Source organism: Algoriphagus sp. 10J20-15, assembly GCF_055809615.1.
In genome coordinates this window covers 173,015-288,357 of record NZ_JBVVUG010000004.1, presented here as the reverse complement: position 1 = coordinate 288,357, position 115,343 = coordinate 173,015, and the positions used below count along the sequence as shown (strand labels likewise).

Annotated in this window: 111 protein-coding genes and 2 pseudogenes (2 of these 113 running past the window's edge); 59 read left to right on the top strand and 54 right to left on the bottom strand. The window is 40.3% G+C overall.

Annotation, left to right across the window (positions count from 1 at the left end):
• The 3 genes in view from AC0L6R_RS03055 to AC0L6R_RS03045 are tightly spaced (at most 20 nt apart) and all read right to left on the bottom strand, a layout consistent with a single transcriptional unit that may run on beyond the window.
• On the bottom strand, nt 1–1,450 hold the 5' portion of the coding sequence (locus tag AC0L6R_RS03055) for a collagen-binding domain-containing protein (RefSeq protein ID WP_473269872.1). Its footprint begins 1,148 nt before the window's first position; the window shows 1,450 of its 2,598 coding nt (coding positions 1–1,450); its start codon is at nt 1,448–1,450; the stop codon falls past the left edge of the window.
• Entirely contained in the window at nt 1,440–3,275 is a 1,836-nt protein-coding gene (locus AC0L6R_RS03050) for a hypothetical protein (RefSeq protein WP_473269871.1), read from the bottom strand. The genes AC0L6R_RS03055 and AC0L6R_RS03050 overlap by 11 nt, the downstream gene beginning before the upstream one ends.
• Before the next feature lie 20 nt (nt 3,276–3,295).
• On the bottom strand, nt 3,296–3,799 hold the full coding sequence (locus AC0L6R_RS03045; RefSeq protein WP_473269870.1) for a hypothetical protein: 504 nt from the start codon (nt 3,797–3,799) through the stop codon (nt 3,296–3,298).
• A gap of 338 nt (nt 3,800–4,137) precedes the next feature.
• Here AC0L6R_RS03045 and AC0L6R_RS03040 point away from each other — a divergent pair, with 338 nt between their 5' ends.
• Both AC0L6R_RS03040 and AC0L6R_RS03035 read left to right on the top strand, forming a co-directional pair.
• Nucleotides 4,138–5,574, top strand: coding sequence for an aldehyde dehydrogenase family protein (locus AC0L6R_RS03040; protein ID WP_473269869.1), 1,437 nt, complete (start codon nt 4,138–4,140; stop codon nt 5,572–5,574).
• A 2-nt stretch (nt 5,575–5,576) separates the two neighbouring features.
• Nucleotides 5,577–6,449: a prolyl oligopeptidase family serine peptidase gene (locus AC0L6R_RS03035; RefSeq protein ID WP_473269868.1), complete on the top strand. Its 873-nt coding sequence runs from the start codon at nt 5,577–5,579 to the stop codon at nt 6,447–6,449.
• A gap of 35 nt (nt 6,450–6,484) precedes the next feature.
• Here the strand turns inward: AC0L6R_RS03035 and AC0L6R_RS03030 are convergent, their stop codons facing one another.
• Together AC0L6R_RS03030 and AC0L6R_RS03025 are read right to left on the bottom strand one after the other, a co-directional pair.
• The gene (locus AC0L6R_RS03030) at nt 6,485–6,718 is read right to left on the bottom strand and encodes a hypothetical protein (RefSeq protein ID WP_473269867.1); all 234 of its coding nucleotides are present in this window, start codon (nt 6,716–6,718) and stop codon (nt 6,485–6,487) included.
• The gene (locus AC0L6R_RS03025; RefSeq protein WP_283413606.1) at nt 6,693–7,295 is read right to left on the bottom strand and encodes an RNA polymerase sigma factor; all 603 of its coding nucleotides are present in this window, start codon (nt 7,293–7,295) and stop codon (nt 6,693–6,695) included. Before AC0L6R_RS03025 ends, AC0L6R_RS03030 begins: the two co-directional genes overlap by 26 nt.
• A 348-nt stretch (nt 7,296–7,643) precedes the next feature.
• Here AC0L6R_RS03025 and AC0L6R_RS03020 point away from each other — a divergent pair, with 348 nt between their 5' ends.
• Both AC0L6R_RS03020 and AC0L6R_RS03015 read left to right on the top strand, forming a co-directional pair.
• The gene (locus AC0L6R_RS03020) at nt 7,644–7,988 is read left to right on the top strand and encodes a DUF3127 domain-containing protein (protein WP_283413605.1); all 345 of its coding nucleotides are present in this window, start codon (nt 7,644–7,646) and stop codon (nt 7,986–7,988) included.
• 14 nt (nt 7,989–8,002) lie between these two features.
• Complete coding sequence (locus AC0L6R_RS03015; RefSeq protein ID WP_473269866.1) at nt 8,003–8,464, top strand: hypothetical protein; 462 nt, start codon at nt 8,003–8,005, stop codon at nt 8,462–8,464.
• On the opposite strand, the gene AC0L6R_RS03010 is transcribed toward AC0L6R_RS03015, so the two are convergent.
• The 4 genes from AC0L6R_RS03010 to AC0L6R_RS02995 are packed head-to-tail and all read right to left on the bottom strand — an operon-like array spanning nt 8,461 to nt 12,032.
• Nucleotides 8,461–8,604, bottom strand: a complete 144-nt coding sequence (locus tag AC0L6R_RS03010; protein WP_339869788.1) for a hypothetical protein — start codon at nt 8,602–8,604, stop codon at nt 8,461–8,463. The two genes, AC0L6R_RS03015 and AC0L6R_RS03010, sit on opposite strands and share 4 nt — an antisense overlap.
• Nucleotides 8,605–8,641: 37 nt before the next feature.
• Nucleotides 8,642–9,157, bottom strand: a complete 516-nt coding sequence (gene purE / locus AC0L6R_RS03005; protein WP_473269865.1) for a 5-(carboxyamino)imidazole ribonucleotide mutase — start codon at nt 9,155–9,157, stop codon at nt 8,642–8,644.
• Nucleotides 9,154–10,299 (bottom strand): 5-(carboxyamino)imidazole ribonucleotide synthase, encoded by a 1,146-nt coding sequence (locus AC0L6R_RS03000; RefSeq protein ID WP_473269864.1) that lies wholly within the window; start codon nt 10,297–10,299, stop codon nt 9,154–9,156. The genes purE and AC0L6R_RS03000 overlap by 4 nt, the downstream gene beginning before the upstream one ends.
• 44 nt (nt 10,300–10,343) lie before the next feature.
• The gene (locus AC0L6R_RS02995; RefSeq protein ID WP_473269863.1) at nt 10,344–12,032 is read right to left on the bottom strand and encodes a MutS-related protein; all 1,689 of its coding nucleotides are present in this window, start codon (nt 12,030–12,032) and stop codon (nt 10,344–10,346) included.
• 191 nt (nt 12,033–12,223) lie between these two features.
• Between AC0L6R_RS02995 and AC0L6R_RS02990 the strand changes: the two genes are divergently transcribed.
• The 3 genes from AC0L6R_RS02990 to AC0L6R_RS02980 are packed head-to-tail and all read left to right on the top strand — an operon-like array spanning nt 12,224 to nt 13,986.
• On the top strand, nt 12,224–12,397 hold the full coding sequence (locus tag AC0L6R_RS02990; protein ID WP_473269862.1) for a hypothetical protein: 174 nt from the start codon (nt 12,224–12,226) through the stop codon (nt 12,395–12,397).
• A gap of 25 nt (nt 12,398–12,422) precedes the next feature.
• A complete protein-coding gene (locus AC0L6R_RS02985; RefSeq protein WP_473269861.1) occupies nt 12,423–13,253 on the top strand; it encodes a hypothetical protein in 831 nt (276 codons plus the stop codon).
• Between the two features lie 55 nt (nt 13,254–13,308).
• Nucleotides 13,309–13,986, top strand: a complete 678-nt coding sequence (locus tag AC0L6R_RS02980; protein WP_473269860.1) for a nitroreductase family protein — start codon at nt 13,309–13,311, stop codon at nt 13,984–13,986.
• A gap of 52 nt (nt 13,987–14,038) precedes the next feature.
• Here AC0L6R_RS02980 and AC0L6R_RS02975 read toward each other — a convergent pair whose 3' ends face one another.
• Genes AC0L6R_RS02975 through AC0L6R_RS02965 form a run of 3 tightly spaced genes read right to left on the bottom strand, consistent with a single transcriptional unit; the run spans nt 14,039 to nt 16,711 of the window.
• Entirely contained in the window at nt 14,039–14,899 is an 861-nt protein-coding gene (locus AC0L6R_RS02975) for a mechanosensitive ion channel family protein (RefSeq protein ID WP_473269859.1), read from the bottom strand.
• A gap of 31 nt (nt 14,900–14,930) precedes the next feature.
• Nucleotides 14,931–15,638 (bottom strand): methyltransferase domain-containing protein, encoded by a 708-nt coding sequence (locus AC0L6R_RS02970; RefSeq protein ID WP_473269858.1) that lies wholly within the window; start codon nt 15,636–15,638, stop codon nt 14,931–14,933.
• On the bottom strand, nt 15,635–16,711 hold the full coding sequence (locus AC0L6R_RS02965; RefSeq protein ID WP_473269857.1) for a type III polyketide synthase: 1,077 nt from the start codon (nt 16,709–16,711) through the stop codon (nt 15,635–15,637). The genes AC0L6R_RS02970 and AC0L6R_RS02965 overlap by 4 nt, the downstream gene beginning before the upstream one ends.
• Before the next feature lie 203 nt (nt 16,712–16,914).
• Between AC0L6R_RS02965 and AC0L6R_RS02960 the strand changes: the two genes are divergently transcribed.
• Nucleotides 16,915–17,811 (top strand): UbiA family prenyltransferase, encoded by an 897-nt coding sequence (locus tag AC0L6R_RS02960; RefSeq protein WP_473269856.1) that lies wholly within the window; start codon nt 16,915–16,917, stop codon nt 17,809–17,811.
• Here AC0L6R_RS02960 and AC0L6R_RS02955 read toward each other — a convergent pair.
• Nucleotides 17,808–18,923 (bottom strand): NAD(P)/FAD-dependent oxidoreductase, encoded by a 1,116-nt coding sequence (locus AC0L6R_RS02955; protein WP_473269855.1) that lies wholly within the window; start codon nt 18,921–18,923, stop codon nt 17,808–17,810. The two genes, AC0L6R_RS02960 and AC0L6R_RS02955, sit on opposite strands and share 4 nt — an antisense overlap.
• 107 nt (nt 18,924–19,030) lie before the next feature.
• Between AC0L6R_RS02955 and AC0L6R_RS02950 the strand changes: the two genes are divergently transcribed.
• Both AC0L6R_RS02950 and AC0L6R_RS02945 read left to right on the top strand, forming a co-directional pair.
• The gene (locus AC0L6R_RS02950; protein ID WP_473269854.1) at nt 19,031–21,556 is read left to right on the top strand and encodes a zinc-dependent metalloprotease; all 2,526 of its coding nucleotides are present in this window, start codon (nt 19,031–19,033) and stop codon (nt 21,554–21,556) included.
• A 246-nt stretch (nt 21,557–21,802) separates the two neighbouring features.
• Entirely contained in the window at nt 21,803–22,210 is a 408-nt protein-coding gene (locus tag AC0L6R_RS02945) for a Fur family transcriptional regulator (RefSeq protein ID WP_473269853.1), read from the top strand.
• Here the strand turns inward: AC0L6R_RS02945 and AC0L6R_RS02940 are convergent.
• Nucleotides 22,207–22,434, bottom strand: coding sequence for a hypothetical protein (locus tag AC0L6R_RS02940; protein WP_283413589.1), 228 nt, complete (start codon nt 22,432–22,434; stop codon nt 22,207–22,209). The genes AC0L6R_RS02945 and AC0L6R_RS02940 overlap by 4 nt on opposite strands.
• A 150-nt stretch (nt 22,435–22,584) precedes the next feature.
• Here AC0L6R_RS02940 and AC0L6R_RS02935 point away from each other — a divergent pair, with 150 nt between their 5' ends.
• Entirely contained in the window at nt 22,585–23,058 is a 474-nt protein-coding gene (locus AC0L6R_RS02935; RefSeq protein ID WP_111613160.1) for a YcxB family protein, read from the top strand.
• A gap of 197 nt (nt 23,059–23,255) precedes the next feature.
• Here the strand turns inward: AC0L6R_RS02935 and AC0L6R_RS02930 are convergent, their stop codons facing one another.
• On the bottom strand, nt 23,256–23,762 hold the full coding sequence (locus AC0L6R_RS02930; protein ID WP_473269852.1) for a fasciclin domain-containing protein: 507 nt from the start codon (nt 23,760–23,762) through the stop codon (nt 23,256–23,258).
• 187 nt (nt 23,763–23,949) lie between these two features.
• Here AC0L6R_RS02930 and rlmH point away from each other — a divergent pair, with 187 nt between their 5' ends.
• Nucleotides 23,950–24,423 carry a 23S rRNA (pseudouridine(1915)-N(3))-methyltransferase RlmH gene (rlmH, locus tag AC0L6R_RS02925; protein ID WP_473269851.1) on the top strand — a complete coding sequence of 158 codons (474 nt, stop codon included), beginning with the start codon at nt 23,950–23,952 and terminating at the stop codon, nt 24,421–24,423.
• A gap of 252 nt (nt 24,424–24,675) precedes the next feature.
• Complete coding sequence (locus tag AC0L6R_RS02920; protein WP_283413586.1) at nt 24,676–25,494, top strand: hypothetical protein; 819 nt, start codon at nt 24,676–24,678, stop codon at nt 25,492–25,494.
• Between the two features lie 275 nt (nt 25,495–25,769).
• Here the strand turns inward: AC0L6R_RS02920 and AC0L6R_RS02915 are convergent, their stop codons facing one another.
• The 5 genes from AC0L6R_RS02915 to AC0L6R_RS02895 all read right to left on the bottom strand — a co-directional run bounded on the left by AC0L6R_RS02915 (nt 25,770) and on the right by AC0L6R_RS02895 (nt 28,766).
• Nucleotides 25,770–26,060: a peptidylprolyl isomerase gene (locus AC0L6R_RS02915; protein WP_473269850.1), complete on the bottom strand. Its 291-nt coding sequence runs from the start codon at nt 26,058–26,060 to the stop codon at nt 25,770–25,772.
• A gap of 31 nt (nt 26,061–26,091) precedes the next feature.
• On the bottom strand, nt 26,092–26,286 hold the full coding sequence (locus AC0L6R_RS02910; protein ID WP_473269849.1) for a peptidylprolyl isomerase: 195 nt from the start codon (nt 26,284–26,286) through the stop codon (nt 26,092–26,094).
• Nucleotides 26,287–26,394: 108 nt separating this feature from the next.
• A complete protein-coding gene (locus tag AC0L6R_RS02905) occupies nt 26,395–27,294 on the bottom strand; it encodes a hypothetical protein (protein WP_473269848.1) in 900 nt (299 codons plus the stop codon).
• Nucleotides 27,295–27,357: 63 nt separating this feature from the next.
• Nucleotides 27,358–28,098, bottom strand: coding sequence for a capsule assembly Wzi family protein (locus tag AC0L6R_RS02900; RefSeq protein WP_473269847.1), 741 nt, complete (start codon nt 28,096–28,098; stop codon nt 27,358–27,360).
• A gap of 2 nt (nt 28,099–28,100) precedes the next feature.
• Nucleotides 28,101–28,766, bottom strand: coding sequence for a hypothetical protein (locus AC0L6R_RS02895; RefSeq protein ID WP_283413583.1), 666 nt, complete (start codon nt 28,764–28,766; stop codon nt 28,101–28,103).
• A 137-nt stretch (nt 28,767–28,903) separates the two neighbouring features.
• Here AC0L6R_RS02895 and wecB point away from each other — a divergent pair, with 137 nt between their 5' ends.
• Entirely contained in the window at nt 28,904–30,004 is a 1,101-nt protein-coding gene (wecB, locus tag AC0L6R_RS02890; RefSeq protein WP_473269846.1) for a non-hydrolyzing UDP-N-acetylglucosamine 2-epimerase, read from the top strand.
• 7 nt (nt 30,005–30,011) lie between these two features.
• A complete protein-coding gene (locus AC0L6R_RS02885; protein WP_473269845.1) occupies nt 30,012–30,494 on the top strand; it encodes a cupin domain-containing protein in 483 nt (160 codons plus the stop codon).
• Nucleotides 30,495–30,542: 48 nt separating this feature from the next.
• On the opposite strand, the gene AC0L6R_RS02880 is transcribed toward AC0L6R_RS02885, so the two are convergent.
• From AC0L6R_RS02880 to AC0L6R_RS02855, 6 genes are all read right to left on the bottom strand, one after another.
• A complete protein-coding gene (locus tag AC0L6R_RS02880; protein ID WP_473269844.1) occupies nt 30,543–33,446 on the bottom strand; it encodes a TonB-dependent receptor in 2,904 nt (967 codons plus the stop codon).
• Between the two features lie 81 nt (nt 33,447–33,527).
• Nucleotides 33,528–34,055 carry a hypothetical protein gene (locus tag AC0L6R_RS02875; RefSeq protein ID WP_473269843.1) on the bottom strand — a complete coding sequence of 176 codons (528 nt, stop codon included), beginning with the start codon at nt 34,053–34,055 and terminating at the stop codon, nt 33,528–33,530.
• Nucleotides 34,056–34,086: 31 nt separating this feature from the next.
• Complete coding sequence (locus AC0L6R_RS02870; protein ID WP_473269842.1) at nt 34,087–34,767, bottom strand: hypothetical protein; 681 nt, start codon at nt 34,765–34,767, stop codon at nt 34,087–34,089.
• Nucleotides 34,768–34,954: 187 nt separating this feature from the next.
• The gene (locus tag AC0L6R_RS02865) at nt 34,955–35,926 is read right to left on the bottom strand and encodes an AAA family ATPase (protein ID WP_283413578.1); all 972 of its coding nucleotides are present in this window, start codon (nt 35,924–35,926) and stop codon (nt 34,955–34,957) included.
• Between the two features lie 212 nt (nt 35,927–36,138).
• Complete coding sequence (locus AC0L6R_RS02860) at nt 36,139–36,756, bottom strand: pseudouridine synthase (protein WP_473269841.1); 618 nt, start codon at nt 36,754–36,756, stop codon at nt 36,139–36,141.
• A gap of 10 nt (nt 36,757–36,766) precedes the next feature.
• Entirely contained in the window at nt 36,767–36,943 is a 177-nt protein-coding gene (locus AC0L6R_RS02855) for a hypothetical protein (RefSeq protein ID WP_170124589.1), read from the bottom strand.
• A gap of 140 nt (nt 36,944–37,083) precedes the next feature.
• Here AC0L6R_RS02855 and AC0L6R_RS02850 point away from each other — a divergent pair, with 140 nt between their 5' ends.
• The gene (locus tag AC0L6R_RS02850) at nt 37,084–38,208 is read left to right on the top strand and encodes an amidohydrolase (RefSeq protein WP_473269840.1); all 1,125 of its coding nucleotides are present in this window, start codon (nt 37,084–37,086) and stop codon (nt 38,206–38,208) included.
• A gap of 118 nt (nt 38,209–38,326) precedes the next feature.
• On the opposite strand, the gene AC0L6R_RS02845 is transcribed toward AC0L6R_RS02850, so the two are convergent.
• The 3 genes from AC0L6R_RS02845 to AC0L6R_RS02835 form a co-directional block, all read right to left on the bottom strand.
• On the bottom strand, nt 38,327–39,040 hold the full coding sequence (locus AC0L6R_RS02845; RefSeq protein ID WP_473269839.1) for an NIPSNAP family protein: 714 nt from the start codon (nt 39,038–39,040) through the stop codon (nt 38,327–38,329).
• A 217-nt stretch (nt 39,041–39,257) separates the two neighbouring features.
• Nucleotides 39,258–41,588: a M1 family metallopeptidase gene (locus AC0L6R_RS02840; RefSeq protein ID WP_473269838.1), complete on the bottom strand. Its 2,331-nt coding sequence runs from the start codon at nt 41,586–41,588 to the stop codon at nt 39,258–39,260.
• A 73-nt stretch (nt 41,589–41,661) separates the two neighbouring features.
• A complete protein-coding gene (locus AC0L6R_RS02835; protein ID WP_473269837.1) occupies nt 41,662–42,237 on the bottom strand; it encodes a HupE/UreJ family protein in 576 nt (191 codons plus the stop codon).
• An 83-nt stretch (nt 42,238–42,320) separates the two neighbouring features.
• Here AC0L6R_RS02835 and AC0L6R_RS02830 point away from each other — a divergent pair, with 83 nt between their 5' ends.
• Nucleotides 42,321–42,812, top strand: a complete 492-nt coding sequence (locus AC0L6R_RS02830; protein WP_283413573.1) for a DUF6702 family protein — start codon at nt 42,321–42,323, stop codon at nt 42,810–42,812.
• Here the strand turns inward: AC0L6R_RS02830 and AC0L6R_RS02825 are convergent.
• From AC0L6R_RS02825 to AC0L6R_RS02805, 5 genes and pseudogenes are all read right to left on the bottom strand, one after another.
• A complete protein-coding gene (locus AC0L6R_RS02825; protein ID WP_473269836.1) occupies nt 42,809–43,087 on the bottom strand; it encodes a hypothetical protein in 279 nt (92 codons plus the stop codon). The genes AC0L6R_RS02830 and AC0L6R_RS02825 overlap by 4 nt on opposite strands.
• Entirely contained in the window at nt 43,077–43,583 is a 507-nt protein-coding gene (locus AC0L6R_RS02820) for a hypothetical protein (RefSeq protein ID WP_473269835.1), read from the bottom strand. The genes AC0L6R_RS02825 and AC0L6R_RS02820 overlap by 11 nt, the downstream gene beginning before the upstream one ends.
• Nucleotides 43,564–44,214: an FG-GAP repeat domain-containing protein gene (locus AC0L6R_RS02815; RefSeq protein ID WP_473269834.1), complete on the bottom strand. Its 651-nt coding sequence runs from the start codon at nt 44,212–44,214 to the stop codon at nt 43,564–43,566. Before AC0L6R_RS02815 ends, AC0L6R_RS02820 begins: the two co-directional genes overlap by 20 nt.
• A 6-nt stretch (nt 44,215–44,220) precedes the next feature.
• A pseudogene (locus AC0L6R_RS02810) lies at nt 44,221–44,328 on the bottom strand (hypothetical protein); the annotation flags it as partial.
• A gap of 4 nt (nt 44,329–44,332) precedes the next feature.
• Entirely contained in the window at nt 44,333–46,336 is a 2,004-nt protein-coding gene (locus AC0L6R_RS02805) for a CRTAC1 family protein (RefSeq protein WP_473269833.1), read from the bottom strand.
• A gap of 409 nt (nt 46,337–46,745) precedes the next feature.
• Here AC0L6R_RS02805 and AC0L6R_RS02800 point away from each other — a divergent pair, with 409 nt between their 5' ends.
• Together AC0L6R_RS02800 and AC0L6R_RS02795 are read left to right on the top strand one after the other, a co-directional pair.
• The gene (locus tag AC0L6R_RS02800; protein WP_473269832.1) at nt 46,746–49,631 is read left to right on the top strand and encodes a SusC/RagA family TonB-linked outer membrane protein; all 2,886 of its coding nucleotides are present in this window, start codon (nt 46,746–46,748) and stop codon (nt 49,629–49,631) included.
• 130 nt (nt 49,632–49,761) lie between these two features.
• Nucleotides 49,762–51,282 (top strand): RagB/SusD family nutrient uptake outer membrane protein, encoded by a 1,521-nt coding sequence (locus AC0L6R_RS02795; RefSeq protein WP_283413570.1) that lies wholly within the window; start codon nt 49,762–49,764, stop codon nt 51,280–51,282.
• 636 nt (nt 51,283–51,918) lie between these two features.
• Here the strand turns inward: AC0L6R_RS02795 and AC0L6R_RS02790 are convergent.
• From AC0L6R_RS02790 to AC0L6R_RS02775, 4 genes are all read right to left on the bottom strand, one after another.
• A complete protein-coding gene (locus AC0L6R_RS02790) occupies nt 51,919–53,430 on the bottom strand; it encodes a RagB/SusD family nutrient uptake outer membrane protein (RefSeq protein ID WP_473269831.1) in 1,512 nt (503 codons plus the stop codon).
• A gap of 22 nt (nt 53,431–53,452) precedes the next feature.
• The gene (locus AC0L6R_RS02785) at nt 53,453–55,192 is read right to left on the bottom strand and encodes a SusC/RagA family TonB-linked outer membrane protein (protein WP_473269830.1); all 1,740 of its coding nucleotides are present in this window, start codon (nt 55,190–55,192) and stop codon (nt 53,453–53,455) included.
• The gene (locus AC0L6R_RS02780; RefSeq protein WP_473269829.1) at nt 55,170–56,531 is read right to left on the bottom strand and encodes a SusC/RagA family TonB-linked outer membrane protein; all 1,362 of its coding nucleotides are present in this window, start codon (nt 56,529–56,531) and stop codon (nt 55,170–55,172) included. Before AC0L6R_RS02780 ends, AC0L6R_RS02785 begins: the two co-directional genes overlap by 23 nt.
• Nucleotides 56,532–57,044: 513 nt before the next feature.
• A complete protein-coding gene (locus AC0L6R_RS02775) occupies nt 57,045–57,572 on the bottom strand; it encodes a 2'-5' RNA ligase family protein (protein ID WP_473269828.1) in 528 nt (175 codons plus the stop codon).
• 113 nt (nt 57,573–57,685) lie between these two features.
• On the opposite strand from AC0L6R_RS02775, the gene AC0L6R_RS02770 reads away from it, so the two are divergent.
• Entirely contained in the window at nt 57,686–58,600 is a 915-nt protein-coding gene (locus AC0L6R_RS02770; RefSeq protein ID WP_283413566.1) for a universal stress protein, read from the top strand.
• On the opposite strand, the gene AC0L6R_RS02765 is transcribed toward AC0L6R_RS02770, so the two are convergent.
• Nucleotides 58,597–59,286: a class I SAM-dependent methyltransferase gene (locus tag AC0L6R_RS02765; protein WP_283413565.1), complete on the bottom strand. Its 690-nt coding sequence runs from the start codon at nt 59,284–59,286 to the stop codon at nt 58,597–58,599. The two genes, AC0L6R_RS02770 and AC0L6R_RS02765, sit on opposite strands and share 4 nt — an antisense overlap.
• Before the next feature lie 567 nt (nt 59,287–59,853).
• On the opposite strand from AC0L6R_RS02765, the gene AC0L6R_RS02760 reads away from it, so the two are divergent.
• Nucleotides 59,854–60,441 carry a class I SAM-dependent methyltransferase gene (locus AC0L6R_RS02760; RefSeq protein WP_473269827.1) on the top strand — a complete coding sequence of 196 codons (588 nt, stop codon included), beginning with the start codon at nt 59,854–59,856 and terminating at the stop codon, nt 60,439–60,441.
• Here the strand turns inward: AC0L6R_RS02760 and AC0L6R_RS02755 are convergent.
• The 4 genes from AC0L6R_RS02755 to rbfA form a co-directional block, all read right to left on the bottom strand.
• A complete protein-coding gene (locus AC0L6R_RS02755) occupies nt 60,438–62,225 on the bottom strand; it encodes an ABC transporter ATP-binding protein (protein ID WP_473269826.1) in 1,788 nt (595 codons plus the stop codon). The two genes, AC0L6R_RS02760 and AC0L6R_RS02755, sit on opposite strands and share 4 nt — an antisense overlap.
• 228 nt (nt 62,226–62,453) lie before the next feature.
• On the bottom strand, nt 62,454–63,053 hold the full coding sequence (locus AC0L6R_RS02750) for a hypothetical protein (RefSeq protein ID WP_473269825.1): 600 nt from the start codon (nt 63,051–63,053) through the stop codon (nt 62,454–62,456).
• Nucleotides 63,054–63,464: 411 nt separating this feature from the next.
• Complete coding sequence (locus tag AC0L6R_RS02745) at nt 63,465–64,691, bottom strand: FtsX-like permease family protein (RefSeq protein ID WP_473269824.1); 1,227 nt, start codon at nt 64,689–64,691, stop codon at nt 63,465–63,467.
• A gap of 11 nt (nt 64,692–64,702) precedes the next feature.
• Nucleotides 64,703–65,089, bottom strand: a complete 387-nt coding sequence (gene rbfA, locus AC0L6R_RS02740; protein ID WP_283413560.1) for a 30S ribosome-binding factor RbfA — start codon at nt 65,087–65,089, stop codon at nt 64,703–64,705.
• A gap of 173 nt (nt 65,090–65,262) precedes the next feature.
• On the opposite strand from rbfA, the gene AC0L6R_RS02735 reads away from it, so the two are divergent.
• From AC0L6R_RS02735 to AC0L6R_RS02560, 36 genes are all read left to right on the top strand, one after another.
• Entirely contained in the window at nt 65,263–66,561 is a 1,299-nt protein-coding gene (locus tag AC0L6R_RS02735; protein ID WP_473269823.1) for a hypothetical protein, read from the top strand.
• A 122-nt stretch (nt 66,562–66,683) separates the two neighbouring features.
• On the top strand, nt 66,684–68,063 hold the full coding sequence (locus AC0L6R_RS02730; protein WP_473269822.1) for a tetratricopeptide repeat protein: 1,380 nt from the start codon (nt 66,684–66,686) through the stop codon (nt 68,061–68,063).
• Between the two features lie 243 nt (nt 68,064–68,306).
• Nucleotides 68,307–68,915, top strand: a complete 609-nt coding sequence (locus tag AC0L6R_RS02725) for a Pvc16 family protein (protein ID WP_473269821.1) — start codon at nt 68,307–68,309, stop codon at nt 68,913–68,915.
• Nucleotides 68,912–70,039: a hypothetical protein gene (locus AC0L6R_RS02720; RefSeq protein WP_473269820.1), complete on the top strand. Its 1,128-nt coding sequence runs from the start codon at nt 68,912–68,914 to the stop codon at nt 70,037–70,039. Before AC0L6R_RS02725 ends, AC0L6R_RS02720 begins: the two co-directional genes overlap by 4 nt.
• A gap of 14 nt (nt 70,040–70,053) precedes the next feature.
• Nucleotides 70,054–71,793, top strand: coding sequence for a phage tail sheath family protein (locus tag AC0L6R_RS02715; protein WP_473269819.1), 1,740 nt, complete (start codon nt 70,054–70,056; stop codon nt 71,791–71,793).
• A gap of 26 nt (nt 71,794–71,819) precedes the next feature.
• On the top strand, nt 71,820–73,277 hold the full coding sequence (locus AC0L6R_RS02710) for a phage tail sheath family protein (protein WP_473269818.1): 1,458 nt from the start codon (nt 71,820–71,822) through the stop codon (nt 73,275–73,277).
• 40 nt (nt 73,278–73,317) lie between these two features.
• Nucleotides 73,318–73,752: a phage tail protein gene (locus AC0L6R_RS02705; protein ID WP_111320708.1), complete on the top strand. Its 435-nt coding sequence runs from the start codon at nt 73,318–73,320 to the stop codon at nt 73,750–73,752.
• A gap of 3 nt (nt 73,753–73,755) precedes the next feature.
• Entirely contained in the window at nt 73,756–74,226 is a 471-nt protein-coding gene (locus AC0L6R_RS02700; RefSeq protein WP_283413554.1) for a phage tail protein, read from the top strand.
• A gap of 4 nt (nt 74,227–74,230) precedes the next feature.
• On the top strand, nt 74,231–74,302 hold the full coding sequence (locus tag AC0L6R_RS02695) for a DUF5908 family protein (protein WP_473269877.1): 72 nt from the start codon (nt 74,231–74,233) through the stop codon (nt 74,300–74,302).
• A gap of 96 nt (nt 74,303–74,398) precedes the next feature.
• Nucleotides 74,399–75,190 carry a CIS tube protein gene (locus AC0L6R_RS02690; RefSeq protein ID WP_473269817.1) on the top strand — a complete coding sequence of 264 codons (792 nt, stop codon included), beginning with the start codon at nt 74,399–74,401 and terminating at the stop codon, nt 75,188–75,190.
• Between the two features lies 1 nt (nt 75,191).
• Nucleotides 75,192–76,946 (top strand): type VI secretion system tip protein VgrG, encoded by a 1,755-nt coding sequence (gene vgrG / locus AC0L6R_RS02685; RefSeq protein WP_473269816.1) that lies wholly within the window; start codon nt 75,192–75,194, stop codon nt 76,944–76,946.
• 40 nt (nt 76,947–76,986) lie between these two features.
• On the top strand, nt 76,987–77,229 hold the full coding sequence (locus tag AC0L6R_RS02680; RefSeq protein WP_473269815.1) for a PAAR domain-containing protein: 243 nt from the start codon (nt 76,987–76,989) through the stop codon (nt 77,227–77,229).
• 1 nt (nt 77,230) lies between these two features.
• Nucleotides 77,231–77,638, top strand: coding sequence for a GPW/gp25 family protein (locus AC0L6R_RS02675; RefSeq protein WP_473269814.1), 408 nt, complete (start codon nt 77,231–77,233; stop codon nt 77,636–77,638).
• 3 nt (nt 77,639–77,641) lie between these two features.
• Nucleotides 77,642–78,430 (top strand): hypothetical protein, encoded by a 789-nt coding sequence (locus AC0L6R_RS02670; RefSeq protein ID WP_473269813.1) that lies wholly within the window; start codon nt 77,642–77,644, stop codon nt 78,428–78,430.
• 108 nt (nt 78,431–78,538) lie between these two features.
• Entirely contained in the window at nt 78,539–79,156 is a 618-nt protein-coding gene (locus AC0L6R_RS02665; protein WP_473269812.1) for a hypothetical protein, read from the top strand.
• A 34-nt stretch (nt 79,157–79,190) separates the two neighbouring features.
• Nucleotides 79,191–80,783 carry a hypothetical protein gene (locus AC0L6R_RS02660; protein WP_473269811.1) on the top strand — a complete coding sequence of 531 codons (1,593 nt, stop codon included), beginning with the start codon at nt 79,191–79,193 and terminating at the stop codon, nt 80,781–80,783.
• Nucleotides 80,771–81,031, top strand: coding sequence for a hypothetical protein (locus AC0L6R_RS02655; protein ID WP_473269810.1), 261 nt, complete (start codon nt 80,771–80,773; stop codon nt 81,029–81,031). Before AC0L6R_RS02660 ends, AC0L6R_RS02655 begins: the two co-directional genes overlap by 13 nt.
• Nucleotides 81,032–81,042: 11 nt before the next feature.
• Entirely contained in the window at nt 81,043–83,616 is a 2,574-nt protein-coding gene (locus AC0L6R_RS02650; protein WP_473269809.1) for a hypothetical protein, read from the top strand.
• Nucleotides 83,576–85,279 carry a hypothetical protein gene (locus tag AC0L6R_RS02645; protein WP_473269808.1) on the top strand — a complete coding sequence of 568 codons (1,704 nt, stop codon included), beginning with the start codon at nt 83,576–83,578 and terminating at the stop codon, nt 85,277–85,279. Before AC0L6R_RS02650 ends, AC0L6R_RS02645 begins: the two co-directional genes overlap by 41 nt.
• A gap of 11 nt (nt 85,280–85,290) precedes the next feature.
• Nucleotides 85,291–88,935 carry an Ig-like domain-containing protein gene (locus AC0L6R_RS02640; RefSeq protein ID WP_473269807.1) on the top strand — a complete coding sequence of 1,215 codons (3,645 nt, stop codon included), beginning with the start codon at nt 85,291–85,293 and terminating at the stop codon, nt 88,933–88,935.
• Nucleotides 88,935–90,512 carry a contractile injection system tape measure protein gene (locus AC0L6R_RS02635; RefSeq protein ID WP_473269806.1) on the top strand — a complete coding sequence of 526 codons (1,578 nt, stop codon included), beginning with the start codon at nt 88,935–88,937 and terminating at the stop codon, nt 90,510–90,512. The genes AC0L6R_RS02640 and AC0L6R_RS02635 overlap by 1 nt, the downstream gene beginning before the upstream one ends.
• The gene (locus tag AC0L6R_RS02630; protein WP_473269805.1) at nt 90,506–91,855 is read left to right on the top strand and encodes an ATP-binding protein; all 1,350 of its coding nucleotides are present in this window, start codon (nt 90,506–90,508) and stop codon (nt 91,853–91,855) included. Before AC0L6R_RS02635 ends, AC0L6R_RS02630 begins: the two co-directional genes overlap by 7 nt.
• The gene (locus tag AC0L6R_RS02625) at nt 91,852–92,040 is read left to right on the top strand and encodes a hypothetical protein (protein ID WP_339869891.1); all 189 of its coding nucleotides are present in this window, start codon (nt 91,852–91,854) and stop codon (nt 92,038–92,040) included. The genes AC0L6R_RS02630 and AC0L6R_RS02625 overlap by 4 nt, the downstream gene beginning before the upstream one ends.
• A 1-nt stretch (nt 92,041) precedes the next feature.
• The gene (locus tag AC0L6R_RS02620; protein ID WP_473269804.1) at nt 92,042–93,607 is read left to right on the top strand and encodes an eCIS core domain-containing protein; all 1,566 of its coding nucleotides are present in this window, start codon (nt 92,042–92,044) and stop codon (nt 93,605–93,607) included.
• A 19-nt stretch (nt 93,608–93,626) separates the two neighbouring features.
• Nucleotides 93,627–93,815: a hypothetical protein gene (locus AC0L6R_RS02615; protein ID WP_473269803.1), complete on the top strand. Its 189-nt coding sequence runs from the start codon at nt 93,627–93,629 to the stop codon at nt 93,813–93,815.
• Entirely contained in the window at nt 93,793–95,811 is a 2,019-nt protein-coding gene (locus AC0L6R_RS02610) for a phage tail protein (RefSeq protein ID WP_473269802.1), read from the top strand. The genes AC0L6R_RS02615 and AC0L6R_RS02610 overlap by 23 nt, the downstream gene beginning before the upstream one ends.
• Nucleotides 95,795–95,980, top strand: coding sequence for a ComEA family DNA-binding protein (locus tag AC0L6R_RS02605; RefSeq protein ID WP_473269801.1), 186 nt, complete (start codon nt 95,795–95,797; stop codon nt 95,978–95,980). Before AC0L6R_RS02610 ends, AC0L6R_RS02605 begins: the two co-directional genes overlap by 17 nt.
• A gap of 241 nt (nt 95,981–96,221) precedes the next feature.
• Nucleotides 96,222–96,704 (top strand): winged helix-turn-helix domain-containing protein, encoded by a 483-nt coding sequence (locus AC0L6R_RS02600; RefSeq protein WP_473269800.1) that lies wholly within the window; start codon nt 96,222–96,224, stop codon nt 96,702–96,704.
• 28 nt (nt 96,705–96,732) lie between these two features.
• Nucleotides 96,733–97,104: a restriction endonuclease gene (locus AC0L6R_RS02595; RefSeq protein WP_473269799.1), complete on the top strand. Its 372-nt coding sequence runs from the start codon at nt 96,733–96,735 to the stop codon at nt 97,102–97,104.
• A 411-nt stretch (nt 97,105–97,515) separates the two neighbouring features.
• Entirely contained in the window at nt 97,516–98,100 is a 585-nt protein-coding gene (locus AC0L6R_RS02590) for a hypothetical protein (RefSeq protein WP_473269798.1), read from the top strand.
• 525 nt (nt 98,101–98,625) lie between these two features.
• A complete protein-coding gene (locus AC0L6R_RS02585) occupies nt 98,626–99,003 on the top strand; it encodes a hypothetical protein (protein WP_473269797.1) in 378 nt (125 codons plus the stop codon).
• Between the two features lie 246 nt (nt 99,004–99,249).
• Entirely contained in the window at nt 99,250–100,035 is a 786-nt protein-coding gene (locus AC0L6R_RS02580) for a DUF1206 domain-containing protein (protein WP_283413540.1), read from the top strand.
• A gap of 321 nt (nt 100,036–100,356) precedes the next feature.
• A complete protein-coding gene (locus AC0L6R_RS02575; RefSeq protein ID WP_473269796.1) occupies nt 100,357–101,517 on the top strand; it encodes an alpha/beta hydrolase-fold protein in 1,161 nt (386 codons plus the stop codon).
• 151 nt (nt 101,518–101,668) lie between these two features.
• On the top strand, nt 101,669–102,508 hold the full coding sequence (locus AC0L6R_RS02570) for a hypothetical protein (RefSeq protein WP_473269795.1): 840 nt from the start codon (nt 101,669–101,671) through the stop codon (nt 102,506–102,508).
• A complete protein-coding gene (locus AC0L6R_RS02565) occupies nt 102,477–103,280 on the top strand; it encodes a S8 family serine peptidase (protein WP_473269794.1) in 804 nt (267 codons plus the stop codon). Before AC0L6R_RS02570 ends, AC0L6R_RS02565 begins: the two co-directional genes overlap by 32 nt.
• Nucleotides 103,281–103,526: 246 nt before the next feature.
• Complete coding sequence (locus AC0L6R_RS02560; RefSeq protein ID WP_473269793.1) at nt 103,527–104,348, top strand: hypothetical protein; 822 nt, start codon at nt 103,527–103,529, stop codon at nt 104,346–104,348.
• Nucleotides 104,349–104,445: 97 nt separating this feature from the next.
• On the opposite strand, the gene rpiB is transcribed toward AC0L6R_RS02560, so the two are convergent.
• The 3 genes from rpiB to AC0L6R_RS02545 form a co-directional block, all read right to left on the bottom strand.
• The gene (rpiB, locus tag AC0L6R_RS02555) at nt 104,446–104,883 is read right to left on the bottom strand and encodes a ribose 5-phosphate isomerase B (protein WP_283413537.1); all 438 of its coding nucleotides are present in this window, start codon (nt 104,881–104,883) and stop codon (nt 104,446–104,448) included.
• A 191-nt stretch (nt 104,884–105,074) separates the two neighbouring features.
• Complete coding sequence (gene tatC, locus AC0L6R_RS02550) at nt 105,075–105,929, bottom strand: twin-arginine translocase subunit TatC (protein ID WP_283413536.1); 855 nt, start codon at nt 105,927–105,929, stop codon at nt 105,075–105,077.
• Between the two features lie 16 nt (nt 105,930–105,945).
• Nucleotides 105,946–107,214 (bottom strand): serine hydroxymethyltransferase, encoded by a 1,269-nt coding sequence (locus tag AC0L6R_RS02545; RefSeq protein WP_283413535.1) that lies wholly within the window; start codon nt 107,212–107,214, stop codon nt 105,946–105,948.
• Nucleotides 107,215–107,362: 148 nt separating this feature from the next.
• Between AC0L6R_RS02545 and AC0L6R_RS02540 the strand changes: the two genes are divergently transcribed.
• Nucleotides 107,363–107,737 carry a UDP-glucuronosyltransferase gene (locus AC0L6R_RS02540; protein WP_473269792.1) on the top strand — a complete coding sequence of 125 codons (375 nt, stop codon included), beginning with the start codon at nt 107,363–107,365 and terminating at the stop codon, nt 107,735–107,737.
• Here the strand turns inward: AC0L6R_RS02540 and AC0L6R_RS02535 are convergent.
• The gene (locus tag AC0L6R_RS02535) at nt 107,734–107,961 is read right to left on the bottom strand and encodes a hypothetical protein (protein ID WP_283413533.1); all 228 of its coding nucleotides are present in this window, start codon (nt 107,959–107,961) and stop codon (nt 107,734–107,736) included. The genes AC0L6R_RS02540 and AC0L6R_RS02535 overlap by 4 nt on opposite strands.
• A 104-nt stretch (nt 107,962–108,065) precedes the next feature.
• On the opposite strand from AC0L6R_RS02535, the gene AC0L6R_RS02530 reads away from it, so the two are divergent.
• Complete coding sequence (locus AC0L6R_RS02530) at nt 108,066–108,974, top strand: AEC family transporter (protein WP_473269791.1); 909 nt, start codon at nt 108,066–108,068, stop codon at nt 108,972–108,974.
• Here AC0L6R_RS02530 and AC0L6R_RS02525 read toward each other — a convergent pair whose 3' ends face one another.
• The 7 genes and pseudogenes from AC0L6R_RS02525 to lptC form a co-directional block, all read right to left on the bottom strand.
• On the bottom strand, nt 108,975–109,778 hold the full coding sequence (locus AC0L6R_RS02525; RefSeq protein WP_473269790.1) for an inositol monophosphatase family protein: 804 nt from the start codon (nt 109,776–109,778) through the stop codon (nt 108,975–108,977). It lies immediately after the preceding gene.
• An 18-nt stretch (nt 109,779–109,796) separates the two neighbouring features.
• Nucleotides 109,797–110,489, bottom strand: coding sequence for a 16S rRNA (cytidine(1402)-2'-O)-methyltransferase (gene rsmI / locus AC0L6R_RS02520; protein ID WP_283413530.1), 693 nt, complete (start codon nt 110,487–110,489; stop codon nt 109,797–109,799).
• Nucleotides 110,486–110,719 (bottom strand): 4a-hydroxytetrahydrobiopterin dehydratase, encoded by a 234-nt coding sequence (locus AC0L6R_RS02515; RefSeq protein WP_473269789.1) that lies wholly within the window; start codon nt 110,717–110,719, stop codon nt 110,486–110,488. Before AC0L6R_RS02515 ends, rsmI begins: the two co-directional genes overlap by 4 nt.
• 12 nt (nt 110,720–110,731) lie before the next feature.
• Nucleotides 110,732–111,001, bottom strand: a complete 270-nt coding sequence (locus tag AC0L6R_RS02510) for a DUF493 family protein (protein WP_283413528.1) — start codon at nt 110,999–111,001, stop codon at nt 110,732–110,734.
• A gap of 89 nt (nt 111,002–111,090) precedes the next feature.
• Nucleotides 111,091–113,203 (bottom strand): annotated as a pseudogene (locus tag AC0L6R_RS02505) (SurA N-terminal domain-containing protein).
• Nucleotides 113,204–113,287: 84 nt separating this feature from the next.
• The gene (locus tag AC0L6R_RS02500; protein ID WP_283413526.1) at nt 113,288–114,568 is read right to left on the bottom strand and encodes a hemolysin family protein; all 1,281 of its coding nucleotides are present in this window, start codon (nt 114,566–114,568) and stop codon (nt 113,288–113,290) included.
• A gap of 290 nt (nt 114,569–114,858) precedes the next feature.
• Nucleotides 114,859–115,343, bottom strand: the 3' portion of a protein-coding gene (lptC, locus tag AC0L6R_RS02495; RefSeq protein ID WP_283413524.1) for an LPS export ABC transporter periplasmic protein LptC. The gene runs 58 nt beyond the window's last position; 485 of the gene's 543 nt are visible here — the last part of the coding sequence; the start codon falls outside the window, past its right edge; it ends in the stop codon at nt 114,859–114,861.

The window sequence follows — 115,343 nt, the reverse complement described above, 5'->3', positions numbered from 1 at the left end:
TCAAGTCTGCATTTGGAGCGAGAACCATCCCACGAAAATTTGTATTAATTGATAGAGATGTTGAATTAGGGAAATTCCAAATTATTTTTCCAGAACTAGTATTGAAATCCCCATTAAAGTTTACACTATTATAAGTATTTGGAGTTGCAGCAGTAACATTGATTATAACTAAGTCTGCTGTACCAATTGCTAAGGATAGGTTTGTATTAGGTAAATTAGCCATAGAATAAACTGAAACCTTAGTTCCTTCTATTTCTAATGGATTTGGAGATGTCATGTTTCCATTGACGATTGTACCCGTGGTTGGTAGCCCTGCCAAATAGTTCTGCGCAGAGGTTGCATTACCAAAAAGGTCTGATATCAAAACATCTATTCCAGAAACAGACTGGAAACTTCCGCCATTATAGTTTACACTACCAGAAGCGTGACTTCCTTGTAATAAGAAATTACCACTACTATTAATTTGGAAGGTCCCATTCACGTTACCTCCTACCATAAGACCAGCCTGATTCGAAGGGTTAATACCATTCTCTGAAAAATTAGCAGAATTTGTAATTGTAGCATTACCTCCAACTAAAGTCGCATAACTAACAGCCAAAGAAGAACTATTTAAAGTTTGTTTTACTACAAGATTCCACTCTGTAAAATCCTCCAAAGAAGCCAGCCCATTTAGCATATATGGAAGAGAGCTTTCATTAACTGGCTTACCTCCTGGAGAAGTTGCTGAAACTGTCGCTTGATTGACAACCTCGCCTGCAGTAAGATTTGTTGCAGTTACAGCATACTCAGCAGTATAAACCCAAATTTCTCCTATATCCAATTTCGAATTGAAATTTATATCACCTGATTCAAAATCAATAGAAACAGGAACATTCGGAGCCATAAAAAGTGGATCAGAAATCGTAACATTTGACAAAGCAACATTCCCCTGATTTACAACAGTAAATGTATACTTGATTATATCGCCTAATTCAGGACAACCGTCCTCATCCAGCAGCTCTCCAGCTTTGGAAATTGCTATTGCTGGCTCTTCACAGTCTTTAACCGTCACAGTTATCTTGACGCGAGTTCCTATACATTGTGGTGATGGTCCTTCAGCAACCCAGTAATCAAATGTATTGACTGCTGAAGTATTAGGAATTAGGGTCGTAGTTGCTGTTCCACCAATCTCCTGAGTATAGAAAAACACATCATATTCATCAACATCGCCAAAATTGCTTGGCTTGACGATCGTATTAAGATCTACAGCAGTTTCACCAACGCAGAATGTAAGATTATCAACATCTGGCTGTCCTGGATTTGTCGTTACTATACTTGCAACGATTTTAAAAGGGAAAGTACAGCTAGAGGAATTAAGAGGAATACCGTAAAAGTCTCCCCCCTCTTTGGGAAATGGATTATTATCATTGTACTCTGTTGCAGTTTGTGGATCTTCTCCATCATAAAACAAAGTTGCCCGTTGGAAATGAGCCCCTAATCCAATCTACAGGTATTCCTGCATCTGGCACATTACAAAATTCAAAGTCTAGAAATATATCTTCACCCTGACAGTTTGCTTGTACCCATTCAGCTGCTCCAGTAATAGGAATAACTAATGGATCTCTTATTGGGTCTCCTTCGCAGGTATCATCCTCTGAATAACCCTGTATAAAACTAACACCTTGAAAATCCCTAAGTGAGGTAACCCCTTTTCCACTTATAGCTCCATTTACTGAAATATAAGCTTCACAATTTGCTTGAGCCAATACAAAACAATCTTCTGTGGCTTTAATGGTATAAGTAAGCGTAGCCAAAATATCTTCCGGGTCACTAGGAAGTGGAATATTTCCGATTTTCCAAACGATAGAACCTGTCGATCCTCGAGTCGGATCAAAAACTGGAGCAATTGAATTTGAACCACTATAATTAATTTGAACCGAACTTGAAACATAAGAGGCAGTATACGGCATAGGAATCACTATTTCCCCATTTGTAACTGCTTCTGTCCCTTTATTTCTAATATCTAATGTGTATACTAATTGCTGACCAGGTTCCACTGTTGGACTAATTCCAGGAGAAACACCATCAATTGTTTGAACTTGATTGAGCCCCTCAATATCTGGCACATAGGCATCTACCGCAAATGCAAAAAAGTATAATGCATAAATATCCAGTGAAGTGCCATATTTGAACCTTGTGGAAGTTTGATTATTTCCAATAATAGCGTTATTACTATTATTAATCTCCCACATAGCAATATCGATCCCGGTATTATTAATCAAATTTGGACTTCTAGGATTGGGTACAAGTTGATTTGACGAATTAAGAACAGGAGTATATATTGAAGAATTTAAAAAGTTTCCTGTGGTTGTCTCCGGATGGGCCAATCTTTGCCAATTATTAGTATTTACACCCCTTTCGATCTCAAGAAAATCATTGTAAGCGATATCACCTTCAGCGGCCATTATGCCAAGCTTAACATTTACATTTCCTGTTTGTACGGCCTGAAAACCAGAAATAGGTATAATACCTGACTGAGGAGTCCCGTTATTATTTGGAGTCCTAATATGGGAATATCCATCGAACAAAGTAATATCTCTCCATGGCATGTTAGAATTCCCATACACAACAACGATCGCCCACTGTCCAAACAGACCAGATGTTGCATCTGTTCCTTCACGTAAGGCCAAATCGGCAACCGTATAGGCCCCAGCTCCTCTACTTTTTACAAATTGAGTAACATCCATATAACCCACATAAATGTCATCATATTGATTTTGTGGATATAGAATATTAGAATTTGATGCATTTAAAGTAGTATATCCAGAATCCCCTGGACCTTTAATCTTAACACGTCTTTTATCAAATGTTTTTTGGCCAACTGAGAAAGTTACAGGATCATTGATTCTGGATTTCCCAGTCCAATACAATCCGGCATAAACAACTTCAGAACAAGCAGGATCTACACCAGGCTGAGATGAAAATACTAAAGTAGATGAAGATGAGTTAGAGGTAGAAGGATCACCGTCTACATCTACATACTTCATTGCATTATTTGTATTAGCCCTGGTGTTGTTATAACTCACCAAAGTCATACTAGTATTCCCAATGATAGTGAAGTCACCTTTAAGATTAAACACTCCATTCGGAGGAGCTGGAGTTCCAACCCGCTTGTTGAATGTCTTTACATTTGAATTTTGAGCTACCGCAAAAGGTGAGTTACTCAGAAACACAAAGACCAATATTGCTAGAAAAGCAATATTGGAAAAACGAAAAATTTTATATAGGTTTTCCATAGTTATCTGGAGTTTTGCTTTCATCCTGGACGGGAAATTTGATAAAGAATAAGAACTTTTGAATTGACCTGGAGCTCAGTTACCATTGTTTCAAGTCTTGAGGGATCAAAGGAATCAGGGATTACAAAAAGTATAAACTTTAATGCTTCAGCCTGCAAAAGGTTTGCACTCACTTTTGCCACACTTGAATCCTCCACATTAAGTCGTATAAATTCTATGCTTGGGAATTTTTGAAGAGCTGCCTGAAGTTGACCCTGCTCTGAAACATAGAGTGAAAGAGTTTGTGGATTAGTATTGTTAGGCTCTGAAATTTGCCCATCAATAATCTCCACAATTCCATTACCGCCATAAAGCAGATCACTGAAATAATCGGAAGAGCTAAAATTATTTGCTCTCATATAGACATCAAGTTCTTGTATTTCTTGAGCCTCCACTTCCCCAGCAGCCATAGCAAATGCAGAAAAAAATAAGAGCAAAAGGAACTGAAAACGAGCAGATCGAAACTTATAGTCCAGCTTTCTCATAGTTTATAAAATTTTATTGTCTTTGTAATTAATGATTGAAAATTCATTTCCTTGTGCGGAAAACTCATTCCCAGACATCATTATGTCGTAAAAATACACTTTTATGTTTTTCATATGCAAACTTTGTATGATAAATATTTATTTATAATACGTTTTTTTTTATGTGAAAATATTTTTTAAGGTGTTGAAAAGAGAGGTTAACTCGGTTTAACCCGTATTATCATCGAAAAATTGAAAGAATAAACCTTACTAATAAAGTATGTTTGATTACCCTCTTCCCGGAAAAATATTTGTACATTAAATTCATAGATAGCCCAGAACCATCAAGAATTGTCAAAATGCTAAAACACAAAAGCAAAGACCCCTCAACCATAAACCTTGACATTCTTTTGCAGAGCCAGAAACTGACTTCCTTAGCTTGGAGGACTTCAACAGCAATGGAGAGAATAGCTCACTTAAAAAAAATAGGATCTTGGATAAAAGATAATCAACAAGCAATTCGTGAAGCGCTAAAGAACGATTTTGGTAAGCCTGAAGCTGAAACAGACCTCAGTGAAATATTCCCCGTCACTGCAGAAATCAACCATAGCATCAAAAATCTTAAGAAATGGATGAAGCCAAATTCGGTTCCAACTCCTCTTCCCATGCTTGGGACATCCAGCAAAATTTACTTGGAACCGAAAGGTACTTCGCTGATAATTTCCCCATGGAACTACCCATTTAATCTGACGATAGGCCCTCTAATTTCTGCTTTATCCGCAGGTTGCACGGCTATTATCAAACCATCAGAGATGACTCCTCATACTTCTGATCTGGTCTCTTCAATGATTTCAGAACTCTTTTACCCAAGTGAAGTGGCTGTAGTTTTAGGAGAGGTGGAGATTTCTACTGAATTACTAAAACTTCCTTTTGATCACATATTCTTCACAGGAAGTCCTTCAGTAGGAAAAATTGTAATGAAGGCCGCAGCTGCGAATTTGACTTCAGTTACTTTAGAATTAGGAGGAAAATCACCTGTCATCCTGAATGAGGATGCGGATTTAACAGATGCAGCTGAAAAGATTATTTGGGGAAAATACGTCAATTGTGGACAAACTTGCATAGCACCAGACTATATTCTGGTGCATGAATCTCAGCAGGAGAAACTTATCATGGAAATGAAAGTGGCACTACAAAAGATGTATGACCCGGATTTTAAAGGGATAGAAAAGTCACCTGATATGGCTAGGATTATTAATGACAAGCATTTTAAAAGGCTTACACAAACTATTGAAGATGCTTTATCGGAAGGCGCAGCGTTAGCTTTCGGAGGAAAGTATAACCCCCTTACTCGCTATATTGATCCTACTATTCTGACAAATGTCAATAATGATATGCAGGTAATGCAAGAGGAGATCTTCGGACCTATTTTACCTATCCTGAGCTATAGTTCTTTAGAAAACGCAATAGCATACGTCAATTCCAAACCTAAACCATTAGCCCTTTATTATTTTGGCAAAAACTCAGAACATACCTCAAAGGTCCTAAGGGAAACAAGCTCCGGAAATACCGTAATCAATGACTGCGTTTTACATTTCCTTCATTTGGAGTTACCATTTGGAGGAGTAAATAATAGTGGTATCGGAAAAGCGCATGGTTACCATGGGTTTCTGGCATTTAGCAATGAAAAGGGTGTACTCAAGCAGCGAGTCGGGATTAATAATGTGACACTGCTAAGGCCACCCTACGGAATCAAAGCGAAACAAATTATTGCTTCACTTATTAAATGGTTCTAAAAATGACACCTAGGATTTTTAGACTTTTTGAACAATTAACTTTAGGGGTTTTCCTGATTTTAGCCCTAGGCAGCTGTTCCTCGGAGCGGGATGAAAATCCAACTGAAGAACTTGCAGCACTGGATTTGTCCGACCAATCCTACGGACCTAACTCAATCCAGCTTTTGGATGTTTATCTACCAGCAGGCCGTTCTATTGAAAAGACCCCACTGCTTATTTATATCCATGGAGGCGCATGGATCGAAGGGAGTAAAGACGAGTTCAAGCAATTTAAAAATTCCCTTTCCTCCGCCTTTCCCGAATACGCTTTCGTTTCTATCAATTATAGCCTTTATAATCTTGCTAACGGAACAAATAAATTTCCCACCCAAGAAAATGACGTAATAGAAGCTATCAGTTATGTAGTAAGCAAAACAGATGAATGGAATATATCTGACACGATTATATTGGCTGGAGCAAGTGCAGGAGGACATTTGGCATTACTGCACGCCTATAAGCATAAGCCATTTGGAAACATAAAAGCTGTGGTAGCGTTTTTTCCTCCCACCGATCTAGCTGAGCTTTATGACTTCAGCTTTCTTACGGTAACTGGTCTAGAAGGATTATTAGGAGGAAATCCCGGGGAAAGACCCGAAGCTTATACAGCTTCCAGTCCGATTACATTTGTTGACAGCCAATCTGTCCCCACCATATTCTTTCATGGCACTGATGATACAGTAGTGCCTATTTCGCAAAGCTTCCTTTTAGAAAAAGCCCTAACTGAGGCTGATGTAGCACATAATTTCATTATAGTGCCCAATCAAGGTCATGGCTTTGCACTCCAAACTTACCCTTCCTTATTTCAGCAGGCTGCTATCTTTATCAACGAACTATAACAAAAAATCCCGCCAGAAGCGGGATTACCATATTGTCAGACTCGCTCGAGTCCCGTAGATTGAGCTCTCGACTTGATCGCCTGTACTACTTTTTCCGAAGGTTGTAGCTGGATTTGATCCATCTGCTCTATTGTGCTCAGCATTTCTACATATTCTTGCATCAGTGAATCATCACTATGCAAGGCTTGCACTAAGAGTTCTTGCTCTACCTCAGACATTTCCTGATAAATATATCTTATCAGATCATTTGGGGTAAATGGTTTTATCATATGCAAAATTTAGTTGTTTCATCTTCTTCCGCAGATGGATCAGCGCGTATCGCATTCTTCCAAGAGCAGTATTAATACTTACACCTGTCTGATCCGCTATTTCCTGGAAACTCATATCCAGATAATGGCGCATAATCAGAACCTGCTTTTGAGTTTCGGGTAGCTCTTCTATCAGACGCTTCACGAGCTCAATATTTTCATCCCTTACCTGTCGGTCTTCTACATTCTCTTCTGCAAATCTCAGCGAATTGAATATATTAGAACCATCCTCCATCAATATGGTTGGATATCTTTTGGCCTTTCTGAAATAATCAATGGCCAGATTGTGAGCTATCCGCATCACCCAAGGCTGAAACTTCCCTTCTTCGTTGTATTTATCTGAATTAAGTGTTTTGACCACTTTGACAAACACATCTTGAAGCAAATCTTCAGCTACCTTTTGATCCTTAACGATCAAAAATATTGTGGTGTACATTTTACCTTTATATCGATCTACTAAGAGATCAAAGGCAGCATCACTACCATTTCGATACTGTGCAATCAATTCACTGTCCTTAGGACCAATTCGCTTACTCATTTTAAGTTGGTTTATTATAAACGTAAAGGTCTAGGCCATAGTATCCAGTAAGGGTGAAAGAAAAAGAAAGGTCTTTAAAAGTAGGATTTCGAAAACAACTCTGCAAAAAAAATTCAAGGATTTTATTTCACAAAGCTCATGAAGAACATAATCCAAATTTTATTTTTCAAATAGTATCAAAGCCAATACATTATTTGAAACATACAAAATCCAGAGTACACATTAACCAATGTTTATGCCAAAAAATGTTAAAATCCACATTTAGATAGAAGTAAATTGAACCTATACGAACAGGACATTTCAAGTGCTTTGTGTAACTTCGCGGAGATAGAAATTTAAAAAAATACAATGGAATTGAGCGGAAAAATTATCCAAAAACTACCCGAAGTAGGTGGAACATCAAAAAGTGGAAACTCTTGGAAAAAGCAAGAATATATACTAGAAACCCCAGGGCAATACGCCAAAAAGGTTTGCGTGTCAGTTTGGGGAGATAAAATCGATCAGTTCGCTATTTCAGAAGGCGATAATGTTACCATGAGTATAGATGTAGAAAGCAGAGAATACAATGGTCGATGGTACACTGAAGTGAAGGCTTTCAAAGTAGATAGAAATGGCGGTGGATCAGCCCCTTCACATATGCCGGAAATGGATACTTTCCATTCGGAGGGAGAAGAAGATAAATTACCTTTCTAAAAAACACTTGTCCTATGTGGGATGATGACGATGATGATGAGTCAGGATGGGACGAAGACGATGAATTCGACGCACGCAAGGAACACGAAAACATCTATAAGCACCCATTAATGAAAAAGGCAAAGGACATCTTTGCCTTAACTCGCGCTTTGGTAGGAAGTCTGGATGAGGCTCGAAGGGAACTTTACGGCAATATCATGATGGAGGATGCGATGGTCTTGAGTGCCAAATTCGCTGCGGCAGAAGCTATCCCTGACTATGTACTAAAAATGGAAAAGGCTATGATCATGAAAGTGCATGCTAAAAACCTGAATACCATGACTTATCAATTAGGAATGGAAGAAACCCACGCTGAGGAGCATCTTGATTTACTTCGAGAGGCTATTGAGGAATACCGCATACTTTTCATAGACTGGAAAAATGGCTTTGACTCAAATGAAAAAAATAATGATGGCTGGGGAATCTTTACGGATTAACTACTTCCAAATTGGAAGCCGAAATAAGCGCCTACACCCATCAAAATCAAAGTTATCACTCCCATCAGGACTAAAACATCCAATGGTACTTCCCAAGGTACATCTCCGATTTTAAATCGAATTATCTTTTTCCAATTCATAGCAACAAGCAAAAATGCGGCTCTTCAGCCGCATTTTTTATTTCTTTAAAATCTCCTTCCAGCCCTTCGCTTCTAGCTGAGCGGCAGATTCCTCTACTTTTTCCTTCAATGATTTTTTATAAGAATCCAAACTTTCTCCAACCTTAGAATCGAATGACCCTACAATAGAAGCCGCAAGAATTCCAGCATTTTTCCCACCATTTAAGGCAACCGTCGCTACCGGAATGCCGCCTGGCATTTGCAAAATCGACAAAATGCTATCCCAGCCGTCGATGGAATTGGAGCTTTTGATGGGAACGCCAATTACAGGAAGACTGGTCATCGAAGCTACCATTCCAGGCAAATGAGCCGCTCCACCAGCACCTGCAACGATCACTTTGATACCGCGCTCACGGGCCGATTGTGCATAATCAATCATCCGCTGCGGTGTACGATGTGCAGACACAACTGTCAACTCATAGTTTACTCCCAATTCCTCTAGCATTTGTGCAGCTTCTGCCATAATCGGGAGATCGGATTGGCTGCCCATGATAATTCCTACCTGTGGATTCATGATATAGATTTGATTTTAATTAACTCTTTTATTCGCTGCGCTTTTTCTTTTAAGTCTGCAACGGTATCTGATACAATGGTCACATGCCCCATTTTTCTAAAAGGCTTTGTGATTTTCTTGCCATACAGATGAATGTATACTCCCTGCTCTGCAAGTGCTTCCTCCTGCCCTTCTACCAAAACTGGCCCTGTAAATCCATCTTCTCCGAGCAAATTAATCATGGCAGCCGGACATCTCAAGTCAGGATTTCCTAGCGGCCAATTCATCACGGAGCGCAAATGCTGCTCAAATTGCGAGGTGTAATTGGCCTCTATGGTATGGTGACCACTGTTATGAGGTCGAGGCGCAACTTCATTAACCAGTACTTCACCTTCTTTGGTCACAAACATTTCCACAGCCAAAATCCCTACCATTCCCAATTTCAGAATTACATCTTTGGCGATCTGTTCAGCCTTTTCTGCTACTTCTTTGCTGATCTCAGCTGGAGCAAAAAGAAACTCAACCAAATTGGCAGTTGGGTGAAACGCACATTCTACTGCAGGATAAGCGATTAAATCACCAGCTTCATTTCTTGCCACAGTCACTGCAATCTCCTTATCGAAATCAATTAGTTTTTCTAATAAACCCGGAGCATCAAATGCTTTATCCAAATCGGCTTCAGATCTCAAGACCTGAACACCACGTCCATCATAGCCCTCTTTACCCAATTTATTTACAGCGGGAAGAAAATCTGCATTGTGGATAACTTCAGCTTTGTCCGCCGTCAGGATAAAATCCGCTGTTGGAATTCCGTTTAGTTGATAAAACTGCTTTTGCTTTCGCTTATCTTTTATCAAGCTCAGTATATCAGGCTGTGGATAAACCTTTTTCCCTTCACGCTGCAATTTCTCAAGTGCCTCTGTATTAACACTTTCAATCTCAACCGTAATAACATCACAGCCGTGACCAAATGCATAAACAGTATCAAAATCCTTTAAAGAACCCACTGTAAATCGTTGTGAAAGATCCTTGCATGGCGCATTTGGATCTGGATCCAAAATGTGGATATCCTGATTATAGTTGATTGCCGACTGTATAAGCATTCGGCCCAATTGACCTCCTCCGAGGACTCCCAAAATGGGTGATTGCGATGGTATTGCCATAATTTATTTGTAATCAAAAATAATATAATCTCAAGAAACAGAACTCACTTTTCCTGCTGAAAGCGAATTCCCATTAACTCCATGAGTTTATGTGCATTGAAACTCGGGCATGCTCCCCGTTTTATTTTGTAGTCAAAATCTATGTTTTGGTCATGAATCTCAGAATGAAAACTGTAATTCCACACAGTACTCATTCTTTCTTCCAATTCTGCTAACTCAATATCGTGCGTACTGATGATTCCAAACGCATTGGTATCATTCACTTGCCTAATCAAGGCTTCTGAACCAGCAATTCTATCTTCGGTATTGGTTCCTTTCAAGATTTCATCCAAAAGAAAGAAGATTTGTTCTCCTTTTTCGATTCTATCGATCAATTTCTTAATCCTACTGAGTTCCGCATAAAATGAGCTGACACTTTCTCCCAAATTATCCGAATTCCTCATACTGGTATAAAGTTGAAATGTACTAAATCCAAATTCCTCAGCGAAAGGTCTCAAGCCTAGATTCACCAACACACAATTAATCCCGAGCGTTCGCATAAAAGTGGTCTTTCCACTCATATTTGCACCCGTGAGCAAAACGACTCGTTGATTTCCGTCGATTTCGAAATTATTGGGCACTGCAGTTCCCGGCAAAAGTAGAGGATGAGAAACTGACTTGGCTTTGATTCCTTTCTCAATAGAAATAAGTTTCCCCTTTCCACCAACTTCATTTTCAAATGCTCCTAAGGAAATCAAAACTTCCCATTCTACTAGCTGGGCTGGAAAGTGAGCGACTAGATGACCATATTTTTTCTTCCAAGAAACTAGTCTAACGTATAAAAACAAGTCTGTCCAAAAAATGAGGTTAATCGGGATATAAAGAATATTTATCCGGTTTTGGATCCACAATCCTAAGCTGTCCAACTGATCAAAAAGTGTAGAAGCTTTGACCTCTTTGGTGAGGAATGGTGCCTGTTTCTCCTTGAGAAGAGTTGATTGCATTGGCTCCTTTTCAAGTACTGCCAGCCAATAGCGATATGTTTTCAATTGATGGCGACTCGGAATCGACTCAGCCGCCTTCTTCAATGGTTTAAATACCATTCCCAAAAACACCATTCCAAGCAAAATCCATACACCGAAAAACGCTCCAGGAACTATTCCTATATATATTAAAACAGAAAGAGTTATACCTCCGATTGGACCGAGGAAAGCTCCAATAGTAACTAATAATGTACTCTTGTCACTTTCTTCCAACCATTTGGTCCAGCCAGAATTTGATTTCTCCTCATTATAAAAAGCAATCCCAATGCTTTCCATCGCTTGAAGAAATTCGGATTTTGTGGATAACTCACTAGAAGCTTCCCGAAAAGCCCCAGCTTTCACACTATCAAATTCAGATTTTATTTTGGCAGCAAGGGTTTCCTTACCTTTTTTAGAAACAGTATGATTCAGGAGTTGGAATAAAGAGTGATCTCCAAATAGATCCAAATCATTCGCGAAAGGATGAGCTTTTTCTTGAAATTCAGTTCCGGCATCAAGATCTTTTAGATTTCTACCAACCCGCTTTTCTCTAGACATATTCATTTTCTCAAGTGCTAGATAAATAGCCTCCTGATCTTTCTGAAAATTATACTTTCTAATCAGAGAAATGAAAATCACCACTGAGACTCCAAAAAACAAGAACCAAAACGGACTTTCCGCTACTGCTAAAACAAATAATCCACCCATGCCAAAAAAGACGACCAAACGCATTAGCGAGTAGGTTCCAACCTTACTTTTAACCGTTTTTAGCTTCTCAGACAGATTAGAATTTTCAAAATCAAATCCTTTCATGCCCAAAGATAGGAATTGAATCACGCTAACTATTCAAATTGGCGCAATCCTTGACACCTATTCAAATTTTTAGCAAGTCATGGACGTTAATCATTAACTGCATCAGAATTATGGAAAATAACAAACCTAAAAAAATTACAGATAAAGAAACAGAAGCTGAGGACTGGGACATTTCTAAGGGGATGGGAATTCTGCCTGATGATGTCGCTTTTACGCAGAACATCGGCTGTGTAGGCGGAAAGTCCAAAAAGCCCATCAATTCAATAAAAAAACCAACTAAATAATTATCAAAATCTATCGTAAAAGAATATGAAAAAGACACTTAACCCCACAATTTTATTTCTGATGATCTTCGGCATCATGCTCGTATCCAGCTGTGATATGAATGATGAACCTCCAGTGCCTAATCTTGCAGTAGTCAATGAAGACATGGAAGTAAACATGGCATTTGAGGATTTGGATAACCTCACACTCTCAGTTTTGAGTACCAGCGGACTCAGCGCTAGAACCTCGGTAACTATCCCTGCTTCAAATATATGTGATGGAGCAATAATCACCTTGGATGAAAGCACCAAGACAATTAAAGTTGATTTTGGTGACGGCTGTACCAGCGTAAATGGCGTTATTAGAAAAGGGATCGTCAATTTAGCCTACACTGGCAACCTCTTGATAACAGGGGCAAAAATCACCACTACGTTTGAAGACTATGAAGTCAACGGTCATAAGATTGAAGGCACAAGAACACTTACAAATAAAGGTGTGAGCATTGAGAATGGCACAATCACTTTGGAAGTGAAAATTCAAAATGGAAAAGTTACTTGGTCTGACAATACGTTTGTGACGTTGACGAGTGACCAAGTACGTGTCATCAAACTTGGTACCCAGGGAGAATACGAAGCTTCCATTACAGGTACAGCTTCCGGAACAAGCCGCGCAGGACTTAATTATACATCTTCAATTGCTGAACCGCTGATTTACACCAAAAGCTGTATTGATTCGGGCGTGAAAATTCCAAATTCGGGAATCTTGGCATTTCAATACAGTGGAATTGAAGTGACTGTGGACTACGGAGATGGAGCATGTGATAAAATGGCAACGATCTTCTATCCAAGTGGATCAAAGCCAGTGACGCTGGATTAATTCAATTCCATTTATAAAATCTAAACGGCTATCTTTCGATTTAGCCGTTTTTTTTATGGACAAGAAAATAATTGAAGGATTTGAGCATGTCAGATATAAGCGTCCGCAGCTCAGTCCTGAGGAAATGATTTTACGCTCAGAGCAGTTTTATCAGGAAATGGATCAGCGTCGGACAGTTAGAGAATTCGATTCACGTCCAGTTCCAATCGAAATTTTGGAAAAAATCATCCTCACAGCAAGCACAGCTCCCTCAGGTGCGCACAAGCAGCCATGGACATTTTGCCTGATTTCAGATCCTTCTATCAAAAAGAAAATCAGAGATGCAGCAGAAGAAGAAGAAAAAATCAGCTATTCGAGCCGGATGCCGGATCAATGGAAATCTGATTTGAAACCATTGGGAACAAACTGGGAGAAACCGTTTTTGGAGGAAGCACCCTATTTAATTGTAGTGTTCAAGCAGTCGTATGGTATGGAAAATGGTGAAAAAATCCAGCATTACTATGTAAACGAATCCGTGGGAATTGCCTGTGGATTTCTAATTGCTGCAATTCACCAAGCAGGACTCACCGCTGTCACCCACACGCCAAGCCCAATGAATTTTCTGAGTGAGATTCTTAAAAGACCCTTTAATGAAAAACCCTATCTATTGATTCCAGTAGGCTATCCAAAGGCAGAAACATACGTGCCAGCTATCAAAAGAAAGTCTCTTAATGAAATCACAAAAAGGTTTTAAAACAGAAAGGCGATCACATCAATGATCGCCTTTCTGTTTTTAGCCTTCCAACTTAAGAAGCCTCTTCTTCTTTAGCTTTTTCTTTGATTTGATGAACAACTCGCTGAGGGAAAGGAATTTCGATTCCGTGCTTTTCAAACTCTGAATTGATCGCTTCCATTCCGGCAAAGTACATAGGCCACATTTCGGATGATTTTGCCCATACTCTCACCACTATATCTAGTGAGCTATCTCCAAAGTTGTTTAATGCAACAAAAGGAGCCGGTTCTTTCAAAGCTCTTGGGTCATTTTCAAAAATATTCAATATGATTTCCTTTGCCTGCTTGATGTTTGTACCATAGGCTACGCCTACCTTCAATTCTGCTCTTCGAGTTTCTTGTGTACTCATATTGACAATATCGGAATTTGCCAAATTACCATTCGGGATAATCACTTCCTGATTGTCAAACGTCATTAGATGGGTGTAAAGAATCTGAACTCTATTGACTACACCTGTGTGACCTTGAGCAACGATAACATGCCCTACTTTGAATGGCTTAAAAGCTAAAATCAATAATCCTCCTGCAAAATTTGACAAGGAACCTTGAAGTGCAAGACCAATAGCTAAACCTGCTGCACCGAAGACTGCCAAAAAGGAGGTGGCATCTATTCCTAGTGTAACTGCAACAGCGATAATTAGGGCTGCGAAAAGCATAATTTTCGCAAATCCAAATAGGAAATCATTCAATGAAGGCGAATCCTCTCTTTTCTCAAGCGAGTGCTTTATGAATTTGAGTACTTTTTTGATAATAAATCGCCCGATAAAATAGACTAAAATTGCAGCTATAAGTCTAAGAACTACTTCTACAGCTAGACTGATACCTTGCGCATATAATGCATCTGTGGTTTCTTGTGAAATTCCAAAGTCTTCCATGTTACTTACTTTTGGTTGGTTTGATTTGTTACTAAAATATAATATTCACTTGCCAGCGAAAAGCCCAATGCCAGCTTATTTCAAAATTTTTTATTTGTGCAGTGTGCAAAATTCTTTCCCAGTCCTTTCTCGAAAAGCTTCTCAAAACTGATAAACACGCATCATTTTGAACCATCTTTGATTTGCTAAATACCCGAGTCAACCACTTAATGCTATAATAAGCAAGTGGATGCCTGTGCAAATCGTTAATGACTATTCCTAATCGGGATTTTGCTCGAAGAGAGTTCAGCAATGTAACTAACTCGCTGTCTGTAAAATGATGTGTAAAGAGCGTACACGTAGAGATATCTACTTTTTCTTCAGAAAATTCTTCTTGAAAAACATTCTGAACTTCAAAGGTGACTTCTGATAAGTCACGTAGTCTAACCTTCGCTAGGTCAATAATGTTCCTGTTTGCGTCGATTCCGATAAAGGTAACCACTTTTTTCTGGGTTTTTACCCATTCATTCATTACTCTGATCATATCTCCGCCCCCGCAGCCAATGTCTGCCACTGAATAGTTATCTTGTGGATAACTTCTAAAAATCTCTGCGATACCAGAAGTAGTCACATAATTTCCACCTAGCCACCGATTGATGGTTTTTAGCTCGCGCAAAGTTTGATTAAGTTCTTCACCAGAGCAATTGAGGTCGTCCATCAATTCCTTCTCCTCGCTTCGCTGCGCAAATTTGCTAATCACTTTTCCAGCAGTAAAGTTTCCAACGTAAGCCCTGGTCCAAATCCCATAGAAAGTATATCTCCTTGAATTTGATCATCATGCATCATTCGGGCTAAGACAAAAAGTATGGTCACTGACGACATATTTCCAAATTTCTTGAGCACTTCCAATGCATGTGAATTGACAGATTCTTCCAGACCAAATGCTTCCTGAACTTTCTGGAGTATCTGTTTCCCACCTGGATGAATAGCAAAGTTATCCACTGTGGATAACTTGAATTTCTGCTCAAATTTCTCTTTCAATTGGCTAATGCCTTGATCCAGAAGTGTAGGAATATACTTGCTCAGCCGCATCTCAAAACCAAAATCTCCGATCCCCCAAGCCATATCTTCCTCGCCTTCGCGAAGCACCTGACTCAGGTAAGATTTGATTTTTAATCCTTTCTCAGATCGCATTACCAAAGCCGCAGCTGCCCCATCTCCGAATAGTGAATTGGCCAGAATATTATCCTCCACATATTCCTTCTGAAAATGTAAGGTGCATAGCTCCACACAAACCAGCAGCACCTTAGCTTCTGGTTCTGCTTTCACTATTTTGTCTGCCAATTTCAACCCTGTAAATGCTGCATAGCAACCCATGAAATGTACGCAGTATCGCTCCACGGCATCATGGAGATCAAGACTTTTCATCAGGGCTAATTCTACTCCGGGAGCCATCATTCCTGTGCATGAAACCAATATCAAATGAGTGATATCTTGAGCTTTTATTTCAGATTTTGCAAGGCAATTAATCACCGCCTCTTCACAAAGACCTGGAGCCGTCTGACGAAATACTTCCATCCTTGCCTTTGTGCCAGGGAAGGGTTCAAAGTCTTTTGAATTCGGGAAAAAAGTAAAGTCATTTGGGTCTGACTTCTCAAAATCATTCAGCACACTGTAACGACTGGAAATTCCAGACTTTCTATACAAAAAGCCCAATTTTCTTGACTCAACTTCGTCCAGTTGATGCGCCTTCTGCATAAAGCTGGCAATTACCGACTGATCAATAGGGTCGCCTGGATTTGCCAGGCCTATACTTACGATTCCACTCCTCATAAACAGAAGTTTGGGTTTGTGGAGGTTGCCTTCATGTATAAAGATTTAGTCGGTTTCGCTTCTTTCATTAAATAAATCCTAGAAAATTTGATTCATCCAATTTTCAGTTCTTCTGATCAAGTTAATTGAATATATCTAAATTGGCTGAATGCATTGTAACTATCTCCATCTGGAATAGTTATTAGCTCAACCTCATTTACGATATGATCTCTAGTTCTAGCCTTAAGCATCTTCGAATTCCCTTTTCACTCTTTTTGATGCCCATCTTTTTCTTTGCTTTGGCACTCACTCCCAACCATAATGAGTCAAGAATTCTTTGGGTGTTTATTGCTCTTCATCTTTTTCTATATCCGTCTAGTAACGGCTACAATAGTTATTTTGATAAGGACGAAGAAAGTATCGGCGGACTGAAGCATCCACCAAAAGTCACCCAAGACCTTTATTGGCTTTCACTCACCTTTTTCTTGATTGCGATCGGGATAGGTGCAAGTATAAATCTCAGCGTTGCACTTATGATTTTGATTTATGGCTTGGTGAGTATGGCCTATTCTCACCCGGCTATCCGGATCAAAAAGTATCCTTGGCTCAGTTGGTTCATTGCTGGATTTTTCCAAGGATATTTCACGTTTGCCACAGCTTATGCCGGACTTAGCAATTTAAGTTGGGAAGTCCTATACAAACCTCATGTGCTGATCCCGGGTCTGTTAACCAGCTTGATGTTGTGGGGAAACTATCCGCTGACACAGGTTTATCAACATAGCGAAGATGCTCGGAGAGGCGACCGAACATTAAGTTTGGTGTTGGGAATAAAAGGCACTTTTCTTTTTTCAGCCATGGCATTTATGGTGACCGGCACTGGGTTCGCGTGGTTTTTCTTTGACCGTAATCAACTCAACATTCTTTGGATTTATCTAGCTGCGATGACCCCAATTATACTTTACTTTTTGACTTGGTTTAATTTCATCCGAGTGAATCCATCTAAGTATGCTAATTATAACTGGGCTATGGGGATGAATTATTTCTCGGCATTAGCACTCAATGCTTTCTTCATTTATTACTTTCTGGAAAACACGCAGATCATACAAGCTCTGGGCTATTAAAAAGGTTTTCCGTGCGTATTCTTTATGATTTGATCTGAAATAAAAGGCACATGCTGAATTAACATTCTTGTCAAAACTGACGCTTGATTAGATCCGAAAAGGCGCTGAACCTTCCTTCCTAGCCAGAGTCTCCGCTCAAACAGTGATCTCCAAGAATGCTCATATTGAGCTTCAATTTCTTGTCTGGATTTTCCTTTCAAAATTGCATCTGCTGCCAATTTACCTGCATGGATAGCCATTGCCATGCCGTTGCCGCAGAGTGGAGTGATTAATCCAGCTGAATCGCCTGCCATGAGTACATGATTATCCACAGGCTCCTTTCGCTCAAAATTGATTTCATTGATCACTTCCGGTTTATCGAAAAGGAAATCACTGTCTGTAAAAAAGGGCTTGAGCGCTGGGTTTTTCCACAAAACTTCTCGTTCCATTGCCTCAATTGAACCGTATTCCCGCAATTGCCCCCTATCTCCCAGATAGCACAAGTTAACTTTGCCATCTTCTATGGTATTCAGTCCACAATACCCGCCTTTGAAATTATAAAGCGCAACTGTGCTTCTATCGAAATCAGTCTTTATGTGATATTTAACCCCTATATAAGGACTTCTCTTTTCGATGAATGCTCGTTTGAGTGTTTTGTCCAGTTTAGATCGCTTGCCAAAAGCTCCTATTACATTAAAGGCTGTTAGCTGTGTTCCATCGGCCAAGCCGATTCTGAATAAATTCTCGCTCTTATCAAAAATCACAGTATCTACTTGTGCACCAGTTTGTACTGCCCCACCTTTTTCCAAAACTTTATGATAGATATAATCATCTAGCACATAGCGGCTAACTCCAAATCCTCCTAAGTCCAAAGCAGTGGTTACGCTTTTCCCAGCAGTATCAGAAAAAAGAAAAGATGTGATCGTCGGAAACTCACGTTGCTCAGGTAAAAGACTCTCCCTTTCTAAAAAATCACGTACTTCATTAGAGAGGTATTCTCCACATACCCGATGAAAGGGATACTGCTTTTTTTCGACCAAAAGCACATCATGTCCAGCTCTGGCCAATAAATACGATGAAGTCAAACCTGCCAGTCCACCTCCAATTACCACTGTATTGTACTTATTGTTCACAGTTCTGCCTTTAATTTTACATATAAACCGTTCATCAAAAATGAGTACTAGGTACTGATCCTTTCAAGAAATTCACGGTTTAGAAAATACTTAACCAAATAATAACTATGAGAAATAAGATACCCAAATTACTCAGGAGATTACCATTAATCCTTGGTGTAATGGGTGTGATGTTTTATTCTACGGATACTTTTGCTCAGAAAAAGAAGAAAAAGGATGCTAAGAAAGAAACAGCTGCACCAGCAACCCCGGCTAAACCAAAAGGTAATGATTCAGATCCAAAACCTTATAAGGAGGTAATTACTGCGAAGGCCAAATCTAAGGATGGTCTTTTTAAGGTTCATCAGATTGAGGACAAATACTTCTACGAAATCCCTGATTCTTTACTCGGAAGAGACATGTTGATGGTCACTACCATTGCCAAAACCGCAAATGGAATTGGATATGGCGGAGAGCGCACCAATACGCTCATGCTTCGTTGGGAAAAGTACAACAACGATATTCATCTAAAGGTTATTTCTGTGAACAATTATGCAGCCGATTCCCTTCCTATCGCGATGGCTGTTAAGAATTCTAACCTGGAGCCAATCCTGCAGAAGTTTGCTATCAAATCTCTTGGAACAGACAGTACTGGAACCGTAATCGATGCTACTGATCTTTGGTCAAAAGATGTGCAAGCATTAGGCTTACCTAAAGGCGAGCGTACACAATATAAAGTCTCTCGACTAGATACAGATAGATCGTACATTGCACACATCCATACCTATCCTATTAATATTGAAGCGAGGTATGTAATGACTTACCTTGCTAATGACCCACCTTCAAACAGCTCTACAGGTTCTATCACATTGGAGATGAACTCTTCTATGCTTCTTCTACCAAAAGAACCGATGAAGCAGCGATTGGGAGATCAGCGTGTAGGATGGTTTAGCCGTTCTATCGTCGATTATGGAGCTGATGCTCAAAAAGCTGAAAGCCGTACTTTCCTTGACAGATGGAGACTTGAAGTAAAGGATGAGGATATGGCTAAATTTAAAGCCGGAGAATTAGTAGAGCCTAAAAAGCAAATTGTTTATTACATCGATCCTGCTACTCCTAAGCAGTGGATCCCATACTTAATTGCCGGTGTGAATGATTGGCAAGTTGCTTTTGAAGCTGCAGGTTTCAAAAATGCAATTGTGGCCAAATTAGCACCAACAAAAGAAGAAGATCCTGATTGGAGCCCAGAAGATGCTAGATATTCTGTTATCAGATATTTCGCTTCAGATATCCAGAATGCTTATGGACCACACGTGTCTGATCCAAGATCAGGTGAAATCTTAGAATCTGATATCGGATGGTATCACAACGTGATGAACCTATTAAGAAACTGGTTCTTCATCCAAACAGCAGCAATCAATCCTGATGCACAGAGCGTACAATTTAAGGATGAAGTTATGGGCAGATTGGTTCAGTTTGTTTCTTCTCACGAAGTAGGGCATACTCTTGGTCTTCCTCACAACTTTGCCTCTTCTCATGCATATCCAGTAGAGAAGCTAAGAGATGCTGCATTTACAAAGGAAATGGGAACCGCACCATCAATCATGGACTATGCGAGATTTAACTACATCGCACAGCCAGGGGACAAAGGTGTAAGCTTAATGCCAAACGTAGGACCTTATGATAAATATGCAGTGGCTTGGGGGTATAGACCTATTCCTGATGCTGCTACGCCTGAAGATGAATTAGCGACACTGGATAAATGGATCCTGGAGAAACAAGGTGATCCTATTTACAGATATGGGCGTCAGGGAAATAGCTATGATCCAACTGCACAAAGTGAAGATTTGGGTGACAACTCTATGAAAGCTTCTGAATACGGTATTGCCAACCTGAAGAGAATCATGCCAAACCTTATGGATTGGACTTCAGAGCCAAATAAGCCTTACAAAGATTTCGATGATCTGGAAGAAATGTATGGTCAAGTGATCACTCAATTCAACAGATATATGGGTCATGTGAAAACCAACATTGGTGGTGTATCTGAAGTTTACAGAGCCGTTGGACAGGACCTGCCAGTATATACACACACTTCAAAAGAAATTCAGAAGTCAGCTGTTGCTTTCTTGAACAAAGAGCTTTTTACCACTCCTGAATGGATGATGCAGGATGACATCTTTGCAAGGACAGAAGATTTTGGAGCATTGGAAAGAATCCGAGGAGTACAGGCTGGTACGTTGAATTCAGTACTTGACCTTGGTAGACTTGGTCGTGTGATCGAAAACGAGGCATTGAATGGTAATGAAGCGTATAAGATGACTGAGCTATTTGATGACCTGAGAAAAGGCATCTGGACCGAGTTATCTTCAGGAAAAACAATCGACGTGCACAGAAGAGCCCTACAGAGAGCTTATATTGAGCGCTTGGAGTATCTGATGACTACCGACGGCCCTACCGTACCAGCTTCATTCAGAAGATTTGTTGGTCCACAGATCAATGCATCTCAATCTGACATCAGACCGATGGCAAGAGGAGAATTGAAAATCCTACAGAGAGATATCAGATCCGCGATTGCCAGAACTTCTGACAGAATGTCTAAGCTGCATCTTGAAGATGCCTTAGAAAGAGTAAATACTATTCTTGACCCGAAGTAAGGTTTAAGAAGAAGCAATAAGTTAAATGGGCGCCAGTTTTGGTGCCCATTTTTTTTTATTAAAACTTCTACCGCTATCTCACTACTTACGAAGGCTCAGCTTTTACCGCCCTCTAGAGCTTGGGATTTGACTCGCAATAATTATCGAACTAATTCCAATTTCTAAAAACTTTGCCTCAGTGCGCCGTTGCGGGATTTTCAACATTTGAAATGATTTTTTGATTAATTTTGTTTCAAACGAATCAACATGTCCTCACCTCTTTCCATACTTCAGAGTCATAAACTACGCATAACAGATTGTCGGCAGGAAATAATCCGCGAGTTCTTGGACAAACAAGTCGCGTTAGCCCATTCTGATTTAGAAGAATCATTGGATAGCCAGTTTGACCGTGTGACGATCTATCGGACTTTAAAAACGTTTGTAGACAAAGACGTAGTGCATAAAGTTCTTGATGACAGTGGTGCTACCAAATATGCGCTATGCTCCCACGAAGAGGAAGAACATAACCACGAACACGTCCATTTCAAATGTGAAATTTGTGGAGAAACTACCTGCCTGGAATCTATTTCCCTGCCGAGTATCAAGCTACCTGCAGGCTTTAAAAAGAAGGATATGAGTTTATTGGTTCAAGGTGTATGCAACAAGTGTCATTAATATTCCACTGGTTCAGGAATTCTTGATTTCGGGGAATCACTAGGCCACTGAACCCCAGGAGGTAAATCTATCTTAGGTGGTGTGAAATCCTCGACTCCGCCATCTCCATCATCTTCACTCCTACCACCCTTTTTTAAAGATTTTTTAGTCATAGTCGCCATGACATATATCAAAATGACATAAGCTAAACCACAAAGGATCAAATCGATTACAAGACTGCTCATCGCTAAAAGTTTCAGATAATATACTTGAATACAAGATTTAAATCAATGGTAGTGCCGATTTGTTTTCGCATAAAGATATTTTTTATGATTTAAGCGGACTTGCTAATTCCCTTGGATAGGTGGATATTTGCGCTCTGAAAAAGAAAAGTGATGATAGTAAAAACAAAAAAATATCAGCTCCCTACTGGCACCTATATCAAAATGGCTTTGGTTAATGTTTTGAAGGAACAATGGTGGGTTATTCCAATAGCATTAGTGATTATGTGCGGTTATTTTTGGATCCCTTCGATCTGGTGGATCATCGGAGCATTGATCGCATATGGCCTTTATGTACTGTTTTGGGCGATTCAATTCACTGGAGTAACCCAGATGGAGCAAAATAAAGTAATATTTGATAAGATGGCATACGAAATAGATAGCCGTCAGATTCTGATGAAAATCAATACTAAGCAAGGCATGCCCGTTCAATGGAATATGATCAAAAATGCTGAAGTCAGAAAAGATGCTTTCGTCCTTTACATGTCCAAAGCGCAATTCATTCATCTGCCTTTTCGAATTTTTAATTCAGACAATGAGCGAAAATTTATGGAAACAATCCTGAAGCGTAAAGAACTGATCAAATAAGATCTCCCCAACTCATAGAAAAAGCCTCCCAAATTGGGAGGCTTTTTCATTTTACACGCTAGCCATTCAATTTACTAATGTAGAGGCAGCGGAATAATTACCGATCCATGCAATCTGCAATGCAACATTTAGGAATTTCCTCAACAAAAAAACCTATCCAAATGGATAGGCTTCTTGGGGATTAAAATAATCACCTGTTACATAGATGGCATGATAACCGTATCGATCACATGGACTACTCCATTGTCCGCTTCGATATCAGCCGCTGTTACAGTTGCTTTATCAACCATCACTTTACCATCCATAATTGTAACTTTCACAGAGCTACCCTGTACAGTTTTTGCCATTTGACCATTTGATAAGTCTTTTGACATCACTTTTCCAGGTACTACATGGTAGGTCAGGATTTTAACCAATTGCGCTTTATTCTCTGGCTTTAACAAGTTTTCGACTGTACCAGCAGGAAGCTTTGCAAAAGCATCATTTGTTGGAGCAAAAACTGTGAACGGACCATCTCCTTTCAATACATCCACTAAATCACCGGCTTTCACAGCTGCTACTAGCGTACTCAAGAAATCCTGAGAAATTGCTAAATCAACAATATCTGCTTCAATTTTTGTCTCATGGACAGCATTCATTTTTGGTGCAAAAGATGATGCTATTACTAGCATTGTTAGCATCACTACTATTCCTAATTTTTTCATTGTTGTTAAGTGTTAATTTTAAATTGGTTTAATACCCCTATAACACTACTTATAATCAATTGTTTTTCAGTTTTTTAAGAATTATGTTTCATGAAGAAATATAAAAACATATAAGTATCAAACACCCCAATTTTAGACCTTTCAGCTACACAAATGGACCATAAATAGAAATTCCACATATTTGGGAATGCAAATAAAACTTATCGCAATAGGCAAAACTGACAACAAAGCAATCATCTCTTTGATCGAGGAGTATAGTAAGCGTCTGAATTTTTATATCAAGTTTGAATTTGAAGTGATTCCTGACCTTAAAAACAGTAAATCTCTTTCTGAAAGCCTCCAGAAGGAAAAAGAAGGCGAATTAATTCTGAAAAATATCATGCCCGCAGACGAGGTAATTCTATTGGACGAGCGCGGCAAAAGCTACAGCTCTATGGATTTCGCTGAGTTTCTTCAAAAGAAAATGAATAGTGGACTGAAGCAATTGATTTTTGTAATAGGTGGTCCTTATGGTTTTTCTGAAGCAGTTTATAACCGAGCCAACGGTAAACTTTCCATTTCTAAGATGACTTTTTCACATCAAATGATCCGTCCATTTTTTATCGAACAATTGTATCGTGGGTTTACAATCCTGCGAAATGAACCCTATCATCACGAATAGGTAGGATTAAGCCGCATTGTGCGGTATTAAGTAGCCTTCATTCCGGTTCAAGAGAATTACTAAAGGCACCAAGCGGTCTAGAGTTAGTTAACCATCACAAAATAATGTTTTGGCAGCTATCACTGAGGCTGAAGACTTACCCCTAAAATTACTCCAATGTTAAGTTTTGGATAGTTATATGTTTTAATGTTACCAAATTGTTAACTTTACCTAACATTGACCGTAACAATAGTAACATTAGCTTCATCCCAGGTGAAAAAAGTATTACTCACATTTATTCTAATATCTGCAATTGGCATTTTTGCCATGGCTCAAGATGCTATTGGAATAATTGAGGGTTTACGCTTTGAAAGCGATTCAGAGAAGGAGTTATGGGAGGCAGGCCAAAAGAATCCCTATTTACTTTTTAGAGCTGTTCAAGCTGAGAGATCCCTTTCAGACGAAAAGTGGGATGGCCTGGTATCTGAACTGGACAAAAAATTCAATAAAAAAGGCACACACCTAAGTGTACTCCGCAGTATTTTTGAAAAATCTCATCAGCAGCTGTTCAAAACCTACGAACAACATTCCACTTTCAATGATATGTTGGAAGAAGGAAAATATGATTGCGTAAGCGCTTCTGCTGCTTTGGCTCTTCTCTTAGAAAGATATGGATTTGTATACAAAGTTGTGGAAACGGATTATCATGTGTTTATAGTAGTGAATCACGAGGGGAAAGATATTATTTTGGAAAGTACATTGCCCATCGGTGGGATGATTACAGCTCCAACGGAGGTTATTGCTTATTTAGAAGGGTATAAAGCTGATGATTCAACCCAGCTCAAGTCTCTTAACCAGAGACTAGGAGCTCCGAAAGCAGATCTTTCTGATAATGCAATTTTTAGAAAAGTCAACTTGACTGAATTAGCAGGACTGCAATATTATAATGATGCGATCTCATATTTCAATGATCAACGCTTTGAAAAGGCTTCCACACAATTAAATAAGGCACTGAAACTTTACAATTCTGAGAGAATTGAAGGCCTCAAAGCATTAGCAGAAGAACAAGCCAACTTGCTAGCATCAAACTAAAAATGGCCTCCTAAAGGAGGCCTAAACTTGTTGGACCAATCACCCCTGTCGTCCAAACAATCTGTTAAAAAAACCTTACTCCAATATTTTAGTATTTGTTAAGCCATAAATGCTACGAAGAACCCAATCAGGAGAGCTTTTTTTATCACAGCGATAATAACATCCTCAGTCATAAGAGTTAGGTTCGTTTGTTATTTCAAAAATATTCTCATTTTTTGAAGCTCCCTATACGACAAATGCCCTATTCTATGAACAGGGCATTTGATTAAGTTAGGTTAGTGATGATGATGACCATCTGGACCATGAGCATGTCCATGTTCGAGTTCTTCCGGTAAGGCATCCCGTACCGAGATGATTTTACCTTCAAAAGACAAATCGTATCCTGCTAGTGGCGGATTGAAATCCATATGGACACCTTTATAATCAATCTTCGTAATCTCTCCTCTGATCTGTCCACCCTTATTATCCTGCATAGGAATTACATTCCCTATGCGCAGTAGGTTCTTATTTGTCTTTCCTTTTTCCTTGAAATTAGCTTTTGGAATTATGGTTTTTTTCTCCTCCATATAATCCCCATAGGCTTCTTCAAAGCTAAGATCAGCTGTGAATGTGTCTCCAGCCGACTTCCCTCAGCAAGGCATCTTCGAACTTTGGAAAAACTTCACCGGCATTAAACAAAAAGTAAAATGGCTTGTCCTCTGGGACAGTTTCATACGGAACCATACCCGTCTCTCCATCATCCACTTTGAGATCATAGCAAACTGCTACCACTTTATTCTTCTCTACTTTCATGTGTATTTAATTGTTTTTTGATGAGAAATGGAATCTCGCCTCATGGATAATTATCAAACTTTCTGATGCCATCCTCAAGCTAGATTTTATAGCTTTTGAATGAAAACCCTATCTAAATAGATAAGCAACTCCGATTTGACCTACGAAGTTTTTCCTATCATAACCAGGCACAAAATACTGATCTGGGCTATTTTCCAGATACCATTTGTAATTCAAGGTATTGACATATTGCAGTCGGGCATTTACTAAAACACTACCAAACTTCCAGTCACCTATGAAAGAAGGGACAAGATCCACATATTTGTTTCGCCAGTCTTTCGAAGCTTCATATCTGTAGTAATAAAAGTCGTTGTTATAGACAATTCGCTCCATTTGGAAGCCAATTCTATTCATTTTATTAACCCAAGCAAACTCAACGAATATCACATTACTGCCAGGACCATTTCCTGCTCCTAACACCTGACCATTTTGAGTATAGCCTTCTACAACATGATCGTGTATATACCATGTTTTAAGCGCTCTGATATCTTCTCTGATAGTTTGTCCCGTCTGAGTCATCTCAGAACTAATCTGGAAATAATGACCAGGCTTTTTCAAACTCATCAAGTGCGAAAACCCAAAAGTGAAGGCTCTGCCAGATTCAGGAGTTATCATGAAATCGCTCATTTTGCGATCATTATCCCGGGTCCCATACTCACCATAGAATTCGAAGTGCCCTTCTGGACTTAGCCATCTGAAAAACCCTGAGCTAAATTGCTGTCTCTTTTCTTGAGTAGGATCTACAATATTCTGCGCTTTTTTCCTGCCATTAAATACCGGAAGTATATCTCCTAGATCAGAAATATCACTTCTGTACATTTGATTTGTTGACCCGTATCCCAAAAATAATCCAGGAACCCACTTTGGCTGATAAGTCAATACGATTCCTGACAAGAAACGCTTATTATCCTCTGGTTTAGGAATTAAAACTGGATTTTCCTGAATTCTATAATCAGATAATGGAGGCAAGTAACCTGAAGATCTCAAAGAATCCACCAATCATCTGCCCTTCAAATGATCCAATTTTTGTCTTTACTGGTTTTCGGGTGTTAGCCGTGAAGTGGACAAATCCTGGGCATTATTTCCAAGTAAAAGCGAGTTTCGTCTACCAGGCCCCCACCAAAGATTCTCGGAGGAAATGCCTATTGAATACTCATCAAAATTAAAGCGAAGACTAGACTGACCTAAATAGGCACGATTGTAGGCATTCTCTCCAAATCGCTCTGGCATATCTATTCTGTTCATATATTCATAATAGAATAAAACAGTTGCTTGATGCTCGATTGGAAAGCCCTTGTAATCCTTGTTTTGAGCCATTAACATTTCCGGTTGAAATTGTAGGCTCAACGGTCCATATTCTAAATAAGCGCCGACACTAAGTATACTTTGAATTCCTCGATTTGGAATAAAAGCGCCATCATTCACTCCGAAGGCATATGTCGAATTATACTGAAACTTAGCAGTTGCAGGCAGAAGTAAAAACTTGCCTTGATTATTCTTTCCAAAAACTTTGTTGACCTTGGAGACATCCAAATCAACCACAGAGCTATCGAGGTCAAAGCCATATTTAATCCCGAAGGCCTCAGTGGGATAGAGTGGTCTGATCATAAAAGAAGATGCGGAGTCCACATCTCCCAATAGTTGCGCTCTTCTTAAATAATCATCCAATACTGGCGTGCCTACTGGTACAGTCTGCGCGAAAGAAGGATTATTGAGCAAAAGGAATAGCACTAATGTCCCAAAAAAACTATTCAAAATTTTCCCTGTCTTCATCATCATTTCAAGGTAAGGGCTTCAATAGTAATTTTAGCTAAAGACCAAGATTCATCACACAAAGGGTCAGTTGCATTATCCGCCACTAATTCCGAATTCATATAAACTCTGGAATTGGGATTACTATGTTCAATAATCTTGGAAATACTATATCTGGTCGTATAATTCGGAAATGCGCCAAAAAGACAAAGACCAGGCATATTCGTCTGAATTGCTCCTGTTTTAGGTCTATTTTGTTTGAAGAAATGATCTGGATAAGATTGGTAAAGGCAATAGGTGGATTCACAAGGCGTATTGGAGAATGTAGTTCTAAAAACCTCCTCATCATCTACCCCAAAAAACCATTGATCTGGACCATTTCCATTATCTGAAGCATTTCCATCCCAAGAATCATGAACCAAAATCTCAAGCGTAACTTTTAACAGATTGTGGGATGGAAGACCAGACAAATTAACTGCAATTTCTTCATTATGGTAATAGCCGACTACTGTGTCATTTTCAAAAATTAAAAACCTACCGTTTTCAAATCCTGCCAAATCTAGATTTGAAAAATCATTGGAATAGACCACTTGCTCTGACTCCAATGTTTCAGTACAAGAGGAAACAAACCCTAAAGTCATAAGAAGTAGAAGTATCTTCACTGCTTTTGACCATTTATAATAATCCATCAAATTCAATTAGTTAAGAAAATAGAACCTTGCAAAGAAACAAAAAAGGAGCCAAATGAGACTTACCAAAAGAAGGGTAATTTTAGCTCAGGTCTCCAAAAGGTTTTACTATTTTTGGCTACAAAAAAAAATATGAGATGGCTACTTTTACCATAGTCGCAGGTGCGCGACCCAATTTCGTGAAAATTGCGCCTATCATTCACCAATTTATCAAAAAGCAACAGGAAGGCATTGATATCAATTTCCGATTGGTTCATACTGGACAGCATTATGATAAAAAGATGTCGGGTGACTTTTTTGATCAACTGAATATCCCAGAGCCTAACGCAAATCTTGGAGGAGGAGGTGGAACTCAAGCTGAGCAAACAGCCTCAATTATGGTCGCATTTGAAAAAGAACTTCTTGAAAATCGCCCAGACCTTGTACTAGTTGTAGGAGATGTCACCAGCACACTTGCCTGCTCTATTACTGCCAAAAAACTCCAAATAGATGTAGCTCATGTAGAAGGAGGAATACGCTCTGGCGATTTATCCATGCCCGAGGAAATCAACAGAATGGTCACAGATAGTATTACCGATCATTTTTTCACCACCTCTGAGATAGCAAATAGCAATCTTAGAAATAGTGGTTTTTCTGAAGAAAAAATCCATTACGTAGGCAATACGATGATAGATACATTGATGGCGCAGATGCCTAGATTCCAAAAGCCGGAAGGTGAGATTTTCGAAAGCTTGGAACCTGGTCAATACTTTGTGATGACCATGCACCGTCCTGCAAATGTGGATCAAGAGCAAAAACTAAAAGCCATGATAGATGCGATTCTGGAAGGCACAAAAGGATTACCAATCATTTTTCCAGTGCATCCACGCACCGCCAAGAACTTACAAACAATTGGTATCGATGCACCGCACCTTCATATGTGTGAACCTTTAGGATATTTGGAATTCAACTATCTGGTAAAAAATGCGAAAGGTGTAATCACCGATTCTGGAGGAATTACTGAAGAAGCTTCTGTCATGAATGTGCCTTGTATTACTCTCAGAGACAATACTGAACGTGCTGAAACCATCCACCTTGGCACCAATGAACTTGTAGGGACTGATCCAGCTAAGCTTAAACCTTACTTGGAAAAAATAATGCAGGGAGAATGGAAGCAATACCAAGGAATTCCTCTTTGGGATGGAAAAACAGCAGAGCGAATAGTAGCTATATTACTAGATTCCTATTCCGCAGCTTGATATGGAGGTGCAGAACAGAATAGCTTTTTTGGTAGAAAAATTGAACCTACTGCCTCATCCAGAGGGAGGGTTCTATTCAGAGACTTATCGATCTGAAGCAAACATTGAAACAAGTGCCGGGAATAGAAACCTAACAACAGCCATCTACTTTCTACTTACCTCAGAGAATGTATCAAAATTCCATCGTATCAAAAGTGATGAGCTTTGGTTCTTCCATGAAGGAAGCAATTTGACAATTCACACCTTAAGTGAACTTGGTCATAAGCAGCTTTCGCTTGGATATCCATCAAGTACGGCAATTACTTCTCCTCAGCATTTAGTAAAAGCTCATACCATCTTTGGTAGCACAGTGGACGAGCCTGACAGTTACGCATTAGTTTCATGCGTCGTTTCGCCTGGTTTTGATTTTGGAGATTTTGAACTCTTCGAGACCAAGGCACTTCTCCAACAATTCCCAGAATCTTTCGAAATCATCAATAAATTGACATAAAAAAAAGGCTCCTTTCGGGAGCCTTTTTCAATTGTGATAGTTGGAATATTAGAAAGAGAAGGAAACTCTCATGTTGATTTTTGTGCCTGGAGAAAGGCTGCTGAAAATCTGATCTTGTGCCTCATATGACTTATAAACATACTCTCTCTTTGAGTTCAGAATATTTTGCACCCCAAAGCCAGCTTGCAGACGCTCATCTGCCCCAAAAGTCTTGTTGATGTTTAAATTCAAGCTATTGAATGGTACAGAGTATGTATCTGTTCTGTTACCAAATCCGACATACTGAAGAGAAGATCCTTGAACATTATAGAAAACACCAGCTTCCCAACCAGTAGTGAACGAGTTATAGCTTAAGCCTGTGTTGATCAAGTAAGGTGCCTGTCCGGCCATGTCACGTGTATCCTCAATTACCTGACCTTCTCTAGCTGTCAATGATCTTGATCTGAATTCAGATTCAGACATTTTTATTTGAGATTTAGTTACCGTAACGTTCGTATTCCAAGAGAAATTTTCCAAGGTAGGAGCAATGAATTTCAGAGATTTTCTGAATTCAAACTCTAAACCTGCAACAGTACCATTACCTACGTTTCTAGGCTGGAAAGTTCCAGGATCAGCTAGGAACTGAACCATTTCAATAGGCTTTTCAAAGGTTTTGTAGAAGGCACTTACTGAAAGCATTTGACCTCTTTCCTGGAAAGCTTCCCATCTCAAATCAAAGTTATTCACATGAGTAGAAACTAAATTACCATCCCAAAGGACTTCTGTTCCCCCATTGGTAGTTTCAGGATATAGACCACCAATAAAAGTTCTACCTGTGATTGGGTCAAGAATTTCCGCATAAGACAGTTCTTTGAAAGAAGGTCTTGCGATGGTTCTAGATGCTGAAGCACGTAGGTTTTGATTTTCTTTCAAGTTGAAAATCAAGTTGACAGTTGGAAAGAAATCCATATCATCAAGTACTTCAACCAAATCATAATTGATTGTTCCAGTCTGGTTAGTACCAGTATAGTATTGATTGTATTTCTCAACTCTTAATCCTACGATAGCTTTTAATTTTTCTGCTGGATTTGCCTCCACTGACACATAGCCGCCCATATTGGTAGCGATGGAATTGTAGGCGTTCGCATTAATCGGAATAAAGTCCGCATTGTACCTTACCCCATTTCTATTGTCTGCAGAGAAAAGATTCTCTTCAAGCAAAATCTCATTTGGATCGCCTGTAAACTCTGTATTTCCTGTAGCAAACTGGAAGCTTTGAATGTTGAAATCACGCTGTTTGAAGACATAATTACCACCAAATTTAACTTTACCTTCTCTAGAGAAAAGTGTCAGTCTTTTAGCGATATCCCCTTTTGCAACAATGCTATATTCTTCTAGATCTCTCCAGATTCTAGCAGGAAGTCCTACTTCAGTGGATACAGTATTGGTAGGCTCTCTAAATCTTGTAAATCTAATGTCTGGATCAGAAATAGTAGATCTTGTTGGAGCTAGTTTCCAATTAAGCTCCCAATCATTTCCATTGATGTAATGTGTACCCGCTAGCAAAATGCTAGTTAATCCTCTTTGGCTATACTCTAAGTTATATTGTCTAGCTTCAAAGTTCGCTCCTAGGTTGGTATTGATAAAAGCAAAATCAGCTGCCTTAGACTCTCCATTTTGCAAATGCATTAAATTCAACTTGAATTTTGAATTGTCAGTCTTCAAGGCAATACCCGCAAGTCCGCCAAGCAATACATTGTTTACACCAAAGTCTCCACGCTGTCTTTCCAAAGGCTCAAGCTCCGTCTGATCAGCCTCTCTAGGCTTAGCATACAAGTTGTACTCTGCATCCTGATAGAACTCCGTCTCATTCTTATAGGTCAAAGCAAAATTGTAACCCCAAGTGGCTTTTGATCTTGTAAATTGATTTCCAAGGGAAAAGCTAACTCCAACATCCATCAAGCTATTAGCTCTGTAGCCACCCAGTGTTTTGTTGAAGTTTCCAAGAATCTCTTGGTACTCCATGCCTTTTGGGCCATTTGGATTACCTACTGCATCACCATATTGAGGGATGTCTGTTCTTCCGTCTGTAGGAATAGCTCTTGTGCCATCATCAAATCCTAAAAAGTCAGTGTTGCCACCATCGTATTTCAAATAATTTGAGTTGAAGTGCATGGATGGGTTGATACCACCACTCAAACTCAATCGCATTGTTTTTTCCTCAGGAAAATCTTTTGTTTCTATATCTACAACACCACCTGTAAAATCCGCAGGAAGATCAGCTGTAAAAGATTTGGAAACGATAATGTTATCGATCACATTGGTAGGAAATATATCCATTTGGATTGTATTTCTATCAGGATCAAGGCCTGGAATATCCACGCCATTCAAAACAGTTTTGGTATATCTGTCGCCAAGCCCTCTTACATAGATATATTTACCACCTTCGATAGATACACCTGTCACTCGTTTTACTGCAGAAGCAGCATCGCCATCACCGATTTGACGAAAAGTGCTGGCAGAAATACCATCAAGGAGGTTAGCAGCATTTCGTTTTACAGAAAGTAAAGCTGATTCAGTAGTTCTGATTGCAGAGGCAGAGACAGTTACGGTCTCGAGGTCTGATGCTTCTTCAGCCATCATCAGATCATTGATTACGTTTACCTCTCCTGCTTTTACTACTACTTCTGTCAAGTTGATAGAAGAATAGGAGATGTAAGAGATCTGAAGAGTGTAAGACCCTGGAGCAACTTTAATTTCGAATTTACCATCGAAATCTGTTACAGCTCCTGTAGATGTTTCTTTTACTAAAACAGAGACACCAAATAGAGGTTCGCCTGTACCTTCTTCGAAGACAGCGCCACGAATGGTACCGTTTTGGGCAAAAACAAATCCTGCAAATACTTGAGAAAGCACAAGCAGAACTAAAATCAGAAATCCCTTCATGAGTGGATTAGTAGATTGATTTTTCATACAGCAATTAGAATAAATTTTAAAAGAAGGAAGAAAGTGACCTTGCAAGTTCTTTCTCCCTTCTTTCAAAAGTGTGTTTGTTTATTTTAGATCAGAAATAGCGCCTGAGGCTGCAGTCCAAGACCAAGTGCTAGCAAAAGCAGTCTTGTTTGCCCCTACAGTATTAGCACCGGCAGCTACCATTGTTGCTGAAGCAGCAGTACCATTTTTGAAAACTGTAGCCAACGTAACACCATCTGCTAGGGTAGCTTCGAGATTCATAAATTTCAATGATCCTTCAGAGAATGTTGCGAGTGTTTTGTCACCGCTTAGGGATAAGTCACCACGACCATCTGTGGTTGCTGGGTCAGCAAAGTTGAAGAAGTAAATGTTCTCAAATGTACCTCTAGCTCCATCACGGAAGTCGCCTAGTTCAGCAACTGCATTCCCTTTAACAGTTCCGTTTTTCAACGTATGGCCAGCATTGTATGAACCTTCCGGACCATCGATTTCTAGGCAGTGATCAGTTTCGCCACCTGCAACTACGATGAAGTTATCCAACGTACCAGCCCAAGCTTGGTCAGTATCAAGTGCGTCATCACCAGCATTCCAGATGATTGCATTTTTCACGCTTACAGTACCACCGAACCATTCGATTCCATCATCTTGATTTTGCGATCACCTCCACGTTTTCGATAATTGTACCAGAGCCTACGCCGCCAAGTGTCAGTCCGTTAATTTCATTTCCTTCACCGATGTTTGCACCACCGTGACGGATAGAAATATATTTGATAGTTCCTGAGTTGTCCTCATCATTTGATCCACCGTAAAGTCCGTTTGTATCGGACGGTGGTATACCTTCAATTTGTACCTCGGTGACATCACCTGCAAGGGAAGCCTTAGCATTTCCCAAAACGATCAAACCTCCCCAAAGACCAGAAAGATCTGGATCAAGATTAGGTGAAGCAATTTGACCAGGTATGATTTCATCAGCAACTGTAGTGAAGATGATCGGAGATGTTGCGGTTCCTTGTGCGTCAATCTTGCCACCTCTAGCAATAATCAAAGCTGTAGCATTAGAGCCAGATCCTACTTCGCCTTTCACAATTACACCTGGCTGGATGGTTAATGTATTCCCAGAAGTAACAGTAATTCTTCCTCCAAGTACATAAGTCTTACCAGTCTCCCAAGTTGTATTGGAAGTGATGTTTGTGTTTACAAGCAAAACATTATCTGCTCCTGGATCCACAGGATCTACTGGTTTGTCATTTCCGTCTATACAGCTTGTGAATCCAATCACGATTGCTGCAAACATGAATAATAGGGAATTGAACTTTTTCATTGGTATAGTATAATTGAAATGGTTTGCCTTCTTTGACGTTGCAAATCTGCTTCAATTATTCACCGCAAGAGTATTTTCCGAATTATGCTTTTTTTAATATTGATTACAGAATTTAATATTGGAATAACAAAAAGTGCATAAAAAAAGGCTTCTCTTTCGAAAAGCCTTTTTTTACTTAGAATAGCAGTTATTTCAATGTTACCGATTTGTTAATGGGAACTTTCTCCATTAAAATTTTGACCAGATCTCGCGTATTAATTCCGTCGGCTTCTGCCTCATAATTGAGAATTATTCTGTGATTTAGTACATCTTCTGCTATTTCCTTGATGTCTTCGGGCAACACATAATCTCGACCATCCATGAAGGCAACCGCCTTGGATGCTAAGTTTAAATTGATACTTGCACGAGGAGAAACTCCAAATTGAATGTACTTGGCTTCTTCCTTCAGACCATATTGCTCCGGAAATCTAGTCGCAAAAACCAACTCTATGATATAGTGTTCCAATGGCTCAGCCATCTTTACCGCATTGATCTGATTACGAATCTCAAAAATCTCATCTTTTGAAAGTATCGCATTCACTTCTGAGCTAAAGGACATGTTTGCCATTCTACGCATCACTTCCATTTCATCAGCTTTGCTTGGGTAGTCGATATGAACTTTCATCATGAATCTATCCACCTGTGCTTCCGGCAATGGGTAAGTTCCTTCCTGATCTACAGGGTTCTGAGTTGCTAAAACCAAAAAGGGACGGTCAAGCTGATAGGTAGTATCACCAATCGTAACCTGCTTTTCTTGCATGGCTTCCAGAAGTGCCGATTGAACTTTGGCAGGAGAACGGTTAACCTCATCCGCCAAAATCACATTGGAGAATATTGGTCCTTTCTTTACTTCGAAACTTGCTGCTTGAGGATTGTAGATCATCGTACCTATCAAATCCGCCGGTAGCAAATCCGGAGTAAACTGAATTCTATTGAAATCAAGATGTAGCACTTTGGCCAGCGTATTTACCGTCAAGGTCTTTGCCAAGCCTGGTACACCTTCCAAAAGGATATGTCCATTGGTAAAAAGTCCAATCAAAAGTCTGTTGACCATTCTGTCCTGGCCTACTACTACTTTCTTTACTTCCTGTATTACGTCTGCTATTTTTTCCTGATGCATGGAATCTGAATCTTTGAGTGCTTTTTAATCGGAGACTAAAATAGAGGTTTTTGTCCCAAAGGACAATCTTAAATCTTAGAAGCGGTAATGCCTTACGATTAAAGGGATTTTATGATTTTTTAAGAAGCTTATTTCTCGCGGCGGCGCGGCGACGCAGCCATAGATAACCTTTGAGGTTTACAAAACCTCGAAGGTTTTGAGCGGGAAAGGACCTACCTCCTTGATTTATTTGCCTCCGTCTTCTTAAACCCAGTCAGTCCCAACTTATGGTAAATGGTTTTTTCCTCGATCTCCTGCACTTCACCCACCTTGAATCCTTGAATGGTTAATTTCTCCATAGACCAGCGAACCAGCCTTAGCGTAGGATGACCAATCGCTGCTGTCATCTTCCGAACCTGCCGGTTTTTGCCCTCTATTAAAGTCAAAGAAATCCAGGTATCAGGAATGGAAGCTCGGTAGCGAATCGGCGGGTCCCGGTCTGGAAGTGATGGAATTGGATCCAACACCTTGGCTATCGCAGGTTTAGTTTTGTAATCTCTACCCTCCACATTGATCATTACGCCTTGCATTAATCCTTTCAATGCTTCCGGCTCAGGAGATCCTTCCACCTGTGCGTAGTAAGTTCGCTGGTGTCCAAAGCGAGGGTTAAGCAAATGATGGTTTAGGGATTTGTCATCCGTAATAATTAGAAGTCCCTCAGAATCTTTGTCGAGCCTGCCTACCGGGTACACCTCCTTTGGAAAATCAAAAAGAGAGGCAAGCGTCTGCCCCTCTCCAGAAAATTGACATAAAACCCCAAAAGGCTTATATATAATAAAGTATCTAGCCAAAGTCAGTTAATTAACTGCCGCAGCCTACGCAATCAATGCTGGAATCAGTCGGCTTCACACCGTCACGTTCCATCTTCAGGTTATGGATTTTGTCACGAATCTCCATGTCTGCAAACATGTCACCGGTGATTTGTGATTCCAAAGCTTGGATTTGCTCGTTGTAGTTTTGAATTTGTGCTTCGCTCATAAAAGTTAGATTAAGGGTTGAAATGATATCCTAAAATAGCCAGCGATCTTGAATAGTTCCTGATCGAAGCCTCATTTTTTTCGTCAAAAATGATTCCAACTGAGCAGTAGAAACTTACCTTCCGAAAATAATTAATAAAAATGCCCCTTACAGAACTTATAAATCTTCGCCAGCTTTTACACCAAACTCCAGAAATTGCCGGTGAAGAATCTGCCACAGCCGAGAAGATTTTAGCCTTTTTTGCCAACCTAAAACCAGATCAAACCATTCAAAATATAGGGGGAATGGGGCTAGCTTTTATTTTTAAAGGGAAAAATCCTGGTAAGCGAATTTTATTCAGAGCTGAACTGGATGCATTGCCAATTCAGGAAACAGGAGATCCAAGCTATAAAAGCCAGACTGCAGGGAAAGCACATCTTTGCGGACACGATGGTCACATGACGATTATTTGCGGACTAGGGGAAAAGCTTGCTGCGCAAAGACCTGCAAGTGGTGAAGTAGTATTGCTTTTCCAGCCAGCGGAGGAAACCGGCGAAGGCGCCAGAAGGGTTTTGGATGATCCAAAATTCCAGCAGATCAAACCGGATTATGCTTTTGCGCTACATAATTTACCAGGATTCCCACTTCGTCAAGTTGTTGTCAGGAAAGGAACTTTTGCCGCAGGAAGTACAGGCTTGACGATATCCCTTACAGGAAAAACTTCCCATGCTGCCCACCCCGATGCAGGAATAAACCCCGCTCAGGCAATTGCACAGTTGATTCAAACCCTTCCAAAACTTACAGAAAAGCTTTCCACCTTTGCTTTAGTCACAGTTATTCATGCGGAGATCGGAAGTTTGGCATTTGGGACTAGTGCTGGAAAAGGAAGCCTGAGCCTGACGGTCCGGGCATTTGATCAGGATGATCTGGAAAATCTGATCAAGATGATTACCGAGGAAGTCAAGAGAATTGCAACTACCGAAAAGCTTGGCTGTAAATTCTCCTTCGTAGAATCGTTCGCCGTTTCCAAAAATGATCCCGGAGCAGCTGCTATTGCAGAAGGTGTACTTAAAGAAAAAAATTTGCAAGTAATTGAGAAGCCGGAACCCTTTCGCTGGTCGGAGGATTTTGGGCTTTTCAGCCAAAGTTGTCCTTCCTATCTTTTTGGATTGGGATCAGGGGAAAACTGCCCACAACTCCATGAACCTACCTATGATTTTCCGGATGAGTTGATAGAGACAGGTGTGAAGAATTTTGAGGGAATTGCAAGAAAGGTGAATGGGTAAAAAAAAGACCCTCCAGGTTTTCAAAACCTGGAGGGTCTAGCTGAAGTCCTGCTTGTGGAGAAGCAGGCCAACAGAGATCAACAGAACTTTGCGCGGTAGCGCCTTGGCGGGAGATCTCTTACAAATCCGAATATTCAGCCGGATAAAGCAATCTGGTGTCGTTGCGGGATACGGTATTGGCATATTCTGGTAAATCTTTCATGGCTAACCAAGCCGGATCTGTTCTGAAAACATTCCAGTGTTCATTTCTGATTTCCATATTTTCATGAGTAGTCATATAGACTAAGTTTGGCATATTAGCACCAGCTATCGTTTCAGCATAGAAAATTGGACTACAGTCTATTCTGCTGAAAATGTCCATTTCGCCAGAATTAAACATTTTCACTTTCTGCTTGTAAAGTCTTTCCGTTGGCCCTTCATAACTTCTCAATTCGTAAACTCTATCCTTTTTAGCATTAGTCAATTCAGACTCGGTGAATTTAGGCTGACCAGTCATTGCTTGAAGGATCGAAGTTTCTATTCTTTTGTAAGGTGGATTGTCAAAAGCCGCATTGATATAAGAACTGCCAGCAGTTTGGTAAGCAGCATCTTTTGCCAATTTACTGTCCAAACCTAGGAATTCATCCATCGATTTGAACGGGACAAATAAGTACACTTTCTTTCCTGCATCAGGCTGAGAAGCGATAGGTTTAAAAACCCCAACTTTTGCTATTCCATGTCTGTGGGCAGCAGGAATAAAAGCATTGGCTAGGTAATCGTCAAGCATTGCTTCCTGCTCGGCATTTTCGATGTGGTAGGTTCTCAGTTCGTAGAAATCTCTTTTTTGAGCCATCAAGCTTGAGCTTAGGAGCAGGCACAACGCAAAAAAACCGAGTGATAATGTTTTTAATTCTTTCATTTTTTAGGCTTTAGGTTAAGAATGGGTAATTGAATTGCAATCTAAGGTAAACATTGAATTCATCAATCCTGTTCGAACAACCCTAACAGAAATTTGAGAATACAGAGAAATAGATTTAATGAAAAAAAGCCGACTCACGTCGGCTTTCTACTTACTTATTGGTTTGAGCTTTCTTCATTGGATTGCTTCCGACTGATGTTCCTCTAGCAGCTCCTGAACCTTTAAACAGTTCAAATCTGCTAGGCTGAAGCTGAGCTGGCCAGTAATTGTTCGACTCATCTATATCGGCAGTTTCTCTTTTTGGATCGAGTATGATTTGAGTTACTTCTTTTTCCTTCACAAAAACCTTAGTCACCTGAGACTCATTCTTTCTCCAGATCTCTACTGGGATTCTGTCGATCTCGGAGGTACCATCTGCGTATTGGAATTCTAAAATGATAGGCATTACTAAGCCACCTACGTTATTGAAGGTGATCTCATAGAAATTCAAATTACTTTCCATCAACTCCTTTTCCTTCGGCGAAAGGCTAGCCATAAATTTCTTATAGCTCTCTTCATCTTCCGGAGTCACGGTGAAAGGATTATAAGAAGTATAGAAATCGCGCGTAGCTGGATTTGCTTCAATTACGGTCTCTTGGATTTCTGTCCTATTAAACTCTTTGGAAACGTAATCCTCCTCACGGTCAGCTTGCGCCTTCCTTTCTGCATTGATTTCTGCAGGGGTCCGGTTTTCCATTTTGTACAAAGCTACATTCTCAATAGCTATATCCACAGGCTCAGTTCCGTAAAACCAACCTCTCCAAAACCAATCCAGATCAACTGCAGAAGCATCTTCCATCGTACGGAACAAATCGTCAGGAGTAGGATGCTTGAACATCCACCTGCGTGCATACTCCTTAAATGCATAATCAAACAATTCTCGACCCATCACTGTCTCGCGAAGTATATTCAACGCAGTTGCCGGTTTTGCATAAGCATTTGGACCAAATTGAATGATATTCTCAGAATTGGTCATGATCGGTTCCAATGTATTTACACTGCTTTTCATGTAAGGCACAATTTTGTGTGCTGGCCCACGACGGGAAGGGAAATTCCGATCCCACTCTTGCTCTGCCATGAATTGCATAAAAGTATTCAACCCCTCATCCATCCAAGTCCACTGACGCTCGTCAGAGTTCACGATCATTGGGAAGAAGTTGTGTCCTACTTCATGAATGATTACCCCGATCATGCCGTTTTTCACTGCTTCAGAGTATGTACCATCCGAATCTGGACGACCGTAGTTGAAGCAGATCATTGGATACTCCATTCCATTAGCAGCCTCTACAGAAATGGCTGTAGGGTATGGATAATCAAAGGTATGTGCAGAGTAAGACTTGATTGTATGTGCCACCACTCTGGTAGAATACTGACCCCAAAGCGGATTAGCTTCTTTGGCATAATAAGACATAGCCATCACATCTTTACCACCTTGCTTTACAGCCATGGCATCCCAGATGAATTTACGGGAAGAAGTCCATGCAAAATCACGAACATTTTCAGCTTTGAATTTCCAGGTTTTCTTAGCAGTTGATTTACCCTTTTCCAATTCGGTTGCTTCCTCCTGCGTACGGATGACTACAGGATTATCGTAAGTTTTCTTGGCAGTATTCCATCTGTTTAGCTCAGTTGCCGAAAGAACCTGACTTGCATTTTGAAGTTCTCCAGTTGCCCCTACCATATGGTCTGCAGGTACAGTAATATTCACTTCATAGTCTCCAAAGACTAAAGCAAACTCTCCGGAACCTAGGAATTGCTTGTTTTGCCATCCTTCGAAATCGGAATAAACTGCCATTCGAGGGAACCACTCAGCCATGGTATATAGGTAATTGCCATCTTCTTCAAACAACTCGTATCCTGGACGACCAGAGATATACCCAACTCTATTGGTAATATTGAAAGTCCAATCTACTCCAAAAGTAAAGCTGTCGCCAGCTTTTAAAGGTGTAGGAAGATCGATTCGCATCATGGTTTTATTTACTGTAACAGGAAGTGGATTGCCCTTAGCGTCCTTTACTTCAAGTACTTTATAACCAAAGTCATCATTTGCCCAGATTAGACCTTCGAGGGAACGAAGAGTCATTCTAGAATTAATAGAGCTCTCGGAAGATTTAGGAGCATCTGAATCAGGACCACGCTGATTTTCTTCCAATTGAACCCATAGGTAAGTCAATTGGTCCGGTGAATTATTGATGTAAGTGACCTTTTCTGATCCTTTGATGGACTGATTTTCATCATCCAGCTCTACATTAATCACGTAGTTAGCCTGCTGCTGCCAATACATGTGACCCGGAGCTCCGGAGGCAGTGCGATAAACATTTGGAGAGCGAAGCATAGGTCCGAGCTGCTCAAATCGCTCTGCATGATTCTGCTCTGATTGCTGCGCAAAAGCAGGGAAAATCCCCGTGATTGCTAGCGCTGTAAGTGCAAGTAATTTTTTCATTGTATAATTTTTATGCTCAATTCTATTCGTATGTCAATTCAACAGCTACTGGCAGCTAACCTGTTTTTTACCATTATTTAGCTTCTAACATCAGCATTAGGGCCACTCCAAATACCATGGATGCCACAACTAAAGTCCATTCTTTTCTACTTACTCCTGCCAGTCCTACAAGTATTGAGGTAGCCAAAAGAAATATGCCAACGATTACCAGCTGTCCCAATTCCAAGCCTAGGTTAAATGCTAGTAAGGGATGCCAAATACTTGCCTCTTTGCCCAAAAGACTTCTCAGGTAAATAGAAAATCCAAGACCATGGATTAGTCCGAAGAATAGCGCGAAGATGTAATTAATCGAAAGCCCTTTCCCAGACGCAGGTTTTGGTCGTAGAATTGTTATAAAAGCAGTGATCGCTATCGTAACTGGTATCAAAAACTCGATGAGATCAGAGTTGACATTGATCAATCGAAATGTGGCTAGTGCCAACGTGATGGAATGCCCTATGGTAAAAGCGGTAACTAAAATCACAACTTTGCGCCAGTCTCTAGGAATAAAAACTGCACAGAGTGCCAACACAAAAAGGATGTGGTCATAGCCATTGATATCAAGGATATGCTCAAGGCCTAGACGAAAATATAACTCAAATGAATTCATAAGAAGGGTGAAATACCTCTAAAGAAGTAAATTGCGCAATTATACGTCATAATTGGCAGAAAAGACAGGCAACATAGCACCAAATGCAACAGTTTTACTTATACATGATCAGCTTGGGATGGCTGGTATTTACCCACCCTTTTCACATCAGCTTGACAGAGATTAGATGGAATGCTGAGACTGAGCATATAGAGATTTCGCAGAAGATTTTTTGGGACGATTTAGAGATTGGGCTGGGCGATTTCCACAAAGAATCCATTGATTTTCTAAACCCTTCCAACAAAGACAAGCTCAATAAGCAAATTGAATCCTATTTGAAAGAAAAAAATATGATTTGGATTGCCGACAAAACAGTCCCCTTGAATTTCATTGGATATGAAGTGGAGGAAGATGCGGCTTGGTTCTACCTTGAATCTGAGAAAGTAAAAAATCCAACCTCTGTTAAAGTAAAAAACAGTTTACTGGTAGATATTTTTCCTGATCAAAAGAATGTCATTCAGTTCTATTTTGATAAAACCTCACCTAAAAGCATCATATTAGGAAAAGGTGCAGAAACTGGGAAATTAGACAACTAATCAAGAGAGATTTTGCTTCTCTCTCCTTTGTAATTTACCGTCACGACAGAATCAACCCCAGACCCAAGTATCAGTTTCCTTGACGATTGACTCAGATAGCCAGAACCATAAAATAGCTCTCTTTTCAAAGTTGGTTTATTGTTTTGATAAATAATAAGTTGCTGCACATCAGCACTTGGCTGAATGACTTTAGAGGTTTGAATAGCTGATCGAAAAGCCATCAATGACTGGTTGTATCTACTAACCAAAATAATCTCTCTTCCATCAGCGCCCATCAATTTGGCTACAGCCCTGCTTTCTCCAGGGCACTTCTAGCCCTAGCTGTCTACCAAATTCAAAGTTTTGAAATAGTCCATTTTTGGTATTGAGTAAAGCCCCGCGCCCAGCATCATTTCGTCCTGTGACTGTCTCATTATCAAAGAAATTTCCAACAGCAAAAATACCTTCCGGAATCTCCATCATTCCAAAAATGCGCGAAAACTGCGCTTCTTGAGGAAATCCATCAAAATAAATAGAGTCTCCTAGATTTTTCAATACACCAGATCGGAACTCATGAACTTGTAGCACGCTGGCCATTTCTTTTTCCTCGGCGGAAAAAAACTGATCCCTATCCACGTATGCAAATTCACGATACACCAAGAATTTATTTTTCCACTTAGGCACCTGTCCTACCAGCTGGTTTCTACTGGCCAGTGGATAAATGGAATCTCCAAAGTATTGGAAAATGACAGGATCCACACTTCCGTTTTTATCAAAATCCGCGAAGTGCATCTGCAATGGCTTGGCTTGGGGAAGCTCTATATCTAGAATTTGATCCAACATTCCCTAAAGCATAACTGGGCAATTTCCCATCTTCAAAAACCAAAGGAGTTATACTGTTCCACCAACCAGCAGATTTCCATGATTCAGAATCGAGCACTTTAAGATTAAACACCCTATTACCTCTTTCATTTGACTGTAAAAAGACAGTGATCGGCATCCACTCGCCTGCTATCAACAAATCAAGTTTACCGTCTTGGTCATAATCCGTCCAAAGTGCCGAACTAATCATACCAGCTTCCTTCAATCCTGGTGCTAATGCTTCAGTCACATCGACAAATGTTCCATTTCTATTTTCAAGCAAATAGGACATTGGTGGCTCCGGATATCTTCCTGGCTTGATTCTTCCTCCTACAAACAAATCCAGATCCCCATCCTGATCATAATCTGCAGCAGTGACGAGTGAACCAGAGCTTACCAATTTTGGTAGAAGTAACGAATCAGCCTGGAAACTACCCCTCCCATTATTAATATACAGGACATCCTGATATACCTGACTTTCCGCATCATATCTACTTCCTCCTGAAACCACGTACAGGTCCAAGTCATTATCTCCATCTGAATCAAATAGCAATGCTCCCATTTCAACCGAGCTTCCCGAGCCTTTCAATGCCTCAGATATAAATTCACCAGTATTTTTTTGAATGAAAATTTGTCCAGGTTGTCCAGTAGATCCAGATAAATAGAAATCATCCAGTCCATCACCATTTACATCTCCTACAGCTATTCCAGGTCCCAGACTGCTGATGCTTCATAGGCAACAACCCTTGCCTGTTAAAATCATTGTAGGAAATTGCTGCAGACTCATAATTGATCCCTAAGGCGGTTGACACTTCGTCATATGGAGTCTTTACTATTTTTTCATTTGAAAAAAACTCAGTTTGTGAAGACTCTTGAGTTATTGTTATGTGTTGATTGCTTTCAGTACTACCTATCTTCGATTGAGTACCGTTTGGCCAAAGGACTACTAGGGAGTCAATGCTCTCCCTGTCTCCAAGTCCAAAAATCAAATCGCCAAACATGGCGGATTTGTAACCTCTGGTAGGATTCATTGCCTTACTAAGGACTCGAACAACTCCATTTTCATTCAAATAGCATTTTACTTCAGCTCCAATCGCAAGTGGGTTTTGGTTGCTGCCCAGAAGCTTAACCTTCAGCCAATTCGCATTGTACGCATTCGATGGCTTTGTATTTCTATTATTTCGGAAAATTCCTGCTGCCTCATTAAGATTATTGGTGACCAAATCCAAGTCACCATCACCATCCAAGTCCGCATAAGCCATTCCATTCGATATTTCTAATCCGTCAACACCCCAGCTACTAGAAACATCTTCGAAGGTCAGATTTCCCGTGTTTCTGAAAGCGTAATTATTAAGTTTGACTTCTTTCAGTAGATTCAATCCATCCATTCGCAACTTCTTCTTATCCTCCGGAGACATAAACGGACCCAAATTATTGGTATAATTGATATAGTCCATGTCAGTGATGTCCTTTCCATAGCCATTGGAAATAATCAGATCCTGCCGGGAATCCATATCAAAATCTTCAAAAAGCGGTGACCAACTCCAATCAGTTTGCGATATCCCTGCCAATTCTCCAATCTCAGCAAAAGTCCCATTGCCTCTATTTAGTTGTAAAGTATTTCTAACATATTGAGGTTCGTAGCCCTTAGCAAGATTAGCCTGATAGAGATTGAAATTTTCAGTTGGAGAAAACATTGTTTTCTGTCTTAGATTGTCTGGAGGAAACATATCTACTACTACCAAATCCGGCCAGCCATCTCCATTGATATCTCCAGCATCGACACCCATGGCATTGAAGCTTTGGTGATCTATGCGATCTTGTATTTCATTTATAAATGTTCCGTCTTGCTGATTGATGTAAAGCACGTCGTTGGTAAGAAAATCATTAGCTACGTAAATATCCGGCCAACCATCTTGATTGATATCCGCTATGGTAAGTCCTAAGCCATATCCTTCGTAGGTTATTCCAGCTTCGCTAGTCACAGCTACAAATTTTCCCTCCCCCTCATTTCTAAACAATAAATCATTGCTTTTGCCGGAGCCATCAGTGATTCTGGGACGACTTATATTACGTTGAAAGCTTTCCAGAGCATTTGCCAAAAGGTAGCAATCCAAATCCCCGTCCCGGTCGTAGTCGAAAAAAGCGGCTTGGGTAAAATACCCTACCGCATTCAATCCAAAATCAGCGGCTTGTTCCTCAAAAACAGGAATACCATTTTCATCATTTCCCTGGTTGACAAATAATAAATTTGGATTCTGGGACTCATTTCGATTAGAAACAGAAAGGTAAATATCCAACTTCCCATCTCCATTGATATCTGTAAAAGTAACCCCCTCCACCCAAGACTGGGTTGCTAGCTTGGATTTCTGGGTGATGTCTTTAAAATTAAACCCTCCTTCATTGAGGTAGAGTCTCGAACTTACCTGATTTCCACCAAAGAATATTTCAGGCAAACCATCCCCATTTAAGTCAGCGATGCCTACTCCTGACCCATTGTAGATATAGTCAAAATCCACGATGTTAAAGGAATCAGACTCTGTTAGTTGATTAGCAAAATCAATTCCTGTATCTGAAGCGCCTACCCGTTGGAATAGGGTGTTATCAGCAGGATTGTTACATGCATAAAAAAATAGGAAGATTAAATAGATGGGTATGCACTTATGAAAATGGGCGTTTTTCACTTCACTTAAATTTATAATAGGTTCAAAATAGAAGTATCAAATCGGTTTATTTTTTGGCCTGAAATTGCTTGAACTTCAAAAATAGTAGAAACAGAGGATGCAATTAAGGCTATCAAAACTAATTAAAGTGAAAATCATTAAAATTTTGCAAAGACCCTACAAAAAGACTCACTTCATTAAAATAATTAATTTCTACAAACAATTATTTCTTAAAAAATTATTTAAGCAAAATTTTGAGGAACATCATAATTAAATTATTACTTTGGTAGTAATGTTATAAAAACATATTTACAAAACCCATCTCAGACCTGGCAGATTATAAGAATCTGTCCACAAATTTATTGTTATGTCAAAAACGATTTACCCAAAAACTCGTGCATTACCTCCATGGAAAAATTTTCATGGGCTAATGCTCTCACTATTCCTAGTAATTATTTTTATAGGAAGCTCATTCGCCCAAAGCAGAAATGTTACTGGCGTTATTAAATCATCCTCCGGGGAAACCATGCCCGGTGTGAATATTTTAGTTAAAGGTACCACCACCGGTACAGCATCGGATATCGATGGCAACTTTAGCTTAACCGTCCCTTCTGACGAATCAATTTTAGTTTTCTCATTTATTGGTTACACTTCAAAAGAAGTTCGTGTAGGCAATTCCAGTGAACTCAATGTCGTCTTAGAAGAGGATCTTTCTTCCCTATCAGAAGTGGTAGTAGTCGGATACGGTACGCAAGAACGTGCTAAAGTGACCGGTGCAATTTCTTCTGTTGGTTCGGAACAGATTCGAGCTTTACCAGTACCAAGTTTAGCTTCAGCACTACAAGGACGGGCTGCAGGAGTCGCAGTCACCAACGCTGGTTCTCCTGGCACAAATCCTATTGTGCGAATCAGAGGTATAGGTACTGTTGGTAATAATGATCCACTTTATGTGATCGATGGAATGCCAGCAGGTGGTTTAAATCAAATCAACCCTGCTGATATCGAATCAATAGAAGTATTGAAAGATGCCTCTACAGCAGCTATCTATGGTTCAAGGGGTGCTAATGGTGTGATTTTGGTAACAACCAAAAAAGGTAAAATAGGCAAGCCTCTAGTTAGTTTGGACTCTTATTACGGAAGCCAAAAAGCTTGGAAAACACTGGATTTACTTAATAGAGATCAATACATCGCTTTTGGTAGAGAACTTCTAGGAAATGCAGGTGCTGACGCTCCAGCACGTTTTGATAATCTAGGTGAATTTGCAAACGTAGATATTGACTACCAAGATGAGATGTTCCGTACAGCACCAATTCAGGATCATAATCTAAGTGTCTCTGGAGGTACGGAAAATGTGCTTTACAACTTTGGTATCGGATATTTTAGCCAAGAAGGCATTATGCTAGGAACTGATTTTGAGCGAGTTTCCTTGAGATCAAATACTGAATTCAAAGTAAACAAGCGAGTTAAAATTGGTCAGACCTTAACGGTAGCCTACTCAAACAGAAACAATGAACCATTCTCTGGAGGCAGAAGCCAGCTAGAGCATATTGTAAAGGCTGTGCCTTATATCCCTGTTAGGGATGCTACCAGACTTGGAGGTTTCAGAGCCCCAGACCGAGTTGATGGATCTGATCCTGAAAACCCAGTATTGAATGCCACACTCAGAAATGACAACAGTCAGGATTATAAAATCCTTGGATCTGCTTATGTGAGCGTAAATATCCTTAAAGGTTTAGATTACAAATTTTTAGTAGGATTGGATGTAGGGATTGGTGACAACTACCAGTATACTCCCAGCTTCAATGCTGGAGACTTTAGCATTCAGAACTTTGCGACAATTTCCAAAACCAAAACAAACTTTGTTTCTCCGCTCTTCAGTAATCAGCTAACTTATACTAAAGATATCGACAAACACCATTTTGATTTATTAGGTGTGGTTGAAAGACAAACTTCCACTTTCACCAGTTTAAATGGCGCCGGACAAAACTCATTAACCAATGACGTGAGAGAACTTCAAGGTGTAGAGAATCAAACTACGACAAGTTCTAAAACTGAGTACGCACTAATATCTTATGTGGGTAGAATCAACTACGATTATGCACAGAAATACCTGATCAGTGCTAGTATAAGAAGAGATGGTGGCTCTAGATTTGGCCCAGACAATAAGTGGGGTACTTTCCCTTCTCTATCTGTTGGTTGGAGATTAAGTGAGGAAGGCTTCATGCAAGGTCTAAATGCTGTAAGTGACTTGAAGTTGCGTGCAAGTTATGGTGAAACTGGTAATGACAGAATTGGTGATTACGTCTACCAGGCTACGATTAACTCTAATTTATTCTACAATTTTGATGATAATTTGCTTACTGGCAGTACTATTTCAGCTCTTGCAAATGCTGATTTAAAATGGGAAACTACTATCATGAAAAACTTAGGTTTAGATATTGGGCTTTTCAATGATCAGTTTAGCCTTTCCTTGGAAGTATATGAAAATACTACCGAAGGTATGATCCTTGGCGTCCCTATTCCACCATCTTTAGGTTATGACGGAGCACCAGTAGCAAACGTAGGGACTGTCAAGAATAGCGGATTTGAAATCACAGCTGGCTATGAATTGAGATCTGGGGATTTCCAATTGGGAATTGATGGAAATATGGGATTTGTAACCAACGAATTAACTTCCTTGGGTACAGGCAACACTATTTTCGGCCCTAATTTCCAAGGAGACGCAATGACGCTTACAGAAGAGGGACAGCCAATTGCCTACTTCTATGGATGGATTGCAGATGGAATATTCCAATCTGGTGAAAGCACAACTCAGCAGCCAAATGCCTCAGCGGGTGATATTAAATTCAGAGATATCAATAACGACGGTGTAATAGATGCAAATGATAGAACAAACCTTGGTCATTACCTTCCAGACTTTACGTACGGTTTGAATGCGAATGCATCTTATAAAGGATTTGATTTTACAATGTTCTTACAAGGAGTATCGGGCAATGAAATCTTCAATAACCTAAGATATCATACGGAAGGCATGACCCGATTATTTGGCGCCAGCACTGTGGTGTTAGACCGTTGGACTCCTACAAATACGGATACTGATGTTCCAAGAGCAATCTCCGGTGATCCAAATAGAAATGCCAGAGCAAGTTCGAGATTTGTAGAAGACGGTTCCTATTTGAGGCTTAAAAACATATCAATAGGTTATAGCATTCCTAGCGCAGCTCTACAATCTTGGGAGCAAAGGAACTGTATCAAAAGTAAGAGTGTATGTCTCTGCACAAAATCTGTTTACCATAACAGATTACACAGGATATGACCCTGAAGTAGCAGTAAGAACAGGTATAAATTCATCCCTAGGTACAGGGATTGATTATGGCCAATTCCCAGCTGCCCGCACGATCATGGGAGGTATACAACTTGCATTTTAATTTATAAAAGGAAAAATCATGAAAACAAGATCCACACTTTTGGCAATAATCATGTCTGTTGGTATGATTGCCTGTGATGAGGAAGTGTTAAGTCCAGTAAACCCTAATCAATTGGGCACTGAGACTTTCTATCGGACTGGACCGCAACTATTAGCAGCGATCAATTCGGTATATGCTACACTTCAAGGAAACAATTTATATAATAGAGAATATTTCTTCCTACATGACCTCCTATCCGATGATGTAGAGACTGGAGGAGCGCAATTAGAAGCACCGAGAGCGCAAGTATTAAACTACGTTTTTGATGGTTCCAATCCTCAAATTGAAGCGAATTGGAGAGGTTGGTATCGATTGATACATCGTGCCAATCTAGTGATAGAAAATGCAGACAACGCTACAGATAATATTACTGAGGCGCTTAGAAGTAGAATTGTAGGAGAAGCCTATTTCTTAAGAGGATTAGCCTTTTACGAATTATCTACCTTATGGGGCGGGGTGCCACTTATGACAACATCTGCATCATCTCCTGAAGGTCTTCCAAGGGCAACACAAGAAGCATCTTACGCACAATCTTTAAGTGATTTAAATGAAGCTATTTCGAGACTTCCTCTCAATTCTACTTACTCAGGGACCGATGTGGGACGAGCTAGTAAAGGGGCTGCTCAAGCAGTAGCTGCTAAATTGTTGCTTTTCCAAGGAAAATTCTCTGAAGCAAAACCTTACCTCACTGAGATAATAAATTCCAATCAGTATTCATTGACTGAGCGATACCTAGATAATTTTGAAGAAGAAAGCGAAAACAACTCCGAATCTATCTGGGAGATCCAATTCTCTGAAGCATTCGGAAATGCTGGTGGATGGAATGGTGACGGTACAGGTATTGCTGAAGTGACCTTTAGAGGCCAAGAATATGGACCAAATGCTTGGAGGAATTTAATTCCAAACACTAGTCTGGTGGCTGAATTTGAAAAACCTTCTACAGGAGCTCCTAAAGAGGACCCTAGAATGAGCTATAACTTCTACAGATTAGGTGACACATTCAATGCTGGAGCAAGTGTATTGAATGAATCAACTGTTCAGGGGGATTTCAATAAGCCAAGCTGGAGAAAATACCAGACTATCTATAAGAGAGCTAATGAAAACACTCAATCTGGAATCAACTTCCGCGTGATCAGACTTGCTGATGTTTATCTGATGATGGCGGAAGTAGAGAATGAGCTAACTGGCCCAGCTGCAGCTTTACCATATCTCAATAGAACAAGAAAAAGAGCAGATGTAATGATGCCAGAATATCCAACTGCTCAATATCCAACTGGAACAAAAGAGCAAACTCGAATCGCTATTCAGCATGAAAGAAGAGTGGAGATGCCAGGCGAGCAAGTACGAAACAGAGATATTCGTAGATGGAGAAGAATGGGGACCTTACAAGGTGAACCTATTGCTGGCTATCAGTCAAAGCATGATCTTCTGCCCATTCCTACTGTGGAATTAGATAATAATTCTGCCTTAACTAATGCAGACCAAAACCCTGGCTACTAAGCCATATTCTTTATTTACTAAAAGTAGCCGAGTCATCTCGGCTACTTTTTTTTGTCATATTTAAAAGGTTCTCATCTTCAATTGAAAGATATTTCAAGTAATAGCAAGGCTATTTAATTCTTAAACGGTAGTTTTCTACAGATAACCGAATAAGCACCAAGCTTCTTAAAAGCTCAGTTTTGTTCACCTTCTTATTCAATAGAAGGCTCACTACTGAAACATAAGTATGAGTGTTCCTAAACCAAATACCCTAGAATCAATGAACTTGGCAGTTATGTGAGGTGAAATTATGAATCTCATCTTGCCAGCTGTAATTAACTCCGAGCTTCAGCGAGAAATTAATCCTATGTATCAAAACTTTCTTGCTGGCCAACCATCATACTTGGAGAAGGAAACTTCAAGCTTTAAAAAATATGGCCTAAGGTTATTAAGCTTATCTCAACTAGCTTAACTGTCCCTTTTTCGTCCTCAATTTGAACTGATTGCATCAATAACTCAATAATTACTTTAAGTTTTTGATAAAATACTCTTTTGTAATACTTCCTAATCTCAAACTTTACCCCTCAAACAGATTTGATTTCACTGAACAAAAAAAGTCCGGCAAAGGCCGGACTTTTAATCTTTTTTAATTTCTAATTAATAACCAGGATTCTGATCGATTGGAGCTGAAATATTGGTGTTTAATTCATCTAATGGAATTGGCCACACGAACAAATGGCTAGAATACTCAAGTGAGTGATCCATCGGAATAGTTCCACCCTGATAGAAGCTGATTTTTGTAATTGATCTGGAAGTAGCTTTAAGTGGGATACCAGACATCAAACCTTCTCCAGACAATCTGTGAATATCTGACCATCTTCTACCTTCGGCAAGAAACTCAATTCTTCTCTCATTGAATATTGCATCAAGTAAACCATCTCCTAAACCTTCCACTGTATATGCAGGGACAGAAGCAGGTAAAGCGCGGCTTCTAACAGAATTCAATAAAGTAACTGCTTCTGTCGTTTTGCCAGTTCTAGCATTAGCTTCAGCTGCATTAAGTACTACCTCAGCAAATCTCAAAATTATGTTAGGATCTGTGTAAGTAGTAGCGTCTTGATACTTATCTGTGAAAATACCTGTTGCACTGCTTGTTGTCAATAACGTACGACGAGTATCTTCTGGACTCCAGAAATCAGATCTCCAGATAATCGGGCTTATTTTCACTAAACCTCTAGCTCCTCGATCAGGGTTTCCATACATAGATGGAAGGGCACCGTTTACGCCAGGATTAGCTTCTGCAGAATTTACAAAAGAGAAGATATTATCAGAACTAGTACCTCCTCTGAAAGGAGTAGCCGGATTAGCTGTAACAGCATATTTAGAAGTTAATTTGTTGTATTCAGCCAATACTCCTGGCCAATCTTTCATATGCAATTTGATTCTGGATTTAAGAGCAATCGCAGCACCTTTGTTGGCTCTGAAAGGACCACCTTCTGGCAGAAAGCCTTCTGCAGCATCAAGATCTTGAAGAAGTTGTGCGTAATCGTCTGCTACCGTTCCTCTAGGTACAGCTTCTCCAGCAGGAACTTTAGTAACGTCATCGATACCAAAAATTCTGTAAGGAATTCCTGGAGATGATGGATTGTCAGAATAAGGTCTTGCAAAGTGAATAAGCAATTCATGGTGAGCTAAAGCTCTCAAGAACAACATTTCACCCTTGTAGGCAGAACCATCTTCAGACGATAATACACCATTTTCAACAGCAATATCTAAGTTCTCCAAAATGATGTTCAGCCTGTTAATCATTCGATAAAGAGAGATCCACATACCCACATTGTTTGCAGAACTAGGGCTGTATGAGTTATTATAAGTGATTTCGTAGAAAGCCTGATCGTTGTACATATCCTCTCCTCTCATGTCACCTTGCTCCACATTAGCAGCTCCGAAAGGATAACCACGTTGAACAGCGCCAGCGTAAAATCCTCTTTGTGCGGATTCATATACCCCTAAGATCGCTGACTCAATTCTAGCTCCTGTAGTAAATGCCTCAGAATCTGGAATTAGGTTAGCAGGAACCAATTCAGTCACATCACAAGCACTAGTAAAGCCTAAAAGGGCCGCACCAACCAATGCTAATTTTATATTTTTTATTGCGAATTTTTTCATGATAATTTTTCGGTTGGAGTGATTAGAAACCTACGTTTATGCCGAGTGTATAGGTACGGATGATCGGAGCGACATTCCAATCTACACCGAAGCTTAGCTGACCAGAGTAAGAGTTTGCTTCTGGATCCAAGCCTGAATAGCCAGTAAATGTGAATGGATTCTGAACCTGTCCAAATATTCTCACATTTGTAATCGCTCCATTAAATGTGGACTGCAATGCAGAAGTAGGGACAGTGTATCCAAGAACGATATTCTGAATTTTCACATAATCACCTTTCTCTACGAATCTAGAATTAGACACAGAGTTTTGCCACATGTTTTGATCCTGACCTGAGTAAAGCTTAGGAATGTCTGTTACTTGACCGCTTTCTGTCCATCTGTTTAGAATGCTTGCTTGGTTATTAGAGAATCCTTGGCCTAGCAAACCTCTAAGAGATTCGTTCATAATGTAGTTTCCACCAGAGAATCTAGTAAAAATCTCAGCATCGAAGTTTCCGAATTTGAAATTGTTAGACCAGCCTCCTTGCCACTTAGGAAGTGTATTTCCCAAATATTCTTGAGTAGGTCCAGAAGCTGCGGTAGATACATTTGAAGGATCAGCTGGATTGTATTGTTTAAAGCCAAGTGCACCTGGTACCAAGTTGTATTGTACGATGTTTTCGCCAGAATAATACATTGGGTTACCATTTGCAGGGTTAACACCTGCCCACATTACTCCATAGAGCTGGGCTACTGGATTTCCAACTTCAGTCTTATTATAAGTACCTGTTAGCGGGCTAATCAAGTTAGTAACCTCATTTTTGATAAATGTGATGTTGAAATCGGTATCCCAAGTGAATTTACCTCTATTGATTACATTAGAGAATACTCTCAATTCAAAACCTGAGTTCTCCATCTGACCTACGTTCTGGTTGATGCTGTTACCAGGAACACCCAAAGAAGGTGCTGTCGGTGCAGCTAGAATCATTCCGTCAATGTTGTTTTTGAAGTAATCTGCGGAGAATGTTACTCTCCCAATAGTCATATCCAAACCGAAGTTTAGTTTTTTGGAAGTTTCCCACTGAAGGTCAGCGTTAGCAATTCTATTGTAGCCGATGCCTGCACCTGCACCACCTAGAACTGGGCTATAACCTCCATAAGCAGCAAATGAATCTATCCCCGTATTTCCTACTTCAGCATAAGAAGCTCTCAATTTTAAATCAGAGATCAGGTCAGAATTAAAGAAGGCCTCATCAGAAAGTCTCCATCCCACAGAACCTCCAAAGAATGTTCCTCTTTGATTTTCTACTGCCAAATCAGAGATTCCGTCGTTTCTAACAGTGAAGGAAGCCAAATACTTACCCTTGTAAGAATAGTTGAATCTACCGAAGTAAGAATCATATCCTCTTTCAGTGTAGCTACCACCTGAAAATTGGTTATTGTAAGAACCTGTAATCAAGTTATTTCTTCTGAAATAATCATCTGAGATATCAGTACCCTGTCCACTAAAACCATAATATTTAGCAAACTGATATTCCAAACCAGCAGTTACGTTTAGGTTATGGTCATCAGCAAATACGGTCTGATAGTTCAACGTATTTTGCCAGTTCCACTGGAAAGCTGGGTTAGTAGCCATATAGACGCTACCATTTGAGCTTCTACCGTCACCATGTCTAGCATCAAGAGACTGGAAATCATCTGCCATTGTCAAATCAACACCAATTTGTGTTCTAGCAGTCAAGCCATTGATAATATCTACTTCACCGTAGGCGTTTCCTATCATACGGTGCGATACGGCTTCTATAGATGTTGTTTTGAATTACAAAACCAATGTTTGGAATGTTGTTATCTGGTCCAGCAGCGTTAGCTCCAAATCCAGTCGTTGCACCGTTCGCAGTAACATTAAATCCATCAAATGCTGTATTCTCTGCATCATAGATTGGTACGTTTGGCAAAGCACGGGTAGCATTGTAGATCGCTCCTGAAAGTGAATTTGAACCATTATTTAGGCCAAAAATCTCAGTATATGAATAGGACATAGATGTTCCCACTCGTACCGCTTTAGAGATATTATGATCAATATTGCCTCTGAAAGAATACCTGCTTAATTCATTTGGTCTTACCGGAGATTCCTGATCAGTAAATCCTAATGAGAAGAAGTACTTTGTAGCTTCAGATCCACCACTAATCGATAGGTTGTGCTGCTGAGTAAATCCTTTTCTGAAAACAAGATCTTGCCAATCTGTATTCACGCCTGGCGCAGCAAGTTCAGATTGACCTGCATTTGTTCTTTTTTCATTGGCAATAGTAACCCATTCATCACCAGTAAGAAGGTCAAATGTATCTACAGCCTCATTGAAGCCCATAGTAGTGCTGTAATTCACCTTAGCTTTCCCAGTTGCTCCTCTTTTGGTTGTGATCAAGATAACACCATTTGCAGCTCTAGAACCATAGATTGCAGATGCTGAACCATCTTTCAATACTTCAAATGAAGCAATGTCAGAAGGGTTGATATTTGCCATAGGGTTTGAAGCGTTAACAGCAGATCTGTCAGAATTAACCATAGGAACTCCATCAATAACGAACAGCGGGCTTGCACTTGAAGTAAGTGAGTTCACGCCACGAATTCGGATGATTGGAGCAGAACCCAAAATACCGCTTGGAGTAGTTACTTGCACACCTGGTGCTCTACCCGCAAGCTGAGTCTCAAAGGAAGGAGACACCAAATTCTCAATCGCTGAAGCATCAATTGATGCTACTGAACCTGTGATTTCTCTTCTTTCTTGTGTTCCGTATCCCACTACAACCACTTCGTTGAGGGTTTTTACATCCACATCCAAAACTACATTTATAACGGAATTGGATCCAATTGGCATCTCTTTAGACAGGTAGCCAACAAAACTAAATACAAGGGTGGTCGCGTCAGCTGGAGCTTGGATTGAATAACTTCCGTCCAAATCTGTGATCGCCCCTACAGTAGTGCCTTTCACTATGACACTTGCACCTGGTATGCCTTCAGGCTCTTCAGCCGAAGTGACTCTACCAGTTATTGACTTGCTTTGGGCTAAGACTGACACCAAAGTCAGAATCGCGAAAGCAAAGGTTAATAAAACTTTCTTCATAGATTAATCATTTACGTGGAGTGGTATTTGACGCGAATATTAAACCTAAAGTTGGTTTTTCAATGACCCACAACTTCCACTATATCAACCCGATAAAATACTTTATTTCGGAATTTTGTTAAAAAATGAAAAACTGAATTTAAAAACACCCAATCTTTACGTTGCTCAGATTTTTATTTCTCATTTTTCAATTTTAGCTTCTAAAAAATCTGAATTATTCTAAAAAAAATCTGAATTCGATCCCGTGTAACCTAAATAGTTAAAACTGGTCGTATGCACTAAAAATCTTTTTGGGCAAATTATCCAAACAAAATTCTTTTAATCAATTAGTTTAATGAAAAAACCTCCATATTAATCCGAGACTATAAAACTTAAGAAAAAATTGAAAAGAATAAAATTCTGTAAATTGCTAATAATGCAAAATATAGTACGATTTAAAGAGTCTGAAAAAAAATTCAGTTTTTATCCCTTTTTCTACAAATTATGTAGCAAAAATCATGAATCAACCAATTTTTATAGCTTTTTATACAATTTCCACACCCTATCTACTCTTTTTAAAAGCATAATGTTAGAAACTTCGATTTTATGCATTAACCCCATTTCAGACACGAAGTGAAGAATATTCTGAAACTTATCTTTTTTAATATCCTTAAATGCTACCGTCATATGAGGGTGATAATTCCGATCACTCAGCTCATCCACTAGGTTTAATTCCCTTTTACAAAAGTTTTTTAAGTCACTTTGAAAATCATATAAGTCCTGTTCAGCATGGACATCAAGATAGATTACACGCTCGCCAAATGTTTTCACTCCTTTTATTATGAGGTGCATTGGCTCATAGTTGGCCATAAAACTTCCCAGTCTCCCAATAAGTTGCTCCTCTTTGGCCTCATTATAAGTAAATGGCATTTTAACGGTAATATGAGGAGGCGATTTCAATGCATATTTAGCCTGAAAACGGTGCTTTATCTCCAATTTTAGGTTTGTTACTTGCTCTTCAAACTCACCATCAGGTACGATGGCCAAAAAATATTTTTGCATTATCTTCATCAGGCAAATTTACCTCGAAAAGGAATTCAGCAAGTAAAAACATAAAAACTATTCGATAAACTGGATCAAAGCTTTAAATTAAGGGGAATAAACACCAAACAACTATGAAGTATTTTTATAAGGCTATGATTGGTCTTGATCTGACTGAGATGGATGACATCCTGATCAAAAAAACGATAGTTTACCTAAATTTCTTAGGAATAGATAAATGCTATTTTGTGCATGTAGCCAAAAATCTGGCAGTTCCTGACGAAATTCTTAAAAACCATCCTGAGTTACTTGCTCCAGGCGATGAGTCTATTGAGGCCTTGATAAAGTCGAAACTAGCCGAGTTTGATTTTCCAGAGACGATGGATATTGAGGTTTTTGCGGAAGAAGGAGCCCACCAGCTAGAAACCCTACTAAGGTGGGCTAAAATCAAAGATGTTGATTTGATCATCATGGGTAGAAAAGAAGAGTTGCAAGGATCAGGCTCTCTTGCCAAAGGCATTGCAAAAAAAGCACCTTGCTCAGTCTTATTATTACAAGAAAGAAGGAAGCCAGGATTGCCAAAGAAAATAATGATCCCTTCCGATTTCTCTGATCATACGGACTTGATCTATGATTTTGGAGAGAGGATTTCCGAAGAATTAGGGGCGGAATTAATTCCAGTCCACCTATATGAAGTACCTCACGGATATTCTAAAACCGGCAAATCCTTTGAGGAGTTTGCAGAAATCATGAAAGAGAATGCTCGTGAAGACTTTAGACGATTCATTCAAAAGCATAACCATAAAGAATTAGAATGCCAATTCGTATTGAACAACGGTGAGGGACAGGGCAAAGCCCTACTGGAAGAAGCCGAAAAACTCGGTGCAGACATGATATTACTTGGATCTAGAGGAAAAACTAAATCAGCAGCAATTCTTCTTGGTAGTGTGGCCGAAAAATTAGTTATGGTAAATAACGTTTTACCAATGCTGATCTTTAAGAAAAAGGGGGAAACAATGGGCTTCTTTGAAGCTTTATTTAAAGTCTAATCTGCTTTACTTAGAAAGAAACATACCTGATCACCTTTGCCCTCCTTATTATAACGGAGGGCTTTTTTTTCTAAACTCTCTATTTCCTTTTGGGAAAAAACATCATGTGCAGATTTCTTATGAAGTGAAATGCCTCTTTCATATAATTCTGTCCCCCAGAATTGAAAGGCAGTAGAATCAAACAGCACTTCATCCAAGTTAAATCCTATGCTCTTAGAAACAATTTCAAATCCAGAAATGGATGGAATAATCAAATGTCTAGGCGCATCTAATTGCACCCAAAACTCCCGCTTTTCCTTCCATATTGCAGCATCGGCCACAGGAGTTCTGATCAAAAGCCTTCCACCTGGATTGAGTTTATCATAACATGCTTGCAGAGCTTCCATTGGGTTTTCCATATGCTCAAAAGCATGATGTAGCATTATTAGATCAAACGTATTTTCACTTTCTTCAATTCCCTTTTTCCAAAGATGGAGACTTGGATTGACTGTGAGATTTTGCTTCATAAAAGGATCAAACCCGTGCAAATCGGTATATCCTGAAGCAAACAATTCGTAAAGCAATTGGCCATTGCCGCATCCGACGTCAGCAATTTTTGAATGAAATGTTGGCGCTAGCTTTTTTAACCAATAACCATATTCCTTAGGCTCAAAGGCTTTTGACTTTGTGGTTAGCAATAAACTCATACGAACCTGCTTAAATATCCTTCTGGCTAAGCCGGATTGTACTAAGGGTAGAAATGAATAATATCCGGATTGGGAGTAATAGTCGCCAAGATTTGGTGGGACCTCGTCAAGTTGAATAGACCTACAATCAGTGCATTCCGAATAGGAAAAGGATCCGCCCATTCCAAACATTCTCTCTGTAGCCTCAAAAGATATAAGGCTTAAACTTCCACAAAACTTACAGGCTTTATACAAATCAATAGCTATTAGGACAAATAAAAATTAGCTCGTGCTAGGATCGATTTACAATTCTATGTTCGATAAAGTTTTTTGAATTTTTGGAAAGTAGTGGGGCCAAAACCAAGCTTATTATCAATTAAGAGCTGCAGCAATTCATTTAGATACGAAATGAGATTCATTTCAATCTCGAAATTAAGCAAAGAATCCCCAAGGCTGATTACTTTTGTGATTATTTGTTAGCTGAAACGCCTCTAGGGCAACGCATGAGTTTTATTTCGAATATCTTTTCACCTTCCGACAATCCCAATTCTTTGGGAGCTAAATTTAGAAACCAAAGACAAAAAGATTTTGAAGATTTATTCTTTCAGAATTTTTCTAAAAACGATCCGATTCGAGTTCTTGATGTGGGTGGTGCTTCCTATTTCTGGGATACCAGCAGGTCTTCCCTCCTTGCCTAATATTGAAATCACACTTCTAAATCTAGGAAAGGAAAATACTACACATCCTAAAATAAAATCTGTAGTTGGCGATGCAACGAGTATGCCTGAGTTCGAAGACAATAGTTTTGATTTGGTCTTTTCAAACTCTGTAATTGAGCACTTGTATACTTGGGAAAATCAGCAAAAAATGGCCAATGAGATACTCCGTGTGGGTAAAAAGCATTTTATCCAAACTCCAAACCGGACATTTCCAATTGAGGCGCATTACGCAATTCCCTTTGCCCAATACCTTCCTCATAATCTACTATACTTTTTCCTCACTAAAACAAAAGTGAGTAGGCTACAGAAATGGGATCCTAAACATGCACAGCAATATCTAGATGAAATCCGATTACTTGATCAAAAAGAAATGCAGCAACTTTTCCCTGATTCTAAATTGTATCTGGAAAAATTCATGGGCATGATCAAATCAATCAGTGCCCACAGCCTAGGTTAATCGGCGAATTGTAAACGAACCAAGTTGGCATAAAAACCATCTTCTCTAGTAAGCAAATCAACGTGATTACCCTGCTCAACTATTTCGCCGTCGCTAAGTACATATATCCTATCCACCTTGCGGATTGTCGCTAGCCTATGCGCGATGATAATGGTGGTTCTTCCTTTCATCAACTCATCCAACGCTTCCTGAACCAGGTGCTCTGATTCCGCATCCAAAGAAGAGGTCGCTTCATCCAATATCAAAATAGATGGGTTTTTTAATATAGCTCTGGCGATAGCGACACGTTGCCTTTGACCGCCAGAAAGCTTTATCCCTCGCTCACCGACTAAGGTATCTAAACCCTCGGGGAATTGTGAAATAAACTGCCAAGCATTAGCTTGCTTTGAAGCCATAATAATTTCCTCTTCCGATGCACCAGGCTTAGCATATTCGATATTCTCACGAATTGATCCACCAAAGAGCAACACTTCCTGTGGTACCATGCCCACATGTGATCTAAGATCTTGCAAATCCCACTCACTCAGTTGTCGATCATCAACTTTAATTGATCCTTTCTGCACGTCATAGAAGCGCATCAGCAATTGAATGATGGTAGATTTACCCGCCCCTGAATGTCCTGCTAAAGCAACTTTCTCTCCTGGATTCACATAAAAAGTCAGGTCTTTTAGAACTTCCATTTCAGGACGTGTTGGGTAATGGAACCCAACGTGATCAAAAGAAATTTTGCCTTGGAAATTAGCGGCTTTTTGCCCGGTAATTGGTTCCGGCTCTTCGTCTAATATTTCCAAAACTCGCTCAGATGATCCTATGGCTTTCTGAACCTGCCCATAAATATCTCCTAATCCCGCTATGGATCCGCCGATAAATGTAGTGTACAAAACAAAGGAAACTAATTCCCCTACACTCATTTCACCTGAGCTGACTAAGCTGGCACCATACCACATCACCGCCACGATTCCTCCAAACAAGGCAAAAATGATAAAGGAAATAAATGCTCCACGGTACTTGGCAGCCCGCAAAGCAACACCTACTACTCTATTCAAACCAGTGCCATAGCGAGCTGACTCGAACGCTTCGCCTACAAAAGATTTAACAGTACTGATAGACTGTAGCGTTTCCTCTACAATCACATTTGCCGAGGCCAGTTCGTCCTGCGTACTTTTGGAAAGTCTTCGAATAAATTTCCCAAAAACCATCGCTATTACCACCAAAACTGGGAAGGTCGCGAGCATAAATAAGGTTAATTTGGGTGTATTGACCATCAAGAAGATTACACCTGCAATAAGTGTAACTACCTGACGAAAAAGCTCCGCAAGTGTAACAGAGAATGTATCCTGAAGCATACTGACATCAGATGTAATACGGCTGATTAGCTCCCCAGTCCTGCGCTTATCAAAAAAAGTCATAGGAAGTCGCACCATTCTAGAGTACAGGGCTAGCCGGATATCCCGCATCGATTTCTCCGAGACCAAGGCAAAAAGCCAAACTCTGAAAAAAGAGAAAATACTCTGAACTGCCAAGATCGCGACTAAGATCAGGGCAATAGAATTTATATCATTTACTATCCAGTCTGAGCCTTGCGCGGTATCGATAAGCTTGCCAGCTACAAAAGGGAAGGTGAGTAGCGTAAGTGAGGAAAACACAAGGAAAACCAATCCAAGAAAGAAGGTTCCTTTATACGGCATTAAAAACTGAAAAATGCCTCCCAGTTTACTTAAATTCTGCTTATTCAACTTTCTCTTTTCACCCTCTTCCAAAGCAGTTCCTCTTTTCTTAGCCATCCGTTAATTTTGGTATTGAGGGCACAAACTTAAGGCTTTTTTGCAAGGATTTCCTCAGTAAAAGCGAAAGCTTTGACAATCAACTTAGACTAATAAATCAATCCAATATGGGTCTCGCGAATACCAGAAAGGTAAAACCTTCCAAAGTATTCCTAGACTACCTAGAACCTTCCTGAATACTTTTGAAATGATATTAGTATAAATGGCCGCCGCTGTGGAATGAGGCAACTATCTGCCCAATTGCGCATCAACCAATTCCCGCTTAAGTTTACGCTCACGTTCAAGCATATTCTTTCGGTGGTTTTCAAATTCTTCTTGGACTTCGGCCAAATCCTTCTGCGCCTTTTTGATTTTTTTGAAGCTAGTGAAATATTGAAAAGAAAAAATAGCAAGTGCGCCTGCAAGTACTGCCACCAGAATCCACATCATAGATGAGTAAACCCCTTTGTGGATTCCGATACCAAGGAATGAAAAATTATCTTTTTCGGCAATCGCAGCTAACTTCTCAGTTTCGGCTGTTGCCAGTATTGTATTTAGATTATTGATTGAATCCTTTTCATTGGCAATCAATAGTTTTAGATCACCGACCTCAGTTCTCATCGTACTCATGGAATCAAGAATATTGGCTTTCAGCTGATCCAAATTTGATCGCTTTACAACTTTATATTCTTGGAAATTATTCGACACACTGTAGATATAATCAAATTGACTATCAATCGTGCCTGACTCAAGAGAACCGCTATCCTCGGAAGCCTCTTGGGCAAAGATGAGTGATGGATGAGTAATAAAGAAAATTATGATAAGGAATAGGAGTAGTATTCTTTTCATTGGGGAATTAATTTACAAACTAGAGTGAATGACTTCAGCAACCAATAAACATGCCTTACAGGGGATATACAAGGCCATTTTTTAACTGGACTATACCTACCCACAAATAAATCAATCTATTTGGCTTATTATCAATTATTTAAAATAATAATATATACATCCGCTTTTCTTCCAGTATGCTGACAAAAGTAATGTGACATAGGTTAAACTTAAGAATTGAGGCCACTTCAGCCTGTCCCGCCAATGCGGGAGTCTTCGGTCATCGGTCTTCCGACCAGATAAGCAAAGAATCTAAGGCAACTGGCATCATTGCGGATAATCACAAAAATTAATATTGTGGCCAGAATTTCTGATAAGTTTTGTGCGATAAATTAGGATACCTAATTCATGAAAACTGCTTATTTACAAAAGTTAAATCTCCTTGACCGTATTAACCTGCGATGCTATCCAAGCTGGCCGTGAGGAAGCCAAAAAAGTGATTCCAACCATCGCAATACTAATCCAGAAAAAGTCGCTCCAAATCATTTTGACAGGATAAGCATCGACAACCGCCGATGAAATACCAAGAGATACTAAACCAAATGTCTTTTGGAGAAAGCATACTAAATAACCAAGTATAAGACCAATTGCTGCACCACTAAAAGCAATCATAGCACCCTGCTTTAGGAAAATTCTTCTGATTAATTTCTCTGGTGCTCCCATGGCCTTCAGCACAGCTATATCCTTCTTTTTTTCTATTGCTAACATGCTGAGTGAAAAGAAAATATTAAAAGAGGCTATCGCAAGAATAAAAGTAAGTGTAAGAAACACAAATAACTTTTCCATCTGGACGGTCCGGATCAATCCTGCATGCTGTTCGTCTGCGTTTTTCACCAGAAAATTTTCCCCTAAATGTGCTTTTAGTGTTTTGTGGACTTCTGCGATAGAATATCCTTCGGCTACTTTCACTTCAAGTGACGTCCTTTTATCACCATATTTCAACAACTTCTTTACAAAAGACAGGGGCGCTATCACATATTCGTCATCAAATTGCCGATCAATGCTAAAATAGGCTACCGGGTCTAGGACTGCGGTTTCATAAAACTGAGTGGGATCGATAGTGGCCGCACTTCTAGGTGCTTTTGGATAATAGATTTTTAAAGGCACATTGACATTCTCAAGATTGACCGAAAGGAAAAAGCCCACACCTCTTCCCAGAATTGCTGCAGGATTATGTTCAGTGCCTAGCGTAGTGTCACCCCAAAAATAACCATTGGCGAATCTTCCCTGCTCGAGAAAATTCTCTGAAACACCCTTGATTCTACCTACCATTTGGTTGCCGTTGTAGTCTAACAGTACATTGTCTTCAATGACCTCAGTTAGAATTGCTATCCCTTCTAGGTTTTTGATACTATCCAGCCACTCTTCGTTGGTCATAAAGCTTTTACCAACAGCTGCCTCTATTTTCAACTCCGCATCGAAGCTGGCAAAGATACCGCGAATCAAATCTTCCAAGCCATTGAATACAGACATGACAATCACCAGCGCCATCGTGCCCACTGCGACTCCTATCATAGAAATCCTGGACAAAATAGTGATGAAGTTTCGCTTCTTTTTACTGCGAAAATATCTGGTGGCTATGAAAAAGCTGAGATTCAACGATAGCTGGATTAATCCTCTTCCTCTTGATCTTCTTCTTCAGGCGGCGCTGGTGGAATAGCTAGGTTAGAAATCACCTTGTCCATATGCTGAGCATAGGCAGCCGAATCATCAGGGAAGAATGCGATTTCAGGAATTACTCGAACTGATTTTCCGATTCTCTTGGCTAATTGATGTCTAATTTCCTTTTTGTGCTCATTGATCAACTTGTAAGTCGCTTCTGGATCAGCCAATAAAAAGCTTAGGTAAACTTTTGCCAATCCCAAATCAGGGCTCATCATTACACGAGTAATCGTCACCATAGCACGTCCGACTAGGTGTTTTGATTCTTTTTGAAATATATCTCCAAGCTCTTTTTGGATAAGCTTGGCATATTTTTGTTGTCTTTTACTTTCCATATGAAGTATTTGTGGTACAAATTTAGCGAAATAGTTGGGCAAGCTTTAATTTCGGGCAAAACCAACCAAACACTCTTCTCCAATTTACCTTGTTCAGCTTTTTCAAATTAAATGATCCCTTCAGGCTAATCGGCATAGGAATATACGTTCTACTGCTGACATTAGCCTATTTGATGCTAAATCCTTTTCCTATTACCAACCCACAATTGATGTGGATGCTTCTCGGAGAGCGCCTGGAGCAAGGTTATTTTTTATATCAGGATATTATAGACGACAATGGTCCTCTATCTGCGGGTTTCTTCACTTTAATGGACTTGCTGTTTGGTCGCAGCCTCCTTGCTTATGAAGTGGTGGGAAGGCTTTTGATTTCTTTCCAGATTCTGTATTGGAATTCCATGTTGATCAAATTTAAGGCCTTTGACATCAATACCTATCTTCCAGCTATTATTATGGCTGCGCTCTTCCATTTTTCATTTGATATGTTGAGCTTAAGCCCGGCGTTACTTGGCAGCACCTTTTTAATACTTGCTCTTGGACAGCTTTTCTCACAAACTGTGCTGCAAAAAGATACTAGTGAAGCCACTCTTTTACTTGGTATTTATGCTGGATTGGCCACAGGATTCCAACCTAATTATATCCTATTTCTGCCTTATATGATATTCACTGGAATTGCGATCAGTAGCTTTTCCTTCCGGCAGTTGATGCTTTCTTTAGTCGGATATTTTCTGCCAATATTGTTGATCACAGTATTTTACTTTTGGAACGATGGCTTGGAAGAAGCTATACAAATCTGGCCACTCACTTTTCTATCAGAAAAATATGAATATCAATCTCTAATTGACTGGCTAATTCTAGGAATATTTCCTCTTTCATTAGCAGTGGTAGGTTATTTTATAGCTACAGTCATGCGAGGATCTACTATCAATCAACAAAAGCAAAGTCAGCTTATACTAATCTGGTTGGTCTTTTCAGCCGCTGAATACTTTATTATCAAAAAACAGGCTGCTTATCAATTGGTGATTTTAATCCCAGGCCTTACTTATTTGATTAATCAGTTCTTCCTGAATATCAAAAAAGAAATAATTGCGAAAATTGCCTTTTACCTATTAGTAGTAGGGCTTCCAGTGGCTGGAATATGGTATTGGCAACAAAAAATCACGGATTCAGAATATTTTGTAGGACAAAATGAATCTAATTATTCTGGTGATATCCTGATAATGGGAGACAATCTCGCTCCATACCTTAACACCAGAATTGGCGGGCCATTTTTAAATTATCGGCTAAGTAAACTGTATCTGGATCAAGATCGGGATTTAAGAGAAAAGGCAAGACTTTTTCAAATGCTTCAAAAGCAGCTGCCATCCAAAGTCATAGATCCTAATGGCGATTTCGAAACACTACTCAAGCAATTTCCGGCTTTGGAAAGTCAGTACAAAAAAACCTCTGTCGGTGTTTTCACTTTGATAAAGTAAGGTTCCCCTTGTTTTAGGCACTACACCTTAAGGGCAACTTATGTTTTAATGGTTTGATTACCAGGTAAATAAATCGTATTTTAGGCCTAGTCAACCCTTTTTTACGCCTTTAATACTTTTTTATGGAATCTATCAACCAATTGTTGGAAGCATGTTCATTGCCAGAAAAAACGCAGTTGCTAGAATTTGCTAAAATCAAAAACCCTCCTGGTTCAAAGAAACTGATGCTCATGAAACTCTTTGTAAACCAACCTGGGCTTAGCGATACAGAGTACTCTCAGAAAATCTATAAAAAGCCAGAAGGTTCAGCATATTTTCAACTCAAAAAAAGAGTGAAAGATGAGTTTGAAGAACTATTATTAATACTTAAGCCAAGCTGTATCAAGCGGGAAAATCAGCTTCACATTGAATGTTCCGAATTACTTTTGAAAAGCGAGCTAATTCTTGCTAGAGGCATACGAAATGAGGGTTCTAAATTACTAGAACGTGGCCTGAAAATGGCCATTAAAAATGGCTTTCATGATTTGGTCCTAACGATTTACAGTACAGCTTCCCGCTTTGGAATTTGCGAGGTTTTGAACAACAATGACTTGCCAGAACTCGAGATTGCGATTAAAAGTCACTTACAGTTATTAATCAAGGAAAACTATAAAAAACCTACAGATCAAAAGGAGTCAAAAAACGAGCATTTAAAGACGATGATTCGTCAACTTAACTATAGCCGCAAATCCTGGGTTATATTGGACGATATTAACCGAGCCATACAACATAAAGATTATGAAAAAGCCTTGACTCAGGTCAATGAAGCAGAATTGGATTTAAATCAGAATACAGAGTCTCGAACAAAAGATGAATTAGTATTAACCAAGACCTCTATACTTCTTGCTAAGCGGGAATATACCGAAGTATTGGAGGAGTGCATATACTCGGTAAACCCAATTAAATTCTCCATTGAAAATAAACTTCGGTTTTCACTAAATCATTGGTATGCCTTATTCCATTTAAATAGAATCGAGGAAGCACATCAAATTCTTCGAAAAAATCTGATGAAATTGGATTCCTCACAAGATAAAATATGGAGTTATCTAGAAGCCTACATTTATTTCAAACAAGGCAATTTTAAAACTGCATTGAAGGAGATTCATTCATGCCAAAAATATCTGAAGAGTAATTCTGAATACTATTTAGGCTCAAAAATGTTGGAGATTATGATCCTTTTTGAACAAAATGATGAAGACTGGCTAGAATATAAAATTGAAAACTTCAGAAAATTAATTTCAAGGTATAAATGCAAGACCTTAAAACGAATTCACCTCTCGTTCCAAATTTTTTCAAAAATGCAAAAATCACTTTTTAATGCGGGCTTGCAGGATTACGTCTATGATCCAGTTCTCTTTAAACTTCAAAATGAAAATGAAGGCTTAGAGTGGAGACCCAGCTCTTCTGAGCTAATTAGATATGATGGTTGGATCACTGCAAAAACGAAAAACCAAATTTTCTAGTCACTACAGCTCCCAAACGAATTATTCTCCTGAAAGCTTCATCACTTTCTGAATTATTGAGAATGATAAATGTCAATAGTTAAACACATATTTTAACTATTCAAATGATTTTCAGCGAATTGTAATTTTTTAATTCTTAATTATTGCATAATTCCGCCATATTATTTCCTGTCTATTGCAAGCTAAGTTCAATACCTTGACAAAGGTTTTTAACTGGTTTTTTTAAACATTTTTTATACAGACATGATCCATTCCACTTTGGAATTTTTAACCGCAGAACTCAATGCCTTTATCAAGCTAAAGGTAGGTGACACGATGGGGAATAGAATTTATCTCTCCAGTGTCACCAATGAATCTGGGCTCGCCATACCCGATCAAAGCCTTGGCCTTTCACTTATAAATATAGAAGAAGAGCGCACGATCAAAGAACAGCGAAGCACCTATATCAATGCTGTCGGAAAGACCGAAAAGAGAAATCCAGAGATACAACTGAATCTATATGTGTTGATCACTGCAAACTTCCAGAACAAAAAGTTAAATGATTCCTCAGATGACTATGTGGAAGGACTCAAGCAATTGGGATACGCCATTGCTTTCTTCCAATCCAAAAATGTATTCACGAAAGAAAACAGTCCTGGCTTGGCAAACTTCGATCCTGAACTTTCAAAAATTGTCGTTGAGCTATACAGTTATTCTTTTGAGCAACTCTATAACTTCTGGACAGTGGTGGGCGCAAAATACCTACCCTCTGTTTTATATAAGGTTAAGACCCTGAAAATTCAGGAAAACGCTATTCAGGAAAGCGGAGATCCAATTGAAAAAATACATCTCAATACTCTTCATAAATCATGAGCATAATCTACACCCGCCTCGGCGAAGTAGCGCTTCGCCATGACTTTTACCGCGACGGCTTGGCCAAAGACCTGATTCTTATGCCTTCAGCTGAAACCGCGCATTTGATGAAAAACGGCAAAATCCTATTCAGAAAAACACCTGGAGGTATTGTATTACTTTATCGTGCAGAAGATGATGAAACTACTCCTCTTACGCCATTAGCTTTACCCCAGTCATTTTTCTTCTTTTTCAAGCCTGAGAATGCTGCCGCATTTTTTCAGGTAACTGACTTGGATAATGGTTCTGAAGAATTTCAAGCCGGCAAAATTCCTTTTTTTCAAAATATTCCGGCAAACGCCTCAACGGCGAGTGAAAATCCAGAGGAATTGTCTTATCAATTATTAGATGGGCTTAGGCCAAAAGCTTTCTCCATGCAGCTCACACTAGATCCGATACCAGGTTCAGTTCTGATCAAGGTCAGAAATGCTGCAGGAGAAGTAGTATCAGCCGGAAAAGATTCTGTGGGAAATCCATTGCCTGATGGATATGAAATCAATCCTGATGAAAATGGCCTTTTTAGAATTCTTTTTGATCTCAAAGGAAAAAAAGAAGGTGTTTACACATTCACACTTAGAAATTCCGGAGATACGGATGACTTGTGGTCCAAGAAGTATTGGCTTGGTGAATCCGCCTCGGCTCAGCCATTTGGCTTGATTGAATTACGATACCAAGCTGCTCCTAATCATCTCTATGGAGCAATGGAATACTATCAAGTTTCCTTTTCAAGAAAAGAAAGTCGCTGGACTTATTTCGTAGTGAATGGCAACAATAAGATAGATCTAGTTGCTACGCAGCTGCAAATTCAGGATCAAGGAAATGTAGGCAGCGTCCCCTATGGCTCCTACGCATTTGACCAGATTGGAGCTAGTCCAAACGCTGACATTAAAATAAATAATCTGGAAACAGTGGTTTTCCGCTCGCAGAGTAAGATTCCATACTTCGAGATTCCAAAACTCAATTTTCAGCTTAGAAGAACTCCCGGAAATCAGATTCTAATCCCAAACCTCCCAAATCCATCCCGATCCGCTCCGACTAAGCAAAGTGGTGGAGAGGCAAACTCAGAAATATATGTATTCATCTAGCAAACAATCCGAATATGGCAGACTTTAAAACCCCCGGGGTTTATGTTCAGGAAATATCAACCCTTCCCGCCTCTATTGCTCCAGTCGCGACAGCGATCCCAGCATTTGTAGGCTATACCGCTACTCGCGAAAAAAATGGTGAGACTTTACCGGCAAATCAGCCAGTTCGAGTCAGTTCTTATTTGGAATACAGGGAGATTTTCGGTGAATCCTATCCTGAAGACTATGGAGTGGTCTTGACTGAAGCATCGGACGGATCAACAGTGGTAGAAATCACGGATCCAACAAATTTTTCGCCTTATCGCATGACTTATCAGGTCTTCATGTATTTCAACAATGGTGGTGGCCCATGTTACATTGTACCTGTTGGCGGATTCGTAGCCGGACCTAATCCAGCTCCAGCATCTATCGACCCAGGCGAATTGATAGCAGGGATTAATGCGCTGGAAGAAGAAGACGAGCCAACACTTTTGGTGGTACCAGAGGCTGTGATTCTGAGCCCAACAGATCGAAAAACTATCTATGACACATTAATAGCGCAATGTTCCAAACTCCAAGACAGGTTTGCCCTGATGGATGCACTAAACTACGATGGACAAAGTGTTCAAGAAGATGGAGACTCTTTCCGAGATGAAGTAGGAAGCAGCGATTTGAAATATGCAGCAGCTTATTATCCATCGCTGAAAACCTCACTTTATAAATATTATTCCGAATCCAAATTGACCATTACTGATAATAGAGGGGGAGCAGGATTAGGACCATTTCACAATAAAATGCTTACTACTGTTGGTAACGGTGATGCTTTTGCAACTGCAACAATACGCATAAATAATACTGCAAATATCGATGGTGATATTATTACTATCGGAAGCACAGCATATACAGCTGGTATCACTTTTACTCCAGGCGCCACTGATATCAATACCGCGGATGCCTTGCTAAGTGCAATCAATGCAACTGCAGACCCACTTTTTACTGCTTCCCGAACCCCTTCTACTTCCACACTCACGCTCGTGGCAACCACACCAGGAATTGCTGGAGCACCTATCGCCCTGACCTATGATGACAATGGCGATGGAGGGGCTGTCATTTCAGGTTCAGGCACTTTCTCTTGGCAAGCACCTGATAAGACTCTTTATAATTCTATAGTAGCAAAGCTTCAATCCAAAAAAATGGAGCTCTATCCATCTGCATCGATGGCAGGTATCTGTGCTCGAGTTGATCGGCAGCGTGGAGTTTGGAAAGCTCCGGCAAATGTGGATGTGAGAGGAGTAATCAAACCAGTAGTCTCTATCAGTGCGGAGGATCAGGGTTTACTCAACGTAGATCCCACTTCAGGAAAATCTATTAACGCGATACGCTTTTTCCAAGGAAAAGGAAACTTGGTTTGGGGAGCTAGAACACTCGCAGGAAATGACAATGAGTGGCGCTACATCCCTGTCCGCAGACTTTACATTTTTGTAGAAGAGTCGGTCAAAAAGGCAACAGAGTTTGTGGTATTTGAACCAAACGATGCCAATACATGGCTCCGGGTAAAAACCATGATCGAAAACTTTCTGAGCAATCTTTGGCGAGATGGAGCTTTGGCTGGTGCCAAGGCTGAGGAGGCATTTTTTGTGCGGGTAGGTTTAGGGCAAACTATGACCCCCTTAGATATTTTGGAGGGAAGGCTTATAGTAGAAATCGGTATGGCGGCAGTGAGACCGGCAGAATTTATCATCCTGAAATTCTCTCATAAACTTCAGGAATCTTAATCCATTTCATTTAAAAAAATTTAGCCATGTCAATTCAATCAACGCCAGGCGTATATATCGAAGAAATCGCCACTTTACCAGCATCGGTAGCTTCTGTGGAAACAGCAGTCCCCGCATTTATAGGTCATACAGATCGAGCTGAAAAAAACGGTGAGGACGTTCGGGGAGTCCCAACACGAATCACCAACATGCTTGAATTCGAAGGGATTTTTGGTAAAGGAAATCCAGAAACTTTTACGATTTCGGTGGTAGACAGCTACGACGCTGCTAAAGGTTCAGGAGAGAAATTAGCAACCAGAAAAATCACTGCTACCCCTCCTGCCACACCAAGCCCTTACAAGCTCTATTACAGCATGCAGATCTATTTTTCCAACGGTGGTGGGCCATGTTACATCGTGTCAGTCAATGATTATGACAATCTACCTGTCAAAGGGGATTCTGCTACTCCTGCGAGTATTCTGGGAGGTCTTGAAGCTATCAAAGCAATCGACGAACCAACCTTGCTCGTCTTTCCTGATCAAATTCCCACAGATCTTACTGGGTCTGATTATAAAGATATTTACGATGCTGCACTTGCCCAATGCGACTCTTTGAAGGACAGGTTTGTAATAATAGATGTCAAAATAGTTACTGCTGACCCTTTTGCTGATGCAGAAAATTTCAGAAATAATGGAATAGGAATGAGCAATCTAAAGTATGGAGCGGCATACTATCCCAACTTGAGTACTTCTTTGAATTACGCTTACTCTCTAGCAGATCAAACGATCACGCATACCAGCAATTATCCTTCTGGAGGAACTCTTACAGAAGCAGGAGCTTCTGATACGCTAAGCTTAGAAGCTCTTGAAACAAGCGAACCAAGTATTTATAGGGGAATTCTAGCAGAGATCAAAAAACAATACATCACTTTACCTCCATCAGGAGCAGTTGCGGGCATCTATGCAAGAGTAGATCGTCAGCGTGGTGTATGGAAAGCTCCGGCAAATGTGGATGTAAGAACAGTAATCGGTCCATCGCGCAAAGTTTCCCATGATCAGCAAGCAAATCTCAATGTAGATGCTACTTCAGGAAAATCCATCAATGCCATCCGTAATTTCACTGGTAAAGGAACGCTAGTTTGGGGCGCAAGGACATTGGCTGGAAACGATTACGAATGGAGGTATGTACCCGTGCGAAGACTCTACATTTTTGTGGAAGAATCAGTGAAAAAAGCGACTGAATTCGTGGTCTTTGAGCCAAATGACGCCAATACTTGGCTGCGCAGCAAAACCATGATCGAAAACTTCCTTTCTAAACTTTGGCGGGATGGAGCATTGGCAGGAGCCAAACCCGAAGAGGCATTTTTTGTAAGAGTGGGACTGGGTCAGACGATGTCTGCCCAGGATATTCTCGAAGGGCGACTCATTATCGAAATCGGAATGGCAGCAGTAAGACCTGCCGAATTTATTATCCTGAAATTCTCTCATAAGCTTCAGGAATCCTAACCTAACATTTCATTGAAAGCAAACTTAAAATCAAAATATTATGGCAGTAGCATATCCAGTTTCCGTGTTTCATTTCCAGGTAGAATGGGGCGGATCCCGCATAGGTTTCACAGAAGTATCAGGCCTTACTGTGGAGCTACAAAGCATAGACTATCGTGAAGGCAGCTCACTTGAATACCATGTGAGCAAAATGCCTGGCATTCCTCAATATTCAAATATCACATTAAAAAGAGGGGTGTTCAGAGCTGACAACGAATTTTTCCAATGGCTCAACACGGTAAAAATGAACAACATTGAGCGTAGAGACCTCACCATCAGCTTGCTCAACGAAGAGCATGAACCAGTGATGGTCTGGAAGGTAAAAGAAGCTTGGCCGTGCAAAGTGGAAGGACCTTCCTTGAATTCAACAGGAAATGAAGTGGCGATTGAAACGATCGAGCTTTGCCACGAGGGATTGGCAATCGAAACCCCGTAAACAATGGCGCTATTTCATCCACCAACCGGGTTTCACTTTCTAGTAAGGTTTGAAGGGCTTTTACTAAAATACCCGGCCTTACCTGATATAGGGTTCCAAGAGGTATCTGGCTTGAGCGTGGAGATAGGAGTTGAGGAATATGCCGAAGGTGGAGAAAACCGATTCAAGCATAGAATGCCTAACCCGATTTCTTATCCAAATCTAGTTTTAAAAAGAGGGATGGCAATCAGTTCTCAAATCGCAAAATGGTTCAAAGACAGCGTGGAAGGCTTTCAGTTTGAAACGCAGGATATCACGGTCATTCTTTTGAGTCCAGAGAAGGTTCCTCTTCAGGCTTGGAATTTTGTCAATGCCTGGCCAGTGAAATGGTCGGTGGAAGGACTCAATGCGATGGAAAGTTCAATCATGATCGAAAACATAGAATTCGCCTATCAATACTATAGGAGGATTAGTCCAGACGACCTTTTGCCATAAGAAGATGCCCATAGAAATCAAAGAACTCATCATCCGTACTACGGTGGATGCAGCTAGAAAGCAAGCCTACAGGTAGCGGAAATAAACTTCCGGATACAGGTGCAGTAATGGACGGAATTAGAGAACTGAGCCGAATAATTAAAGAAAAAAACGAACGCTAAAACTTAGCTAAATGTCACTTTTAGATATTTTTTCTCAAAAAGGAGGGTTAGAAAAGCTGAAAATCACAGCTTTCAAAGACGAAAACTACAATGAGTCCACTGCGACTTATGTGGTGATGTATAATCCTACAACATTCAGCCAGGAATTCAAGTCTAAATGGATTCCAGAAGAAGGGCCTTCCGATGGAAAACAATATCAATTCAGGACATTGGAATCTGACTCGGTATCTTTTGAGTTTCTTTTCGATGCCAGTGCTGCTTCCCCGCCAAGTGAAGACAAATCAGGTGATACAAATTTCTCTTACCTCGGAGAGGACAAGCCAAATCTGGAAAGTATCTCTAGCAATAAAATCTCTGCGATAGAACTTATAAATCAGGACAAACACGTAGATCGTGCTATTCGGAAGTTTCTTGATATCACACAAAACATTCAGTCTGACACTCATAAGCCAAATTACCTGCAGATCAACTGGGGAGCCTATCAATTCAGAGGAGTTTTGGCCTCAGCCACAATTAATTACAAACTTTTCAACAGCTCAGGCCTACCCATTAGAGCAACTGTCACGGCCAATTTTGACCAATCCCTTTCCCGACAGGAACAAGCCGCAACTACAGCCCGGACTTCACCAGACCTGACTCATGAGCGCATTGTAAAAGCTGGAGACACCTTGCTTTTAATGTGTCAAAGAATCTATGGAACACAGGAATATTACTTGGAAGTAGCCCGAGCAAACCAATTGGGAAATTTCAGAAAACTCGTCCCAGGTCAGAAACTCATTTTTCCCCCAATAGCAAAAAACTGATATGCCTTTAGTCCCGATAGCTACACAAAGCAACCTAGATCACGCCACTTTCAAAGTATATTCTGAAGGTCAAGAACTCCCGCCTTCTGTAGGAGTGGCAATGATTGCGATTCGCAAAGCTGTGAATAAGATTCCAATGGCGAAGCTGGTGCTTTTCGATGGGGATATCTCAACTGGTGAGTTTCAATGGAGTGAAGGCGACTTATTCAAGCCAGGTGTAAAACTGAAAATTGATGCGGGATATGATAATAGGGAGGAGACTATTTTCGAAGGAATAATTATCAAGCATGGACTGGAAATCTATACCGACAAGGCATCAAGACTAATTCTAGAGCTTCGTGATCCTGTGATCAAAATGACTGTCGGGAGAAAAAACAAGTACTTTTTTGAAAGTAGCGACAGCGATGTGATGGAAGAGTTGATTGGCAAATATTCCGGTCTGGAAGCTGAGGTAGAAAGCACTAGTTTATCTCACGCAGAGATTGTTCAATACCACGCTACTGACTGGGACTTCATCCTGAGCAGAGCTGACGCAAATGGAAAAATCGCTACTACAGAAGCTGGAAAAGTAACTATCCAAAAGCCACAAACCAGTGCTGATCCTATCATCGAACTTCAATATGGAGATAATGTCGTAGAGTTTGAGGCCGAGATGGATGCAAGGCAGCAATATACCGCCACTAAGGGATTTAGCTGGGATTTCATCAAACAAGAAGTAACAGAAAAAGAAGGCGCTAATCCATCCATGGACTTTCAAGGAGATATCAGTGGAGATGATCTAGCAGCAGTTATTGGTCTGGAATCCTTCCAGATGCAGCATGGTGGTCTATTAGCAGACGAAGAACTTCAGGCTTGGACCGATGCTGGTTTGATGCGAAGCCGACTTTCGAAAATTCAAGGCAGGGTAAAAATTCTTGGTGATAACAGGGTAAAACCCGGAGACATGGTAGAGCTGAAAGGCTTTGGATCACGATTTAATGGCAAGGCCTTCGTGTCTGCCGTCTACCACGAGATCTCTCCCAATCAAAAATGGTTTACCCACCTAGGTTTGGGCTTGGATCCAAAATGGGTTTCTCAGCAATACGATGACATCATCGATGTGCCTGCAGCAGGACTGGTTCCAGCAATCAAAGGCTTACATATCGGCATTGTAACTGCATTAGAAGGCGATCCTGATGGAGAAAATCGAATTAAGGTAAGACTACCACTCATAAGCAAAGATGAAGAAGGAATCTGGGCAAGATTTGCGTCACCCGATGCTGGAAATGAACGGGGAATATATTTCAGACCAGAAATTGATGATGAAGTCATAGTCGCTTTCATCAATGAAGACCCTCGAGATCCGGTGATTTTGGGTATGCTTCACAGTAGTACCAAACCTTCTCCCTTTGAAGAGAAAGATGATAATCACGAAAAAGGGATTGTAACTAGAGACAAACTCAAGTTGCTTTTCGATGATGACAAAAAGACGATTTCAATTGAGACTCCAAATGGAAATAAAATCCTCCTCACAGATGACGAGGGAGCTATCCTTTTGGAAGATGAAAATGGAAATAAGATCAGTATGAATAGCGATGGGATCACAATCGAAAGCGCTAAGGATCTGATTTTGAAAGCGAATGGAGATGTTTCCATTGAAGGAACCGGTGTGGAGGTAAAAGCCAGTGCCCAACTCAAAGCTGAAGGGTCAGCAGGAGCAGAAGTTTCCTCCGGAGGACAAACAGTTATTTCAGGTTCACTAGTCCAAATCAACTAAACTATGCCTGCAGCAGCACGATTCGGAGATACAACTACACATGGGGGAACCATCATTGGCCCAGGAGAACCTAACGGTATTGATCGGAGGTATGCCTGCGGCAGTTTTGGCTGACAACCATGCCTGCTCATTGCCTCCAAATTCCCATCAGCCAACAGTCAGCCCCTTCATAGCTGGAAGTGCAACTGTCTTAATTGGAGGAAAACCCGCAGTGAGAGTTGGGGATGCATGCGTATGCGGTGCTTCAGCTGCTGTGGGAGAACCAACTGTAATCATTGGATAACATGGAAAATAACAAATCATTTCTAGGTAGAGGCTGGGCATTTCCAGTGACTTTCAGCTCTGAAAGCCAGCAAGTGCAGATGGCAGAAGATGAGGTGGATATCCAGCAAAGCCTGATCATTCTTCTAAATACAACACTGGGAGAGCGTGTGATGCGCCCTGATTACGGTGCAAACATGGAGGATTTACTATTCGAAGCATTGAATGTAACCACTGCAAATATGATTGCTAATCGCATCAAAAAGGCGATTCTGTTCCATGAGCCAAGAGTGAAAACTGAAGACATAGACCTAAGGCCAGATTATAATGAAGGAAGAATCGAGGTCTTGGTCACCTATACCATCATTGCCACAAACAACCGAAAGAAACTTGGTGTATCCTTATCTATTCACCGAAGCAACAGACATTGAATTATGAGTAAAGACTGCAACGATCTTACCCTTCCCGGCAACGGAACTAGCCGCTCGCAAAGACTCATAGAAGGTCTTTTGCCTGACTATGTCCGTGTAGATGAGCGGAAAATGGAAGATTTGCAGGCATTTGCAGTAAAAATTGCAGGAGAATTAAAATTCATCAAAAATGAAGATCCTTGGACTGTAGGAGATTGGTCAGGATTTTTCGATCAGAAAATACAGGAAAACCAATTAACCAACCCTCATTTTGCTCTTTTCCTCGCCTTCTTAAAGCTTTTCAATTTTGCGCAGCAGGATATAAATACTATCACCCAGAGGCATTTAGATTTTTATTACCGTGACGTACTTCGGTTGAAAGAAAAGCCGGCAGAGTCTGATCAGGTTTATTTGATTATTAAGCTTGCAAAGCATATTCAAGAACATTTTCTTACCAAAGACACGGCCTTCAAAGCTGGAAAAGATGACTTAGGGAAAGAAATTCTTTTCCAAACGACAGATCCAAACGTCATCAATAAGGCTGAGGTCAGTTCATTGATGAGTCTTTTTAAAGATGAAAATGGAAGGCTTTACAAATCTTCAATTGCCAATTCCGCAGATGGATCGGGTGCAGAAATTCTTTCTGAAGAGAAACAATGGAAGACCTTTGGAAAACCCTCTACACTATTCCCAAATCAGGATCGAGAGCTAGCCACCATAGGCTTTGCATTTGCTTCTCCCATTCTGCTGATGGGAGAAGGAACACGCAAAGTTTCTGAAGAATTCGATTTGAACCAACCGAGGGGTTATTAGAAAAATTGCGAACGCTCGCGCTAGATAAAACCTTCGAAATCTGGTTTAGCGGAGAAGAAGAGTGGATTCGCGCGACTATCCGTAACCGGGGAAAACGCTGCAGATAATGTGGATGCAGAAGTGTTGGCATTTTTAAATAATGCTACTTCTTGGCAAGACATCGCTGGGCTGGAACCTCAATTTGGCCCAGTAATAGATGATCCTGAATTTGGCCAGCACCGTCCTTTCAAGGGCTATGACATAGGAGAAATCACTGCTAAAAATATTCTAAGTCGAAGAGATTCATTTTCTACCAAGAGATTTTCGACTTTGAATCAAGTAGAAGCAGTCCGCGGAGTTGGCTCAGACAAAATCAATGACCTCCGCTACTCCTTTCGGAACACCAAACACAAGCTCATTTCTGGTCCTTACGGAATCGATCTCATTTTGAATTGTATGCTGCTGCCGGAGGATCCAGCAGTGGTAAATTATGACGAAGAAGTCCTGCTGCAACGAATTCAAACCAATTCACCAATTATGAAAGTGAATTTGGCGAATACCATCCAAAGCTATGGCTATGAGATTCTGAAAGATTGTGAGGTAAAATCAGCCACTATCAAAATCGATGTAGCTGGCGTAGAAAACCTGATCCTGCAGAACGCACCAGACCATTTTACCGATTGGCAAAAACATTCAACCCTTTGGATTCAGACCAGTCAAAGGATCGAATTTTTATATCGGAAGTAAGGAGGTTTTTGGTAAATCCCCGAAAACGGTTGAGTTGAAATTCAAATGGCATGGACTACCGGAAGCTACCACGGGATTTGAAGATCAATATGCAGGTTATGAAACTCGAAATAACCAGAGCTTTACAGCAGCTATGGATTTCTTGGATCAGAAAACCTGGAAACCCATCAACGCATCAAAATCACTATTTCAAGGAAATAATAGTCTTCCACTAAGCACTGACAAAACGATAAATCTCAGCGGTGCAGCTTGGAATTCAATCACAAAAGATCCCGATTTAGAGCACCTTACCCAATGGTCCCCAGCTTCCAACCGTGGTTTTCTTCGATTAAAACTGAACAGCCCAGATTTTGGACACAAGGAATACCCTCTACTTTTTGCCAAGGCTGCACTTTCACAAGCTTCACCAACAATTACTGATATAGCTCTTCCTAAAGAGCCATATACCCCAGAACTTCAAACGGTTAGTCTAGATTACACTTCTGAGGAAGAACTGAATTTGAAACAAAGTAAATGGGATGGTTTTTTTCATCTCGGGGCGTTTGGCGAAGCCAAAGTTTCAGGACAGAATGAGAGTTCACCATTGCTGCCTAACTATTCTGATGAAGGAGAATTGCTAATTGGACTTTCTTCTCATCAAAAATCACAAAACATTCAGCTCTTAATTCAGATTCTGGATGGCTCTGCCAATCCTGAGAAACCTGTTCCTCATGTCAATTGGAGCTATTTGGCAGGCAATCAATGGAAAGAATTTGATAAATATTCCGTCCTAATTGATGAAACAAATGGACTGATTCAAAGTGGATTGGTATCCTTTGCTATGCCCCGAGAGGCAGATAATACGCATACGATTCTGACAGATCAGCTTACTTGGCTGAAAGCTTCAGTCAATTCTGATTCGGATGCTATCCCTGATTTTATTGCAGTTCTAGCACAAGCCGTCAAGACAAAGTTTGAATCCTTCGAAAACGATCCTTTGCGGGTTGGGAAAGCAATCTCAGCAGAAACTATCAGCAAACTTAAAATAGGTGAAAGTGCGATCAGTAAAATCCAGCAGCCTTTTTCGTCCTTTGGAGGCAAAACTGCTGAATCCTCCAATGATTTTTACCAACGAATTGCTGAGCGGATTCGCCATAAGCTACGTGCGATCACATCTTGGGATTACGAGCATTTAGTTTTGGAGGAATTCCCTGAAGTGTATCAGGTAAAGAGCCTTAACCATACTTCTTACGATGGAGATCTGACAAAGTACCGGGCTTTGGCTCCTAGGAATGTGACCCTAGTCATCATCTCAAATGTGCAGAATAAAAATGCCATCGACCCGCTTCGTCCTAAGGCAAGTGTAGCCCAGCTGTCTACAATCCGAGATTTTATCACAAGAATATATCCTCAGGGAGTTTTCCTACATGTGGTAAATCCAGTATTTGAGGAGATTCAGGTCAGAACAAAAGTGAAATTTCACTCCTGGCGGACAAGAACTTTTTTGCCAGAAAACTGGAAGATGATCTCAAGGCTTTCCTTTCTCCTTGGGCATTTAAAACGGATTTCGATTGGACTTTCACCGAATCTTTACACAGCTCAGTGGTACTTCACTTTGTGGAAAAACTGGAATATGTGGACTACTTGACCTGCTTTGAACTTTACCATCTGGTCAAAAATCCAGTTTCTGGAGAACTTCTTTCAAGAACCAGAGTAGAGGCTGCCAAAGGCAGCCGCGGAGTTTCGGTCCTTGGGTCAATCGGCACATTGAATTCCTATGGAGATCATCTTATTGAAGTGTTGGAAACTGAGGATTGCCTCTGCGAGGACAATGAAATAAAACCAGCTGCGAGCATCGCATCTGTAGAAGACGAGGACTTGGATGAGGCATTTTGATACTTGAAAAAATGGAACAGTCAATAACCATATCGAAAGCGAAACCTACCATCAAAAGCATGGATTATGAGCTGCTGCGCACTGAAGCAGTCAGCTATATCCAACGCGTGGGAGGAAAAATATGGACTGACTACAATAGTCATGACCCTGGCATCACCATTCTGGAAGTACTTTGTTATGCAATTACAGATTTGGGATACCGAAGCAATTTTCCCATACAGGATCTCCTAGCGGATGAATCTGGAAGCTTGAAAAACCAATTTGTCTCAGCTTCCGAGATCCTTCCCTCTACACCTGTCACGATAAATGATTATCGGAAATTTTTGATGGATGTGGAAGTCGTCGATGAAGAGGATTTAGAATGCCCTCGTGCTGGAATCAAAAATGCCTGGGTAATTATTCGCGAAAGCAATGAAATTGCTATTTATCCTGACAGAAAAGAAAAAACCTTAGCATACAACCCTTTTCCAACAACCGAAGAAGCTCTTCAACTTGGGATTTTGTACGATGTATTGTTGGAGTTTGACTCTTGCGAGAATCTTGGAGACCTCAACGAGAATAATATTAGCATGGAAATCGAAGTCGAGGAACACCCAGATTTGGAAGGTGTGGTCATCGATATTCAGATTGAATTCCCAAGATGGGATGATACCAATGTCGATTGGGCAGATTCGGTTAGCATCCGCAAAAATGTACGTGCAATCTCCATTCAATTCCAAAATGTACCGGATGGGATTACGCTTGAATTCGACCTCAGTCCAAGCAATCTCATTGAATTAAAAGGTAACAAATTAGTGGCTGAGGGCCTTGATCCTCTTGAGGGACTTGGAACTTTGAGCAATCAGGTAAATACGTTCACCTACTCTAGTCCTGAGGGTATCTTGGCATTTTACCTGAAAAAAGTAGCCAAAATCAGACAGATTCTCGGGAAGGCAAAAGGGAGTTTACATGCCCATAGAAACCTATGTGAGGATTTTGTGGATTTTCATGCATTGAGAGTGGAGGAAATCTTGGTTTGCGCAGACATAGAACTGTCTCCAAACGCTCCTATTAATGAAACTGAAGCACTGATTTTTCAAACAATAAGCGCATTTCTTTCTCCTCAGGTCAACTTTTTCAATTTGGAAGAGATACTCAATCGCTGCAAAAATGAAGCATTGCCGATAGCCAAGATCCAGCAAAATCCAGCAAAAATCTGGATCGAAATACCAACCTCTGACTATCCAAAACCAAAGTCCAGCTTAAGTATAATCGGCTCAGGTGGAAACGTAGGTATCTATGAGGCGCTTGAGGTGAGAACAGATCCAAAAAACAGTAAACTCTGCGAAATCCTACTTAGTCCAAATTTCCCCTCACCGGTTTTGATGGATGACGATCAAGTATTTCTAGGAAATTGGGAGGAATCTCAATGCATCCCAACAGAAAAACTTTTCGAAGGACCACTCCTAAAACATGGCTTTATAGATGAAGGAGAACTAGCTAAAGCCGACCGAAGATCCAGCATTCATGTGACGGATCTGATCCATATAATTATGGACATTCCAGGTGTGAAGGCAGTTAAAAGTATCCAAATAGCGAACAAACCACAGGATAATGCCAGCGGATCTATTCCATCTAATAGTGTAAGATGGTGTCTTGAATTAGCAGTGGATGAGTATTACGTCCCAAGACTAAATACCGAACTTTCTAAAATCACTTACTACAAGGAAGAATTGCCTTTCCGGGCAAATCGGGAGAAGGTCGAGGATTTGCTGCAAGAATATAAAGCTGGGGAACGCAAGCAAAAGATCTATTATCCTAAAATGGATTTCGATTTGCCAACGGGAAATTTCAGAGATCCAGGAAATTACGATTCAATCCAAAATGACTTTCCGCTGGTCTACGGTATCACAGAAGCTGGTATGCTTCCAAAATCCCAAGGGAGGCCGAATCTGCCTCAAGTGCAGCAATTGAAGGCCTATTTGATGGTTTTTGAGCAGATGCTGGTGAATTACTTGAGTCAACTTGCCAATACTAGACACCTATTTTCCATAGATAATAGCACTGATGAATTTGGAAACCCAATCATTGATGCGACTTATTTTTCCCAGAGCTTAGAAAAGCTAACACCTGATGGAGCAGAACTTTGGAAGGATTTAGTCGCTCTTGAGCCTACAGTCAAAGAAATTACAGAGTCGGTCGAAGACTTTCAAATTAGAAGAAATCGCTTCCTGGATCATTTGTTAGCACGTTTTGCCGAGCAATTTACCGACTACGGTTTACTTGCGCTGCGACTAAACCCTGTAAAAGGCCAAGCTAGATTGATTGAGGATAAAATGGCTTTTCTCAATAACTATCCGAAAATCTCCTCTTACCGAGGAAAAGGATTTGACTACAAAATCGGAGATCATTTTTGGCATCGGGAAAACTTGTCTGGACTGGAAAATAGGATCCAAGGATTAATGGGAATTAGAGAAAAATCTGCTTCCTGGCTCCGATTCTCTCCTGCATTTGAATTCGTGGAAGCTTCTGGCAACTGGAAAGTTCAGGTGAAGGATTCTTCAGATGTCAGTTCTATTCGAATTAAAAGCAGTTTTTCAAAGTAAAGAAGAAGCTGCTTTGGCGTTAGAAATTGCACTTTTGATGGGAGCAAGCAAAGAAAATTACCAGATTAGCACAGGAGATTCAGGCTTCTCATTTGAATTGCATTGGGATGGAAAAACTGTAGGATCAAGCTTAAAAGTTGATTTTGGAGATGACATTGAAGGTGGTGATGCAGACCTTGCTCTCACGGAAGTTTGGGAGATTTTTCGAGAAGAATTCTTAAATAATCCCCTCGCAAACCGTAAAAATTTGAGTCTTGCATTGGACGCATTTTGGAAGGCTGAGATTACGGTAAGCTTGGCTTCGGCCCCTCCGAAATACACCTTAGAATATGCTCTTTTTGACGCCCCTTTCGGAGCTGGGACAAAATTGATAGAAGGAACTTTGGAAGTAGAAGTTGCAGACGCTACTTCAGAACCAGAGCTACAAGAGCTAGCTGAAGAACGGCTAGAAGAGCTTATTTGGCAGATTTGTACTGCTGGAGTGATGGAAGCAGCCTATGTAACTGATCCTGCTCCTTATTCTTCACCTTATAAATTCTCAGTTACTGATCCAATCCGTGGGGGTATGCTTGCTAAAAGTGTGGAATCTAACTTCAATGCTCCTTTAGCCACATCCATTTTGAATGAGGATTGGGGAGATGCTTGGCTAGTTCAGGCTGGATTCGAACCAATAGAATTGGACATCACTGAATCCACAGCCATTGGTCCATTTATTCAGCTCAAAGCCGATCCAATGCCGCAAAAGTCTGATCAGATTCATTTCGAGCGCGCTTTTGAGATTATTGGGTTAGATGTAGAAGCACATGAAATTACAATAGCAGGGCTACAAGCAGCACTCTTTGAAGATTTTGAGGATTTTGAAGTTCAATTTATGCAGGGTGAAACCGAGCATTTGATTTACTACACCATCCATCAAATCCGAGAAGAAGATGGAAATACTTTATTGGTAACCAAGAAAAAGCCAAGGCCTGACTTGGTAGAAAATCCTGAAAATGCCGAAGAGCAGCCCGGAGGTTTCGTGATTCTCAGCAGACAGTTTGAGGTAAAAACTGTGAATGGAGACTCTTTTAGAATACTAGGCGGAGCGGAAACAAAAGCAATTCAAAAAGTACAGCAATTTTTCGTTCGGGAATTTTTCTCACATGAAGGGACGCATCTGATCGAGCATATTTTACTCAGACCAAAAGTAAAAGGTAAGCATAAAGTTCCTGATGGACTTGGCGGATTTGTCAATGAAATCCTGGAAGATAAACTCCTAGATCCGCACTCAGAAGATGAATGTGTCTGCACACTTGATGATCCTTATACCTGCATGGCGCATGTGATTTTGCCTTATTGGGCAGGTCGCTTTACAACTACAGACTTCAGGAGATTTCTGGAGAAAAAGATAAAAAGGGAGACTCCAGCGCATGTGTTTTTGACCATTTGTTGGATTAGTCCTAGCCATATGAAAGCGTTGGAATTGGCCTGGAAACTTTGGCTACTCGAAACGCTAAAATCTACTCAGGAGCCCAAAAAGCTTGCTGAGACACTCGCAGGGCTAATTGATGCCTTGGCACAAATCCGAAACGTCTATCCTGTAGGCACTCTTCACGACTGTGACGAGGATGACAATTTGGAAAACTCCATCATTCTCAACTCCTCATCACTGGGAGAATTTTAACCACAACGATTATGAGCCAGATCATTTCAACTTATCCGATTTTTGAAGGTAGCCAGGTACTGACCAGTACTCAGCTCAACCAGCTCTCCGCCTACCTGGATCAGCAAGGCAGGCTCACCCGATCAAAGCTCATCGGAATTGGTGTAGTCTGCGGAATGCAGGTTCAGCCCTATCCGCAAGGTCTGCAGATTACAAAGGGATTAGGAATTACATCCGAAGGCTTTTTGATCCAAGGAGGCACTTTCAATGCGACACATTATCGCCCATATTCTTTACCAGAGGGCGTAGTTTACAAGCCTTTCAAGGACGTGGATCATGAGGTTTCACTTTTCGAATTACTGACAGAAGTCCCTATTGACAACTCCGGCGTAAAAAAACTGACTAATCCCGCCAATTTTCTAAATGATAAATATGTCCTCGTTTTTCTGGAAATCTTTGACAAAGACCTGAAATCCTGCCTTGGGAATGCTTGCGATGATCGTGGTCAGGATCGATTACTTACGCTGAGAAGGCTTGTTGTTAGCGGAACGGATTTGGATAAAATTCTGACTAAATCTTCCAACGTTCGTGCACCATTTTCAAATGCCCTAGACCTTCCAGAATTTTTCCCGCACACCCCGCTCTTTTACCCGGAAAATCCTGAATCAAATGAATATGAAGCCTTTGTAAAACACTATCAAAACTATATATCCCAAGCATTAAGCAAGGAATTTTTCGAAGCGCTTTCACTTTCCTATACCATTTTTGAACCTATCCTAAGTAAGGGGTATAACTTTTCCAACCCGCTGGATAATGCTACTTTACAAAACAAGATCTCTACCATTTCATCTTTTATAGAAGGTAATCCAGCAGAAATTCAGGGCATTCAGTACCTCTGGGATTTTGCCAAGGAACTTCTGAAAGCATACGGAGAATTCCGTGCTTCCGCAGTTGAGCTTTGGTACAATTGTGTGACTGATAGCTCACTTTTCCCACTTCATTTGATGCTCGGTCGGGCAAAAACTAGCTCAGAAACACATGCCCAATTCCTAAAATATCGTCATGGGTTCGTACAGCCGCCCATATTCAATCAGCAGAAATTGCTTGCAGAAACCTGTATTCAGCGACATAGAAGGGTGATTTTAATGCTTGAAAAGCTTGAAACAGATATATTTAAAAAAGCTGACACTGAAAAATTCCCAATCAAGATCACTCCTTCCAAAGAAAAATTGGGGCTGTTGGGAAATCGTGCGCTTCCATATTATTACGACATCAAGTCCAAAGGAGCTATATCAACCTGGTTTTCTCTGGAAAACAGCTGGGTAGATCCAGGGAATATTCAGTTGGTGAATCCAGCACGAATACCTGTTCAATCTTATGATAACCAGCCAGATGATGAGGCTATCGAGGCCAAAAACCCTATTGAAACTCCCCTATTCTTTGACATAGAATCTTATCCTTTTCTGCGGATTGAAGGGCACCTAGGAAAACCATTAGATAGCACACTCAATAATTTGAATCAGCTCATTTTACAATTCAACCTCCCAATACATGTGGAAACCCTTCACTTAGGTGAAGTAGGTAAAGTAGAATTAATAGAAGATTGTGGATGGAAAGACCTTCAGGAAGAGTATGCTTTCCAGCGGTATTTTATGCTTGGGATGATCATGGAATTGAAACAGATTTTTGACTACGTGACGGAATATGCCAAGGACTCTGAAGAGGAGGATTTCACATCCAACGAGTTCTATATAAAAGCTTCCGAGGTTTTGGATTTACTTGTTGGGATGGTTAATGCTTTGCCAGAATGTCTCAAAGATTTGGTTTGGACAACCTTTCAAAACACCTATAAAAAACTACTTCAATACTTAATTGATTTCGCTTTGTTGGAATCAGGCCTTTTGAATCAGGTAAAAGCAAATCCAGAAAACACCAAAGAATTGGATTTCTATAATGGCATATTGATGAGGCTTTCTCCGGTCCTTTATAGGATTTTAGATTTGTTTTTCTTCACCAAGCTGCAGCGAATTTATACCAGCTATGAAAACCGGATTCAGCAGCTTGTCAAAGCAAATCTATTTTCTACCTACCTCAAAAAACACAATGGGCTTACCCATGAGGCTGGTGTATTGAAAGCAGGCACTTTCTTTTTGCTCCATGATGCGAAGCAAGAGCGCATTATCGGAGATTTCAGCTTGCCTTATTACTGTTGTGAATGCTCGCCATGCCTGGATGCTTGTGGAGAGCAAGGGTTCTCTTTACCTCCATTCGCCAGGCCAGATTATGCAGTAGCCTATACAGAACAACCAATCAAGCTGGAGATCACCTTAAATGACGCCTTAGTTTCGGGCAGAAGCTATATTGTTTTAGCGTCTGGATTATCCTCCGCTCAGAATGGAAAAGTAGAAAAAGACCCAAATTCAAATAGTTTCAGATACACTTCGGCTCCAGGATTTACCGGGGTGGACAGTTTCCAATATGTCCTACGGGATACCAAAACAAATCAATCCGATCAGGGAAAAGTCAGCATTTTAGTCAAAGGCGCACTGGGTTGTTATTCTATTGAAGTGCTTAATTGCTGGGGAATTGAACGAGTAAGACAGACACTGGAGGAAAGAAAAATTGAAGCAGCAAACGAGTCGGATTCTCGTGCTGTTGACTTGCTTCTGAAAAGTCTCACAGATACAAAAGGCTTCTCAATTGACGAAATTAGGTTCAGCGTATTGGAAGATGAGCAATCAAGGAGGCAGCTACTGAGTTGCCTAGGACTCCTAACTGATCAGATGACTTATCAACAACAAGAACAAGCAATCTTGGATCATCAGGGGAAAAATTGTGGAGCAATAGTAACTCCAGAATGTACTTCGCTAGGAGTGAAAGGGACTGTGACTGGAGTGGATGGAAATGTTCTTTCCAAAGTACGGGTGACGGTGGTTGGGGAAGATATAAACACATTTACTAATGGTGAGGGAATATACGAAGTCCAATTCCAATCGCCTGGCCAAACATTACTATTTGAATTTGACGGATTTGAAAACCAAGAGGTGGAAATCTGCAGCCAAAGTGAAGCGAACGTAACGTTGGTTCCAAGTCCTAAACCAGCCAGAGAATGTTATTCCATCGCAATTATCTCCACATGGCAAGAAGATTTCATTCGAGCCGTAGCAAAAGACAGACAATTGACTCGTCCATCAGGAAACCTTCCTGAAGTGATCACTAATCTGCTGGAAAGCCTAAGATCAACTGCTGGCTTCACCTCCACAGAACTTCGCGAAATGACTGCAAGTTCTTCGGAAATTCAAAAAATGATTTTGGAAAGTGTAGGCATAGACTCAGCTAGTATAAGTCCAAAACTGTATGCGACAAGAATTGAGGAATACCAAAATAGTAATTGCGGTGCTCGACGAGTGATTGTGGGTAGAGTGTCCTCCGAGCTATTAACTGCCGATGAAATCAAGGTAATCTTGGACTCAAATAAAGTGTCCTATTTGGAAACTTCTGATAAAACCGTCCTAGATGAAACTTACAGAGCTGCAATCACTGACTCCGCCTTGACTGAAAAGGACCTCACTCTTCTGAAGAAAGACACATTGATTAATATTCTCAAGGAAAAGTCAATATCCACCAGCTCTGCTGACAATAAGAGTGTGTTAATTGGCAAAATCCTGGGTAAATAATGGCTTCACATTTGATCCATCGGCAACTTATAGAAGCAAACTTTCAGAATAAGGAAATTGCTTTATCTGGGCAAAACTTGCTTCAGGAACGCTATAAAAATGTCTTAATTCCATTGATGGAGCAGGTATTTGATGAATATAGCCCCAAAAGTTGGTCTCTCAGGATAGAAAAATTAGAACTTGACTTAGGAAGATTCCCTGCTGATCTGCCCGAAAAAATGATGCGTGATAGGCTGAGAGATGTGCTAGAAGATCAGCTCAGGAAAATCTACTTAGAAAAAGGAATTTTTGCTGATCCGACCTCCACTTCTACTTTCAAGAAAGAAAAACCTGGATTATCTAAAAGTCATTCGGACTGGGAAAAAATCACTTTTTACTTTATTCACGGGAGACTTCCTTGGTGGACTTCATCCAAAGAAAAAAAATCCATTCAATCGCTTTTCAATCAAGTACTGAATGAAAATCATTCCTTACTCAAATCCTGGTTGAAGGAAAATCCTATTTCCATGGCTACGGCAAAAAGACTGTCTGTTCTTCTTACCGACAATGACCTGGAAAGCCTAATTCAAAGTGGCTCAGGACCTACCAAACTTGAGTTCAAACTCATTTTAAACTTCCTCGAACTATTGCTTACTGAATCAATCCTCAAGAAAGCTGAAATTCGATTTTGGTTAAGTGCCGTTGTCTTGTTTTCGCTATTTGGAAGAAAGACTGGGCTCACTTCATTTATCCAATCTGGATTTGCATCATTGAAAACGCAGGAAAAAAAGAAAGCTGTAGAAACAGCGCAATTTCTGATTTTCATGAGCAGGTTTATTGTCCAATTCAGTAGCAATAAATCTACCTCAGAGGACGGAAAAACAGCCTCTGAATCTCTCAATTTGATTAGGAATAAGAATATTGATTTTTCAAAAGTCGAAAAATTTCTACCCTCGGTTACTTCATTTTGGAAAACCGTTGTGGAAAACTTAATCAGTGAATCATTACCTAAGAAGGAGTTATCCACAGCCAACACTGAGCTTGAAAAGCTAGAATTTCTTGAGAATAATCTGGCGCAATCAAATGCAGCAGACCTAGACGAATTGATAGTTATCAACAACGCCGGTCTGGTTTTGACAGCAGCTTTTCTTCCTCGATTTTTTGAAAATTTAGGCTTGGTGAAATCAGGTAGATTCATTTCTGATCAAGCTCAATTGAGGGCAGTAGTGATTCTGCAGGAAATGCTCGGAACAGATCAAGAATATGACGAGACAGATTTGATTCTTAACAAGCTTCTTTGCGGAATTCCGCCTGCAGCAGCGCTCGGCTTACTTCCAAAAATCACTTTGTCTGAAAAAGAAGAAATCACATCTCTTCTTAATAGCATGGCGGAGCAATGGACAGCTTTAAAAAGCCGCTCCGGAAAAATGGTTTCTGAGGGATTTTTCCAACGGGAAGGATCACTTAGAAGAGTTAGTAAGGGTTATCAACTTCAGATCCAACGAATGCCTTTCGATCTACTGTTGGATCGCCTGCCTTGGACTATCGGGATGATCAAGCTGCCTTGGATGAATGAACTAATAGCTGTAGAATGGTAAAATCGACCCCAAATAATGCGGAGGTAGTTCAGGCAGAGCTAGACTGGCTTCAGACACTTCTGAAAGCTCGATCGGCAATGAATGCCAATTCTGGTTCGAGTATTCGGGACGTCTTAGAAATTCCCGCTCCAACTTTTGAAAAGGAGTCTGGCTCATATGCCAGGCTTATTCAGCGACTAAATCTATCTGCAGAGGAAAGATTCTTGTTGATTTTGGCAGCTGTCCCTCATATCAAGCCTCAGATGCTGGATATGTTTATGGGAAAAAATCAGTTGACCCAGCAGATTTTCACGGAATTCGGCGGTAGAAAAGGCAAAAACCACAACGGTTTTATCCCCACAGGCGAGACTGTTCTTTTTATCCTAGCTGGAAGCGACCTCGCAAAGCGATTCAAATACCTCGGCTTGCTCAGTCAAGAAACCACACTTTTCAAAGAAGGTCATTTAAAGCTCAGTGATACGGATCCTGATGATCCCTACCTGAATGGAACCCTGACTATCTCCCGAGATACACTTCAAGAAATAACCAGTGGTACTGTTCGTAAGCCTGATTTCAGTGCAGATTTTCCTGCGCAATTATTGGAAACAGAAATGAGCTGGGATGACCTCGTACTCAATCCACATACTGAAGAGGAGCTTCGGGAGATTGAAATCTGGCTTAAGCACAAGGATAAATTGCTTCAAGAATGGGGCATGCATAAGAAACTAAAGCCCGGCTTCAAGGCGCTTTTCTATCGACCTCCTGGCACAGGAAAAACGCTGACTACAACGCTACTTGGACAAAAACTAGGATTGGATGTCTACCGAATCGATCTCTCGCGAATGGTATCAAAGTATATCGGAGAAACTGAAAAAAATCTTGCGAAGATTTTTGATCGGGCGGAGCGAAAGGGATGGATCTTATTTTTCGATGAGGCCGATGCTCTTTTTGGAAAAAGGACTTCTGTCTCCGACGCACATGACCGGTATGCAAACCAAGAGGTTTCTTATTTGCTACAGCGGATTGAGGATTACGATGGCTTGGTGATTTTGGCTACGAACCTTAAAAACAACTTGGATGAAGCCTTTATGAGAAGATTTCAAGCCTCTGTTTTTTTTCCTATGCCTCAACCTGATGAACGAAAAAAACTCTGGAAAAAAGGATTTCCGTCCAATGTGGAACTGGAAGATCGCATTGATTTGCAGGAATTGGCAAGAACCTATGAGCTTTCAGGAGGATCTATAATTCAGGTGATTCAGCATAGTCTTTTGATGGCATTAGATCAGCAAAGTGCCCAAGTAAAGCTTGGCGATATCAAAGAAGGAGTTAGAAGAGAATATCATAAAATGGGAAGGACAATATGAGGAAGAAAGTCAGAAAAAAGCAGGATCAAGATAAGGATCAGGAAGATGTGGTGGTCGTAGTAGCCGAGAAGGAAAAGGAGAAAGATCAAAAACCAGAAGTGAAAATGACTCCTGTGGAAGAAGAACAAGAGCCGATGACACCGTTGGCAGCTGCATCTCCGATGAAAGCTGAAGTAAAAAAATAATATGGGAGCTCTAGCTGAACGTAAGCCTATGCCTATGCCATTTAGAAATGGGGAGGGAAGACATACGATTCAGCCAAGCTTAAAAATTGGTCGACCTGGAGACAAATACGAACAAGAAGCAGAGTCTGTAGCAAATCACGTGGTGATGGCTCCTTCAAATGCAGCACCCGCATTAGCGATGAGTCCCGCATCAGCTTCTGAGGCAGCTTTTCAAATGAAAGTAGAAGAGGAGGAAGAAACGCTTCAAATGATGCCTTTTGCAGAAAGCAGTTCCCTTCTTCAACTAAGTTCCATGGAAGAAGAAGAATCCATCCAACTCAGCCCAGATTTTTCCAAAACAATCCAAAGACAGGAAGAAGAGGAAGAATCTATCCAACTTTCGGCAGATGGCACAGCTACAACTTCTCCAGACATTTCTTCACAAATCACCCAGAGTAAAGGTTCAGGCCAAGCACTTCCCGCACCAGTTCAAGCGGAAATGGGAAGTAAGATTGGAGCGGATTTTAGCGGAGTCAGCATTCACACCGATTCTCAGGCAGTTGGAATGAGCAATGCTCTTGGAGCACAGGCATTCACGCACGGAAATGATGTCTATTTCAACGAAGGAAAATATCAACCGGAATCTTCTCAGGGTAAGCATTTGCTAGCCCATGAGTTGACCCATACCGTACAGCAAGGAGCTGCTCCTGTTCAGCGAATGCCACTTCAGCAGATTAGCTCAACTGAACCTCAAGTACAGCGCCTGCCTTGGGCTGTGAGAGAGGGATTGGCTGAGTTTGCCAGCTACATTCCAGGCTATTCCTTACTAACTGTTATTATCGGATATGACCCATTGGCCGGCAGAAGTGTTGAAAGAAATGGTCCAAATCTCCTTCGTGGACTTTTAGGGCTTATTCCGGTTTTCGGGATGCTACTTTACAATAAGCTGGATGAACTAGGAATCATCAACGATGCCTTTACTTGGGTAGAAAGCGAGATGACTTCTCTCAATCTAACTTCCAGCAGACTGAGTGATACATTGGAAGAAGCTTGGGACCGAATGGGGCTTACGGAAGGCTGGGATGGGAATATTAGGATTCTGGATCAGACTTTTGGACAACTCTATCGAGACATAGTCACTTTTGCAGGTAGGGTAAAAGACCAGATATTCACCCTAATCAAAGATGCATTAATGGCAGGTCTGAAAGCACTTGCCGACTCTTTCCCTGGATATCCATTACTGACCAAATTACTCGGACACGACCCACTCACAGGTGAGGAAGTAAACTCTACCACGGCTGAGAAAATCGAAGCATTTTTACTCCTGATCGGAAAAGAAGAAGAGCTAGAGCGTATGCAAGCTGAGGGTACCATTCAGGAAACTGCTGATTGGATCGATGCTGAACTCGCCGCTTTAAACTTCAGCTTTGAGGAAGTTAGAGGACTATTTGAAACAGCCTGGAAATGCATTTTCACTGGAAGATATCCGGGATCCAATGGGTGCATTTCAGAGAACGGTGGCCATATTCACACCGTTCACTACCCGTGTTTTCACTTTTGCAGGCAACGTTGCCATCAAGGTCCTTGAGTTTATCAAAACAGCTCTTTTGGCACAGCTTTCTGCCTATGCAAGGGAGCAACAGGGCTTTCATCTGCTTACTGTAATTCTCGAAAAAGATCCGTTTACTGAAGAAGTTGTCCCAAGAACGACGGTTAATCTGATTCGAGGATTTATGAGCCTGATGCCATGGCGGAGAGGCACAATTCCAGCAAATGCAGGAAACGGGAGCGATTGAGCAAACTGCTTCCAGAATTGATGATGCCGTAGCAACCCTTAATTTTTCTTGGGGGTATATCACAGGACTATTCCTTGGTCTTTGGAATAGCTTTTCCATTCAGGATGTCTTTCATCCAATTGATGCATTTCTCCGAATAGTTGAGACGCTAGCTGCGCCTGTTCAACGCCTTTTTGCCTTTGTAGTCACCATAGTGCAGATCTTGGTGGAGGTGATCCTGGTGGTGATGAACTTCCCTATTGATACTATTCAGCAGATAATCGCCAATGCACAAAGTGCTTTTGCTGATATCAAGAGGGATCCAATCGGATTTATTAGAAATCTACTAGCTGCTGTCAAGCAAGGATTTGTACAGTTTTTTGATAATATTCTCACACACCTACTTGGAGGCTTGAGAGATTGGCTATTTGGAGAATTAGCATCTGCTGGGATCAATCCGCCCGCTGATTTGACCTTCGAAAGTATTCTAGGATTTGTGTTGGATGTCCTTGGTCTGACCATGGACAATGTATGGGAAAGACTGGAAATGAAACTCGGACCAGAGCGGGTCGCTCAGATCCGTGGAGCGATCGATACCCTGACTGGGATCTGGACTTTCATCAAGGACGTGTGGGAGCGTGGCCCAATTGCGATCTGGGAATATGTACAGGAGCAATTGAGCAACCTCTGGACTATGGTGCTGGAGCAGGTGCAGAACTGGGTGGTCACTCAGATCATCACTCAGGTCACCACTAGATTGCTTTCGATGCTCGACCCTACCGGAATCATGGCGGTGGTCAATAGTTTTATAGCATTTTATCGAGCCATTCAATCCTTTATTGAGAAGCTTCGGGAAATGCTGGAAATCGTCAATTCCTTTGTTGCTGGCGTAGCGAATATCGCCCGTGGTAACATTGCAGATGCAGCTAATTTCCTAGAGGCTGCATTGGCTAAAGCTGTCCCTGTGGCTATTGGATTTTTAGCAAATCAAGTTGGACTGAGAGGTCTGGGAGCAAGAATAGCTGAAATGATCGGCGGCCTACGAGATCGGGTAAATGCCGCGATTGACTGGTTGATTGATCGGGCGATAAGCGTGGGAGGAGCGATTTTACAGGCGGGGAGGAATGCTGCGGACGCTGTTCTTGGTTGGCTTGGATTTAGAAAAAGATTTACCCTTCCAAACGGTGAGCAGCATGAAGCATATTTTGAAGATTCAAGCCCACAAGCACAAATCATTATAGCCAGCGCTGATCCAAAAACTCTTGGCCAGATTATCTCAAGTAAAAGCTGGAATGGAAAAGCAATACCTGACCCCAAAGTCGCTGAACTACAAACCTCCGCAAGTGAAATAGACAGAAATAGAGAGGGGCAAGGAGTAGAAAAAGGTCAAATAATCATGAGGGAATTTGAAAAGATTGTTTCAATTCTAAATGCAATTGGGGGGCCACCTATTCCTCAAACTAGATTAGAAATACAAGATAAAGTCTCAGGAGCTGGAATGGAAATGGGTAAACATGTGGTAGTAAATCCGCTGAGCTTGGATCCCGGTGGTTTAGCTGGTAGCCAACCAACCTATACCACTGGATTAGGTAGGTTATTGAAGATGAATTATCCAAACTATATTGTGGAAGGGCACCTTCTAAACCATAAGCTTCATGGCCCAGGAAATGTTTCCTGGAACCTTACTCCAATCGCAAAACAAACAAATTCTGAGATGAATTCTAAGTTTGAGCGTTTTGCAAAGCAGCATATAATCGATGAGGGTAAAGTCGTTCGATATGAAGTTGAGGTAAATTACTCTCAAAACTTAAGTAATGGAGTCAAAAGTGACCCTGACACCTATGTAGCCGATAGCTTAAATTTCAGTCTTCAAGAGCTAGAGTACACCAATAATAATTGGGTGCCTGCTGCAACTCAGCCTGCAAACTGGGATATTCCATCTAATATTGCTCACAACAAATCTTCCATCCCTGGTTTTTGGAACAGGAAGGCTAAACTTTATGGTCTATCTAAATGATTCTCCTATTGAAGTCCTTCAAAGAGTTCATGGTTTAGGCGAAGTAAGAGCACAAGCTATAATCACTCAGAGAAATAAAAAACGTATAACTACCTATGCAGAATTAGATGCTGCCCCAGTGAATTGGACCTGCAACGGTAGCCATTTTACGAGCAGAGCCAAACGTTAGATTAAATGCATAAATGATCTTGAAATTTTTTAATGAATCATTTCCCTGATTCATTTTAACCAATTACTTATTCCTAAAATACCTTATTCCATATTCCTAAATAAATACCCACTTTAATTAGATGGTATCAGAGGGAAGGGTGAGGAAAAATATCCTGTATGGGGTATTGGAGCTAAGCAGACAGTTTTCGTTATTAATGATTTCAATTACTTTAGGATAATATCATCTAGAAATTGACCTTATGGAAATACCTAAATTCCACGAAACATTCATACCTATTTTGAAAGTACTAGAGAATGGGGAAACCCATCAAGCAAGAGAAATGTATCAAATGGTTATCGATCGATTCTATTCTAATTTATCAAAGGCACAATTAGAAGAAAAAACAAAAAGTGGTGACCTCTTAATATTTAATAGAATTGCTTGGGGAAAGTCTTATTTAAAAAAGGGTGGTTACATTCAGTTTCCCAAAAGAGGCTTAGTCCGAATTACTGAAAAGGGCAAAATGCAAAGCTCTTCCAATTTAACATTGAGTCAAGTTGAAAACTCTGATAATTTTTTAAAGTTTTATAATGAGGAGAACCCAAAACCTGACTCAACTCCATCTAAAATTTCAAATGCATCTCCGCAAGATCTAATTGATGAAGGATTTAACTCAATCGATATTCAAGTAAAAGATGAGTTGCTAGAGAAATTAAAGTCAATCGTATCCATTCTACTTTGAAAAAGTAATTCTTATCCTTCTTAAGAAAATGGGATACGGGGAATTTGTAGAAACCTCTAAAACAGGAGATGGTGGAATTGATGGGATCATCAATGAAGACAAGCTGGGGTTAGACAAAATTTATATTCAAGCAAAAAGATATGGCGAAAACAAAGTTCGTGAAAAGGATATTCGAAACTTTATAGGAGCTATGAGTGGAGATACCCAAAAAGGTGTCTTTGTAACCACTTCCACATTTGATCCTGGAGCTGTAAAAAAAGCAAATGATGCACACCATACGATTATTCTTATCGATGGAATTAAGCTCGTAGACCTGCTCCATGAATACAATGTGGGAGTTCAAGTCAAAACTATTTATGAGGTAAAAGAACTTGATAATGACTTTTTTGATGGAGAATAATTGAAATAATGGCAAACAGATGGGGCATACCAAAAGATGTTGAAACCTTTGTAAGAGTAAGAGATTCCTGTTGTGTTTACTGTAGGATTGAGTTTTCTGATTCTAAGGGAGACAGAAAATCTAAACCTTCATGGGAACATATTATTAACGATATTAGAATCAACGGGGTCGACAATATTTCACTTTGTTGTATGTCATGCAACGCAAGTAAGGGGGCAAAACTTCTAGAAGACTGGTTTCAAAGTGAATATTGCAAGCATAAAAAAATTACTAGAGATTCTGTTGCTAAGGTTGTTAAAGAAGCAATATTATATCCTCCTAAATTGAAATAAGAAAATTATTAGAAACGGCCGCTAGATGTAATTTGCAGCTACACCTTTCTATTTATATTCCTGGAAAGATTTATCCCAAATGAAAATTCTCCCATTTTTAATCATAGTTCTAACTTCACTGAATTCTTTTGGCCAGATTCCAGAATTTGACTCGAACGTAAATGAATCAGTTGAGGATCAATCTTATTTATTCAAGAAGTTTTACCCTGAATATGAGTTTATTCTAGGTTATATCCAGAAGTCATTCTGGTTTAAACGACAAGAATATACTGTCCTAACCTTTAATGGAACTGATTGGGAACTAAAAAAATGGTCATTTGAACTTAAGGAAGAAAAGATTAAAAAGTCTAAAGCGAAATCGCGAATCCTTGAAAAAGAAAAAGTAAATATCCTTTTGAATTACTTCGAATCCAGAGGATTTTATTCCTTAAATCAAGACTCGTTGAATTGGGCTAAAAAAGATTTAGGAAACGGAACTATCCTCCATCAATCAATCATGGATGGAGTTTCTGAAAACTTTGAATTTATTAGTTCTTCTTCTGGTCCTAGAATCTACTCAGCGCATGAACCTGTCCAAAAACAAGAATTCGTTTATATTGAACAACGTGAGATCTTCTTAGACTGCCTTAATAAATTTCTAGATTTGATTGATGAAACCAAATGATAATGTCCAATGAAATGTGCTTCTGCATTTTTGAAATTGAATTCAAGTTTTAAACACTAACTATATCAAAACTTTAAAACGATTTTCAATAATCTCACTTGTTGTGTTTTTCACATGGGTCATTCTTAATTTTACTGTTGAAAGCCAATTTCTTGAGCCCTACTGGTTTGTAGTATTTGTTCTTGGCTTACCTAATTACATTGCAACAACTATTTATTCAGTAGACAGTTCTAATAAACCATGGAAGTCTATTTTGATTGGGATTACGGGCCTACCAATCGCTTTTCCTCCATTATTTGTCACTTTCTTATCACCCTTGATTTTAGTGTACCTGTTTTTTTTCCATTGAATTGTTTCTTCAAAAAATCAAATAAATAGAAGTTATCTTGACCATCTACAGGTTCATTCCACTTATAAATTATGTTAATCTCAGGTCTGATTAAGTTATTTGTAGGGATTTTAGGGACTTCGGTTTGCTTAATTATTCTGATAATCACCATTTTCAGCCGACATAAAAAAGGTAAGTTGAAAATTGCAGCATGGACCTTTTCCAGTACCATTGGGGTGATTTTACTAATAATAACTGTTGATTTATTCCTTTTCCCAATCAATCAAAAATCAGATCACTTAATTTTATCTGCATACCGAGAAGCTCCACTAGGTGGAATCTGGCTTGCGCTTTATGATGATCAAACATGGGAAATGGGTTATTCCTCTAGAGAAATTACATCCTCTGGAAATTATACAATCCGGCATGATACTTTGACCTTAAATGCGCAATCTGGTAAAACGATCTTGAAAGACATTTCAAAAACATCATTTATCATTGATTCAAAAAATCTAACAGAAATTGAGTCTTCTGGGATTAGATCTTTAGAGATTGTATATAAAAAAAGTGATTGAGATTTCAATTCACCTCCTCTAGGTATAGTTTTCGCGATAATTCTCGAAGACTACACCTTTTAATTTTTTCTGAATTTTTATAGCTGGATTCTGAATGTTCACCTTTTTATCTGAAGTTTTATGCCCAGAACATGAGTCCTCGCAATGCCCGCAAAACCACCAATCCCATTTCCTAGGCTCCTTCTTTTCAAAATCATTTATATTAGGAAAATAGTTTGCTTGATCGGGCAATGTTTTGAACAACTCATGAATTTTAACAAAGAGAATATTGCGCGTTTTGGTATTGCCACCAAGGGTTTTGTGTACACGCTAATGGGCGTGCTCACCTTTATGGCAGCTATAGGTTCCGGGGGTACAAAATCGGGTACTAGTGATGCGCTAAAGTTTTTACAAAACAATACCGTTGGCACCATTTTACTCGGAATCACGGCCATTGGATTAGTGGCTTACGTATTTTGGCGTTTTTATCAAGCTATCAAGGATCCGGATAAGGAAGGAACTGATTTGAAAGGAATAGGAAATAGGTTAGGGTTCTTTTCCAGTGGTGTTTTTTACGGCCTTTTAGCCTTTTCAGCTTTTGAGATTCTAATCGGATCAGGAAGTGGATCGGGAGACGGGCAAGAATCTTTAATTACAAGTGCCTTAACTAAGCCGTCCGGTCAGATCATCGTGCTAATTATTGCTACCATCATCCTAGGGAGAGCAATTTTTCAAATGGTCATTGCCTACACCAATTTGTATAAAAAGAGAATGAAAGCTCAAAATTTGGGTCCTAAAACAGAAAAATTAATGATTACCCTTGGAAAAATTGGCCATACCTCAAGGGGAATAGTCATTGGAGTGGTTGCATTTCTGACGTATAGAGCCGCCTTTTCCTACAGTACTGAGGAAGCAGGAGGCACCAAGGATGCGTTTAGCTTTCTTCAAGATGAATTCGGTACAATTGTATTATCGTTAGTAGCCTTAGGCCTGGCTATGTATGGCATATTTTTGTTGATTAATGCCTGGTATCGTGACATGAAGAGGGTTTAAGCTAAGCCTGGAAGGTGAAGTTTAAAAACGTATTTCCATCCTCCCATTTAAGTTTTCAATTCCTATTTTCAGGTTTCAAAAAGTTCTAAACTATAGAACAATTCCCTACAAACTTGAGCGAGTGGGATTCATATCTTCATCTTCATATGCGCGGCGTTTATTGCTTGAGGCAGAGAGAAAAAGGCTTCTATTACATCAAAAAACAAAGAATCCGACATTCTAGACTCAAGCTACCCAATCCAAAAAAACGCTCAGGATAAGGATAAAATAAATTTTGTTTCTTTTCTTAATGGCCAGAAAAGGAAAACCTGTATTAGTTCTATGCTTAAAAATTTACTCGCACTGATCATCTTTTTACTCGGAATTCACGAAGTAAAATCACAAGAAAACGAACTCATCCAAATTGGCAGCAAACATACCCTTTACTCCAAAATTTTGGAGGAAGAACGGGCTTTTTGGATCAGCCTTCCTGAATCATATAGCCAAGAAGAATCGTCTTATAAAACATACCCCTTGCTGATTGTATTGGATGGGAACTCCTTTTTTCATTCCATTAGCAGCACGGTAAATTACATGGGCAGAATTGGAAGGATTCCAGAGATGATTGTCATCGGCATTCAAAATGTGAGTAGAACCCGGGATTTCACCCCTGATAAGATCGTAACTACCCGGGAAAATGATTTTGGAGGCGGGGATAATTTTCTGGATTTTCTGGAGGAAGAGCTTATCCCAAATATTGATCAAGAATACCGAACAGCCCCCTATAGAATTCTATTTGGACATTCATTGGGCGGCTTACTCGCTACCCATGCTTACATGAAGGAAACTACAATTTTCAATTCATTTATTGCCATAGATCCAAGTTTTGGCTCTTGGGATGCTGCTACGATGGATAAAAAATTAGAAGCAGTTACTACCAATTCTTTTAATAGATATCTCTACCTCGCCACAGCAAATTGGGGAAAGAGAATTATCAGAAATCGGGACAGACATGTGCGCCTGTTTGAATCATTGAACAGTAAAGTTGAAGGAGAATTTGCGGCTAGCATGGAATATTTCGAAAATGAAGATCATAGCTCAGTGCCCATCCCTGCTTTTCACCATGGAATATCGAGCATTTTTGAAGGCTATGGCATTTCTTATAGAGATGTGGAAAGTTTGGATCAACTCACCGAGCATTTTGAGAAAATTTCCCATAGACTTTCCTGGACATTTAGCCCTCCTGAAAATCTAGTAAACAGAATCGGGTACAGCAGACTTCAAAGCAGAGACGAAGTAGAGAAATCCAAGAGCCTAGAATTCTTCATACTAAACACTGAAAATTATCCTGATTCATTTAATGCATTTGATAGCTTAGGAGAAGCTTATGAAGTGGTAGGGAATATAGAAAAAGCGATCGCAAACTATGAAACGTCGCTTCGCTTAAATCCAGCTAACGAACACGCCAGAACTAGGATAGAAAGCTTAAAAAAGAACCAGTAAATTCGATTGAAAACACGAAATACCTACTATGATCCGGAATCTTCCATTTAAATAAAATAAGCTATACTTCACCATTTTTAACAACTAAAAGTTCTCTCTTTTAGAAATGTGAGCGTTAATTTTACCTATGATTAAAAGCAAGATTCAAATTTTGGCAGGACTAGGTATTGGCCTGCTAGTGATGGGATGTAATACTTCATTAGTACTGACAGCCCCTCCTATCAATTACACAAATACTAGCCCAAAAGTAGCTGAACTCTCAGACCAGCAATCCAGACATTGGGGACATCTCGATCTACAAAAAGACACCATTCCGGGAATGAGTGTGGACCGTGCCTACGCCGAACTTCTGAAAAGGAAAAAAGGCGAGGAAGTTATCGTGGCAGTGATTGATTCGGGCATTGACCTAGATCATGAGGACATAAAAGATGTGCTTTGGACCAATACTGGCGAGAAACCAGGTGATGGCATTGACAATGACGGAAATGGCTACATCGATGATATCCATGGGTACAACTTTCTTGGGGAATCCTACAACGAGCAAATGGAAATGGCAAGAATCCTTCGCCTTAAAATCGGTGACGAAGCCTATCAAGAAGCCGCCAGACAAAAACTGAATGAAAAGCTTCCTGAAGCTCAAGCCGCACTTCCTCAACTCACGCAGATCGAAGCTATGGTGACCATGGCAGATAAAAAAATCAAAGAAGCTTTAGGAAAAGAGAAGTATACACTTGCTGATTTGGAAGCCTACAAACCCAAAAATACGCAAGAGGAAAGAACTGTAGGCATGCTGATGCAGGTAATGTCCATGGGCGAAGAAATTCCAGCTGCAATCAAGGACCTTCAAGACGGGCTCAAGTATTATGAGGCTCAGGTAAATTACAATCTGAATGTAGATTTCAATGGAAGAACTCCCGTGGGCGATGATCCCTACGACTATTCCGATCAGGACTATGGCGATGGAAACCCAGATTCCAGGGTATGCAGATGAAAGTCATGGTTCGCATGTAGCGGGAATCATCGCAGCCACCCGAAACAATAAAAAAGGAGTGGATGGTGTCGCAAGCAATGTGAAAATTATGTCGATCAGAGCTGTTCCAAATGGCGATGAATACGACAAAGATATTGCTCTCGCGATTCGCTATGCGACTGATAATGGCGCTAAGGTAATCAATGCCAGCTTCGGGAAAGGGTTTTCTCCCAATTCTGAATGGGTGTATGAAGCCTTAACTTATGCAGCTTCCAAGGATGTACTCTTTGTACATGCAGCAGGAAATGACGCGCTTGATTTGGATGATCCTAAAAACACTAACTATCCTAATGACCATCCGGATGGAGATGAGGCTAATTTTGCAAACAATTACCTTACAGTAGGTGCTTTGACACAATATTTTGGAGCGGATATGATCGCTGTCTTCTCTAATTATGGGAAAGAGTATGTCGATATCTTTGCACCAGGAGATGCAATATATTCTTCTATGCCGAATGATTCTTACGAATTTCAAGGGGGTACTTCCATGGCTGCTCCAGCAGTATCGGGCCTTGCAGCGATGATTCGATCCTATTTCCCTACGCTAACAGCAGTGCAAGTGAAGAAAGTGATCTTGGAATCAGGTATTTCACCTTCGGTCAAAGTTCATGTTGGCGGAACAGAAGGGGTAGAAAAGTCCTTTTCAGAAATCTCTAAATCCGGCAAAATCGCCAACCTATACAATGCCTTGATCCTGGCTAGCCAAGTTGCAAACGGAACGGTAAGCTTGTAAAAGCTTACCCTAAACTTAAAAAAAAGCCCAAACCTGAATTTTCAAGTTTGGGCTTTAACATCTAAAACCGGACATCCGGCACCTTACATTTTTTAACTACACGCTATCTTACTCACTCGATTCTGATGTCTTCCACCTTCGAAGTTTCTGTTGCAAAAAAAATGGACTTCAGTTTCCTTAAAGGATATATAGTTGGTTACTAATAACTTTACGCTAGAAACAAGTACTAAAAGAAATTAAAGCCTGATGAAACTAATAATCATAATCTTTTTCAGCCTATTCTCAACAATTCAAGTAATTGCTCAAAAACCAGATTCAGAGGCTTTACTGAAGGAAGGTAAGTTACTTTACCGACTTGAAAAAGCTGCCTGGTACTCAACCGATCATTTTCTAGAAAATTACCCAGATAAGAGAGATAGCATTGGAGGATACCTTTCTTATGAAGGAACAGATGAACATGTTTACTCCATCTTTTATAGTAGGTTCGACCATAACAGAATATTGGCTAGATATCAATTTGACAATTTGCCAACTTCAACCCCAAACTCTGTTGATACCGAAGTAGCATCAGCTCTTGAACATGAAAAAGACCTTATTTCAATACGACAAGATGCGATGATGATGTTAACTTCAAATTCAGATGGTTTTTTTAATTATTATGAAAATGCTTCTTTCAATGCAATTCCACTGATAGATGGAAAAAACAGAAAAGTATTTATTTTATCTGCTTCACAAAAACAAGGCTCTGTTTTAATCGGCAATGATTATCTTCTCAAATACAACTCTAAGAACAAGCTAATTGGTAAGACCAAACTGCATAATTCTCTGATTGAACTGCCTTATAAAAATTCGAATGGACAAAATATAAGTGCAACAATGCATACACATATTCTATCTAATCATATCGAACCAACGGATATTTGTACGCTACTTCTTTATAAGGACTATGTTGATTGGTCTCAACATTACGCTATTAACAAAGATTATATTTCAATACTTGATCTTGATAAAGAGAACTTGGTAATATTAACAAAAAAGGCCTTTGATAGAATAAATAAAAATGACTAGCATTAGAATTTGTAATACAAATACAAAAAAGCCCAAACCTGAATTTTCAAGTTTGGGCTTTAACATCTAACACCGGACATCCGGCACCTTACATTTTTTAACTACACGCTATCTTACTCACTCGATTCTGATGTCTTCCACCTTCGAAGTCTGTTGTAAGGAACGTCTCAGCTAGCTTTTCAGCCAATTCATAAGAAATAAATCGGGCAGGAAGGGCAATCACATTCGCATTGTTATGCTGACGGGAAAGTGCAGCCAATTCCTCATTCCAGCAAAGTGCAGCACGAATACCTTGGTGTTTGTTGGCTGTAATCGCAACACCGTTTCCAGACCCACAGATCACTATTCCCAAGTCAAACTCACCTGCTTCAATCGCAGAACTCAAGGGATGCACGTAATCCGGATAATCTACTGAAGCATCTGAGAAAGGACCAAAATCCTTTACTTCATAGCCCAATGATTCCAGTTTACTGACCATTTTCGCTTTGTATTCAAAGCCTGCGTGATCTCCTCCTATTGCTATTTTCTTTGCCATAATTAATTTTAGATATAAGACGTGAGACAGAAGACTTTAGAAAGGTCTTCCATCTTATCTTTAAATTCTATATTCTAATCTATAACTCTTTTATCCTAAGGATTCGATCCCGATATCTTGACTCTAGATTCTAAAATCTTGCATCTTAATACTTAAGTCTAGTTACTTAATACTAATGTCTAGCGTCTGGATTAAAGAGCATCATCTATTTCTTCCTCCGCTTTTTTCTTAGCTCTTTTCTTTTCCAGTCTTTTCGCGATCTGGATACCAGCTTCATATAGAACTAGTATCGGCATGGCAATCAGAATCTGGCTAATCACATCCGGCGGAGTGATAATTGCTGATAATACAAGAATAACGACGATCGCATGCCTTCTATAAGATCTCAGCATCCCTGAAGTCACCAAGCCAGACATGGCCAAGAAATATACCACCACAGGAAGCTGAAACATGATGGCCGAAGCCAATACCAGCATAGTCAATGTGGAGATATAGGAAGTGATATCAAATTCATTCAGAATGGAAGGATCCAACTGATAGTTTGAAAGGAAATTGATCGAAAGCGGCGAAAGGATAAAGTAACCGAATCCTGCACCCATGAAGAACAATAAACTCACAAAGAAGACAGCTCCTCTGGCGGCATTTTTCTCCTGATCATACAATCCCGGACTGATAAATCTCCATACTTCCCAGAATACAAACGGAAAAGAAGCAATGAATCCCACCACAAAACTAGAAGTCATGTGCATGGTAAACTGACCTGTCATCTGCCTACTCTGGATCGTAAACGGCAATTCGTCTATACAAAGTGCCGGCAAGCCCACATAATCGCTTAGCTCACACAGCCATCTGTAGGTGACAAAGTCTACCTTGGAAGGACCAAGGATGACAACTCCGAAAACAAAGCTTTTGGCCAGAAAGGCCGCAACAGACAAAATTAGAATCGCTGCTACAGAACGAAGCAGATGCCAGCGCAACGCTTCTAAATGGTCCAAAAAGGACATTCCTTCTTCTTCCTCTTCTTCTTGGTATTGATCTAACGCCACGGGTGGTATCTAATGTCTAGTATAATGGAAATTGATTCATCCAAGCATTTACTTCGCTTCGGATGTTTGCCAATTCGGCTTCATTCTCATGATTTTGCAATGCTCTGTCGATCAAGTTGACAATTTTGACCATGTCATCTTCCTTCAACCCTCGGGTTGTAATCGCTGCAGTTCCTACTCTCATTCCAGAAGTAACAAACGGAGATTTGGTATCAAATGGTACCATGTTTTTATTGATGGTAATATCCACTTTCCCAAGTGTCTGTTCAGCGATTTTACCAGTAAGGTCCTTATTTCTAAGATCAATAAGCATCATGTGATTGTCCGTTCCTCCAGAGATAATTTGATATCCAAGACTTACGAACTGATCAGCCATTACGGATGCATTCTTTTTCACCTGAAGTACATAATGCATGTACTCGTCAGATAGACATTCTTCGAAAGCAATGGCCTTTGCAGCAATAATATGCTCCAACGGGCCTCCTTGAGTTCCTGGGAACACGCCCATATCAAGCAAAGAAGACATCTTTTTGATTTCTCCTTTTGGAGTGGTCAATCCCCATGGATTGTCGAAATCCTCACGCATCATGATCATACCACCTCTTGGACCTCTAAGAGTCTTGTGGGTAGTTGTGGTCACGATATGACAATGATCCAACGGATCATTTAAAAGTCCTTTTGCGATCAAGCCCGATGGATGGGAGATATCGGCCAGAAGAATTGCTCCAACTTCGTCCGCAGTTTCTCTCAGTCGAGCATAATCCCAATCTCTGGAATAAGCAGAAGCACCACAGATGATCACCTTTGGAGATACTTCCAATGCTTTCTCATGAAGCTTGTCGTAGTCGATTCTACCTGTCTCCTCTTCTACTCCATAGAAGTGCGGCTCATATAATTTACCAGAAAAATTCACCGGAGAACCATGAGTCAGGTGACCTCCATGCGATAGGTCAAAGCCTAATATTGGATCCCCTGCATTCAAACATGCCAATAAAACAGCGGCATTTGCCTGCGCACCTGAATGCGGTTGTACATTGACCCAAGTAGCTCCGAAAAGCTCCTTTGCGCGGTCTATCGCCAATTGCTCGATTTTATCGACAACTTCGCAACCACCATAGTAGCGCTTGCCCGGCAGACCTTCAGCATATTTGTTTGTCAGCACACTTCCCGCAGCTTCCATCACTTGTTTGCTGGTGAAGTTTTCGGAAGCAATCAGTTCGATGCCTCTCTTTTGTCTGTCCTCTTCTTCGTTGATTAGGTCGAAAACAAGCGAATCTCTTTTCATAATCAGGGGTTTGAAAGCAAATTTTTATGGAAAGGTAGCCAAAAAGGCCTACCTGCAAATGTGCCCAAAAATAGTCCGAAAGTCCCGATTATCCAATCCGAAAATGGGATTGGGATTCTCAATTCTAAGGAATTGCTATTTTTGGCTGATGATTGATTTCAAATTTCAGCCTGAAAGCTACTTTACTGAAGAAAATACCTCTGTTTTATTGGTTAAATTGAACTACCCTGAGAGCCAATGGGGAGAACAAATTAGCATTTATGCACATTTTCTGGAGCTGAAGATTCAGTTTGAGGCAGTTGATTTCTATGGAAATGACTACATGCTTTATCCATCATCAAGTTTTGAACCTTTGTCCATGGAAGACATGGTCTATCTAGTCGAAGGCATGCAGGTGAATACTGACGCGATGGAGGGAAATATGGAATTGATCTTAGACGGAATTCCCGAAGTAGAAAGTGACTTCTACCCTGAATTGAGAAAGTATTTTGATGAAAAAAGAAAAAATTACGGATTGGATTAAAAATCCAACAAGGCTTGCTTTTGCTCTGAGACTTGTTGTGTGCGAAACCAATATTCGTAGGTTTCGAAATCCAGACATTCAGTAAATTCGCTTCCTTGAAACATGATTTTCTTCAGGCAGCTAACTGGAAGCCATGATTTCAATTTTAACGCTTGCTCTTTAGATAGCTGTGAAAGTTGAATCCATTTTCCTCCATTGATAAAAATCGGTATAAGTTTAGTCATAGACTCTCGGTTATTTGCATCAAAAGTATGCTGATAATCAGCAAAGTACAATTTTAGCAAATTAATTTTATGTTAACAAAAAATACCATCCATCGAAAAACAGCATGACAGGAGCTATTATTGCATTTTTATGTCTTCTTCTAGGTCTTTTCCTTCAGAAACAACCTAGCCTTCCTCAAGAAAAAATCACGAAATGGGTCAATGCTTATCTTCTCAACATTGTCCTCCCCGCTCTTGCACTTTTATATATTCCCCAAATAAATCCCGGCTGGAACTTACTCATTCCTATCTCCTCAGCCTGGTTCACATTCTTGCTTTCTTGGCTGATATTTGGGACACTGGGAAAACTCTTAAAATGGGATAACCAATTAACGGGTTGTCTAGTGATAGTGGCTGGCTTAGCCAATACCTCCTTCTTAGGGTTTCCTGTAGTGGAGGGACTGTATGGAAAAGAGGCCTTACCAATTGCACTCCTTATAGATCAAGGCGGATCCTTTTTGCTGGTTTCTTCCTTGTCGATTTTAGTAGGCTCGATTTATTCCCACAAAGAAGGTAATCTAAGCGAAATCCCGCTGAAAATTATCAAATTCCCACCATTCGGTTTCCTTTTACTCACCATAGTGATGAGCATACTAGGCTGGAAGACTCCAGAACTCCTTATACCCATCGTTTCCTTCATAGGCAAAACAATGGCTCCAATGGCTATTTTTGCTATCGGACTCAAGTTCTCCCTAGACTTTGATTCTCTGAGTTCCAAATATTATTGGTTTGGAATGGGCTATAGGCTTTTGCTGGCTCCTTTAATTGTTTGGCTGGTATACCGAAATATTCTTTCAGAAAACAGTCTTGAACTGAAAGTCACGGTATTGGAAAGTGGCATGGCTCCCATGATCACAGGCTCTATTGTAGCCATTCAATATGACCTCAAGCCAAAATTGGCCACACTTCTAGCTGGATTGGGAATCCCAATCTCTCTGGTTACAATTATGGTTTGGTATTATTTCCTTAGCTGATTAGGTCCAAGCAGTCTTCAAATTGGCTAAAATCTCCTCATGGATTTTTTCATTCGTAGACAAAATCTCTCTTCCAAACACAAAATTCCTTCCTCCGGAGAAATCAGTTACTTTTCCACCTGCTTCTTCCACGATCAAAGTCCCCGCAGCGACATCATAGGAATTCAGATTATACTCAAAAAATCCTTCCACACGCCCAGCAGCAACATAACAAAGATCTACCGCCGCACTTCCAAATCTACGAGCACCATGGGAAGACTTCATGATTGATTTCAATGCCGCAAGGTATTTATCGATCAAATCGAAATTACTGTAGGGAAATCCAGTAGCTATCAGCGATTCGGAAAGCGTCTTGGCTCCGCTTACTTTAATCCGGGTATCATTGCAGAATGCTCCCCCACCCTTCATAGCATAGAAGCACTCGTGAAGATTAACTTCATAGACTACTCCTAAAACCACCTCGTTCCGCTCCATCAATGCAATACTTACAGAATAAATAGGTACGCCATGAATGAAATTAGTGGTGCCGTCAAGCGGATCTATCACCCAGTTGAATTCTTCTGCTTGCGTGGTATTGGTTCCTTCTTCAGTTATAAAACCTGCCTCAGGAAAAATTTGAGAAAGCTTATTCACAATGATTTTTTCTGCTTCCTTATCTACATAGGAAACAAGGTCATTGACGCCTTTGTGCTCCACGCGTTCTGGATTGAAATGGCGTCTTTCCTTACGGATAAAAGCGCCGGCTTCTTTGGCTACTTCCTGGGTTTTCTCAAGAAGCAGAGTTAGTTTTTCTGTTGAAATCATAAAAGTTGATTTTCTAAATCAGGATTTGGGATTCTTACCTGCCACTGTAAGGACGATTTCGCCTTTTAAGGTGTTGGTCTCATAATATTCAATTAACTCGGCTAAGGTGCCTCTAACATTCTCCTCGTGCAGCTTAGTGAGCTCACGGGATACGCAAGCCTGCCTCTCGGCTCCAAAAGCCTCAGCAAGCTGCCCTAGCGTTTTAAGGAGGCGATGGGGGGACTCATAAAAGATGATGGTTCTTACTTCTTCGATTAGTCCATCAATTCTGGTTTTTCGTCCTTTTTTGTGAGGCAAAAATCCTTCGAATACAAAACGGTCATTTGGCAAACCGCTATTTACCAAAGCAGGTACGAATGCTGTGGCGCCAGGTAGGCACTGTACATCCAACCCTGCAGCAAGAACTTCTCTGACTAAGAGAAATCCTGGATCCGAAATAGCAGGAGTTCCGGCATCGCTGATCAATGCGAAGACCTCACCGCGATTCATGCGTTCTACGAGCTTCTCGACAGTCTTGTGTTCGTTGAAAATATGGTAGCTCTGAAGTGGACGTGAGATCTCCAGATGCTTTAGCAATTGGCCGCTGGTTCGTGTATCCTCTGCCAGGATCACATCAGCCGTTTTCAATACCTCAATTGCCCGAAGGGTGATATCTTTCAGGTTACCAATTGGCGTAGGTACTAAATATAGGTTTGGGGAATTTTCACTCATGCATTTAGCCCATCTATGGCTTTTGCCAGATCATGATCCTTTTTAGTCACTTTATTTCCTGAGTCGTGCGTAGTCAGTTCGATTTCAACGGTATTGTAAACATTGCTCCAATTAGGATGATGCTGCGAACGCTCCGCCAAAAATGCTACGCGGGTCATAAAGCCAAAAGCTTCCTGGAAATCTTTGAATTTGAATGTTTTTTTAAGCTTGTTATCTTCTTCTTTCCACATAATCGAATGAGTTTAGAGTGAGATTAATCCTTCTATTTCGGCAGCTTCTTCATAGATCTTAATTATCTGATCGGGGTCTTTCATCATTGCCTGTATAGTGGCGCTTACGTACTTCCCTCCAGAACTTGCTTTTGTTGACACTTCATGTTTTGGAAAAAGAGCTGCTACTTCATTTTCCTTTCCATTAGGAACTATAAATTTAAACATATAAAGCTGAGGAAATTCTCCACTAGCTTCCAATTTCTCTTTAAAGTTTTCTTTATCGAATTTCTTTTTGTCCATAATAGTACGCGCTAGGCAAATTACGTGTCGAATATAAACAAAGAACCCATGCTGAATGGCATGGGTTCCGTATCTAGTTTCTTTCTTTTTTAAAAGAATTTATATCTATAGTCCTTGACGCCTGCTAGATCTTGCAGAGCCATCATAACGGAATATGTCGTACGTTGTGACGCATTTTGAGTCAATTGACCTTGGTAAGCAGAATAGTCACCAATTTCAGCCGCTGGAGTCAATGCATTCAGTTTACCTACGATCACACCTACATCCTCACGAATTGGTTGGGTAATTTTACCTTGCTCTATCCCGAAGATTGCGCCGATCGCACGTGGAGCAAATCCTACTTCCTGGAATTACATTGGCACTCAATTTCAAATCAGGAATTTCGTTTAGAGAAGCAGCTTCAGGGAATACGGCTTTCATATCTTCCAATGAAGTTTTACCAGCAAGCTTTTCTTTGATGGCTTCAGCTTTTTTCTCATTTCTCACCTGAGCTTCTACTTGTTCTTTTACATCAGCGAGCTGCAAGTCGCCTTCGCCTCTCTTACTCACAAGAGTAGCAACTATGTATGCATTGTCTAGCTCAAAAACGTCAGAAACCTCACCTGTAGAAGTACCATCTGTAAATGCCCAACGAATCACTTCTCTAGCATTTTGAAGATTGTTAATGTTTCTCGCGCTTGCATCTACATTGTTAGCCTGTAGAATTCTGTAATTTTCAGTCGTAGCATTTTCTGTGAACTCATTTCTGTTTCCTGCATTCGCAGCAAAGGAATCCGCATTTCTGAAAGCTTCGTTTCTAGTGGCATCACTAGCTACCAATTCTAATTCTACTGTGGCCACTTTGGTATAAGTAGTCTTAGGCATTTCAGTCACCTTGATGATGTGGTAGCCGTATTCTGTCTCTACTAGGTTCGGAAGAATACCAGGAGCTTTTGCAGCATAGGCAGCATCAGCAAATTCAGTCACAAAATCAGCCTTCGCAAACCATCCTAGGTCTCCGCCAGTCTGAGCGGTTCCATCCTGCCCGTATTGTCTAGCGGCAACTTCAAAGTTTCCATCGGCTTTCAGCTGTGAAAGAACTGTTTGAGCTTGTGCCTCCACAGCGGCTTTGGACGTATCGTCCATTCCTTCTGTACTGAATAGGATATGGGACGCTCTCAATCTTGGGGTTCCTTCGTATTGATCAGAGATCTTATAGGAAACGTAAGTGGAGTTAGCAGTGATAAACGGACCATAGGTCTGGCCTGCTTGAATATCAGAAACGTTATTAGTCAAATTGATTGGAAGCTCATCACCTGGTCTTACCGTCAAAAATGGCATTTGTCCTTCAGAGTTTCTCAACGCGAAAAGCGAATCGTTCTCAGTAGTTTTTAACTCCTCAGTCAATTCTTGAATCTGAGAAATAACTTCTGCTGAATCAGTTCCACTTGGCTGAATGCTAAATGTTACATACTCGATGCTAGCTGCATTTCCAGCGTTAAACTTGCTTTTATTCTTAGTCAAATATGCCTGCATTTCACTTTCAGAAACCGTAATATCTGCATCAGGAACTGCATAGAAAGGAACGAAAAGAATAGAAGCGTCTGCAATAGTGTTCGCTGCTTTGTATTCTTCTTTAGCCTCAGCTTCAGTTGCAAACTCAGAAGTAGCGAGCATATTGTCATATTTGATTCTCAATCTTGAGTCAGCAAAAAGCCGCTCTTGTTGATTCCAATAAGCCTGCTGCGCAGGATCTGCTGTTTCCAAAGATTGTAGGAAAGCCACCAATTGACTTTTGTCAAACTGACCTGTCTGCGGATTTACCAATTGCTGACGCAATTCCGGAACGATATTTTTTCCCTGAACCATATCAACTAATTCAGCATCAGAAATAGTCAAGCCTAATTTCTCATATTCTTCTTTGAACACGCGCTCCACAATCATAGACTGCCAAGCTTGCTCTCTGATAGAATACAATTCTACTTCAGAAGGAACTCTTCCAGTACGCTGCTGATTAGCAATTTTAAATTCTTCCACGCGGGCGATATACTCTTCGTAAGTAATATCTTCACCAGCAATCTCCCCCACTATGTTCTGACTTGAGCCTAGAAGAGAGGAATTTGGGCTTAATAGATCTCCTCCTAGGAGGAATAAAATCAATCCGCCGGCAATTACGCCGATCATCAGACCAGTTCGTTGTCTAATTTGTTTAATTAACGCCATTATTGTTACTACGCTTTTTTAGAGAGTCGCAAAATAAGAGCATTACTAACGAAATTCAAAATATATTCTGAATCAAACTCTTAACTAGAAAATTCCAGAGCTATTTATTTTCAGGCGAACCGTCTCTATTCTATGCTCTTGCTTAGTCACCACCGTGAAATTATACGCTTCAAAAGTTACAGATTCCCCTTTCTTTGGAAGGTTCTCTGTAAGCGAAAGAATCAGGCCGGAGAGGGTCTCAAAGTCTCCTATCGGCAATTCCCACCCATATTTATCATTGAGATAGTCAATTTCATGGCGTGCACTAAGCAAATATTCCTGATCGGAAATTTTCTGCTCAATCAAATCATCTGAGTCATACTCATCCTCGATTTCCCCAAAAATCTCTTCAATAATATCTTCCATAGAAACTATCCCTGAAGTGCCTCCAAACTCATCTACTACCAAAGCCAAGCTTTTTCTCTCTTGAATAAACTGTATGAGTAACTCATTAGCCAAGGCGGATTCTGGAGCAATAATGATAGGAGTCAGGATTTCTTCAATGGTTTTAGGCTTTTTGAAAAGCTCCAATTGGTGGCAATAGCCAATCACATCATCGATAGATTCCCGATAGACGATGACTTTAGAATGTCCACTTTCCTCAAATACCTGCTTCAATTCCTCGATTGCATCATCTACTTCCACAGATACGATATCTGTACGTGGAACCATACATTCCCGTACTCGTACAGTTTTGAATTCCACCGCATTATCAAAAATCTTGGTATCTATCTCCACATGTCCTTCCTCTTTTCCTTTATGAATATGATTTTGGACAAAGCTATTGAGATCTGTAACCGTAAAAACAGGCTTGTCTTCACTGTATTCTAATCGCAGAATTTTGGTAATAAAAAACCTGGAAAGGCCTACCACAGCCCATACTACAGGGTAAAACAGAATATAGATGACCCAAAATGGGAGTGAAAAAAAGTTCAACATGCTATTTGGATTCAGCATGAAAAGACTTTTTGGCAAAAACTCAGCAGTGATCAGGACAACTATGGTAGAGATCACTGTCTGCAGCATAAGTATTATGGCATCGTTAGCATAGCCATCTAACAAATTTTTCAACGGATCTTCCATCAAGTATGCCATGAAAATACCATAGAGCACCAACATGATTGTGTTGCCCATCAGGGTAGTGCCGATGAACTGCCCAGGACGCTGTACAAATACGCTCAAGATCTTACCCGTGAGATCTCCTTGCTTATTTTGAAGTTCTATCTGAAGCTTATTCGCTGAGATAAACGCGATTTCCATTCCTGAAAAAAAGGCAGACATCGCAAGCGTGATAATCACATAAATCAAATAATAACTAATTTCCATGCTTAGCGCTTTTTGCGGGGTTTGGTCTTTTTTCTTAGAGGTAGGAGGCTCATCGGGTTTTTGCATTTTGCGGTACTGAAACCAAAATAATAAGGCTACCGCAAACATAAAAATTGCATACGATGCACCTACTCCTTGGGTAATAGTCTGGTGGATGCCAACAATCATCAGTGCAAGCGAAAGCGATAATATTAATGCGTCAAGTAATTTCATGTTGAATAGTATTGAAGAAAACTGAACGAGCAAAGTTCAGTTTTATTTACTAGGAAATTTCTTTCTAAAGAATTCATTTAAAGCCCATCGTCGGTCAATTCCAACTTGCTTTCCCTGATATCTTTCAAGGAATAATTTGTAAAAGTCTCATCGGATTCCAATGCAGTTCCAAAGAAAAAGGTATTACGCTCCTGTACCCTAACAAATTTCTCAGTGTATATCTTTTTCTTGTTTGGCTCCCAAAAAAGCTCTTCTGACTGCAATTTTTGGTCCTTAGCTAAGTTGTGAACTTGTACGTCTCCTTCACCTTTGAAGATATTTTCCTGCTTAAATAAGTACCCTCGATCAGCAGTCAAGGTCGTACTCAATTGACCATCTTTCTCAAAAATCTGAATCTCTATTCCATCAGGAAACTCCATATTTCCATTAGCGAATTCCAACTGCTTAGGTGCTCTAATTTCAGAACGAACGATAGCTGAATCACTCTGTGTCAAGTGAAAATTAGTACTCATGTTCATGGGACCTTCATATTCCTGTAAAAGAGATGCATCTACATCCTCTC

What these genes read in the sequence shown, in the direction of transcription:
- AC0L6R_RS03050 (WP_473269871.1), bottom strand. Translation starts at nt 3,275, where the DNA reads ATGGAAAACCTATATAAAATTTTTCGTTTTTCCAATATTGCTTTTCTA.
- AC0L6R_RS03045 (WP_473269870.1), bottom strand. Translation starts at nt 3,799, where the DNA reads ATGAGAAAGCTGGACTATAAGTTTCGATCTGCTCGTTTTCAGTTCCTT.
- AC0L6R_RS03040 (WP_473269869.1), top strand. Translation starts at nt 4,138, where the DNA reads ATGCTAAAACACAAAAGCAAAGACCCCTCAACCATAAACCTTGACATT.
- AC0L6R_RS03035 (WP_473269868.1), top strand. Translation starts at nt 5,577, where the DNA reads ATGACACCTAGGATTTTTAGACTTTTTGAACAATTAACTTTAGGGGTT.
- AC0L6R_RS03030 (WP_473269867.1), bottom strand. Translation starts at nt 6,718, where the DNA reads ATGATAAAACCATTTACCCCAAATGATCTGATAAGATATATTTATCAG.
- AC0L6R_RS03025 (WP_283413606.1), bottom strand. Translation starts at nt 7,295, where the DNA reads ATGAGTAAGCGAATTGGTCCTAAGGACAGTGAATTGATTGCACAGTAT.
- AC0L6R_RS03020 (WP_283413605.1), top strand. Translation starts at nt 7,644, where the DNA reads ATGGAATTGAGCGGAAAAATTATCCAAAAACTACCCGAAGTAGGTGGA.
- AC0L6R_RS03015 (WP_473269866.1), top strand. Translation starts at nt 8,003, where the DNA reads ATGTGGGATGATGACGATGATGATGAGTCAGGATGGGACGAAGACGAT.
- AC0L6R_RS03010 (WP_339869788.1), bottom strand. Translation starts at nt 8,604, where the DNA reads ATGAATTGGAAAAAGATAATTCGATTTAAAATCGGAGATGTACCTTGG.
- purE (WP_473269865.1), bottom strand. Translation starts at nt 9,157, where the DNA reads ATGAATCCACAGGTAGGAATTATCATGGGCAGCCAATCCGATCTCCCG.
- AC0L6R_RS03000 (WP_473269864.1), bottom strand. Translation starts at nt 10,299, where the DNA reads ATGGCAATACCATCGCAATCACCCATTTTGGGAGTCCTCGGAGGAGGT.
- AC0L6R_RS02995 (WP_473269863.1), bottom strand. Translation starts at nt 12,032, where the DNA reads ATGCGTTTGGTCGTCTTTTTTGGCATGGGTGGATTATTTGTTTTAGCA.
- AC0L6R_RS02990 (WP_473269862.1), top strand. Translation starts at nt 12,224, where the DNA reads ATGGAAAATAACAAACCTAAAAAAATTACAGATAAAGAAACAGAAGCT.
- AC0L6R_RS02985 (WP_473269861.1), top strand. Translation starts at nt 12,423, where the DNA reads ATGAAAAAGACACTTAACCCCACAATTTTATTTCTGATGATCTTCGGC.
- AC0L6R_RS02980 (WP_473269860.1), top strand. Translation starts at nt 13,309, where the DNA reads ATGGACAAGAAAATAATTGAAGGATTTGAGCATGTCAGATATAAGCGT.
- AC0L6R_RS02975 (WP_473269859.1), bottom strand. Translation starts at nt 14,899, where the DNA reads ATGGAAGACTTTGGAATTTCACAAGAAACCACAGATGCATTATATGCG.
- AC0L6R_RS02965 (WP_473269857.1), bottom strand. Translation starts at nt 16,711, where the DNA reads ATGAGGAGTGGAATCGTAAGTATAGGCCTGGCAAATCCAGGCGACCCT.
- AC0L6R_RS02960 (WP_473269856.1), top strand. Translation starts at nt 16,915, where the DNA reads ATGATCTCTAGTTCTAGCCTTAAGCATCTTCGAATTCCCTTTTCACTC.
- AC0L6R_RS02950 (WP_473269854.1), top strand. Translation starts at nt 19,031, where the DNA reads ATGAGAAATAAGATACCCAAATTACTCAGGAGATTACCATTAATCCTT.
- AC0L6R_RS02945 (WP_473269853.1), top strand. Translation starts at nt 21,803, where the DNA reads ATGTCCTCACCTCTTTCCATACTTCAGAGTCATAAACTACGCATAACA.
- AC0L6R_RS02940 (WP_283413589.1), bottom strand. Translation starts at nt 22,434, where the DNA reads ATGAGCAGTCTTGTAATCGATTTGATCCTTTGTGGTTTAGCTTATGTC.
- AC0L6R_RS02935 (WP_111613160.1), top strand. Translation starts at nt 22,585, where the DNA reads ATGATAGTAAAAACAAAAAAATATCAGCTCCCTACTGGCACCTATATC.
- AC0L6R_RS02930 (WP_473269852.1), bottom strand. Translation starts at nt 23,762, where the DNA reads ATGAAAAAATTAGGAATAGTAGTGATGCTAACAATGCTAGTAATAGCA.
- rlmH (WP_473269851.1), top strand. Translation starts at nt 23,950, where the DNA reads ATGCAAATAAAACTTATCGCAATAGGCAAAACTGACAACAAAGCAATC.
- AC0L6R_RS02915 (WP_473269850.1), bottom strand. Translation starts at nt 26,060, where the DNA reads ATGGAGGAGAAAAAAACCATAATTCCAAAAGCTAATTTCAAGGAAAAA.
- AC0L6R_RS02910 (WP_473269849.1), bottom strand. Translation starts at nt 26,286, where the DNA reads ATGAAAGTAGAGAAGAATAAAGTGGTAGCAGTTTGCTATGATCTCAAA.
- AC0L6R_RS02900 (WP_473269847.1), bottom strand. Translation starts at nt 28,098, where the DNA reads ATGAAGACAGGGAAAATTTTGAATAGTTTTTTTGGGACATTAGTGCTA.
- AC0L6R_RS02895 (WP_283413583.1), bottom strand. Translation starts at nt 28,766, where the DNA reads ATGGATTATTATAAATGGTCAAAAGCAGTGAAGATACTTCTACTTCTT.
- wecB (WP_473269846.1), top strand. Translation starts at nt 28,904, where the DNA reads ATGGCTACTTTTACCATAGTCGCAGGTGCGCGACCCAATTTCGTGAAA.
- AC0L6R_RS02880 (WP_473269844.1), bottom strand. Translation starts at nt 33,446, where the DNA reads ATGAAAAATCAATCTACTAATCCACTCATGAAGGGATTTCTGATTTTA.
- AC0L6R_RS02870 (WP_473269842.1), bottom strand. Translation starts at nt 34,767, where the DNA reads ATGAAAAAGTTCAATTCCCTATTATTCATGTTTGCAGCAATCGTGATT.
- AC0L6R_RS02865 (WP_283413578.1), bottom strand. Translation starts at nt 35,926, where the DNA reads ATGCATCAGGAAAAAATAGCAGACGTAATACAGGAAGTAAAGAAAGTA.
- AC0L6R_RS02855 (WP_170124589.1), bottom strand. Translation starts at nt 36,943, where the DNA reads ATGAGCGAAGCACAAATTCAAAACTACAACGAGCAAATCCAAGCTTTG.
- AC0L6R_RS02850 (WP_473269840.1), top strand. Translation starts at nt 37,084, where the DNA reads ATGCCCCTTACAGAACTTATAAATCTTCGCCAGCTTTTACACCAAACT.
- AC0L6R_RS02845 (WP_473269839.1), bottom strand. Translation starts at nt 39,040, where the DNA reads ATGGCTCAAAAAAGAGATTTCTACGAACTGAGAACCTACCACATCGAA.
- AC0L6R_RS02840 (WP_473269838.1), bottom strand. Translation starts at nt 41,588, where the DNA reads ATGAAAAAATTACTTGCACTTACAGCGCTAGCAATCACGGGGATTTTC.
- AC0L6R_RS02835 (WP_473269837.1), bottom strand. Translation starts at nt 42,237, where the DNA reads ATGAATTCATTTGAGTTATATTTTCGTCTAGGCCTTGAGCATATCCTT.
- AC0L6R_RS02830 (WP_283413573.1), top strand. Translation starts at nt 42,321, where the DNA reads ATGCAACAGTTTTACTTATACATGATCAGCTTGGGATGGCTGGTATTT.
- AC0L6R_RS02825 (WP_473269836.1), bottom strand. Translation starts at nt 43,087, where the DNA reads ATGGGCGCTGATGGAAGAGAGATTATTTTGGTTAGTAGATACAACCAG.
- AC0L6R_RS02820 (WP_473269835.1), bottom strand. Translation starts at nt 43,583, where the DNA reads ATGCACTTCGCGGATTTTGATAAAAACGGAAGTGTGGATCCTGTCATT.
- AC0L6R_RS02815 (WP_473269834.1), bottom strand. Translation starts at nt 44,214, where the DNA reads ATGGGAGCATTGCTATTTGATTCAGATGGAGATAATGACTTGGACCTG.
- AC0L6R_RS02800 (WP_473269832.1), top strand. Translation starts at nt 46,746, where the DNA reads ATGCTCTCACTATTCCTAGTAATTATTTTTATAGGAAGCTCATTCGCC.
- AC0L6R_RS02795 (WP_283413570.1), top strand. Translation starts at nt 49,762, where the DNA reads ATGAAAACAAGATCCACACTTTTGGCAATAATCATGTCTGTTGGTATG.
- AC0L6R_RS02790 (WP_473269831.1), bottom strand. Translation starts at nt 53,430, where the DNA reads ATGAAAAAATTCGCAATAAAAAATATAAAATTAGCATTGGTTGGTGCG.
- AC0L6R_RS02785 (WP_473269830.1), bottom strand. Translation starts at nt 55,192, where the DNA reads ATGATAGGAAACGCCTACGGTGAAGTAGATATTATCAATGGCTTGACT.
- AC0L6R_RS02780 (WP_473269829.1), bottom strand. Translation starts at nt 56,531, where the DNA reads ATGAAGAAAGTTTTATTAACCTTTGCTTTCGCGATTCTGACTTTGGTG.
- AC0L6R_RS02775 (WP_473269828.1), bottom strand. Translation starts at nt 57,572, where the DNA reads ATGCAAAAATATTTTTTGGCCATCGTACCTGATGGTGAGTTTGAAGAG.
- AC0L6R_RS02770 (WP_283413566.1), top strand. Translation starts at nt 57,686, where the DNA reads ATGAAGTATTTTTATAAGGCTATGATTGGTCTTGATCTGACTGAGATG.
- AC0L6R_RS02765 (WP_283413565.1), bottom strand. Translation starts at nt 59,286, where the DNA reads ATGAGTTTATTGCTAACCACAAAGTCAAAAGCCTTTGAGCCTAAGGAA.
- AC0L6R_RS02755 (WP_473269826.1), bottom strand. Translation starts at nt 62,225, where the DNA reads ATGGCTAAGAAAAGAGGAACTGCTTTGGAAGAGGGTGAAAAGAGAAAG.
- AC0L6R_RS02750 (WP_473269825.1), bottom strand. Translation starts at nt 63,053, where the DNA reads ATGAAAAGAATACTACTCCTATTCCTTATCATAATTTTCTTTATTACT.
- rbfA (WP_283413560.1), bottom strand. Translation starts at nt 65,089, where the DNA reads ATGGAAAGTAAAAGACAACAAAAATATGCCAAGCTTATCCAAAAAGAG.
- AC0L6R_RS02735 (WP_473269823.1), top strand. Translation starts at nt 65,263, where the DNA reads ATGCTAAATCCTTTTCCTATTACCAACCCACAATTGATGTGGATGCTT.
- AC0L6R_RS02730 (WP_473269822.1), top strand. Translation starts at nt 66,684, where the DNA reads ATGGAATCTATCAACCAATTGTTGGAAGCATGTTCATTGCCAGAAAAA.
- AC0L6R_RS02725 (WP_473269821.1), top strand. Translation starts at nt 68,307, where the DNA reads ATGATCCATTCCACTTTGGAATTTTTAACCGCAGAACTCAATGCCTTT.
- AC0L6R_RS02720 (WP_473269820.1), top strand. Translation starts at nt 68,912, where the DNA reads ATGAGCATAATCTACACCCGCCTCGGCGAAGTAGCGCTTCGCCATGAC.
- AC0L6R_RS02715 (WP_473269819.1), top strand. Translation starts at nt 70,054, where the DNA reads ATGGCAGACTTTAAAACCCCCGGGGTTTATGTTCAGGAAATATCAACC.
- AC0L6R_RS02710 (WP_473269818.1), top strand. Translation starts at nt 71,820, where the DNA reads ATGTCAATTCAATCAACGCCAGGCGTATATATCGAAGAAATCGCCACT.
- AC0L6R_RS02705 (WP_111320708.1), top strand. Translation starts at nt 73,318, where the DNA reads ATGGCAGTAGCATATCCAGTTTCCGTGTTTCATTTCCAGGTAGAATGG.
- AC0L6R_RS02700 (WP_283413554.1), top strand. Translation starts at nt 73,756, where the DNA reads ATGGCGCTATTTCATCCACCAACCGGGTTTCACTTTCTAGTAAGGTTT.
- AC0L6R_RS02690 (WP_473269817.1), top strand. Translation starts at nt 74,399, where the DNA reads ATGTCACTTTTAGATATTTTTTCTCAAAAAGGAGGGTTAGAAAAGCTG.
- vgrG (WP_473269816.1), top strand. Translation starts at nt 75,192, where the DNA reads ATGCCTTTAGTCCCGATAGCTACACAAAGCAACCTAGATCACGCCACT.
- AC0L6R_RS02680 (WP_473269815.1), top strand. Translation starts at nt 76,987, where the DNA reads ATGGGGGAACCATCATTGGCCCAGGAGAACCTAACGGTATTGATCGGA.
- AC0L6R_RS02675 (WP_473269814.1), top strand. Translation starts at nt 77,231, where the DNA reads ATGGAAAATAACAAATCATTTCTAGGTAGAGGCTGGGCATTTCCAGTG.
- AC0L6R_RS02670 (WP_473269813.1), top strand. Translation starts at nt 77,642, where the DNA reads ATGAGTAAAGACTGCAACGATCTTACCCTTCCCGGCAACGGAACTAGC.
- AC0L6R_RS02650 (WP_473269809.1), top strand. Translation starts at nt 81,043, where the DNA reads ATGGAACAGTCAATAACCATATCGAAAGCGAAACCTACCATCAAAAGC.
- AC0L6R_RS02645 (WP_473269808.1), top strand. Translation starts at nt 83,576, where the DNA reads ATGTCAGTTCTATTCGAATTAAAAGCAGTTTTTCAAAGTAAAGAAGAA.
- AC0L6R_RS02640 (WP_473269807.1), top strand. Translation starts at nt 85,291, where the DNA reads ATGAGCCAGATCATTTCAACTTATCCGATTTTTGAAGGTAGCCAGGTA.
- AC0L6R_RS02635 (WP_473269806.1), top strand. Translation starts at nt 88,935, where the DNA reads ATGGCTTCACATTTGATCCATCGGCAACTTATAGAAGCAAACTTTCAG.
- AC0L6R_RS02630 (WP_473269805.1), top strand. Translation starts at nt 90,506, where the DNA reads ATGGTAAAATCGACCCCAAATAATGCGGAGGTAGTTCAGGCAGAGCTA.
- AC0L6R_RS02625 (WP_339869891.1), top strand. Translation starts at nt 91,852, where the DNA reads ATGAGGAAGAAAGTCAGAAAAAAGCAGGATCAAGATAAGGATCAGGAA.
- AC0L6R_RS02620 (WP_473269804.1), top strand. Translation starts at nt 92,042, where the DNA reads ATGGGAGCTCTAGCTGAACGTAAGCCTATGCCTATGCCATTTAGAAAT.
- AC0L6R_RS02610 (WP_473269802.1), top strand. Translation starts at nt 93,793, where the DNA reads ATGCAGGAAACGGGAGCGATTGAGCAAACTGCTTCCAGAATTGATGAT.
- AC0L6R_RS02605 (WP_473269801.1), top strand. Translation starts at nt 95,795, where the DNA reads ATGGTCTATCTAAATGATTCTCCTATTGAAGTCCTTCAAAGAGTTCAT.
- AC0L6R_RS02600 (WP_473269800.1), top strand. Translation starts at nt 96,222, where the DNA reads ATGGAAATACCTAAATTCCACGAAACATTCATACCTATTTTGAAAGTA.
- AC0L6R_RS02595 (WP_473269799.1), top strand. Translation starts at nt 96,733, where the DNA reads ATGGGATACGGGGAATTTGTAGAAACCTCTAAAACAGGAGATGGTGGA.
- AC0L6R_RS02590 (WP_473269798.1), top strand. Translation starts at nt 97,516, where the DNA reads ATGAAAATTCTCCCATTTTTAATCATAGTTCTAACTTCACTGAATTCT.
- AC0L6R_RS02580 (WP_283413540.1), top strand. Translation starts at nt 99,250, where the DNA reads ATGAATTTTAACAAAGAGAATATTGCGCGTTTTGGTATTGCCACCAAG.
- AC0L6R_RS02575 (WP_473269796.1), top strand. Translation starts at nt 100,357, where the DNA reads ATGCTTAAAAATTTACTCGCACTGATCATCTTTTTACTCGGAATTCAC.
- AC0L6R_RS02565 (WP_473269794.1), top strand. Translation starts at nt 102,477, where the DNA reads ATGGAAACCCAGATTCCAGGGTATGCAGATGAAAGTCATGGTTCGCAT.
- AC0L6R_RS02560 (WP_473269793.1), top strand. Translation starts at nt 103,527, where the DNA reads ATGAAACTAATAATCATAATCTTTTTCAGCCTATTCTCAACAATTCAA.
- rpiB (WP_283413537.1), bottom strand. Translation starts at nt 104,883, where the DNA reads ATGGCAAAGAAAATAGCAATAGGAGGAGATCACGCAGGCTTTGAATAC.
- AC0L6R_RS02545 (WP_283413535.1), bottom strand. Translation starts at nt 107,214, where the DNA reads ATGAAAAGAGATTCGCTTGTTTTCGACCTAATCAACGAAGAAGAGGAC.
- AC0L6R_RS02540 (WP_473269792.1), top strand. Translation starts at nt 107,363, where the DNA reads ATGATTGATTTCAAATTTCAGCCTGAAAGCTACTTTACTGAAGAAAAT.
- AC0L6R_RS02535 (WP_283413533.1), bottom strand. Translation starts at nt 107,961, where the DNA reads ATGACTAAACTTATACCGATTTTTATCAATGGAGGAAAATGGATTCAA.
- AC0L6R_RS02530 (WP_473269791.1), top strand. Translation starts at nt 108,066, where the DNA reads ATGACAGGAGCTATTATTGCATTTTTATGTCTTCTTCTAGGTCTTTTC.
- AC0L6R_RS02525 (WP_473269790.1), bottom strand. Translation starts at nt 109,778, where the DNA reads ATGATTTCAACAGAAAAACTAACTCTGCTTCTTGAGAAAACCCAGGAA.
- rsmI (WP_283413530.1), bottom strand. Translation starts at nt 110,489, where the DNA reads ATGAGTGAAAATTCCCCAAACCTATATTTAGTACCTACGCCAATTGGT.
- AC0L6R_RS02515 (WP_473269789.1), bottom strand. Translation starts at nt 110,719, where the DNA reads ATGTGGAAAGAAGAAGATAACAAGCTTAAAAAAACATTCAAATTCAAA.
- AC0L6R_RS02510 (WP_283413528.1), bottom strand. Translation starts at nt 111,001, where the DNA reads ATGGACAAAAAGAAATTCGATAAAGAAAACTTTAAAGAGAAATTGGAA.
- AC0L6R_RS02500 (WP_283413526.1), bottom strand. Translation starts at nt 114,568, where the DNA reads ATGGAAATTAGTTATTATTTGATTTATGTGATTATCACGCTTGCGATG.